At 60.6% G+C, this 112,946-nt stretch carries 105 protein-coding genes, 1 other RNA gene and 2 pseudogenes (2 of these 108 cut by a window edge); 75 read left to right on the top strand and 33 right to left on the bottom strand.

Annotated elements, in window-relative coordinates:
* Positions 1-807 carry the 5' portion of an exopolyphosphatase gene (gene ppx / locus GEV39_RS24330; RefSeq protein WP_173891516.1) on the bottom strand. Its footprint begins 696 nt before the window's first position, so only the first 807 of its 1,503 coding nucleotides appear in the window; its start codon is at positions 805-807; the stop codon falls past the left edge of the window.
* Between the two features lie 242 nt (positions 808-1,049).
* Between ppx and trxA the strand changes: the two genes are divergently transcribed.
* From trxA to GEV39_RS24305, 5 genes are all read left to right on the top strand, one after another.
* Positions 1,050-1,379 carry a thioredoxin TrxA gene (trxA, locus tag GEV39_RS24325; protein ID WP_009684153.1) on the top strand — a complete coding sequence of 110 codons (330 nt, stop codon included), beginning with the start codon at positions 1,050-1,052 and terminating at the stop codon, positions 1,377-1,379.
* 226 nt (positions 1,380-1,605) lie between these two features.
* Positions 1,606-2,865, top strand: coding sequence for a transcription termination factor Rho (gene rho, locus GEV39_RS24320; RefSeq protein WP_029886229.1), 1,260 nt, complete (start codon positions 1,606-1,608; stop codon positions 2,863-2,865).
* A 205-nt stretch (positions 2,866-3,070) separates the two neighbouring features.
* Positions 3,071-4,537, top strand: coding sequence for a 4-hydroxy-3-polyprenylbenzoate decarboxylase (ubiD, locus tag GEV39_RS24315; RefSeq protein ID WP_173891515.1), 1,467 nt, complete (start codon positions 3,071-3,073; stop codon positions 4,535-4,537).
* The gene (locus GEV39_RS24310; RefSeq protein ID WP_009684149.1) at positions 4,537-5,505 is read left to right on the top strand and encodes a CDP-6-deoxy-delta-3,4-glucoseen reductase; all 969 of its coding nucleotides are present in this window, start codon (positions 4,537-4,539) and stop codon (positions 5,503-5,505) included. Before ubiD ends, GEV39_RS24310 begins: the two co-directional genes overlap by 1 nt.
* 245 nt (positions 5,506-5,750) lie before the next feature.
* Positions 5,751-6,401, top strand: a complete 651-nt coding sequence (locus GEV39_RS24305) for a gamma-glutamylcyclotransferase (RefSeq protein WP_173891514.1) — start codon at positions 5,751-5,753, stop codon at positions 6,399-6,401.
* A gap of 119 nt (positions 6,402-6,520) precedes the next feature.
* Here the strand turns inward: GEV39_RS24305 and GEV39_RS24300 are convergent, their stop codons facing one another.
* Positions 6,521-7,498: an NADPH:quinone oxidoreductase family protein gene (locus tag GEV39_RS24300; protein WP_173891513.1), complete on the bottom strand. Its 978-nt coding sequence runs from the start codon at positions 7,496-7,498 to the stop codon at positions 6,521-6,523.
* 169 nt (positions 7,499-7,667) lie between these two features.
* On the opposite strand from GEV39_RS24300, the gene GEV39_RS24295 reads away from it, so the two are divergent.
* Entirely contained in the window at positions 7,668-8,072 is a 405-nt protein-coding gene (locus GEV39_RS24295) for a flagellar basal body-associated protein FliL (RefSeq protein WP_173891512.1), read from the top strand.
* A 22-nt stretch (positions 8,073-8,094) separates the two neighbouring features.
* Here the strand turns inward: GEV39_RS24295 and GEV39_RS24290 are convergent, their stop codons facing one another.
* Positions 8,095-8,544, bottom strand: a complete 450-nt coding sequence (locus GEV39_RS24290; protein ID WP_173891511.1) for an EVE domain-containing protein — start codon at positions 8,542-8,544, stop codon at positions 8,095-8,097.
* A 179-nt stretch (positions 8,545-8,723) separates the two neighbouring features.
* Here GEV39_RS24290 and GEV39_RS24285 point away from each other — a divergent pair, with 179 nt between their 5' ends.
* Entirely contained in the window at positions 8,724-8,876 is a 153-nt protein-coding gene (locus GEV39_RS24285) for a hypothetical protein (protein ID WP_173891510.1), read from the top strand.
* Between the two features lie 19 nt (positions 8,877-8,895).
* Here the strand turns inward: GEV39_RS24285 and GEV39_RS24280 are convergent, their stop codons facing one another.
* From GEV39_RS24280 to GEV39_RS24265, 4 genes are all read right to left on the bottom strand, one after another.
* Complete coding sequence (locus GEV39_RS24280) at positions 8,896-9,504, bottom strand: 5-formyltetrahydrofolate cyclo-ligase (RefSeq protein WP_173891509.1); 609 nt, start codon at positions 9,502-9,504, stop codon at positions 8,896-8,898.
* A gap of 80 nt (positions 9,505-9,584) precedes the next feature.
* A non-coding RNA gene (gene ssrS / locus GEV39_RS24275) (6S RNA) lies at positions 9,585-9,764 on the bottom strand.
* 17 nt (positions 9,765-9,781) lie between these two features.
* Positions 9,782-10,102, bottom strand: coding sequence for a cell division protein ZapA (locus GEV39_RS24270; protein ID WP_009684142.1), 321 nt, complete (start codon positions 10,100-10,102; stop codon positions 9,782-9,784).
* Positions 10,099-10,281: a TIGR02449 family protein gene (locus GEV39_RS24265; protein WP_029886233.1), complete on the bottom strand. Its 183-nt coding sequence runs from the start codon at positions 10,279-10,281 to the stop codon at positions 10,099-10,101. Before GEV39_RS24265 ends, GEV39_RS24270 begins: the two co-directional genes overlap by 4 nt.
* A 181-nt stretch (positions 10,282-10,462) precedes the next feature.
* Here GEV39_RS24265 and GEV39_RS24260 point away from each other — a divergent pair, with 181 nt between their 5' ends.
* The 10 genes from GEV39_RS24260 (at position 10,463) to gcvP (ending at position 22,861) form a co-directional block, all read left to right on the top strand.
* Positions 10,463-11,017, top strand: a complete 555-nt coding sequence (locus GEV39_RS24260; RefSeq protein ID WP_009684141.1) for a YecA/YgfB family protein — start codon at positions 10,463-10,465, stop codon at positions 11,015-11,017.
* Positions 11,018-11,038: 21 nt separating this feature from the next.
* The gene (gene pepP, locus GEV39_RS24255) at positions 11,039-12,373 is read left to right on the top strand and encodes a Xaa-Pro aminopeptidase (protein ID WP_173891508.1); all 1,335 of its coding nucleotides are present in this window, start codon (positions 11,039-11,041) and stop codon (positions 12,371-12,373) included.
* Positions 12,370-13,569, top strand: coding sequence for a 2-octaprenyl-6-methoxyphenyl hydroxylase (gene ubiH, locus GEV39_RS24250; protein WP_173891507.1), 1,200 nt, complete (start codon positions 12,370-12,372; stop codon positions 13,567-13,569). Before pepP ends, ubiH begins: the two co-directional genes overlap by 4 nt.
* On the top strand, positions 13,566-14,048 hold the full coding sequence (locus GEV39_RS24245; RefSeq protein WP_173891506.1) for a DUF4442 domain-containing protein: 483 nt from the start codon (positions 13,566-13,568) through the stop codon (positions 14,046-14,048). Before ubiH ends, GEV39_RS24245 begins: the two co-directional genes overlap by 4 nt.
* Before the next feature lie 8 nt (positions 14,049-14,056).
* Positions 14,057-15,274 (top strand): 2-octaprenyl-3-methyl-6-methoxy-1,4-benzoquinol hydroxylase, encoded by a 1,218-nt coding sequence (locus tag GEV39_RS24240; protein ID WP_173891763.1) that lies wholly within the window; start codon positions 14,057-14,059, stop codon positions 15,272-15,274.
* 117 nt (positions 15,275-15,391) lie between these two features.
* Positions 15,392-16,393, top strand: a complete 1,002-nt coding sequence (locus tag GEV39_RS24235) for an extracellular solute-binding protein (RefSeq protein ID WP_173891505.1) — start codon at positions 15,392-15,394, stop codon at positions 16,391-16,393.
* Between the two features lie 136 nt (positions 16,394-16,529).
* Positions 16,530-18,152: an ABC transporter permease gene (locus tag GEV39_RS24230; RefSeq protein ID WP_173891504.1), complete on the top strand. Its 1,623-nt coding sequence runs from the start codon at positions 16,530-16,532 to the stop codon at positions 18,150-18,152.
* Positions 18,153-18,276: 124 nt separating this feature from the next.
* Positions 18,277-19,359, top strand: a complete 1,083-nt coding sequence (gene gcvT, locus GEV39_RS24225) for a glycine cleavage system aminomethyltransferase GcvT (RefSeq protein WP_173891503.1) — start codon at positions 18,277-18,279, stop codon at positions 19,357-19,359.
* Positions 19,360-19,410: 51 nt separating this feature from the next.
* Complete coding sequence (gene gcvH / locus GEV39_RS24220) at positions 19,411-19,794, top strand: glycine cleavage system protein GcvH (RefSeq protein ID WP_173891502.1); 384 nt, start codon at positions 19,411-19,413, stop codon at positions 19,792-19,794.
* Positions 19,795-19,987: 193 nt separating this feature from the next.
* Positions 19,988-22,861, top strand: coding sequence for an aminomethyl-transferring glycine dehydrogenase (gcvP, locus tag GEV39_RS24215; protein ID WP_173891501.1), 2,874 nt, complete (start codon positions 19,988-19,990; stop codon positions 22,859-22,861).
* Between the two features lie 45 nt (positions 22,862-22,906).
* Here gcvP and GEV39_RS24210 read toward each other — a convergent pair whose 3' ends face one another.
* Complete coding sequence (locus tag GEV39_RS24210; RefSeq protein WP_173891500.1) at positions 22,907-23,221, bottom strand: DUF2388 domain-containing protein; 315 nt, start codon at positions 23,219-23,221, stop codon at positions 22,907-22,909.
* 86 nt (positions 23,222-23,307) lie between these two features.
* A complete protein-coding gene (locus tag GEV39_RS24205) occupies positions 23,308-24,981 on the bottom strand; it encodes a GspE/PulE family protein (protein ID WP_173891499.1) in 1,674 nt (557 codons plus the stop codon).
* A 378-nt stretch (positions 24,982-25,359) separates the two neighbouring features.
* Here GEV39_RS24205 and GEV39_RS24200 point away from each other — a divergent pair, with 378 nt between their 5' ends.
* Positions 25,360-25,833, top strand: a complete 474-nt coding sequence (locus GEV39_RS24200; RefSeq protein ID WP_054905209.1) for an Lrp/AsnC family transcriptional regulator — start codon at positions 25,360-25,362, stop codon at positions 25,831-25,833.
* 134 nt (positions 25,834-25,967) lie between these two features.
* On the opposite strand, the gene GEV39_RS24195 is transcribed toward GEV39_RS24200, so the two are convergent.
* On the bottom strand, positions 25,968-27,335 hold the full coding sequence (locus tag GEV39_RS24195) for a CYTH domain-containing protein (protein WP_173891498.1): 1,368 nt from the start codon (positions 27,333-27,335) through the stop codon (positions 25,968-25,970).
* A gap of 230 nt (positions 27,336-27,565) precedes the next feature.
* On the opposite strand from GEV39_RS24195, the gene argE reads away from it, so the two are divergent.
* The 3 genes and pseudogenes from argE to GEV39_RS24180 form a co-directional block, all read left to right on the top strand.
* The gene (gene argE / locus GEV39_RS24190; protein WP_173891497.1) at positions 27,566-28,708 is read left to right on the top strand and encodes an acetylornithine deacetylase; all 1,143 of its coding nucleotides are present in this window, start codon (positions 27,566-27,568) and stop codon (positions 28,706-28,708) included.
* Positions 28,709-28,832: 124 nt separating this feature from the next.
* Positions 28,833-30,131 (top strand): amino-acid N-acetyltransferase, encoded by a 1,299-nt coding sequence (argA, locus tag GEV39_RS24185; protein ID WP_173891496.1) that lies wholly within the window; start codon positions 28,833-28,835, stop codon positions 30,129-30,131.
* A 269-nt stretch (positions 30,132-30,400) separates the two neighbouring features.
* A pseudogene (locus GEV39_RS24180) lies at positions 30,401-30,541 on the top strand (amino-acid N-acetyltransferase); the annotation flags it as partial.
* A gap of 161 nt (positions 30,542-30,702) precedes the next feature.
* Here the strand turns inward: GEV39_RS24180 and GEV39_RS24175 are convergent.
* On the bottom strand, positions 30,703-32,079 hold the full coding sequence (locus tag GEV39_RS24175; protein ID WP_009681720.1) for a glutamine synthetase family protein: 1,377 nt from the start codon (positions 32,077-32,079) through the stop codon (positions 30,703-30,705).
* A gap of 574 nt (positions 32,080-32,653) precedes the next feature.
* Between GEV39_RS24175 and GEV39_RS24170 the strand changes: the two genes are divergently transcribed.
* The 19 genes from GEV39_RS24170 to GEV39_RS24080 all read left to right on the top strand — a co-directional run bounded on the left by GEV39_RS24170 (position 32,654) and on the right by GEV39_RS24080 (position 54,072).
* Positions 32,654-34,012, top strand: coding sequence for a glutamine synthetase family protein (locus tag GEV39_RS24170; RefSeq protein ID WP_009681719.1), 1,359 nt, complete (start codon positions 32,654-32,656; stop codon positions 34,010-34,012).
* Positions 34,013-34,060: 48 nt separating this feature from the next.
* Positions 34,061-35,422: an aspartate aminotransferase family protein gene (locus tag GEV39_RS24165; RefSeq protein WP_173891495.1), complete on the top strand. Its 1,362-nt coding sequence runs from the start codon at positions 34,061-34,063 to the stop codon at positions 35,420-35,422.
* A gap of 169 nt (positions 35,423-35,591) precedes the next feature.
* The gene (locus GEV39_RS24160; RefSeq protein ID WP_009681717.1) at positions 35,592-36,689 is read left to right on the top strand and encodes a polyamine ABC transporter substrate-binding protein; all 1,098 of its coding nucleotides are present in this window, start codon (positions 35,592-35,594) and stop codon (positions 36,687-36,689) included.
* A 159-nt stretch (positions 36,690-36,848) separates the two neighbouring features.
* Entirely contained in the window at positions 36,849-37,943 is a 1,095-nt protein-coding gene (locus GEV39_RS24155) for a polyamine ABC transporter substrate-binding protein (RefSeq protein WP_110679972.1), read from the top strand.
* 71 nt (positions 37,944-38,014) lie between these two features.
* On the top strand, positions 38,015-39,157 hold the full coding sequence (gene potA, locus GEV39_RS24150; protein WP_009681715.1) for a polyamine ABC transporter ATP-binding protein: 1,143 nt from the start codon (positions 38,015-38,017) through the stop codon (positions 39,155-39,157).
* Positions 39,154-40,074 (top strand): ABC transporter permease subunit, encoded by a 921-nt coding sequence (locus GEV39_RS24145; RefSeq protein ID WP_009681714.1) that lies wholly within the window; start codon positions 39,154-39,156, stop codon positions 40,072-40,074. Before potA ends, GEV39_RS24145 begins: the two co-directional genes overlap by 4 nt.
* Entirely contained in the window at positions 40,071-40,964 is an 894-nt protein-coding gene (locus tag GEV39_RS24140) for an ABC transporter permease subunit (RefSeq protein ID WP_054905162.1), read from the top strand. The genes GEV39_RS24145 and GEV39_RS24140 overlap by 4 nt, the downstream gene beginning before the upstream one ends.
* A gap of 415 nt (positions 40,965-41,379) precedes the next feature.
* Entirely contained in the window at positions 41,380-41,658 is a 279-nt protein-coding gene (locus GEV39_RS24135) for a DUF3077 domain-containing protein (protein ID WP_249414306.1), read from the top strand.
* 214 nt (positions 41,659-41,872) lie between these two features.
* Positions 41,873-42,961, top strand: a complete 1,089-nt coding sequence (locus GEV39_RS24130) for an efflux RND transporter periplasmic adaptor subunit (RefSeq protein WP_173891494.1) — start codon at positions 41,873-41,875, stop codon at positions 42,959-42,961.
* Positions 42,958-44,025 (top strand): efflux RND transporter periplasmic adaptor subunit, encoded by a 1,068-nt coding sequence (locus tag GEV39_RS24125; RefSeq protein WP_173891493.1) that lies wholly within the window; start codon positions 42,958-42,960, stop codon positions 44,023-44,025. The genes GEV39_RS24130 and GEV39_RS24125 overlap by 4 nt, the downstream gene beginning before the upstream one ends.
* Positions 44,022-47,075 carry an efflux RND transporter permease subunit gene (locus GEV39_RS24120; protein ID WP_173891492.1) on the top strand — a complete coding sequence of 1,018 codons (3,054 nt, stop codon included), beginning with the start codon at positions 44,022-44,024 and terminating at the stop codon, positions 47,073-47,075. Before GEV39_RS24125 ends, GEV39_RS24120 begins: the two co-directional genes overlap by 4 nt.
* 243 nt (positions 47,076-47,318) lie before the next feature.
* Complete coding sequence (oscA, locus tag GEV39_RS24115) at positions 47,319-47,501, top strand: sulfur starvation response protein OscA (protein WP_110679511.1); 183 nt, start codon at positions 47,319-47,321, stop codon at positions 47,499-47,501.
* Positions 47,502-47,548: 47 nt separating this feature from the next.
* Positions 47,549-48,556, top strand: a complete 1,008-nt coding sequence (locus tag GEV39_RS24110; RefSeq protein WP_173891491.1) for a sulfate ABC transporter substrate-binding protein — start codon at positions 47,549-47,551, stop codon at positions 48,554-48,556.
* Between the two features lie 198 nt (positions 48,557-48,754).
* Positions 48,755-49,573, top strand: coding sequence for a sulfate ABC transporter permease subunit CysT (gene cysT / locus GEV39_RS24105; protein ID WP_009683704.1), 819 nt, complete (start codon positions 48,755-48,757; stop codon positions 49,571-49,573).
* A gap of 11 nt (positions 49,574-49,584) precedes the next feature.
* Positions 49,585-50,457 (top strand): sulfate ABC transporter permease subunit CysW, encoded by an 873-nt coding sequence (gene cysW, locus GEV39_RS24100; RefSeq protein WP_009683703.1) that lies wholly within the window; start codon positions 49,585-49,587, stop codon positions 50,455-50,457.
* 3 nt (positions 50,458-50,460) lie between these two features.
* Entirely contained in the window at positions 50,461-51,450 is a 990-nt protein-coding gene (locus tag GEV39_RS24095; RefSeq protein WP_173891490.1) for a sulfate/molybdate ABC transporter ATP-binding protein, read from the top strand.
* A 202-nt stretch (positions 51,451-51,652) separates the two neighbouring features.
* The gene (locus GEV39_RS24090) at positions 51,653-52,234 is read left to right on the top strand and encodes an alpha/beta hydrolase (RefSeq protein WP_173891489.1); all 582 of its coding nucleotides are present in this window, start codon (positions 51,653-51,655) and stop codon (positions 52,232-52,234) included.
* 48 nt (positions 52,235-52,282) lie between these two features.
* Positions 52,283-53,125 (top strand): sigma 54-interacting transcriptional regulator, encoded by an 843-nt coding sequence (locus GEV39_RS24085; RefSeq protein ID WP_173891488.1) that lies wholly within the window; start codon positions 52,283-52,285, stop codon positions 53,123-53,125.
* Positions 53,126-53,286: 161 nt separating this feature from the next.
* Positions 53,287-54,072: a MetQ/NlpA family ABC transporter substrate-binding protein gene (locus tag GEV39_RS24080; RefSeq protein WP_173891487.1), complete on the top strand. Its 786-nt coding sequence runs from the start codon at positions 53,287-53,289 to the stop codon at positions 54,070-54,072.
* A gap of 162 nt (positions 54,073-54,234) precedes the next feature.
* Here GEV39_RS24080 and GEV39_RS24075 read toward each other — a convergent pair whose 3' ends face one another.
* Positions 54,235-56,598 carry a penicillin acylase family protein gene (locus GEV39_RS24075; protein ID WP_173891486.1) on the bottom strand — a complete coding sequence of 788 codons (2,364 nt, stop codon included), beginning with the start codon at positions 56,596-56,598 and terminating at the stop codon, positions 54,235-54,237.
* A gap of 86 nt (positions 56,599-56,684) precedes the next feature.
* On the opposite strand from GEV39_RS24075, the gene GEV39_RS24070 reads away from it, so the two are divergent.
* Entirely contained in the window at positions 56,685-57,251 is a 567-nt protein-coding gene (locus GEV39_RS24070) for a sugar O-acetyltransferase (protein ID WP_110679517.1), read from the top strand.
* On the opposite strand, the gene GEV39_RS24065 is transcribed toward GEV39_RS24070, so the two are convergent.
* Complete coding sequence (locus GEV39_RS24065; RefSeq protein WP_173891485.1) at positions 57,230-57,799, bottom strand: DUF6436 domain-containing protein; 570 nt, start codon at positions 57,797-57,799, stop codon at positions 57,230-57,232. The two genes, GEV39_RS24070 and GEV39_RS24065, sit on opposite strands and share 22 nt — an antisense overlap.
* Before the next feature lie 217 nt (positions 57,800-58,016).
* On the opposite strand from GEV39_RS24065, the gene bipL reads away from it, so the two are divergent.
* Positions 58,017-58,943 (top strand): phospholipase BipL, encoded by a 927-nt coding sequence (gene bipL / locus GEV39_RS24060; RefSeq protein WP_173891484.1) that lies wholly within the window; start codon positions 58,017-58,019, stop codon positions 58,941-58,943.
* Here bipL and GEV39_RS24055 read toward each other — a convergent pair whose 3' ends face one another.
* On the bottom strand, positions 58,944-59,696 hold the full coding sequence (locus tag GEV39_RS24055) for a DUF2059 domain-containing protein (protein ID WP_054913341.1): 753 nt from the start codon (positions 59,694-59,696) through the stop codon (positions 58,944-58,946).
* 113 nt (positions 59,697-59,809) lie between these two features.
* Here GEV39_RS24055 and GEV39_RS24050 point away from each other — a divergent pair, with 113 nt between their 5' ends.
* Together GEV39_RS24050 and GEV39_RS24045 are read left to right on the top strand one after the other, a co-directional pair.
* Positions 59,810-60,442 carry a 2OG-Fe(II) oxygenase gene (locus tag GEV39_RS24050; protein ID WP_054913349.1) on the top strand — a complete coding sequence of 211 codons (633 nt, stop codon included), beginning with the start codon at positions 59,810-59,812 and terminating at the stop codon, positions 60,440-60,442.
* A complete protein-coding gene (locus tag GEV39_RS24045) occupies positions 60,429-60,920 on the top strand; it encodes a 2-thiouracil desulfurase family protein (protein WP_009683690.1) in 492 nt (163 codons plus the stop codon). Before GEV39_RS24050 ends, GEV39_RS24045 begins: the two co-directional genes overlap by 14 nt.
* Positions 60,921-60,992: 72 nt before the next feature.
* Here GEV39_RS24045 and GEV39_RS24040 read toward each other — a convergent pair whose 3' ends face one another.
* Positions 60,993-61,481: a transporter substrate-binding domain-containing protein gene (locus GEV39_RS24040; protein WP_054913340.1), complete on the bottom strand. Its 489-nt coding sequence runs from the start codon at positions 61,479-61,481 to the stop codon at positions 60,993-60,995.
* 224 nt (positions 61,482-61,705) lie between these two features.
* Here GEV39_RS24040 and GEV39_RS24035 point away from each other — a divergent pair, with 224 nt between their 5' ends.
* Positions 61,706-62,182: a DUF4399 domain-containing protein gene (locus tag GEV39_RS24035; protein WP_173891483.1), complete on the top strand. Its 477-nt coding sequence runs from the start codon at positions 61,706-61,708 to the stop codon at positions 62,180-62,182.
* A 166-nt stretch (positions 62,183-62,348) separates the two neighbouring features.
* Here GEV39_RS24035 and serA read toward each other — a convergent pair whose 3' ends face one another.
* Positions 62,349-63,578: a phosphoglycerate dehydrogenase gene (gene serA / locus GEV39_RS24030; RefSeq protein ID WP_009683687.1), complete on the bottom strand. Its 1,230-nt coding sequence runs from the start codon at positions 63,576-63,578 to the stop codon at positions 62,349-62,351.
* A gap of 171 nt (positions 63,579-63,749) precedes the next feature.
* Between serA and GEV39_RS24025 the strand changes: the two genes are divergently transcribed.
* From GEV39_RS24025 to GEV39_RS24010, 4 genes are all read left to right on the top strand, one after another.
* Positions 63,750-65,147, top strand: a complete 1,398-nt coding sequence (locus GEV39_RS24025) for a D-2-hydroxyglutarate dehydrogenase (protein WP_173891482.1) — start codon at positions 63,750-63,752, stop codon at positions 65,145-65,147.
* 25 nt (positions 65,148-65,172) lie between these two features.
* Positions 65,173-65,838, top strand: coding sequence for a fumarylacetoacetate hydrolase family protein (locus GEV39_RS24020; protein ID WP_173891481.1), 666 nt, complete (start codon positions 65,173-65,175; stop codon positions 65,836-65,838).
* A gap of 181 nt (positions 65,839-66,019) precedes the next feature.
* Positions 66,020-66,940, top strand: coding sequence for an SdiA-regulated domain-containing protein (locus tag GEV39_RS24015; protein ID WP_173891480.1), 921 nt, complete (start codon positions 66,020-66,022; stop codon positions 66,938-66,940).
* A gap of 90 nt (positions 66,941-67,030) precedes the next feature.
* Complete coding sequence (locus tag GEV39_RS24010) at positions 67,031-67,933, top strand: SdiA-regulated domain-containing protein (protein WP_173891479.1); 903 nt, start codon at positions 67,031-67,033, stop codon at positions 67,931-67,933.
* Between the two features lie 102 nt (positions 67,934-68,035).
* Here GEV39_RS24010 and rpiA read toward each other — a convergent pair whose 3' ends face one another.
* A complete protein-coding gene (gene rpiA / locus GEV39_RS24005; protein ID WP_173891478.1) occupies positions 68,036-68,710 on the bottom strand; it encodes a ribose-5-phosphate isomerase RpiA in 675 nt (224 codons plus the stop codon).
* 133 nt (positions 68,711-68,843) lie between these two features.
* On the opposite strand from rpiA, the gene ilvA reads away from it, so the two are divergent.
* The 4 genes from ilvA to ptsP all read left to right on the top strand — a co-directional run bounded on the left by ilvA (position 68,844) and on the right by ptsP (position 73,757).
* Entirely contained in the window at positions 68,844-70,358 is a 1,515-nt protein-coding gene (gene ilvA / locus GEV39_RS24000) for a threonine ammonia-lyase, biosynthetic (RefSeq protein ID WP_173891477.1), read from the top strand.
* A gap of 43 nt (positions 70,359-70,401) precedes the next feature.
* The gene (locus tag GEV39_RS23995; RefSeq protein WP_009685080.1) at positions 70,402-70,827 is read left to right on the top strand and encodes a DUF2269 domain-containing protein; all 426 of its coding nucleotides are present in this window, start codon (positions 70,402-70,404) and stop codon (positions 70,825-70,827) included.
* 148 nt (positions 70,828-70,975) lie between these two features.
* Positions 70,976-71,455, top strand: a complete 480-nt coding sequence (locus GEV39_RS23990; protein ID WP_003249017.1) for an RNA pyrophosphohydrolase — start codon at positions 70,976-70,978, stop codon at positions 71,453-71,455.
* Between the two features lie 22 nt (positions 71,456-71,477).
* Entirely contained in the window at positions 71,478-73,757 is a 2,280-nt protein-coding gene (ptsP, locus tag GEV39_RS23985; RefSeq protein ID WP_009685081.1) for a phosphoenolpyruvate--protein phosphotransferase, read from the top strand.
* 59 nt (positions 73,758-73,816) lie between these two features.
* Here ptsP and GEV39_RS23980 read toward each other — a convergent pair whose 3' ends face one another.
* Positions 73,817-74,563, bottom strand: a complete 747-nt coding sequence (locus GEV39_RS23980) for an NRDE family protein (RefSeq protein WP_173891476.1) — start codon at positions 74,561-74,563, stop codon at positions 73,817-73,819.
* A 129-nt stretch (positions 74,564-74,692) separates the two neighbouring features.
* On the opposite strand from GEV39_RS23980, the gene GEV39_RS23975 reads away from it, so the two are divergent.
* The 8 genes from GEV39_RS23975 to GEV39_RS23940 all read left to right on the top strand — a co-directional run bounded on the left by GEV39_RS23975 (position 74,693) and on the right by GEV39_RS23940 (position 84,196).
* Positions 74,693-75,475 carry a sulfite exporter TauE/SafE family protein gene (locus GEV39_RS23975; RefSeq protein WP_054882076.1) on the top strand — a complete coding sequence of 261 codons (783 nt, stop codon included), beginning with the start codon at positions 74,693-74,695 and terminating at the stop codon, positions 75,473-75,475.
* Between the two features lie 16 nt (positions 75,476-75,491).
* Positions 75,492-76,298, top strand: a complete 807-nt coding sequence (gene lgt / locus GEV39_RS23970; protein ID WP_009685084.1) for a prolipoprotein diacylglyceryl transferase — start codon at positions 75,492-75,494, stop codon at positions 76,296-76,298.
* A 51-nt stretch (positions 76,299-76,349) separates the two neighbouring features.
* Positions 76,350-77,054: a thymidylate synthase gene (locus GEV39_RS23965; RefSeq protein ID WP_173891475.1), complete on the top strand. Its 705-nt coding sequence runs from the start codon at positions 76,350-76,352 to the stop codon at positions 77,052-77,054.
* An 88-nt stretch (positions 77,055-77,142) separates the two neighbouring features.
* Complete coding sequence (locus GEV39_RS23960) at positions 77,143-78,378, top strand: tyrosine-type recombinase/integrase (RefSeq protein ID WP_249414305.1); 1,236 nt, start codon at positions 77,143-77,145, stop codon at positions 78,376-78,378.
* Positions 78,375-80,762 (top strand): tyrosine-type recombinase/integrase, encoded by a 2,388-nt coding sequence (locus tag GEV39_RS23955; RefSeq protein ID WP_173891474.1) that lies wholly within the window; start codon positions 78,375-78,377, stop codon positions 80,760-80,762. Before GEV39_RS23960 ends, GEV39_RS23955 begins: the two co-directional genes overlap by 4 nt.
* Before the next feature lie 3 nt (positions 80,763-80,765).
* Positions 80,766-82,853: a site-specific integrase gene (locus GEV39_RS23950; protein WP_173891473.1), complete on the top strand. Its 2,088-nt coding sequence runs from the start codon at positions 80,766-80,768 to the stop codon at positions 82,851-82,853.
* Positions 82,854-83,366 carry a helix-turn-helix domain-containing protein gene (locus GEV39_RS23945; RefSeq protein ID WP_173891472.1) on the top strand — a complete coding sequence of 171 codons (513 nt, stop codon included), beginning with the start codon at positions 82,854-82,856 and terminating at the stop codon, positions 83,364-83,366.
* Positions 83,363-84,196 (top strand): thymidylate synthase, encoded by an 834-nt coding sequence (locus tag GEV39_RS23940; RefSeq protein ID WP_144820921.1) that lies wholly within the window; start codon positions 83,363-83,365, stop codon positions 84,194-84,196. Before GEV39_RS23945 ends, GEV39_RS23940 begins: the two co-directional genes overlap by 4 nt.
* Before the next feature lie 122 nt (positions 84,197-84,318).
* On the opposite strand, the gene GEV39_RS23935 is transcribed toward GEV39_RS23940, so the two are convergent.
* Entirely contained in the window at positions 84,319-84,810 is a 492-nt protein-coding gene (locus GEV39_RS23935; protein WP_173891471.1) for a helix-turn-helix domain-containing protein, read from the bottom strand.
* Between the two features lie 224 nt (positions 84,811-85,034).
* Here GEV39_RS23935 and GEV39_RS23930 point away from each other — a divergent pair, with 224 nt between their 5' ends.
* The 4 genes from GEV39_RS23930 (at position 85,035) to GEV39_RS23915 (ending at position 87,090) form a co-directional block, all read left to right on the top strand.
* Entirely contained in the window at positions 85,035-85,415 is a 381-nt protein-coding gene (locus GEV39_RS23930; RefSeq protein WP_173891470.1) for a hypothetical protein, read from the top strand.
* A 3-nt stretch (positions 85,416-85,418) separates the two neighbouring features.
* Positions 85,419-85,814: a DUF6957 family protein gene (locus tag GEV39_RS23925; RefSeq protein ID WP_173891469.1), complete on the top strand. Its 396-nt coding sequence runs from the start codon at positions 85,419-85,421 to the stop codon at positions 85,812-85,814.
* Between the two features lie 89 nt (positions 85,815-85,903).
* Positions 85,904-86,632, top strand: a complete 729-nt coding sequence (locus tag GEV39_RS23920; protein ID WP_173891468.1) for a metallophosphoesterase family protein — start codon at positions 85,904-85,906, stop codon at positions 86,630-86,632.
* Between the two features lie 65 nt (positions 86,633-86,697).
* Positions 86,698-87,090, top strand: coding sequence for a hypothetical protein (locus GEV39_RS23915; protein WP_173891467.1), 393 nt, complete (start codon positions 86,698-86,700; stop codon positions 87,088-87,090).
* A 16-nt stretch (positions 87,091-87,106) separates the two neighbouring features.
* On the opposite strand, the gene GEV39_RS23910 is transcribed toward GEV39_RS23915, so the two are convergent.
* Positions 87,107-87,400 carry a hypothetical protein gene (locus tag GEV39_RS23910; RefSeq protein ID WP_173891466.1) on the bottom strand — a complete coding sequence of 98 codons (294 nt, stop codon included), beginning with the start codon at positions 87,398-87,400 and terminating at the stop codon, positions 87,107-87,109.
* A 122-nt stretch (positions 87,401-87,522) separates the two neighbouring features.
* On the opposite strand from GEV39_RS23910, the gene GEV39_RS23905 reads away from it, so the two are divergent.
* A complete protein-coding gene (locus GEV39_RS23905) occupies positions 87,523-87,864 on the top strand; it encodes a hypothetical protein (protein WP_249414304.1) in 342 nt (113 codons plus the stop codon).
* Positions 87,865-88,103: 239 nt separating this feature from the next.
* Here GEV39_RS23905 and GEV39_RS23900 read toward each other — a convergent pair whose 3' ends face one another.
* Complete coding sequence (locus tag GEV39_RS23900) at positions 88,104-88,274, bottom strand: hypothetical protein (protein WP_173891465.1); 171 nt, start codon at positions 88,272-88,274, stop codon at positions 88,104-88,106.
* A gap of 730 nt (positions 88,275-89,004) precedes the next feature.
* Here GEV39_RS23900 and GEV39_RS23895 point away from each other — a divergent pair.
* Positions 89,005-89,211: a hypothetical protein gene (locus GEV39_RS23895; protein WP_173891464.1), complete on the top strand. Its 207-nt coding sequence runs from the start codon at positions 89,005-89,007 to the stop codon at positions 89,209-89,211.
* 143 nt (positions 89,212-89,354) lie between these two features.
* Positions 89,355-89,720 carry a histone-like nucleoid-structuring protein, MvaT/MvaU family gene (locus GEV39_RS23890; RefSeq protein ID WP_173891463.1) on the top strand — a complete coding sequence of 122 codons (366 nt, stop codon included), beginning with the start codon at positions 89,355-89,357 and terminating at the stop codon, positions 89,718-89,720.
* A gap of 229 nt (positions 89,721-89,949) precedes the next feature.
* Here GEV39_RS23890 and GEV39_RS23885 read toward each other — a convergent pair whose 3' ends face one another.
* The 3 genes from GEV39_RS23885 to GEV39_RS23875 all read right to left on the bottom strand — a co-directional run bounded on the left by GEV39_RS23885 (position 89,950) and on the right by GEV39_RS23875 (position 93,204).
* On the bottom strand, positions 89,950-90,762 hold the full coding sequence (locus GEV39_RS23885; protein ID WP_173891462.1) for a DUF2971 domain-containing protein: 813 nt from the start codon (positions 90,760-90,762) through the stop codon (positions 89,950-89,952).
* Between the two features lie 632 nt (positions 90,763-91,394).
* Complete coding sequence (locus GEV39_RS23880) at positions 91,395-92,903, bottom strand: hypothetical protein (RefSeq protein WP_173891461.1); 1,509 nt, start codon at positions 92,901-92,903, stop codon at positions 91,395-91,397.
* A gap of 1 nt (position 92,904) precedes the next feature.
* A complete protein-coding gene (locus tag GEV39_RS23875; protein ID WP_173891460.1) occupies positions 92,905-93,204 on the bottom strand; it encodes a hypothetical protein in 300 nt (99 codons plus the stop codon).
* A 647-nt stretch (positions 93,205-93,851) separates the two neighbouring features.
* Here GEV39_RS23875 and GEV39_RS23870 point away from each other — a divergent pair.
* The gene (locus GEV39_RS23870) at positions 93,852-94,478 is read left to right on the top strand and encodes a hypothetical protein (protein ID WP_173891459.1); all 627 of its coding nucleotides are present in this window, start codon (positions 93,852-93,854) and stop codon (positions 94,476-94,478) included.
* Positions 94,479-94,661: 183 nt separating this feature from the next.
* Here the strand turns inward: GEV39_RS23870 and GEV39_RS23865 are convergent, their stop codons facing one another.
* Entirely contained in the window at positions 94,662-95,705 is a 1,044-nt protein-coding gene (locus tag GEV39_RS23865; protein ID WP_173891458.1) for a type II toxin-antitoxin system PemK/MazF family toxin, read from the bottom strand.
* Between the two features lie 67 nt (positions 95,706-95,772).
* Positions 95,773-96,588 carry a helix-turn-helix domain-containing protein gene (locus GEV39_RS23860; protein WP_173891457.1) on the bottom strand — a complete coding sequence of 272 codons (816 nt, stop codon included), beginning with the start codon at positions 96,586-96,588 and terminating at the stop codon, positions 95,773-95,775.
* Positions 96,589-96,918: 330 nt separating this feature from the next.
* On the opposite strand from GEV39_RS23860, the gene GEV39_RS23855 reads away from it, so the two are divergent.
* Together GEV39_RS23855 and GEV39_RS23850 are read left to right on the top strand one after the other, a co-directional pair.
* The gene (locus GEV39_RS23855) at positions 96,919-97,263 is read left to right on the top strand and encodes a hypothetical protein (RefSeq protein ID WP_173891456.1); all 345 of its coding nucleotides are present in this window, start codon (positions 96,919-96,921) and stop codon (positions 97,261-97,263) included.
* A gap of 511 nt (positions 97,264-97,774) precedes the next feature.
* Positions 97,775-98,689 carry an Abi family protein gene (locus tag GEV39_RS23850; RefSeq protein WP_173891455.1) on the top strand — a complete coding sequence of 305 codons (915 nt, stop codon included), beginning with the start codon at positions 97,775-97,777 and terminating at the stop codon, positions 98,687-98,689.
* 86 nt (positions 98,690-98,775) lie between these two features.
* Here the strand turns inward: GEV39_RS23850 and GEV39_RS23845 are convergent, their stop codons facing one another.
* The gene (locus GEV39_RS23845; RefSeq protein WP_173891454.1) at positions 98,776-101,256 is read right to left on the bottom strand and encodes a DEAD/DEAH box helicase; all 2,481 of its coding nucleotides are present in this window, start codon (positions 101,254-101,256) and stop codon (positions 98,776-98,778) included.
* Positions 101,257-102,051 (bottom strand): Hachiman antiphage defense system protein HamA, encoded by a 795-nt coding sequence (locus GEV39_RS23840; protein WP_173891453.1) that lies wholly within the window; start codon positions 102,049-102,051, stop codon positions 101,257-101,259. It lies immediately after the preceding gene.
* A 384-nt stretch (positions 102,052-102,435) separates the two neighbouring features.
* Here GEV39_RS23840 and GEV39_RS23835 point away from each other — a divergent pair.
* A pseudogene (locus GEV39_RS23835) lies at positions 102,436-102,753 on the top strand (thymidylate synthase); the annotation flags it as partial.
* A 191-nt stretch (positions 102,754-102,944) separates the two neighbouring features.
* On the opposite strand, the gene cadR reads toward GEV39_RS23835, so the two are convergent.
* Positions 102,945-103,388: a cadmium resistance transcriptional regulator CadR gene (gene cadR / locus GEV39_RS23830; RefSeq protein WP_173891452.1), complete on the bottom strand. Its 444-nt coding sequence runs from the start codon at positions 103,386-103,388 to the stop codon at positions 102,945-102,947.
* An 82-nt stretch (positions 103,389-103,470) separates the two neighbouring features.
* Between cadR and GEV39_RS23825 the strand changes: the two genes are divergently transcribed.
* On the top strand, positions 103,471-105,729 hold the full coding sequence (locus tag GEV39_RS23825; protein ID WP_173891451.1) for a heavy metal translocating P-type ATPase: 2,259 nt from the start codon (positions 103,471-103,473) through the stop codon (positions 105,727-105,729).
* Between the two features lie 44 nt (positions 105,730-105,773).
* Here GEV39_RS23825 and GEV39_RS23820 read toward each other — a convergent pair whose 3' ends face one another.
* Entirely contained in the window at positions 105,774-107,138 is a 1,365-nt protein-coding gene (locus tag GEV39_RS23820; RefSeq protein ID WP_173891450.1) for a GTPase/DUF3482 domain-containing protein, read from the bottom strand.
* Complete coding sequence (locus tag GEV39_RS23815; protein WP_173891449.1) at positions 107,131-108,522, bottom strand: DUF2868 domain-containing protein; 1,392 nt, start codon at positions 108,520-108,522, stop codon at positions 107,131-107,133. The genes GEV39_RS23820 and GEV39_RS23815 overlap by 8 nt, the downstream gene beginning before the upstream one ends.
* Positions 108,523-108,576: 54 nt before the next feature.
* On the opposite strand from GEV39_RS23815, the gene GEV39_RS23810 reads away from it, so the two are divergent.
* Positions 108,577-109,092: a dihydrofolate reductase gene (locus GEV39_RS23810; RefSeq protein ID WP_173891448.1), complete on the top strand. Its 516-nt coding sequence runs from the start codon at positions 108,577-108,579 to the stop codon at positions 109,090-109,092.
* A gap of 163 nt (positions 109,093-109,255) precedes the next feature.
* Here GEV39_RS23810 and GEV39_RS23805 read toward each other — a convergent pair whose 3' ends face one another.
* A complete protein-coding gene (locus GEV39_RS23805) occupies positions 109,256-110,647 on the bottom strand; it encodes an L-cystine transporter (protein WP_173891447.1) in 1,392 nt (463 codons plus the stop codon).
* Positions 110,648-110,891: 244 nt separating this feature from the next.
* On the opposite strand from GEV39_RS23805, the gene GEV39_RS23800 reads away from it, so the two are divergent.
* A complete protein-coding gene (locus GEV39_RS23800) occupies positions 110,892-111,947 on the top strand; it encodes an HAD family hydrolase (RefSeq protein ID WP_173891446.1) in 1,056 nt (351 codons plus the stop codon).
* A 174-nt stretch (positions 111,948-112,121) separates the two neighbouring features.
* Here GEV39_RS23800 and ilvD read toward each other — a convergent pair whose 3' ends face one another.
* Positions 112,122-112,946 carry the 3' portion of a dihydroxy-acid dehydratase gene (gene ilvD / locus GEV39_RS23795; RefSeq protein ID WP_009683363.1) on the bottom strand. 1,017 nt of this gene lie beyond the right edge of the window, so only the last 825 of its 1,842 coding nucleotides appear in the window; the start codon falls outside the window, past its right edge — the gene reads right to left on this strand; its stop codon occupies positions 112,122-112,124.

Below are 112,946 nucleotides of genomic sequence, written 5' to 3'. Positions count from 1 at the left end.
GGTACGGCGGTCCGGCTTGATGCCTTCGAAGTCGATCTTGTCGACGTCGCCCAGCTTGAACAGCTTGCGCTTGACCCAGGCCAGGCCCTCGGCGTTGACCTCGCCGTTGCCCAGGCCGCCGTCCTTGATGGCGGCAGCGATGGCACGGATGGTTCCGGACGAGCCGATGGCCTCGTCCCAGGTCAGGCGGTGCAGGGCGTTTTCGATGCTCATCAGCTCCAGGCGCGCGGCGGTGTAGGCCTGGGCGTAGCGGGCCGGGGTGATCTTGCCGTCGCGGAAGTAGCGCTGGGTGAAGCTGACACAACCCATTTGCAGGCTTTCGCGCAGCAGCGGCTCGAAGCGCTGGCCAATGATGAACTCGGTGCTGCCGCCGCCGATGTCGGCGACCAGGCGTTTGCCGGGCGTGTCGGCCAAGGTGTGGGACACACCCAGGTAGATCAGGCGCGCCTCTTCGCGACCGGAGATGACCTCGACCGGGTGCCCGAGGATGGCTTCGGCACGCTGGATGAATTCGTTGCGGTTGCGCGCTTCGCGCAGGGCATTGGTACCGACGATGCGCACCGAGCCAGCCGGCATGCCGTGGATCAGTTGGGAAAAGCGCTTGAGGCAGTCCAGGCCCCGCTCCATCGCCTCTTCACTGAGCTTGCGCTCTTCGTCGATGCCGGCGGCAAGCTGAACCTTCTCGCCGAGCCGCTCGAGGATGCGGATTTCGGTATGGTGGGCCTTGGCCACGACCATGTGGAAACTGTTGGAGCCAAGGTCGATGGCGGCGATCAGAGACAGGTTCTTCGCGATGTTGTGCGGCATGCTGTGTGTTCTCGGTCGTTAACCCGGCAATCGTGCCACGATAGCAGGCTGTCGCCAACGCGTGCCACGCCAGGCCTTGATGCAAGGCAATGTGCCATTCGATGCTATGACACGCAGATGACAGTTTCGATTCGTGGCGTCTTGCCCAACTATAGTTACACTCAATCGACCGCAGCTTCCTGTCGAGCGTGGGTGCGGCTATCATGGGCCACGTTTTTTTGCTTACGACCCTGGAGATATCCATGAGCAGCGATCTGATCAAACATGTCACCGATGCCACCTTCGAAGCCGAAGTCTTGCAGGCTCAAGGCCCGGTGCTGGTCGACTACTGGGCTGAATGGTGCGGCCCGTGCAAGATGATCGCGCCAGTACTGGACGACATCGCCTCCACCTACGAGGGCAAGCTGACCGTCGCCAAGCTGAACATCGACGATAACCAGGAAACCCCGGCCAAACATGGCGTGCGTGGCATCCCGACGCTGATGCTGTTCAAGAACGGCAACGTCGAAGCCACCAAGGTGGGCGCACTGTCCAAATCCCAGCTGGCCGCGTTCCTCGACGCCCACCTGTGATATGAAAAGGCCCCGCGAATGCGGGGCTTTTCTTTTTCAGAGCACTAGACGCAGAAAAAAGCAAGTGTTACATTCGGCCTCGCACTGCTTCTCCAGTGCCCTCTACATGCCGTCGCCGAAGCATCCCCAATTCGAATCAGTACGCGATCCTGTCGCCATCTAGCGGCGCGGCTTCATTAAGCCAAAGCTTAATTCTCCCTTCTTACATGATTACGTCATTCCCCTTATGAACCTGACTGAACTCAAGCAAAAGCCGATTACCGATCTTTTGGAAATGGCCGAACAGATGGGCATCGAAAACATGGCCCGTTCGCGCAAACAGGACGTGATTTTCGCCCTGCTGAAAAAGCACGCGAAAAGCGGCGAAGAGATCTCCGGTGATGGCGTGCTGGAGATTCTCCAGGATGGTTTCGGTTTTCTGCGTTCGGCTGATGCGTCCTACCTGGCCGGCCCTGACGATATCTACGTCTCGCCCAGCCAGATCCGCCGTTTCAACCTGCGCACCGGCGACACCATCGTCGGCAAGATCCGCCCACCGAAAGAAGGGGAGCGTTACTTCGCGCTGCTGAAGGTCGACACCATCAACTTCGACCGCCCGGAAAACGCCAAGAACAAGATCCTGTTCGAAAACCTGACGCCGCTGTTTCCGAACAAGCGCCTGAAGATGGAAGCCGGCAACGGTTCCACCGAGGACTTGACCGGCCGCGTCATCGACCTGTGCGCACCGATCGGCAAGGGCCAGCGCGGCCTGATCGTTGCTCCGCCGAAAGCGGGCAAGACGATCATGCTGCAGAACATCGCGGCGAACATCACCCGTAACAACCCCGAGTGCCACCTGATCGTCCTGCTGATCGACGAGCGCCCGGAAGAAGTGACCGAAATGCAGCGTACCGTGCGCGGCGAAGTGGTTGCCTCTACCTTCGACGAGCCGCCAGCGCGCCACGTGCAGGTTGCCGAAATGGTGATCGAGAAGGCCAAGCGCCTGGTCGAGCACAAGAAAGACGTGGTGATCCTGCTGGACTCCATCACCCGCCTGGCGCGTGCCTACAACACCGTGATCCCGAGCTCTGGCAAGGTACTGACCGGTGGTGTCGACGCCCACGCCCTGGAAAAGCCGAAGCGCTTCTTCGGTGCGGCACGTAACATCGAGGAAGGCGGTTCGCTGACCATTATCGCCACCGCGCTGGTCGAAACCGGCTCGAAGATGGACGAAGTGATCTACGAAGAGTTCAAGGGCACCGGCAACATGGAGCTGCCGCTGGACCGCCGCATCGCCGAGAAGCGCGTGTTCCCGGCCATCAACATCAACCGCTCCGGTACCCGCCGCGAAGAGCTGCTGACCGCCGACGACGAATTGCAGCGCATGTGGATCCTGCGCAAGCTGCTGCACCCGATGGATGAAATCGCCGCCATCGAGTTCCTGGTCGACAAGCTCAAGCAGACCAAGACCAACGACGAGTTCTTCCTGTCGATGAAGCGCAAGTAAGCGTTCCCAGACCGGAACGGATTGGGGCTGCTTCGCGCCCCTTCGCGGGCACGCCCGCTCCCACAAGGATCACACTGAACCTGTGGCAGCGGGCGTGCCCGCGAAGGGGCGCGAAGCGGCCCCACTGCATTTTTGCCCCCAAACAAATCCCGAACGGCGCTACACTCTGCACCCCCGACCGATACGGCCAATACGAGGCTCCCGCATGCAGTATCGCGACTTGCGCGACTTCATCCGTGGCCTGGAACAGCGCGGCGAGCTCAAGCGCATCCAGGTTCCGATCTCCCCCGTCCTGGAAATGACCGAGGTCTGCGACCGCACCCTGCGTGCCAAAGGCCCGGCGTTACTGTTCGAAAACCCCACAGGCTTCGACATCCCGGTGCTCGGCAACCTGTTTGGCACCCCACAGCGCGTGGCCATGGGCATGGGCGCCGAGTCGGTCGATGAACTGCGGGAAATCGGCAAATTGCTGGCGTTTCTCAAGGAACCCGAGCCGCCGAAGGGCCTGAAGGACGCCTGGTCGAAGCTGCCGATCTTCAAGAAAGTCGTGTCGATGGCGCCGAAAGTGGTCAAGGACGCGGTCTGCCAGGAAGTGCTGGTCGAGGGTGACGATGTCGACCTCGGCGCGCTGCCTATCCAGCACTGTTGGCCTGGCGACGTGGCGCCGCTGATCACCTGGGGCCTTACCGTGACCCGCGGGCCGAACAAGGACCGCCAGAACCTGGGTATCTACCGGCAGCAGGTGATCGGCCGCAACAAGGTCATCATGCGTTGGCTTAGCCACCGGGGCGGTGCGCTCGACTATCGCGAATGGTGCGAGAAGAACCCGGGCCAGCCTTTCCCGGTTGCGGTCGCCCTGGGCGCAGACCCGGCAACCATCCTGGGCGCCGTGACGCCGGTACCGGACACCCTCTCCGAATATGCCTTTGCCGGCCTGCTGCGCGGCAACCGCACCGAACTGGTGAAGTGCCGTGGCAGTAACCTGCAGGTGCCGGCCACCGCCGAAATCATCCTGGAAGGCGTGATTCACCCTGGCGAAATGGCCCCCGAGGGCCCGTATGGTGACCATACCGGCTACTACAACGAAGTGGATAGCTTCCCGGTGTTCACCGTCGAGCGCATCACCCACCGGCTCAAGCCGATCTACCACAGCACCTACACCGGTCGCCCGCCTGATGAGCCGGCCATTCTCGGTGTGGCGCTGAACGAAGTGTTCGTGCCCATCCTGCAGAAGCAGTTCCCAGAGATCACCGACTTCTACCTGCCGCCGGAAGGTTGCTCGTACCGCATGGCGGTGGTGACCATGAAAAAGCAGTACCCCGGCCATGCGAAGCGCGTGATGTTGGGTGTATGGTCGTTCCTGCGACAGTTCATGTACACCAAGTTCGTTATTGTCACCGATGACGATATCAACGCCCGGGACTGGAACGATGTGATCTGGGCAATCACCACACGCATGGACCCCAAGCGTGATACGGTGATGATCGACAACACCCCGATCGACTACCTGGACTTCGCGTCGCCGGTGTCGGGGCTGGGGTCGAAGATGGGCCTGGATGCCACGCACAAGTGGCCAGGCGAGACTACACGCGAATGGGGGCGGGTCATCGTCAAGGACGAAGCCGTCACCCGGCGTATCGATGAGCTGTGGGATCAGTTGGGAATAGATTGATGCAGGTAACGTTGCAGCCGTCCGGGGCGGTGCTGGCGCTCGAACCCGGGGAACGGATCCTGGATGGAGCGCGGCGGCTGGGCTATGACTGCCCGAACAGCTGCCGCAATGGCAATTGCCATGTCTGCGCCGCGTTGTTGGTCGAGGGTCGGGTACGTCAGGACGGCGAAATCCGCGACCATGGCGAGTTGTTCACCTGCATTGCCGAACCGCTGGAGGACTGCGTGTTGCTCTGGGACGGTGTGCTCGCCCTGGGCGAGTTGCCTGTGCGCAAGCTGGCGTGCAGCGTGAGTGAATGCGTTGACGTCGGTGGCGACGTGTGGCGGGTGCGCTTGCGTGCACCGGCGGGCAAACCCCCGCGTTACCACGCCGGGCAGTACCTGATGATCGAGCGTGAGGGCGGCAAGCAGGCGGCCTTCTCGCTGGCGTCTGCGCCGCACGGCGGGCGTGAACTGGAGCTGCACGTACTGGCGCGCGAGCCCAGTGCCCAGCAACTGATCGAGCAGCTTAGGCGCGACGGCCTGGCGCGTATCGAAATGCCGTTTGGCGACACCCACCTGGCCGAGTTGCCCGAGGGCCCGTTGGTATTGATTGCCGCCGGCACCGGCATGGGCCAGATGCACAGCCTGGTCGAGCATTGCCGCGCCAAGGGTTTCCAGTACCCGGTGCACCTGTACTGGGGGGTGCGTCGGCCTGAAGATTTTTACCAGATCGAGCATTGGGACGAATGGCAGCGCCTGCCCAACCTGTACCTGCACCAGGTGGTCAGCGATCTGTGCGGCTGGGAAGGGCGGTGCGGCATGTTGCATGAAGCCGTTTGCGAGGACATTGCCGACCTCAATACTGTGCATGTGTATGCCAGTGGCTCGCCAAACATGATCTACGCCACACTCGACGCCCTGGTCGAAGCCGGCATGGATGCGCACCGTATGCGTGCCGATGTATTTGCCTATGCCCCGCGTGGCTAATAACCCAAGTTGGCAAGTCAGGTTATAAGGCGGTAACTGTTACCGCCTTGATTAATAACTTTCCCTGTTGTTGAAACAATCATTTCCAGTCGTCGGCTGCGCGCATGAAACCTGGCTACGAGGGCTTGAGTATTCCTGCGGTTCTGACCTATGGTTAGTGCAAGCGCCTTGGTATAGAGGCCTTGGCGCTTAACCTCATAGAATTTCGCTACATCCGTAGTTCACAGGAAACCTGGCGGCAGCTTATGTCGGCACTTGAAAGCATGTCGTGGAAAGTTTCATATCCACCGACACTCGACTTTGGTCAGCAACATACGCACGAACAGTTGTTCAACTCCATGAAGACCACCATGTCTCGGCACCCGGGTGGGCCGGTGTGGCTGTTTGCCTATTGCTCGTTGATCTGGCGCCCCGAGTGCAATTCGGTGGAGCGCCAGCGCGCACGCGTACATGGTTATCACCGGGGGCTCTACTTGTGGTCGCATGAGCATCGCGGCACCCCGGAAACCCCCGGGCTGGTATTCGGCCTGGACCGTGGCGGGTCCTGCAGTGGCTTTGCCTACCGGCTGGATGAAAGCAACCTGGACGACTCGCTCATGGCCCTGTGGCAACGTGAGATGCCTTACCCGGCCTATCGGCCGCATTGGCTCAACTGCCGGCTGGGCGATGGCACCAAGGTGCAGGCGCTGGGCTTTGTGCTGGAGCGGCATTTACCCTGCTATGCCGGTGATCTGCCGGATACCTTGCTCAGCCATATCCTGGCCAGCGCCAAAGGGCGCTACGGCACCACCCGCGACTATGTCGAACAGACCTTGCAGGCCCTGCGCAGCCACCAGATGCCTGATCGCAACCTGGAGGCGCGGTTCCGCCGTTGCCATAACCCGCGCGAGGTTTGATCAGCCTGTGCCGGCCTCTTCGCGGGCACGCCCGCTCCTACAGGAATCCATACTTTTTGAACCTGTGGGAGCGGGCGCGCCCGCGAAAAGGCCGGAACGGCAGATGAAGATCTAAAGCCTTACCTGGCCAGCACCACCAACTTACCCACAGCCTGCCGCTGCCCCAGTTTCTCAATGGCAGCCCCGGCCTTGGCCAGTGGATAAGTCTGCGACACCAGCGGCTTCAACTTGCCTTGGGCATGCCAGGCAAACAGCTGCTGGAAGTTGGCCGCATTGTCCTGCGGCTGGCGCTGGGCAAACGCACCCCAGAACACCCCAAGCACCGCCGCGCCTTTAAGCAGCACCAGGTTGGCTGCCAGCTGTGGAATGGTGCCACTGGCGAACCCCACCACCAGCAACCGGCCATTCCAGGCCAGCCCGCGTACCGCCTGCTCGAACAGCTCGCCACCGACCGGGTCGTAGATCACGTCCACCCCCTGGCCGTTGGTCAGGCGCTTGATTTCCTCGCGCAGGCTGGCCTGGCTGTAGTCGATCAGTTCATCTGCCCCGGCTGCCTTGGCCACTGCCAGTTTGTCGGCACTGCTGGCGGCCGCGATTACCCGTGCCCCCATGGCCTTGGCGATCTCCACCGCTGCCAGGCCGACGCCACCGGACGCGCCCAGCACCAACAAGGTCTCACCCGCTTGCAATTGGCCACGCTGGCGCAGGGCATGCATCGAGGTGCCATAGGTCATCCCAAACGCCGCTGCCGTGGTGAAGTCCATGCTCGCCGGGATCGGCAGCACGTTGTAGAACGGCACTGCCACCTGCTCGGCAAACGCCCCCCAGCCGGTCAGCGCCATGACCCGGTCACCGACCTTGAAGGCGCCGGCCTTTTCCCCGACCGCGGCTACCACACCGGCCGCCTCACCACCGGGGGAGAACGGCAGCGGTGGCTGAAACTGGTACTTGCCTTCGATGATCAGCGTGTCAGGAAAGTTGACCCCGGCAGCCTGCACGTCCAGCAGGATTTCGTTGTTCTTCGGCAGTGGGCTGGCGACTTCTTCCAGCACCAGGTTGCCCGCCGGGCCAAGGGTTTTGCACAACACAGCTTTCATTGGGGCTATTCCTTTGCGGGTCGTGGCCGATAAGTGTAGGAGGGCGGTGTACCGGGTCAACGAGCATGGCCCGCCCTGATGGGCAGGCATAAGCGGCGGCGTGAGCCTGGGCTTGGGTTTGCGCGCAGTGCTGGGTAAGCTGGCGCCAATTGGAATGAGGAGCGAATTCGTGAAAGCGTGGATCTTGATGGTACTGGCGCTGTTGCTGCCAACTGCGGCCATGGCCGAAGAAGCCAAGGAGGGTGCCCCCAAGGTTGCCTACATCACCCTGAGCCCGCCTTTTGTCGGCAACTATGCCCTTGATGGCGGCCCCCGCCTGCGGGTGTACAAGGCCGATGTGGCCCTGCGTGTGACCGGTGATGAGGCCGCCAAGGCCGTTCAGCACCACGAGCCGCTGATCCGTAACCAGCTGGTGGCGCTGTTCACCCAACAGTCTGTCGACAGCATGAGCAATGTCGAGGCCAAGGAGCACCTGCGCCAGGAGGCGCTGAAACAGGTGCAGCAGGTGATGGAAGCCGAAGAGGGCAAGCCGATCGTTGAGGACCTGCTGTTCAATAACCTGATCGTGCAGTAAACGGCGCCGCTGGCGCGCGGTTTCAGCGCAATGCGACAATCACCGCCCATTGCTCGTCGGTTACCGGCATGACCGACAGGCGGCTGCCCTTCTGCACCAGCGGCAGTTCGGCCAGGCCGGCCTGCTGCTTCAGCTGGCCCAGCTCCAGCACCCGTGGCAGGGTTTGCACATGTGCCACATCCACCGCGCTCCACGGGTTCTTCTCGGCTGTGGCCTTGGCATCATGGTAAGGGCTTTGCGGGTCCAGGGCAGTCGGGTCGGGGTAAGCCGCACGAATGATTTCGCCAATACCGGCAATGCCAGGTTGTGGGCAGCTGGAATGATAGAAAAAGAACCTGTCACCCTCGCTCATGGCCCGCAGGAAATTACGCGCCTGGTAATTGCGCACGCCGTCCCAGCGCGCTTCACCCAGGCGCCCCAGCGCTTCGATGGAGAGTTCGTCGGGTTCGGATTTCATCAGCCAGTAGGCCATGCGTGTCGCTCCTGAAAAGGTTTGAAATAACCTGGTGCACGAAACCGACAGCCGGTTGGCGTCAAGGTTTGCTTGCAGACGCAGGTTGTCGGAAAATGCGCCCCGTTTAATGCGCGATGCTCCGGCGACACTCAGAAAGCCGCCGAGCCTGAACAGTTTGCCTTGGGGGGCAATCTTCCATGTATCAACGTAAAAAACCGGATCTGCTGTGGGTCCTGGTGTTCATTTTTGGCCTGGGTGTGGTCACTACCGGTTATGCGCAAGGGTTATGGGAGCGCAAGCTGGACAACGCCTACGAAACGTCGGCAGACGCCAGCCAACCGCAACGTTGATGCCCCCTGCTGGCGCCGGTTACCGCGGCGCCAGGTACCAGCCACGGTCCGAGACCGTGCCCTGCAACGGTACGTCCCAACTGGCCTGCGCCAGCCGCTCGACCTTCTGGCACTCATGCGCCAAGCCCAGCAGTAATGGTTTTTTCCAGCTTTGCCGGCGCCCCTGGTAGGCCAGGCTGCGGTCATAGAAGCCGCCGCCCATGCCCAGGCGCCCGCCCACCTCATCAAAGCCGACCAGCGGCAACAGAATCAGGTCCAGTGCCCAGATGGGCCGTTGGCGTTTGCGCTCGATAACCGGTTCAGGGATACGGAAACGGTTGGGTCGCAGTTTTTCCCCTGGCTCGAAACGCTGGAACACCATGCGCGTGCGCGGCCAGGCATGCAGCACCGGCAGGTAGGTGCGCTTGCCGCGGCGCTGGGCTTCACGCAATAACAGGCGCGGGTCTATTTCGCCGTCGTTGGGCAGGTACAGGGCAATGTGCCTGGCGCGGCGGAACAGGGGGTGCTGGGCCAATTGCCGATACAGCCCAAGGGCCGCCTGGCGCTGCTGGGCGGGGGTGAGGGCGCGGCGGGCATTGCGCAGCAAACGGCGAAGCTGAGGGCGGGTAAGCGGCGCGGTGTCGGTCATGGCACAGGCGATCCCAGGCGTGCTGGCCGCCAGACGCGGCACAAACGAATTGCCCGCCACAGGGGGCGGGCAAGGAATTCAGGCTCCCCGATAAGACCGCTATCGGTGTAGCCCTTGAACCCGAAAGTTCAAGGTGGAGATTGCAGGGGGCGTTAAGGCTTTCCGTCGGGCGGACATGCACACCGGCCCCAGCGTGCAACCCCCGTGGTTGTGCGTATCGGCTCAGGGACATAACCGACTGGCGCATCCCCCAGGGAGTGGCGCCAGTATACCAATCTCAGCCGATTTTGGTATCCGTGTCGTCGGACAAAGCCTTGTCCACCCGATCCAGCAGGTCGCGCACCTGTTCGCGGTTGGTGCCGCTGACCGGCGCTGCGCTGCGGTCTTCCTGGCGGTGCAGCATCTCGTGGGTGATGTTCAACGCGGCCATGACGGCAATGCGGTCGGCGCCGATCACCTTGCCGCTGCTGCGGATCTCGCGCATCTTGCTGTCCAGGTAGCGGGCTGCGCTAACCAGGTTGTTGCGCTCTTCCGGCGGGCAGATGATCGAGTAGTCCTTGTCGAGGATCTGCACGGTGACGCTATTGCTTGAACTCATGAGTCTTGCTCCAGAGCCTTGAGGCGTAAAATCATCGACTCGACCTTGCGCTTGGCTATCTCGTTTTTTTCGATGAGGTGGGCGCGCTCTTCGCGCCAGGACTTTTCCTGAGCTACTAGGAGTGCATTTTGCCGTTTTAGTTGCTCGACACGTTCGATCAGCAGCTCGAAACGGCTCATCAGTGCCTGCAGGTCGTTCTCTTGCGTGGGTTGCACTCGATTCGCTCCGTCGTTCGGTCACCTGGCGATGATGCCTCTCCCTGGGTGGCGACGGCCAGTGCCGATGGTCTTGGCGCGCCTGCCGGTGCTAGGATACAAGGCCTCATTCTAGTCATTTGCGCCGTCTGGCGCCTAGCTGCCCATGCCCAATACCCAATCGCCCTACATCGCTTTCGCCATGCTGCTGTCCAGCAATGGCCACCCTGTCACCCCGGCCGAACTGCACGGCCTGCTGATTGGCCGCAGCTGCGCCGGTGCCGGCTTCGATGCCGACGGCTGGCTGGCCGACGCGGCCCAACTGCTGGAAACCGAGCCCGGTGACACCGTGCGCAACGCCCTGGTTGGCCTGCAGGAAATGGTTAAGGGCGAGCTCACCAGCGACGACATGGCCATCGTTCTGCTGCTGCCTTCCGACGATGCCGCGCTGACCGACCGCGCCACCGCGCTGGGGCAGTGGTGCCAGGGCTTCATCACCGGCTTCGGCCTGAACGCCGGCGGCAAGGACTTGTCCGACGAGGCCAAGGAAGTGCTGCAGGACCTGGTGGCCATTTCCCAAGTGCAGGAAGCCCTCGAAGAATCCGAAGATGGCGAGAGCGACTACATGGAAGTCATGGAGTACCTGCGCGTTGCGCCGCTGCTGCTGTTCTCCGAGCTGGCCAAGCCTTCCGCACCCGCGCCCAAGCCATCGCTGCACTGATCAACCAGGGGTAGTCTGCCCATGAGCCACATTCCCAAGGCCGAGTATGCCCGGCGGCGCAAGGCGCTGATGGCGCAGATGGTCCCCAACAGCATCGCCATCCTACCCGCCGCCGCCGTTGCCATCCGCAACCGTGACGTCGAGCACGTGTACCGCCAGGACAGCGACTTCCAGTACCTCAGCGGCTTCCCCGAGCCAGAGGCGGTCATTGCCCTGATCCCCGGGCGCGAGCACGGTGAGTACGTGCTGTTCTGCCGTGAGCGCAACCCTGAGCGGGAGCTGTGGGATGGCTTGCGCGCCGGCCAGGAAGGCGCAGTGAGTGATTTTGGCGCCGACGATGCATTCCCCATCGCTGACATCGACGAAATCCTGCCTGGCCTGATCGAAGGCCGCGAGCGGGTGTACAGCGCCATGGGCAGCAACCCTGAATTCGACCGCCGGTTGATGGACTGGATCAACGTGATCCGCTCCAAGGCCCGGCTGGGTGCCCAGCCACCGAACGAGTTCGTTGCGCTGGATCATCTGCTGCATGACATGCGCCTGTATAAATCGGCAGCGGAAGTGAAAGTCATGCGGGCGGCTGCAGACATTTCTGCGCGTGCCCATGTGCGGGCCATGCAGGCCTGCCGGGCCGGGTTGTACGAATACAGCCTGGAAGCCGAACTGGACTACGAGTTCCGCAAGGGCGGGGCGAAGATGCCGGCCTACGGCTCCATCGTTGCCGCTGGGCGCAATGGCTGCATCCTGCACTACCAGCAGAATGACGCGCCGCTCAGGGAGGGCGAGCTGGTGCTGATCGACGCCGGCTGCGAAATCGACTGCTACGCCAGTGACATCACCCGCACCTTCCCGGTCAGCGGGCGCTTTTCACCCGAGCAGAAGGCTATCTACGAGCTGGTGCTCAAGGCGCAGGCCGCAGCGTTCGCCGAAATCGCCCCCGGCAAGCACTGGAACCATGCCCATGAGGCGACCGTGCGGGTCATCACCACCGGGCTGGTGGAGCTGGGCCTGCTGGAGGGCGATGTGCAGGCGCTGATCGACAGCGAAGCCTACCGCGCCTTCTACATGCACCGTGCCGGCCACTGGCTGGGCATGGATGTACACGATGTGGGCGAGTACAAGGTGGGCGGTGAATGGCGGGTGCTGGAACCGGGTATGGCGCTGACCGTCGAACCGGGTATCTACATTGGTGCCGACAATCAGGCCGTGGCCAAGAAGTGGCGCGGCATTGGGGTAAGGATCGAGGACGACGTGGTGGTGACCAGGCAAGGTTGTGAAATCCTCACTTCGGGCGTGCCACGCACGGTCGCCGAGATCGAGGCGCTGATGCAGGCTGCACGCAAGGACGCCGCATGAACCGGGTAAACCTGGCAATCATTGGTGGCGGCCTGGTGGGTGCCAGCCTGGCGTTGGCCTTGCAGGCCGGGGCCAAGGCCAGAGGCTGGAAGATCCTGCTGATCGAGCCGTTCGCCCCTGGCGACAGTTACCAGCCCAGCTACGATGCCCGCTCTTCGGCCTTGTCGTTCGGCACCCAGCAGATCTACCAGCAACTGGGCCTGTGGCAGGCCATTGGCCACCGAGCCGAGCCGATCCGGCAGATTCACGTCTCCGACCGTGGCCGCTTTGGCGCCACCCGCCTGGATGCCCAGGAAGAAGGCGTGCCGGCGCTGGGTTACGTGGTGGAGAACGCCTGGCTGGGCCAGTGCCTGTGGCAAGGCCTGGACCGCGAGGTGGTCAGCTGGCGCTGCCCGGCAGAAGTGACCGCGCTGCAGGCGGTCGACGGTGGCTACCAGCTGCGCTTGAACGACGACACCCAGCTGCACTGCGACCTGGCAGTGCTGGCCGACGGCGGCCGTTCTGGTTTGCGCGAGCAACTGGGCATCCAGGTACGCCATACGCCCTACCAGCAGAGCGCCCTGATCGCCAACATCAGCCCTGGCGAGGCCCATCGCGGCCAGGCCTTCGAGCGCTTCACCGAAGACGGCCCCATGGCCCTGCTGCCATTGCCGGATAACCGCTGCGCGCTGGTATGGACCCGCCAGGGCATGGACGCCAAACGGCTGGCCGCCATCGACGAGCGCAGTTTCCTGCGCGAGTTGCAGGGGGTGTTCGGCTACCGGCTGGGTGCGCTGCGCCAGGTGGGTGCGCGGCATCTGTACCCGCTGTCGTTGATCGAAGCCCAGGAGCAGGTGCGGCCACAGTTGGTGGTGCTCGGCAACGCTGCGCACAGCTTGCACCCGATTGCCGGCCAGGGGTTCAACTTGTCGTTGCGTGACGTGCAAGCGTTGGCCGAGGCGTTGCTTGCCGGCCCGCAGCGCCCGGGCGACCTGGCCACGCTGCAGGCCTATCACCAGCGCCAGCGCCTGGACCAGGCCATGACCATCGGCTTCTCCGACCAGGTCACCCGCCTGTTCGGCAGCCAGCAGCCGTTGCTGGCCGCCGGGCGTAACCTGGGCCTGCTCGGGCTTGACCTGCTGCCACCGGCCAAAAGTTGGTTCGCTCGCCAGGCCATGGGCCTGGGCACCCGCCCCGACCGGCAGGGCCAGGCATGAACAACCCCCGTAAACGCGCACGCCGGGCGCGCATGCTGCGCTGGCTGTTGAACCTTTACCCGCCTTACTTGGGGGCAGGTATCCGCGTGCAGCACATCAGCCCGGACCTGCGCAGCGTGAAGGTGGCAATGAAGCTGACGCGCTGGAACCGCAATTACGTCGGTACCCAGTTTGGCGGCAGCCTGTATGCCATGGTCGACCCGTTCTACATGCTGTTGCTGATCGAGCAGTTGGGGCGCGACTACATTGTCTGGGACAAGGCCGCCAGCATCGATTTCATCGCGCCGGGCAAAGGCCCGGTGTTTGCCGAATTCCACGTCGATGACGCGCTGCTGAACGACATTCGTCAGCAGACCGCTACCGGCAAGAAGTGCCTGCCGCGTGTGCAGGTCGATATCCGCGATGGCGCCGGCGAACTGGTGGCGCGGGTCGATAAAACCCTATACGTGCGGCTCAAGCCGCAAGCGAGGCAGGCGTAGGCATGGAAATGCGCGCAGATCTGTTGATTGTCGGTGCCGGTATGGTCGGCAGCGCCCTGGCCCTGGCGTTACGCCACAGTGGCTTGCAAATCCTCTTGCTCGACGGCGGCCCGCTGACGGTCAAGCCGTTCGATGCCCAGGCTCCGTTCGAACCGCGTGTCAGCGCATTGTCGGCCGCCAGCCAGCGCATTCTCGAACGCCTCGGTGCCTGGGAAGGCATTGCCCAGCGGCGTGCCACACCGTACTCCGACATGCATGTGTGGGACGGCAGCGGCACCGGGCAGATTCACTTTTCGGCGGCCAGCGTGCATGCCCAGGTGCTCGGCCATATCGTCGAGAACCGGGTGGTGCAGGACAGCCTGCTGGAGCGCCTGCACGACAGCGATGTCGGCCTGCTGGCCAACGCGCGGCTGGAACAACTGCGCCGCTCTGGCGATGACTGGCTGCTGACCCTGGCCGATGGCCGGCGCTTGCGCGCGCCGCTGGTGGTCGCGGCCGATGGCGCCCATTCGGCCGTGCGGCGGCTGGCCGGTTGCGACACCCGCGAATGGGATTACCTGCACCACGCCATCGTGACCAGCGTGCGTTGCAGCGCCGGGCACCAGGCCACAGCCTGGCAGCGCTTCACCGATGAGGGGCCGCTGGCCTTCCTGCCGTTGACCCGAGGAGGCCAGCAAGACTGGTGCTCGATCGTCTGGTCGACCACGCCGGAGCAGGCCGAGCGGTTGATGGCGCTGGATGACGCTGCCTTCGTGCAGGCCCTGGAGCGGGCCTTCGAGGGGCGCCTGGGGAGCGTGCTGCAGGCCGACCCACGGGTGTGTGTACCGCTGCGTCAGCGCCACGCCAAGCGCTACGTGGAGCACGGCCTGGCGTTGGTGGGTGATGCGGCCCACACCATCCACCCCTTGGCCGGGCAGGGCGTCAACCTGGGGTTTCTGGATGCGGCGGTGCTGGCCGACGTACTGGGCAAGGCCTGCGAGCGTGGCGAACGGCTGGCGGACGTGAAGGTATTGAGCCGTTACGAGCGCCGGCGCATGCCGCATAACCTGGCGCTGATGGCGGCGATGGAAGGGTTCGAGCGGTTGTTCCAGGCCAACCCGCTGCCGTTGCGCTGGTTGCGCAACAGTGGGCTGAAGCTGGTGCAGCAGCTGCCCGAAGCCAAGGCGATGTTCGTGCGCCAGGCGTTGGGGCTGTCCGGGGATTTGCCGGAATTGGCCAAGGCTTGAGATGGCGGGGGCCGCTTTGCGCCCCCTCTGCAACATCCGGTAACGGCTCAAAGGATGAGCCAGAAAATGGGATTCACTACCATTTGCGCCTCTCATACCTTCCGAGGAGCGCTTTCCATGTTGCCACGCAAGCCCCTACTGGCCGCCCTGGCCCTGACTTTGTTCGGCGGCACCGCCCAGGCAGCGGAAGAAGTGGTGGTGTACTCCTCGCGCATCGATGAGCTGATCAAGCCGGTGTTCGATGCCTATACCGCCAAAACCGGCGTCAAGGTCAAGTTCATCACCGACAAGGAAGCGCCGCTGATGCAGCGCATCAAGGCCGAGGGCGACAATGGCGTGGCCGACCTGCTGCTGACCGTCGATGCCGGCAACCTGTGGCAGGCCGAGCAAATGGGCATCCTGCAGCCGATCAAGTCCGCCACCATCGACCAGAACATTCCGCCGCAGTACCGCGCCTCGTCCCATGATTGGACCGGCCTCAGCTTGCGCGCGCGCACCATCGTCTACTCCAGCGAGCGGGTCAAACCGGCAGAGTTGAGCACCTACGAGGCCCTGGCCGACAAGCAGTGGGAAGGCCGCCTGTGCCTGCGCACGGCGAAAAAGGTCTACAACCAGTCGTTGACCGCCACCCTGATCGAAACCCATGGCGAGGCGAAGACCGAGCAAATCGTCAAAGGCTGGGTCAACAACCTGTCCACCGATGTGTTCTCCGACGACAACGCGGTGATCCAGGCCATTGCGGCCGGCCAGTGCGACGTGGGCATCGTCAACACCTACTACTACGGCCGCCTGCACAAGCAGAACCCGCAGTTGCCGGTGAAGCTCTTCTGGCCCAACCAGGGCGACCGTGGCGTGCACGTGAACCTGTCGGGCATTGGCCTTAGCAAACATGCACCGCACCCCGAGGCAGCGACCAAGCTGGTGGAATGGATGACGGGCGAAGAAGCACAGAAACTGTTCGCCGACATCAACCAGGAATTCCCGGCCAACCCGAAGGTCAGGCCATCGGAAGAAGTGGCAGCGTGGGGCAGCTTCAAGGCCGACAGCATTCCGGTGGAAATTGCCGGCAAACGCCAGGCTGAAGCCATTCGCCTGATGGATCGGGCTGGCTGGAATTAAGCGCCGGGCTTTATCCTCTCGGGGCCTGAAAGGGCCTTTTCGCGGGCTCGCCCGCTCCCACAGGGACCGCTGTGGGAGCGGGCGAGCCCGCGAACGACCGCAAAGCGGTCGCAAACCAGCCATAGAGACATTCACCTTGTCCCACACCCCCCAACGCCGCTGGTACTTGCCGGTATCGCTGATCGCTGCCCTGGTACTCCTGCCCCTCAGCGTGCTGCTGCTGTCGTGGCAATCCCTAGACGTGCAGATCTGGTCGCACCTGCTCGACACCCAGATGACTCGCCTGCTGGGCAATACCCTGGCGCTGGTGGTGGGTGTGGGCATCGGCGTCACCGTGTTGGGCGTCAGCCTGGCCTGGCTCACCAGCCTCTGTGAGTTCCCCGGCCGGCGCTGGCTGGACTGGGCGCTGATGTTGCCGTTCGCCATACCTGCCTATGTGCTGGCTTTCGTGTTCGTCGGCTTGCTGGACTTCGCGGGCCCGGTGCAGACCGCACTGCGTGAGCTATTCGGCCCCATGCGCCTGCCCCGGGTGCGCTCTACCGGCGGGGTCATCATCGTGCTGGTGCTGGTGTTCTACCCCTATGTCTACCTGCTGGCGCGCACGGCGTTCCTGGCCCAGGGCAAAGGCTTGATGGAGGCTGCGCGGGTACTTGGGTTATCACCCTTGCAGGCCTTCTGGCGGGTGGCGCTGCCCATGGCGCGGCCGGCGATCGGCGCCGGTGTCGCCCTGGCGCTGATGGAAACCCTGGCCGATTTCGGCGCGGTGGCGGTGTTCAATTTCGACACCTTCACCACAGCCATCTACAAGACCTGGTACGGGTTTTTCAGCCTGTCCAGCGCAGCCCAGCTGGCCAGCCTGTTGCTGCTGGCGGTGATGCTGGTGCTGTACGGCGAGCGCCGTGCCCGCGGCGCCAGCCGCAGTGGCAACGAGCGGCCACGCGGGCAGGCGCTGTACCGCTTGCGCGGGCTGAAGGCGTTGCTGGCCAGCGGCTGGTGCCTGCTGGTGTTCGCCTGCGCCTTCGTCATCCCGCTGCTGCAACTGCTGGTGTGGTTCTGGCAGCGCGGGCGGCATGACCTGGACGAGCGCTATGTCGGCCTGGTGTCGCACACCTTGTACCTGGGCGCCATGGCCGCGCTGCTCACCGTGAGCGCGGCATTGCTGCTGGCCTTCGCCCGACGCCAGGCGCCGAGCGCCGGCATACGCGCCGGGGTTGGCCTGGCCAACCTGGGCTATGCCTTGCCCGGTTCGGTGTTGGCGGTGTCGATCATGCTGGCCTTCAGCTACCTGGACAACCAGTTGGTCATCCCGCTGTCCGGCTGGTTGGGCGGGGCCGGCAAACCGTTGCTGCTGGGCAGCCTGTCGGCCTTGCTGCTGGCTTACCTGGTGCGCTTTATCGCCGTGGCTTACGGGCCACTGGAAAGCAGCCTGGAGCGCATTCGGCCTTCTTTGCCCGAGGCTTCACGCAGCCTGGGTGTCGGCGGTGCCAGGTTGTTCCTCAAGGTTTACCTGCCGCTGTTGCTCCCGGGCGCCCTCAGCGCGGCCTTGTTGGTGTTTGTCGACGTACTCAAGGAAATGCCGGCCACCTTGCTGATGCGGCCGTTCGGTTGGGACACGCTCGCGGTGCGGGTTTTCGAGATGACCAGTGAAGGCGAATGGGCGCGAGCGTCATTGCCCGCCCTGACGCTGGTGCTGGTGGGCCTGTTGCCGGTCATCGGCCTGATCCGCCGTTCGGCCCGTCGACCCGGCCACAGTCACTGAGGGTGCCAGAGCGCGGGCTTGCGGCTACAATGCGCGGCATTCGCGCGGCGGGTGTCAAACAACAAGAGCTGACGCGCAACGTCATCGACCGCCGCCGCTTCGCCACGCCCGGAAGGAGAAACCCATGGGACAGCGCACGCTTTTGTACGACCTGCACCTGGCGCTAGGCGCCAAGACGGTCGATTTCGGTGGCTGGGACATGCCCCTGCACTATGGCTCGCAGGTCGAGGAGCACCATCAGGTGCGCAGCGATTGCGGGGTGTTCGATGTTTCCCACATGACCGTGATCGATGTCGATGGTCGCGATGCCACTGCCTGGTTGCAGCGTCTGCTGGCCAACGATGTGGCCCGCCTCGACGACACCGGCAAAGCGCTATACAGCCCGCTGTTGCAGGCGCAGGGCGGAGTGATCGACGACCTGATCGTATACCGCACGCAAGATGGCTATCGCCTGGTCACCAACGCCGCTACCCGCGCCAAGGTGCTCGGCTGGCTGCAGCAGCAGCGTGACGGTTTTGCCGTGGACTTCAAGGTCCGTCCCGACCTGGCCATCCTTGCCATCCAGGGCCCGCGTGCCCGAGAAAAGGTTGCGCCCCTGCTAAGCGCCGCGCGTGCCGCGCTGATCCGCGAACTGCGCCCGTTCAAAGGCTTTGCCGAAGGCGACTGGTTCATTGCCCGCACCGGGTATACCGGTGAAGACGGCCTCGAGATCATCTTCCCTGGCGACCAGGCCGTGGGCTTCTTCAACGAACTGGTGGGTGCCGGCATTGCCCCCAGCGGCCTTGGCGCGCGCGATACCCTGCGCCTGGAAGCCGGCATGAACCTGTACGGCCAGGACATTGACGAGCAGCACACCCCGCTTACCTCCAACCTGGGCTGGAGCATTGCCTGGGAGCCTGCCGAGCGTGACTTCATTGGCCGCGCTGCCCTGTTGGCGGAAATCGAGCACGGTGTGCAGGAAAAACTGGTCGGCCTGGTACTGGAAGAGCGCGGCGTGCTGCGCGCCCATCAGGTCGTGCGTGTCGCCGGTATTGGCGAAGGGGAGATCACCAGTGGTAGTTTCTCGCCTACGCTGAGCAAGTCCATTGCCTTGGCGCGCGTGCCCATGGCCACCGGTGACCGGGCCGAGGTGGAAATTCGCGGCAAGTGGTACCCGGTGCGGGTGGTCAAACCGACCTTCGTGCGCCACGGCAAGATCCTGATCTGAACCATTATTTACCGGCGGGCGTACCGCTGAGCCAATCGAGGAATTCAAGACATGAGCAATATCCCCGCCGACCTGCGTTTCGCCGAAAGCCATGAGTGGGCCCGCCTGGAAGCCGACGGCAGCGTTACCGTGGGCATCAGCGACCACGCCCAGCAAGCCCTGGGTGACGTGGTGTTCGTCGAGCTTGCCGAAGTCGGCAAGGTGTTCGCCGCGGGCGACGCTGCCGGCGTGGTCGAGTCGGTCAAGGCCGCTTCGGACATCTACGCCCCGGTGGGTGGCGAAGTGATCGCGGTGAACGAAGAGCTGGCTGACAGCCCGGAGCTGCTCAACGAAGAGCCTTACGGGGCGTGGATCTTCAAGCTCAAGCCAAGCAACGGTGCCGAGCTGGACAAGCTGCTGGATGCTGCCGGTTACAAGGCTGCGATCGGCGAATAAGACCGCGTCGCCTGCTTCGCGGCTAAAGCCGCTCCTACAGGTATTGCATGGCCCTGCGTCTTGCGCGACCCCTTGTAGGAGCGGCTTTAGCCGCGAAGAGGCCGGACCTGCAAACAAGTTTCCCCGCACAACCGGCAATCCCTTCCTAGACTTGTAGTCTCCATGAGAGCTGTTCCAGGAAGAGAGCGTGGTCATGTCCCAGTCGCCGTCCCTGCATCAACTGCAAGAGCTCAACCCGTTCCTGCGTCGCCACCTGGGCCCGGATGCCGCCGAGCAGCAGGCCATGCTCAACGCTCTGGGCGTGGCGAGCCGCGCCGAGCTGATCGAGCAAACCGTTCCGCCAGGCATCCGCCTGAAGCGCCCCCTCGACCTGCCACCGGCACTCGACGAGCAAGCGGCCTTGGCCAAACTCGCGGGTTACGCCGCGCAAAACCAGGTATGGACCAGCCTGATCGGCATGGGCTACCACGGCACCATCACCCCCACGGTGATCCTGCGCAACGTGCTGGAAAATCCCGGCTGGTACACCGCCTACACGCCTTACCAGCCCGAAATAGCCCAGGGCCGGCTGGAGGCGCTGCTGAACTACCAGCAGATGGTCATCGACCTGACCGGGCTGGCCCTGGCCAACGCCTCGCTGCTGGACGAGGCGACTGCCGCCGCCGAGGCCATGGCCCTGGCCAAGCGGGTAGCGCGCAGCAAGAGCAACGCATTCTTCGCCGATGAGCACTGCCACCCGCAGACCCTGTCAGTGCTCAAGACCCGCGCCGAAGGCTTCGGCTTCAAACTGATCATCGATTCTGTGGATAACCTGAACACGCATGCGGTATTCGGCGCATTGCTGCAGTACCCCGATACCCACGGCGAGGTGCGCGACCTGCGCCCTCTGATCGAGCACTTGCATGGCCAGCACGCCCTGGCCTGCGTGGCTGCCGACCTGCTCAGCCTCGTACTGCTCACGCCGCCCGGCGAGCTGGGCGCCGATGTGGTGTTGGGTTCTAGCCAGCGCTTTGGTGTACCGATGGGTTACGGCGGGCCACATGCGGCGTATTTCGCCTGCCGCGACGACTACAAGCGGGCCATGCCCGGGCGCATCATCGGCGTGTCGCGTGATGCCCGTGGCAACACCGCGTTGCGCATGGCCCTGCAAACCCGCGAGCAGCATATCCGCCGTGAAAAGGCCAACTCCAACATCTGCACGGCGCAGGTACTGCTGGCCAACATCGCCGGCTTCTACGCGGTCTACCACGGCCCGCAAGGCCTGCAGCGCATTGCCCAGCGCGTGCACCGGCTGACGGCGATACTGGCGGCCGGCCTTGCGGCCAAAGGCATCAAGCGCCTCAACCAGCACTTCTTCGACACCCTTACCCTCGACGTGGGTGGCGCACAGGCCGCCATCATCGAGAGCGCTGAAGCCGCACAGATCAACCTGCGCATACTGGGCCGCGGCCACCTGGGCGTGAGCCTGGATGAAACCTGCAACGAGCAGACAGTGCTGCGCCTGTTGGACATTTTCGTGGGGGTGGACCACGGGCTGGACATCGCCGCGCTTGACCAGTCGGCCCTGGCCGAAGGCATTCCGCCCAGCCTGGTGCGGCATTCGCCGTTCCTTGCCCACCCGGTGTTCAACCTGCACCACAGCGAAACCGAGATGCTGCGCTACCTCAAGCAGCTGGAGAACAAGGACCTGGCGCTGAACCAGTCGATGATCCCGCTGGGCTCCTGCACCATGAAGCTCAATGCTACCAGCGAGATGATCCCGATCACCTGGCCTGCTTTCGCTCAGTTGCACCCGTTCGCCCCGGCGGGGCAGGCCGTCGGGTACAAGGCGATGATCGACGAGCTGGAAAGCTGGCTGTGCACCATTACCGGCTTCGATGCCATCTGCATGCAGCCCAACTCTGGGGCCCAGGGTGAGTACGCTGGCCTGATGGCGATAACCCGCTACCACCGCAGCCGCCAGCAACCGCAGCGTACCTTGTGCCTGATCCCGTCGTCGGCACACGGCACCAACCCGGCGTCGGCACAGATGGCCGGCATGGAGGTGGTGATTGTCGATTGCGATCAGGACGGCAACGTCGACCTGGCAGACCTCAAGGCCAAGGCCGGTGCAGCCGGTGAGCGCCTGTCGTGCCTGATGATCACCTACCCCTCCACCCACGGCGTGTACGAAGAGGGCATTCGCGAAATCTGTGACGTGGTGCACCAGCACGGCGGCCAGGTGTACATGGACGGCGCCAACCTCAATGCCCAGGTGGGGTTGGCGCGCCCTGCCGACATTGGGGCCGATGTGTCGCACCTGAACCTGCACAAGACCTTCTGCATCCCCCACGGCGGCGGTGGTCCGGGCATGGGGCCGATCGGTGTTCGCGCTCATCTGCAACCCTTCGTCGCCAGCCACCCGGTGGTACCGGTCCCCGGCCTGGATCCGAACAACAGTGCGGTCAGCGCTGCGCCCTGGGGCAGCGCCAGCATTCTGCCGATCAGCTGGATGTACATTGCCATGATGGGCCCGCAACTGGCTGACGCCAGCGAGGTGGCGATCCTCTCTGCCAACTACCTGGCCAGCCAGCTGGCTGGGGCCTTCCCGGTGCTCTACCGCGGGCGTAACCAGCGCGTGGCGCATGAGTGCATACTCGACCTGCGGCCGTTGAAGGCGCTGACGGGAATCAGCGAGGAGGACGTGGCGAAGCGCCTGATGGACTATGGCTTCCATGCACCGACCATGTCGTTCCCGGTGCCGGGTACGCTGATGGTGGAACCGACCGAAAGTGAGTCCAAGGCCGAGCTGGACCGCTTTATCGAAGCGATGCTGGCGATTCGCGCGGAGATCGCGGACGTTCAGGATGGCAAGTGGCCGGCAGAGAACAGCCCGCTCAGGCATGCGCCGCATACTTTGGCCGATGTCCTGGGCATATGGGACAGGCCCTACAGCCTGGAGCAGGCGGTGGCACCGGCTGCGCATGTGCGCCAACACAAATACTGGCCGGCGGTTAACCGGGTCGACAACGTGTATGGGGACCGCAACCTGTTCTGTGCCTGTGTGCCGGTGGAGGCTTATCGCTGAAAGCGCAGGGTGACCGATTGGGCGCGCAGCGCGCGCCCCGGGGTTTTACTCGGCTACCGCATTCTTGGCCAGGATGGCATTGGCCAGCTCCATGTCCGAGGCCTGCAGCCCCGGGTTCTCGGCCCGCGCCTGGTGCATGGCGGCTTCCAGGAACGGCCCACGGATCGCACCTTCGCTGGCAACGAAGCTGCTGGCGTCGTCCTGCGCGGCGAGGACAAGCTTGTGGTCCCGCGACGTCAGGTAGGTCGACCCAGTCGTTGCTCCGGAAGAAATCACGTTACGCCAAAAGGTATCAGCCATGGCCGAGCCCACAGGCAGCGAGAGCAGGGCAGCGGCGGCAACGGCAGTTTTGAGACGCATGTTGAAACACCTCGAAGGGTGGGGGTTGAAGATGCGCCGTTGGATCTTTTCCAATGGGGCAAGTTCCTGAATGCCCGGGCTTTTCGTCAGCCGCAGACGCGCATTACCTCATGCATGCAGGTCTGCCCAGTGGTCACCTTGGCCTCGCCACAACGACGAAGGTCCACCAGGCCATCGGCCAGGGCCTGTTGCCGCAGAACGGTCAGGTCGGCATCCCGGCCAATCAGCGCGCGCAGCTTGTCGCTGGGCTCGAGCAGTTCAAACAAACCGGTGCGGCCATGAAAGCCGGTGCCTCGGCAGGTACGGCAATGGGCGCAGGTATTCGCCTGGCAGTCCGGGCACAGGGTGCGCACCAGGCGCTGGGCCAGGACGCCGACCAGCGTCGCCTTGATCAGGTAGTCGGCCACGCCCAGTTCCTGCAAGCGGGTGATGGCCGCGCAGGCATCGTTGGTGTGCAGGGTAGACAGCACCAAATGCCCGGTCAGGGCGGCCTGTACCGCCACTAGGGCCGTTTCGCGGTCGCGAATTTCGCCGATCATGATGATGTCCGGGTCCTGACGCAGCAGGGCGCGTACCCCGGCGGCAAAACCAAGGTCCAGGGCGGGCTGCACCTGCAACTGGTTGAACGCCGGCTCCAGGCGCTCGATGGGGTCTTCGATGGTGCACAGGTTGACCTGTGGCGTGGCCAATAGCTTGAGGCTGGTATACAGCGTGCTGGTCTTGCCGGAGCCGGTGGGGCCGGTCACCAGGATGATGCCCTGGCGCTTGGCCAACAGGCGCTGCCACTGGGCCAGTTGCTGGCCTTGCAGGCCGAGGCGGTCGAAGCCCTCGTGCAGTTGCTGCGGGTCGAACAGGCGCAGCACCAGCTTTTCGCCGTAGGCGGTTGGCAGGGTCGACAACCGTAGCTCGACCTCACCGCCGCCGGGCAGGCGGCTGTGCAGGCGGCCGTCCTGCGGCCGGCGCTTTTGCGCCACATCCATGCGCCCCAGGTGCTTGAGGCGGCTGACCAGTGCCAAGGTCACGCCGGCAGGAAAGGCGTACACGTTATGCAGCAGGCCGTCGATGCGGTAGCGCAACTGGCCCTGATCGCGGCGGGGTTCCAGGTGAATGTCGCTGGCACGTTGTTCGATAGCGTACTGCAGCAACCAGTCGACGATGTGCACGATGTGCGCGTCGTCGGCGCTGGCTTCGGCCTGGCGCTTGCCCAGTTCCAGCAGTTGCTCGAGTTCGCCCAGGCCGGCGGCCTGCTGGTATTGCGCGCCTTTTACCGACTGGGCCAGGTGCTGGAACGACTGCCCTGCCTGGCGGATCTGCAACGGGCTGGCCAGCACCCGACGAATCGGCCGGCCCAGGCTGCGGGCCAGGTCGGCCTGCCAGTCGTTCTGGTAGGGCTCGGCACTGGCGACGGTAACGCCGAGGGCGTCGGCTGCGACGATGAGGATGCCGTGGCGCTGGGCGAAGGCCGGCGCGATCAGGCCGCTGACCTGGGGCAGGTCAAGCTGCATGGGGTCGATGCGCAGGTAAGGCTGGCCGACCTTGCGGGCCAGCCATTGGCAAAGGTGCTCAAGGTCCAGCTGCTGGCCAGGCTGTTGGCGGTGTTCCAGGCTGCAGGCGGCGATCTGTTCGAGCGGATGGCAAGCGGGGTGGGCGGCGGCGTGATCGAGCACGTGCTGGGTGTCGTTGGCGTGCAGGTGCTGGTCGGCGACCAGGGCGGCGAGCACGCGTTCAAGGTCGAGGGTCATTGTGTGCGGGCTATGCATGCTGGGCGTCCGTGCCTGATCGGGAATGTGCCGGTCAGGCTAGCCGGGCGGGGCGCGGGCATCACGGGGGAAGGGTTTCGGGGTTTTACACGTACGGTGTAGAGGCATTCCGCGAGGCTACAGGCCAATGCCAGTCAGTTAAGTAATTTGGGGCCGCTTTGCGACCCTTCGCGGGCACGCCCGCTCCCACAGGGGATTGCGCATTTCTTGAGTTCAGCGCCTAACGTGTGGGAGCGGGCGTGCCCGCGAAGGGCTGCAAAGCAGCCCCAGTAACGCTTAACTGACAGGCATTAGGCAGCCTTTATTCGCTATGATTTGACCATTTTGCCTGGCTGTCGAATTGAGCAATTCGTCAGCACCCACTATGGAGAAACAGCAATGCATAGCGAGCTGGACGCCTACGATCGGCGCATTCTTGAACTGCTGCAAGAGGACGCTTCGCTTTCCAGCGCGCAGATTGCCGAGCGTGTGGGCCTGTCACAGTCACCGTGCTGGCGGCGTATCCAGCGTTTGAAGGACGAGGGGGTGATTCGTGGGCAGGTGACCTTGCTCGACCGCAAGAAGATCGGCCTGAACACCCAGATATTCGCCGAGGTGAAGCTCAATGCCCACGGGCGCTCCAACTTCACCGAATTCACCGAGGCCATTCGCGGCTTCCCGGAGGTGCTGGAATGCTATGTGCTGATGGGCGCGGTGGATTTTTTGCTGCGCATCGTTACCTCGGATATCGAGGCCTATGAGCGGTTCTTCTTCGAAAAGCTGTCGAACGTGCCGGGAATTCAGGAAGTAAACTCGATTGTGGCGCTTTCAGAGATCAAGTCCACGACCAGCCTGCCGCTCAAGACCCGCTGACGTGGTTTCGTGTAGGAGCGGCCTTGCGTCGCGAAAGGGCCGCAAAGCGGCCCCGGCAGTATCTGCTTGAAGCGCAGATCCCGGGGGCGCTTCGCACCCCTTTCGCGAAGCAAGGCCGCTCCTACAGGGCCGTATCAGGCCTTGAGCAGGTGCTTCCAGCCACGGCTTTGGTCAACTGCCCGTGCCTGGTCGATGCGTGCTTCCAGCACTTCATCGCTGATCGGCAGTTCGGCCAGCTCATGCAGCTTCTTCAGGTCGCCATACAGGCGGTCCATCTGCGGTGCTTCCAGCACCTGGCGGGCGTGGTGCAGCCAGGCCAGCAGTTGTTCGATGCGCGGCAGTTGCTCAGCCAGGTCTTCGGGGCGCTGGGTGTACAGCGGCAGCTTCAGTGCACGGCCTTCTTCACCCAGCAAATGGCCCATCCAGCTGGCCAGCTGCGCCTTGCCCTGGCGTTCGCCACGGCCCTTGCGTTCTACCGTCCAGGCGCGGGCCAGCAGCCAGCGTGAGGTTTCCAGCGAGAACTGGCCCCAGCGCACGTCTTCCAGCTCTTCGGCAAACTGCTCGGGCGCGGCGCGGCGGATGTCTTCGTCGTCGTTACCGGCTTGCACCAGCGGGCGCCAGTCTTCCAGCAGGGCGTCGAGGCTGCTGCGCAGTTCACGGGTAGCGGCACGCGGTGCGGCCTGGCCCAGGCTGGCGGTCAACGCGCGCAGTTCGCTCAGGCACTCGACCCAGTCCTGCAACAGGCGCCAGTGGCCATTGTGGCGGTACTGCTCGGCCAGGCGCTGGCTGCTGCCCAGCAGTTGCCAGGCCAGGGCGGCGTAGGCGTCGTCAACGGCCATTTCCGCGTCCAGCTCGGCACCTGGCAGGCCCAGCTCATAGCTGTCTGGCTCCAGCAGGCGATAGCCGCGCTCGGCCTTGCTGATGTCGCACGGCATCAACGGCAGGCTGGCGGCCAGCTCGGCGGCCAGTTCCAGCAGTGCCTGCGGCTCACCTTCGCGCAGCTCCAGTTCCAGCTCGCAGATGGCTTCCTTGCGCTTGCCGGCGACCACGAAGCCTTGGTCCAGCGCGGCCTCGATCACCACCTTGCTTTTGCCACGGCCCCAGGCGATTTCGGCGAACTCGCGGGTGAAGTCCGTGGTGAACAGTGGCTTGATGGTCTTTTTGTCCAGGCCGGCCAGTTGTTCGGGCCAGCAGGTGGCATCGAGCTTTTTCAGGTCCAGCTTGGGCTTGTCCAGGTTCCACTCGTACTCATTGCGCTCCGACAGGCCCGCTACGCTCTGGCCGCGGCACTTGAGGGTCTGGATGACCACATCGCCATCGCGACGCAGGCGCAGGGCCACGCGGGCAGCAGACAGCTCACGCTCGGCAGTGTCGAAGTACTGGTTGGTCAGTTCGCGGGTCTGCCAGCCGGACTTGTTGCGCTTTTTCAGCAGAGGGTGCTCGCGCAGGGCGGCAAGGGTCTCGCGGCTGGCGCGTAGCTTGAGTTCGGTTTCTTTGTGCATCACAGACTCGAAGGAGGGGGCGTGGTTGGCAAGGAGTTTACAGCAGTCGGCTGTGATCTGTTGGATCGTGGTGGCTTCTTCGCGGGCTCGCCCGCTCCCACAGGCAAAGCGCAGCCCTTGAAGGCATTGAAATCCCTGTGGGAGCGGGCAAGCCCGCGAAGAAGCCCACACGGTTGCCCTGCGAACGAATGGCATTGCTATGATGGGCAACGCTTCCGAGGAGTACGCGCATGCCGTTGCCGACGCTGAAAGACCAGTTTGCCGCCTTGATCGCTGCGCCTTCGGTCAGTTGCACCCAACCGGCGCTGGACCAGTCCAATCGTCAGGTCATCGACCTGCTGGCCGGCTGGCTGGGCGACCTTGGCTTCAAATGCGATATCCAGCAGGTCAGCCCCGGCAAGTTCAACCTGCTGGCCAGCCGCGGCACAGGCCCGGGCGGCCTGGTGCTGGCGGGGCACAGCGACACCGTGCCCTACGACGAACAACTGTGGCGCAGTGACCCGCTGAAGCTGACAGAGACCGATGGACGCTGGGTTGGCCTGGGCAGTTGCGACATGAAAGGCTTCTTTGCCCTGATCATCGAAGCCGTCATTCCGCTGCTGGAGCACGATTTCAAGCAGCCCCTGCTGATCCTCGCCACCTGTGACGAAGAAAGCTCCATGTCTGGTGCCCGCGCCCTGGCCGAGGCTGGCCAGCCGTTGGGGCGAGCGGCGGTGATCGGCGAACCGACCGGGCTGCGGCCGATCCGCATGCACAAGGGCATCCTCATGGAGCGCATCGATATCCTGGGGCGCAGCGGCCATTCCTCGGACCCAAGCCTGGGCCACAGCGCCATGGAGGCCATGCACGCGGTCATGGGCGAGCTGATGGGCCTGCGCCAGCAATGGCAGCAAACCTACCGCAACCCACAGTTCAGCGTGCCCACCCCGACCATGAACTTTGGCTGCATCCACGGCGGCGACAACCCAAACCGTATCTGCGGCCAGTGCGCACTGGAGTTCGACCTTAGGCCTTTGCCGGGCATGGATGCCGAGCAGTTGCGGGCGGCCATCCGCGAGAAACTGCAGCCGCTGGCCGAGCGCCACGAGGTCCGTATCGACTACGCACCGCTGTTCCCGGAGGTGCCGCCGTTCGAGCAGGCGGCCGACGCCGAGCTGGTGCAGGTAGCCGAACGCCTGACCGGCCATCGCGCCGAAGCGGTGGCGTTCGGCACCGAAGCACCTTATCTTCAGCAGCTGGGTTGCCAGACTATCGTGTTGGGCCCCGGCGACATCGCCTGCGCCCACCAGCCCGGCGAATACCTTGAAATGTCACGAATCGAGCCTACCGTGCGTCTATTGCGTGACCTGATCCGGCACTATTGCCTGCACTAAACGTCAATCGTACTGATTCGTTCCTGCCTAGAGGAGACCGCGCGTGACCGCAAGCCTGTTCCGACGATGATCCTGAACGCCCCGTGTATCGCCGTTCTCCGTCCACTTATTCACAGGCCCTGTCATGCCCGATTACGTCAACTGGCTGCGTCATGCCTCCCCGTACATCAATGCCCATCGCGACTGCACCTTCGTGGTCATGCTGCCTGGCGATGGGGTAGAGCACCCCAACTTCGGCAATATCGTCCACGACCTGGTGCTGCTGCACAGCCTTGGCGTGCGCCTGGTACTGGTGCACGGCTCGCGCCCGCAGATCGAAAGCCGTCTGGCTGAGCGCGGCCTGACGCCGCATTACCACCGCGGCCTGCGCATCACCGATGCCGCCACCCTGGACTGCGTGATCGACGCTGTCGGCGCCCTGCGCCTGGCCATCGAGGCGCGCCTGTCGATGGACATCGCGGCCTCGCCGATGCAGGGCTCGCGCCTGCGCGTGGCGTCCGGCAACCTGGTCACCGCACGGCCGATCGGTGTGCTCGAAGGGGTGGACTACCACCACACCGGCGAAGTGCGCCGGGTCGACCGCAAGGGCATCAGCCGCCTGCTCGACGAGCGCTCCATCGTGCTGTTGTCGCCTTTGGGCTACTCACCCACCGGTGAGATCTTCAACCTGGCCTGCGAGGACGTCGCTACCCGCGCGGCCATCGACCTGGGTGCCGACAAGCTGCTGCTGTTCGGCGCCGAGCCAGGTTTGCTGGACGCAGACGGCAAGCTGATACGCGAGCTGCGCCCACAACAGGTGGCCCCGCACCTGCAGCGGCTGGGCAGCGATTATCAGGGCGAGTTGCTGGATGCTGCGGCTGAAGCCTGCAAAGGCGGTGTGGCGCGCAGCCACATCGTCAGTTATGCCGAAGACGGCGCCCTGCTGACCGAGCTGTTCACCCGCGGCGGGGGTGGCACGCTGGTGTCGCAGGAGCAGTTCGAGGTGGTGCGCGAGGCGACCATCGAAGACGTCGGTGGCTTGCTCGACCTGATCAGCCCGCTGGAAGAGCAGGGCATCCTGGTGCGTCGCTCGCGCGAGGTGCTGGAACGTGAGATCGAGCAATTCAGTGTGGTCGAGCGCGAAGGTATGATCATCGCCTGTGCGGCGCTGTACCCGATTGCTGATTCCGAGGCCGGCGAGCTGGCGTGCCTGGCGGTCAACCCGGAGTACCGCCATGGTGGGCGGGGCGACGAATTGCTGGAGCGCATCGAGAGCCGTGCGCGGCAAATGGGCTTGACTACCCTGTTCGTGCTTACTACTCGTACTGCGCACTGGTTCCGCGAACGTGGCTTTGCGCCGAGTGGCGTGGAGCGTCTGCCGGCAGCGCGGGCTTCGCTGTACAACTACCAGCGTAATTCGAAGATTTTCGAGAAGTCTTTGTAAACCTGTACCGGCCCTATCGCCGGCAAGCCGACTCCCACAGGGAAAGCGCCAGCCCTGAAGGTTGTGCAGTACCTGTGGGAGCTGGCTTGCCGGCGATAGGGCCGCAAAGCGGCCCCGGCAATCTCAGCGTGTTACAGAACATATTGGGGGCGCTTCGCACCTTTTTCGCGACAAAAGGCCGCTCCCGCAATGGGGGCGGCGTTTTGTTTACACGGTATGCAGGTGCCAGTTGTATTCAGTGTGGTCGAGCGCGAAGGCATGATCATCGCCTGTTCGTGCTTACTACCCGTACTGCGCACTGGTTTCGCGAACGTGGCTTTGCGCCGAGTGGCGTGGAGCGGCTGCCGGCAGCGCGGGCTTCGCTGTACAACTACCAGCGTAATTCGAAGATTTTCGAGAAGTCTTTGTAAACCTGTACCGGCCCTATCGCCGGCAAGCCGGCTCCCACAGGGAAAGCGCCAGCCCTGAAGGTTGTGCAGTACCTGTGGGAGCTGGCTTGCCGGCGATAGGGCCGCAAAGCGGCCCCGGCAATCTCAGCGTGTTACAGAACATCTTGGCGGCGGCGTTTTGTTTACACGGTATGCAGGTACCAGTTGTACTCGAGGTCGGAGATCGAGTGTTCAAACTCCTCCAGCTCGCTCTCCTTGCACGCGACGAAGATGTCGATGTACTTCGGATCGATGTACTTGTTCAGAATCTCGCTGTCGTCCAGCTCACGCAGGGCATCGCGCAGGTTGTTCGGCAAGCTCTGCTCAAGTTGCTCGTACGAGTTGCCTTCGATCGGCGCGCCAGGCTCGATCTGGTTGGTCAGGCCGTGGTGCACGCCCGCCAGCACGGCAGCCATCATCAGGTACGGGTTGGCGTCGGCCCCGGCCACGCGGTGCTCGATGCGCACGGCATCGGCCGAGCCGGTCGGTACGCGCAACGCCACGGTACGGTTGTCCAGGCCCCAGCTTGGCGCGTTCGGTACGTAGAACTGCGCACCGAAACGGCGGTAGGAGTTGACGTTCGGGCAGAGGAACGCCATGGACGCTGGCAGGGTCTCGAGCACACCGCCGACAGCGTGACGTAGCGCGGCGTTCTGCTCGGGATCCTCGCTGGTGAAGATGTTGTTGCCATCTTTGTCCAGCACGGAAATGTGTACATGCAGGCCGTTGCCCGCCTGGCCCGGGTAGGGCTTGGCCATGAAGGTGGTGTCCATTTCATGGTCGTACGCAATGTTCTTGATCAAGCGCTTGAGCAGTACCGCGTAGTCGCAGGCCTTGAGCGGGTCTGGCACGTGGTGCAGGTTGACTTCGAACTGCGCCGGGGCGCTTTCCTTGACGATGGCGTCGGCCGGGATGCCTTGTTCCTTTGCGCCTTCGAGGATGTCCTGCAGGCAGTCGGCATATTCGTCGAGGTCGTCGATCAGGTACACCTGGGTCGACTGCGGGCGTTTGCCCGAGATTGGCGAGCGCGGTGGCTGTGGGCGGCCGTTCACGTTCTCCTGGTCGATCAGGTAGAACTCCAGCTCGAACGCGGCGCAGATGGTCAGGCCCATGTCGGTGAACTTGCTCACCACCTGGCGCAGCACTTCGCGCGGGTCGGCGAAGAACGGCTCGCCTTCCAGCTCGTGCATGGTCATCAGCAGCTGGGCAGTGGGGCGCTTTTGCCACGGTTCGTTACAGAGTGTGTCTGGGATCGGATAGCAGATGCGGTCGGCATCGCCGATATCCAGGCCCAGGCCAGTGCTTTCGACGGTGGAACCGTTGATGTCGAGGGCGAAGAGGGAGGCCGGCAAGTTGATGCCTTTCTCGTAAACCTTGTGGAGGCTGGTGCGCTCTATGCGCTTGCCGCGCACCACACCATTCATATCTGCAATCAGAAGGTCAACGTAGAGAACCTCAGGATGTTCCTTAAGGAACGCGTTCGCTTCGTTAAGCTGAACGGCACGCGGGGGTACCGACATGATGCAACACCTTTGTTGTTAAAAATATCAATCAAGGGGGGCTTGCAAGACCAGTCAACCGAAAAGCCATACTGATGTCAAGCCAACCCCATGATGCCCTGAAATGGCCCATCTACGGCAGATTTGCTGCAAATCGGGGCATGGCATTATCCGCTATTTCCGCGGTAAAGAGCTATCTCAAGCGTGCCGTGTTTTATTTTTTACGCGGGTGTTGTGTAAAAAAATGAACAAGGCTAAGCTCGGTCTCAACCCAGAACACAATAATACGAGGGTCACATGGTCCGCTTGCCGCGACCTGAAAGCACTGCGTGCGCAGTGCCATCGGGTATCTCCGCCGTTCATGCAAGCTGCGTCGCTGTTGCTGCCGCCCTGGCCGCAATAATTGACGTTTGGCGTTCCCGGACCTGCCCTCGCAGCGGCTTGCCGCCCTTCGTTTCATCTTCCTGCCTTTTGAACTCATTTCGGATACAGCTGATTTCAGTGTATCCACTGTGGCTCTGCGCGGGGGTTTTTGCTTTAGCAATCTTCTCCATCCAGAATCAAGTCGCGGACCACCTTACCTCCTGAGGTATTTATGAGTAACAACCTCGACCAGCTCACCGATTGGTTGAAAGAGCACAAGATCACCGAAGTCGAATGCATGATCAGTGACCTGACCGGCATCACGCGCGGCAAGATTTCGCCTACCAACAAATTCATCGCCGAAAAGGGCATGCGCCTGCCCGAGAGTGTGCTGCTGCAGACCGTGACCGGCGACTACGTCGACGACGACATCTATTACGAATTGCTCGACCCGGCGGATATCGACATGATCTGCCGCCCTGACGAGAACGCCGTGTTCCTCGTGCCGTGGGCCATCGAGCCCACCGCGCAGGTGATCCACGACACCTACGACAAGAAGGGCAACCCGGTCGAACTGTCGCCGCGCAACGTGCTGAAGAAAGTACTCAAGCTCTACGCCGACAAGGGCTGGCAGCCGATCGTCGCGCCGGAAATGGAGTTTTACCTCACCAAGCGCAGTGAAGACCCGGACTTCCCGCTGCAACCGCCGGTAGGCCGTTCCGGTCGCCCGGAAACCGGCCGACAGTCGTTCTCGATCGAAGCGGCGAACGAATTCGACCCGTTGTTCGAAGACGTGTACGACTGGTGCGAGCTGCAGCAACTGGACCTCGACACGCTGATCCACGAAGACGGCACGGCGCAGATGGAAATCAACTTCCGTCATGGCGACGCCCTGCACCTGGCCGACCAGATCCTGGTGTTCAAGCGCACCATGCGCGAAGCAGCGCTCAAGCACAACGTGGCGGCCACCTTCATGGCCAAGCCGATGACCGGCGAGCCGGGCAGTGCCATGCACCTGCACCAGAGCGTGGTCGACGTGGCCACGGGCAAGAACATCTTCAGCAATGCAGACGGCAGCATGAGTGAACTGTTCCTGCACCACATTGGCGGCTTGCAGAAGTTCATCCCCGAGGCGCTGCCGCTGTTCGCCCCCAACGTCAATTCCTTCCGCCGCTTCCTGCCCGACACATCGGCGCCGGTCAACGTGGAATGGGGCGAAGAAAACCGCACCGTCGGTTTGCGTGTACCGGATGCCGGCCCGCAGAGCCGCCGGGTCGAGAACCGCCTGCCGGGCGCTGACGCCAACCCCTACCTGGCCATCGCCGCCAGCCTGCTGTGTGGCTACATCGGCATGGTCGAAGGTATCGAAGCCAGTGCGCCGGTGCAGGGCCGTGGTTACGAACGGCGCAACCTGCGCCTGCCGCTGACCATCGAAGATGCCCTGGAGCGCATGGAGAACAGCCGCGCGCTGGTGCAGTACCTGGGCAAGAAATTCATTACCGGCTATGTCGCCACCAAGCGCGCCGAGCACGAGAACTTCAAACGTGTAATCAGCTCCTGGGAGCGTGAGTTCCTGCTGTTTGCTGTCTGATCAACCCTGGCGCCGCAGGTGCGCGGCGGCCGAACTACGGAGAAGCCCATGAGCGTCAACAACCCGCAAACCCGTGAATGGCAAGCCCTGAGCGGGGAGCATCACCTGGCACCTTTCAGCGACTACAAGCAGCTGAAAGAGAAGGGGCCACGCATCATCACCAAGGCCCAGGGTGTGCATTTGTGGGACAGCGAGGGGCACAAGATTCTCGATGGCATGGCCGGCCTGTGGTGCGTGGCCGTGGGCTATGGCCGCGAAGAGCTGGTGCAGGCGGCAGAGAAGCAGATGCGTGAACTGCCGTACTACAACCTGTTCTTCCAGACCGCCCACCCGCCGGCGCTGGAGCTGGCCAAGGCGATCACCGAGGTGGCGCCGCAAGGCATGACCCATGTGTTCTTCACCGGCTCCGGCTCCGAGGGCAACGACACGGTGCTGCGTATGGTTCGCCATTACTGGGCGCTGCAGGGCAAGCCGCAGAAGCAGACCATCATCAGCCGCATCAACGGTTACCACGGTTCGACCGTCGCCGGCGCGAGCCTGGGTGGCATGAGCGGCATGCACGAGCAGGGTGGCCTGCCGATTCCGGGCATCGTGCACATCCCGCAGCCGTACTGGTTCGGCGAAGGCGGCGACATGACGGCGGACGAATTCGGGGTGTGGGCTGCCGAACAGCTGGAGCAGAAAATTCTGGAGGTCGGCGAGGACAACGTTGCCGCGTTCATCGCCGAGCCCATCCAGGGGGCCGGCGGCGTGATCATCCCACCTGAGACCTACTGGCCGAAGGTGAAGGAGATTCTGGCCCGTTACGACATTCTGTTCGTCGCCGACGAAGTGATCTGCGGGTTCGGCCGGACCGGCGAGTGGTTCGGTTCCGACTACTACGGGCTGCAGCCCGACCTGATGACCATCGCCAAGGGCCTGACCTCCGGGTACATCCCCATGGGCGGGGTGATCGTGCGGGACAGCGTCGCCAAGGTCATCAGCGAAGGGGGTGAGTTCAACCACGGTTTCACCTATTCGGGCCACCCGGTGGCCGCCGCCGTAGGCCTGGAAAACCTGCGCATACTGCGCGACGAGCACATCGTCGAGAAGGCGCGCACGGAAGCGGCACCGTATTTGCAAAAGCGTTTGCGTGAGCTGCAGGACCACCCGCTGGTGGGCGAGGTACGCGGCCTGGGCCTGCTCGGCGCGATCGAGCTGGTGAAGGACAAGGCCACCCGCAGCCGTTACGAAGGCAAGGGTGTGGGCATGATCTGCCGCAACTTCTGTTTCGAAAACGGCCTGATCATGCGCGCTGTGGGTGACACCATGATCATCGCGCCGCCGCTGGTGATCAGCCATGCAGAGATTGATGAGCTGGTAGAAAAGGCGCGCAAATGCCTGGACCTGACACTCGAAGCGATTCGGTGAGCGTTTGCTAGGCTAGCGAAGTGACATTAAGTCGTTACCAGGCCCTGCTTTCCTTGATACAGGGCCCGGTAACTTGCCAGACTAGCGACTGTTTCAGTCGCCGCACGCTCTGCACCGTGGGTTCTGGCAGCTGAACGGAAGGCTAAACAAAAATTCTGGAGCATTACGCATGAAGAAAATGGGCAAGACGTTGCTGGCCGCCGCCCTGATGGGCGCCATGGCCTCCGCTGTTCAGGCTGAAGACAAGGTGTTGAACGTCTACAACTGGTCGGACTACATCGCTCCGGACACCATCGCCAAGTTCGAAAAGCAGACAGGCATCAAGGTCAAGTACGACGTCTTCGACAGCAACGAAACCCTCGAGGCCAAGTTGCTGGCTGGCAAGTCGGGCTACGACATCGTGGTGCCATCCAACAACTTCCTGGCCAAGCAGATCAAGGCTGGCGTGTACGAAGAGCTGGACCGCTCCAAACTGCCGAACTGGAAAAACCTCGACCCCGACCTGCTCAAGGCCGTGGGCGATGCCAGTGACAAGGGCAACAAGCACGCCTTCCCGTACATGTGGGGCTCGATCGGCATCGGCTACAACCCCGAGAAGGTCAAGGCCGCGCTGGGTGTCGACAAGATCGACTCGTGGGACGTGGTGTTCAAGCCTGAGAACATCGCCAAGCTCAAAAGCTGCGGCGTGAGCTTCCTCGACGCGCCGACCGAAATGCTGCCGGCCGCGCTGCACTACCTGGGCCTGCCGACCGACAGCACCAAGAAAGATGACCTGAAGGCCGCCGAGGACCTGTTCCTCAAGATCCGCCCTTCGATCACCTACTTCCACTCGTCCAAGTACATTGGCGACATGGCCAACGGCAACATCTGCGTGGCCGTTGGCTACTCGGGTGACCTGGAGCAGTCCAAGGCCCGTGCCCATGAAGCCGGCGACAAGGTCAAAGTGGACTACGTGATTCCGAAAGAGGGCGCCGGTACTTTCTACGACATGGTCGCCATCCCCAAGGATGCCGAGCATAAAGACGCTGCCTACCAGTTCATGAACTTCCTGATGCAGCCGGAAATCATGGCTGAAATCACCAACGCCGTGCGCTTCCCGAACGGTAACCAGGCCGCGACCCCGTTGGTCGACAAAGACATCACCAGCGACCCGAGCATCTACCCGCCTGCCGACGTGAAGAAAAAGCTGTACGCGATCGCCGCGCCTGATGCTTCGGTACAGCGTGTGATCACCCGCAGCTGGACCAAGATCAAATCGGGCAAATAAGCCTGGTGGCAGTACCTCCGGGCCGGTAAATGCCGGCCCAGAGGCTTTGAAAGGCAATTGTTCATTGCGGCATCGAAGCTGCGAAGGTAAGTTGCGCGCCGGTTTTGCGTGTGCGGCAGCATTGTCGCTACCCAGGCACTGATTGTGAGGACCACCCACTTGTCTATTTCTGTATTCCGCAAGGCCTTGCTGGCCGGCGCGGGCCTGACGCTGGCATGCAGCGTCCAAGCGGCGCCAACGGTGCACTTCTATAACTGGTCCGACTACATCGGCCCGACCACACTCGCGGACTTCGAGAAAGCCACGGGCATCAAGCCCGTGCAGGATGTGTTCGACTCCAACGAAACCCTGGAAGGCAAGCTGCTGGCCGGTAATACCGGCTATGACGTGGTGGTGCCGTCCAACCATTTCCTCGGCAAGCAGATCAAGGCGGGCGCGTTCCAGAAGCTCGACAAAAGCCTGCTGCCCAACTATTCGAACCTGGACCCGGCGCTGATGAAGCGCCTGGAAAAGAACGACCCGGGCAACCAGTACGCGGTGCCTTACCTGTGGGGCACCAACGGCATCGGCTACAACGTCGACAAGGTGAAAGCCGCGCTAGGCGTGGACACCATCGACTCGTGGGCCGTGTTGTTCGAGCCCGAGAACATGAAGAAGCTGTCCAAGTGCGGGGTAGCCTTCCTCGACTCGGCGGACGAAATGCTCCCGGCGGTGCTTAACTACATGGGCCTGAACCCCAACAGTACCAACCCCAAGGATTACGCCAAGGCCGAGCAGAAGCTGCTGGCCGTGCGCCCTTACGTGACCTACTTCCATTCGTCCAAGTACATCACCGACCTGGCCAATGGCGACATCTGCGTCGCGGCGGGCTTCTCGGGTGATGTGTTCCAGGCCAAGGCCCGCGCTGAAGAAGCGAAAAAGGGCGTGAACCTGGCTTACGCCATCCCCAAGGAAGGCGGCAACCTCTGGTTCGATGTACTGGCGATTCCCAAGGACGCCAGGAACGTCAAAGAGGCGCACGCCTTCATCAACTATTTGCTGAAACCTGAGGTTATCGCCCAGGTCAGTGATTACGTCGGTTACGCCAACCCGAACCCCAAGGCTGGCGACCTGATGGACCAGGCCGTGAGGACTGACGCCGCGGTTTACCCACCGCAGGAAGTGCTGGACAAGATGTTCGTCAATTCAGAGTTGCCACCCAAGGTGCAACGGCTGATGACCCGCAGCTGGACCAAGGTCAAGTCGGGCAAGTAACAATCCAGACCCGCGCCGGCGCCTGCCAGGCAGGCCGCGCGGGCACAAAAATCTTGTTGGGAGTTTCACTCATGGCAGTTGCCTCCGGTGCCTATAAAAAAGCCCTCGAGGGTGGCCAGCAACCCAAGCAGGTGCTGGTCAAGATCGACCGGGTCACGAAAAAATTCGACGAAACCGTAGCCGTGGACGATGTGTCCCTGGAAATCCGCAAGGGCGAGATCTTCGCCCTGCTCGGTGGCTCCGGTTCCGGCAAGTCCACCTTGCTGCGCATGCTGGCAGGCTTCGAACGCCCGACCGAAGGGCGGATCTACCTCGATGGCGTCGACATCACCGACATGCCGCCGTACGAGCGGCCGATCAACATGATGTTCCAGTCGTACGCCTTGTTCCCGCACATGAGCGTGGCGCAGAACATCGCGTTCGGCCTGCAGCAGGATAAAATGCCCAAGGCCGAGATCGACGCCCGCGTGGCCGAGATGCTCAAGCTGGTGCACATGACCCAGTACGCCAAGCGCAAGCCGCACCAGCTGTCTGGCGGCCAGCGCCAGCGCGTGGCCCTGGCCCGCTCGCTGGCCAAGCGCCCGAAGCTGCTGCTGCTTGACGAGCCTATGGGTGCGCTGGACAAGAAACTGCGCTCGCAGATGCAGCTGGAACTGGTCGAGATCATCGAGCGCGTGGGGGTGACCTGCGTGATGGTGACCCACGACCAGGAAGAGGCCATGACCATGGCCCAGCGCATCGCCATCATGCACCTGGGCTGGATTGCCCAGATCGGCTCGCCGGTCGATATCTACGAAACGCCTACCAGCCGCCTGGTGTGTGAGTTCATCGGCAACGTCAACCTGTTCGAAGGCGATGTGGTCGATGACGCCGAGGGCTACGCGATCATTGCCAGCCCGGAACTGGAGCGCAAGATCTACGTTGGCCACGGCATCACCACCTCGGTGGAAGACAAGCACATCACCTATGCCCTGCGCCCGGAGAAACTGCTGGTGACCACCAAGCAGCCGGAGTTCGAGCACAACTGGTCGCGTGGCAAGGTGCACGATATCGCCTACCTGGGTGGCCACTCGGTGTTCTACGTCGAGCTGCCCAGCGGCAAGGTGGTCCAGTCGTTCGTCGCCAACGCCGAGCGCCAGGGCGCGCGGCCGACCTGGGGCGATGAAGTGTATGTGTGGTGGGAAGACGACAGCGGCGTGGTACTGCGGTCATGAAACTGCGCAAGCTCAAGCGAGCCTTCCAGCGCATAACCCCGGAGGGGCGGCACCTGGTGATCGGCGTGCCGTTCATCTGGCTGTTCCTGTTCTTCATGCTGCCGTTCTTCATCGTGCTGAAGATCAGCTTCGCCGAAGCCGACGTGGCGATCCCGCCCTACACCGAGATCTACACCTACGTCGAAGACAAGATCCAGCTGGTCCTGAACCTGGCCAACTACGGCTTGTTGACCGAGGATGAGCTGTATATTTCCGCTTACCTGGGTTCGCTGAAAATGGCGTTCTTCAGCACCCTGCTGTGCCTGCTGATCGGCTACCCGATGGCCTACGCCATTGCCAACGCCAAGAAGGAAACGCAGACGGTCCTGCTGTTGCTGATCATGATGCCGACCTGGACGGCGATCCTGATCCGCGTCTACGCCTGGATGGGCATTCTCAGCAACAACGGGCTGCTCAATGGCTTCCTGATGTGGACGGGGCTGATCGACCAGCCGTTGCAGATCCTCAACACCAACCTGGCGGTGTACATCGGCGTGGTCTATTCGTACCTGCCGTTCATGATCCTGCCGCTGTTCGCCAACCTGGTAAAGCACGACCCGTCGCTGCTGGAGGCCGCTTCGGACCTGGGTTCGAGTACCTTCAACAGCTTCTGGAAGATCACCGTGCCGCTGTCGAAGAACGGCATCATTGCCGGCTGCATGCTGGTGTTCATCCCGGTGGTGGGCGAGTTCGTCATCCCCGAGCTGCTCGGCGGCCCGGAAACCCTGATGATCGGCAAGGTGCTGTGGCAAGAGTTCTTCAACAACCGTGACTGGCCGGTGGCTTCTGCCCTGGCGGTAGTGATGCTGGCGATCCTGATCGTGCCCATCCTGCTGTTCAACCGTAGCCAGGCCAAAGAGATGGAGGGCCGCGCATGAAACGCTTCAGTTTCTCCAAGCTGATGCTGGTGCTGGGCTTGCTGTTCATCTACCTGCCGATGCTGATCCTGGTGATCTACTCGTTCAACGCCTCCAAGCTGGTGACGGTGTGGGGCGGCTGGTCGGTGAAGTGGTATGTCGGCCTGCTCGACAACACCCAACTGATGGGTTCGGTGATGCGCTCGCTGGAAATTGCCTGCTACACGGCGGTGGCAGCGGTGGCGCTGGGTACCCTGGCCGCGTTCGTGCTGACCCGCGTCACCCGCTTCAAGGGCCGCACGCTGTTCGGCGGCCTGGTCACCGCACCGTTGGTGATGCCCGAGGTGATCACTGGCCTGTCGCTGTTGCTGCTGTTCGTGGCCATGGCGCAAATGATCGGCTGGCCGCAGGAGCGCGGCATCGTCACCATCTGGATCGCCCATACCACGTTCTGCGCCGCGTATGTGGCGGTGGTGGTATCGGCGCGCCTGCGTGAGCTGGACTTGTCGATCGAGGAAGCGGCGATGGACCTGGGTGCCAAGCCGTGGAAGGTGTTCTTCCTGATCACCATCCCGATGATCGCGCCATCGCTGGCGGCGGGCGGCATGATGTCGTTCGCCCTGTCGCTGGACGACCTGGTATTGGCCAGCTTCGTTTCCGGGCCTGGCTCGACCACCTTGCCGATGGAGGTGTTCTCGGCGGTGCGCCTGGGTGTGAAACCCGAGATCAACGCCGTGGCCAGCCTGATTCTGCTGTCGGTGTCGCTGGTGACCTTCTTTGTCTGGTTCTTCAGCCGCCGTGCCGAAGAGAACCGCCGCCGGGCGATTCAGCAGGCGATCGAAGAGGGGGCAGCAGCGAACGCTTCACAGCCGCAGGTCAAGCGCCCGACGCAAGTGGCGGCTTCGGCCTGATCCGGCCCTTTCGCGGGCTTGCCCGCTCCCACAGGTACAGCGAAGTCTCAAGGTCTGCGCTGTACCTGTGGGAGCGGGCAAGCCCGCGAAGAGGCCCTGATGGCGTACGACTTTTCATCAACCTGAGCCCAAAGCTTCAATCGGCGCTGCTTGGGAATTATCCTACGAGCCGCGTGGAAGCTGCTCTGTTGTAGGGGAAATGCCCCAGGGCTAACGTCGTTGGGTCGCCATTCATGGTGATCGGGTGTGAGAACCCGAACGATGTTGAACGGGCTTCCAGTCATGGCAGCCTACGTGGGCAGGCTTCGGCCTGGCCGGGTTCAATGTCCTCGGTTTCTCACCCCGCGTACGGCTGCCACCCCTTGTCGTGAGAAAGACGAGTTGGTGGTCCAATTAACGACATTGGATTCCAACCATGACCAAGCACGACCTTGATTCTGCCCATCCGAGCTACAGCAGCACTGTCGGTAAAGAAACCTGCATGGACCTTTTCCGCGTACAGGCCAACATCTCCTTCAATCATGCTTTCTCCGAACTCTCCGTCATGCTCGGCTGTATCAATTACCTGACAACCGAAGCCGAGATGGAAAATGATCGGCTGGCAGGTAGTGCAGCAAGAATTCTCAGTGGCTTTGCCAAAGCCCTCATTGATGACATTGAGCTTGGCCTCAACAAAGCCTCAGTTCAGGTCTGACCTGTACCGGCCCTTTCGCGGGCTTGCCCGCTCCTACAGGTACAGCGCAAGCCTCAGGGGCTGCGCTTTTCCTGTGGGAGCGGGCGTGCCCGCGAAGAGGCCGGCGCAAGCGCCGAAACTGCCGAACTGATCCCCGTCAGTGATGTTTATCGAACCCTGAACTACGCTGACAGTCGCATCCCACAAACCATTTGTGCGCAAGCAAGGAGCCTGCATGACGTTGATACGTCCGCTGTCGGTCGTTTGCCTGGGGCTGCTGTGCATGCTCGCCGGGTGTAGCAAGGAAGAGGTGCCTGAAACATTGCCGCGGGTGGGCGTGCAGCAGGTTCAACCCACCGATTTCGCCGCCAGGGTCACCCTGACCGGCGATGTACAGGCGCGGGTGCAGACGGACCTGTCGTTCCGTGTAGGGGGCAAGATCATTTCGCGCAGCGTCGATGTGGGTGACCACGTCAAGGCCAACCAGGTGCTCGCACGCCTGGACCCGAAAGACCTGCAGAACAACGTGAATTCGGCCAAGGCCGAGGTGTTTGCCGCGCAGGCGCGGGTCACCCAGACCCGTGCGGCCTTCGTGCGCCAGCAAAAACTGCTGCCCAAGGGCTACACCAGCAAAAGCGAATACGATGCCGCCGAAGCGGCGCTGCGCAGCAACCAGAGCGCGCTCAAGGCGGCCCAGGCGCAACTGGCCAGTGCCAATGAACAACTCGGCTACACCGCGCTGGTCTCCGAGGCCGCCGGGGTGATCACCGCGCGGCAGGCCGAAGTAGGCCAGGTGGTGCAGGCGACCATGCCGATCTTCAGCCTGGCCGTCGATGGCGACCGCGATGCCGTGTTCAATGTGTACGAATCCTTGCTGGTGGCACCGCCCGGCAACGCCGAAATACTCGTCCACCTGCTGGACAACCCCAAGGTCCAGGCGCGCGGCGTGATTCGCGAAATCACGCCCACCGTGTCGGCGCAAAGCGGCACGGTACAGGTCAAGGTGGCCCTGAAGGATGTACCCGCCGAAATGCAGCTGGGCGCGCCGGTGACGGCCAGCACCAATACCGTGGGGCGGCCGAGCATCGAGCTGCCGTGGTCGGCCTTGACCAAGGCCCTGCACGCACCTGCCGTGTGGGTAGTGGGTGAGGGTGACAAGGTCGAACTGCGCAAGGTCGAAGTCGGCCGCTACCTGACAGGCAAGGTGGTCATCGCCAGCGGCTTGCAGGCGGGCGAAACCGTGGTGGTCAACGGCAGCCAGCTGTTGCACCCCGGCATGCAGGTGGAGAAGGTGGATGCCAAACGCCCAGGGGGTGAGCTATGACACGGCTGCTGCTGATACTGGCAGCCGGCATGCTGCTGGCTGCCTGCGAGGGTGACGAGCAAGCCCCAGAGCCGATCCGGCCGGTGCTGTCGGTGAAGGTCGAGCCGCAGGTGCAGACGCACCTGGGCCGCTTCGCTGGCAATATCGAGGCACGCTTCGAGAGCACCTTGGGCTTCCGCGTAGCCGGGCGCATTGCCCGGCGTTGGCTGGACGTGGGAGCCCAGGTCAAACCGGGCGATACCTTGGCCACCCTCGACCCCACCGACCAGCAGAACCAACTGCGTGCCGCCGAAGGCGACCTGGCCAGGGTGCAGGCGCAATGGATCAACGCCCAGGCCGATGCCCGTCGCCAGCAACAGCTGTACGACCGTGGGGTGGGGGCCCAGGCGCAGCTGGATGTCGCCCAGACCAACCTGAAAACCACCAGCGCGACGCTGGAGCAGGCGCGCGCCTCTGTCAGCCAGGCCCGCGACCAGCTCGGCTACAGCACCCTGCGTAGTGACCATGCAGCGGTCATCACGGCCTGGCAGGCCGAGGCCGGGCAGACGGTCACCGCCGGGCAGGCCGTGGTGACCCTGGCCCGGCCTGATGTGAAGGAGGCGGTGATCGACCTGCCGATCAGCCTGGCAGAGCAACTGGACAAAGGGCTGACCTTCACCGTTGCCTCGCAACTCGACCCGACCATCAACACCACCGCTACCCTGCGCGAGCTGGAGCCGCAGGCCGACCCCACGACCCGTACCCGCCGTGCGCGCCTGACCTTGGCAAACACCCCGGCAGCCTTCCACCTGGGCACCGCGGTCAGTGTGACCCTGACCTCGCAAGTGTCGCCGCGCAGCGAGCTGCCCTTGAGTGCCTTGCTCGAACGCGATGGCAAGACCCAGGTGTGGGTCATCGACACCCGGGAGAAAACGGTCGGCACCCGTGACGTGACCCTGATCGACCGTACTTCCGACAGCATCGTCGTGGCCTCTGGCGTGCAGCCTGGTGAACGTGTGGTGACTGCGGGCGTGAACAGCCTCAAGCCTGGCCAGAAGGTCGCTTTCGACGAGGATGCGCAATGAAAGGAAGCTTCAACCTGTCCGACTGGGCACTCAAGCATCAATCGTTCGTCTGGTACCTGATGTTCGTCGCCCTGTTGATGGGGATTTTTTCCTACTTCAACCTGGGCCGTGAAGAAGACCCGTCGTTCACCATCAAGACCATGGTCATCCAGACCCGCTGGCCCGGTGCGACCCAAGACGAGACCCTGTACCAGGTCACCGACCGTATCGAGAAGAAGCTCGAAGAACTCGACTCGCTCGACTACACCAAGAGCTACACCCGGCCGGGCGAATCCACGGTCTACGTGTACCTGCGTGATACCACCAAGGCCGAGGATATCCCGCAAATCTGGTACCAGGTGCGCAAGAAGATCCAGGACATCCGTGGCCAGTTCCCTGCTGGCATCCAGGGGCCTGGGTTCAACGACGAGTTCGGCGATGTGTTCGGTTCGATCTATGCCTTCACCGCCGACGGCCTTACCCTGCGCCAGCTGCGTGACTATGTGGAGCAGGCCCGGGCAGAAGTGCGCGATGTACCCAATATCGGCAAGATCGAGTTCATCGGCACCCAGGATGAAGTGCTGTACCTGAACTTCTCCACCCGCAAGCTGGCCGCCCTGGGCATTGACCAGCGCCAGGTGATGCAGGCCCTGCAGGCGCAGAACGCGGTCACCCCGGCGGGGGTGATAGAGGCCGGGCCAGAGCGCATCTCGGTGCGAACCTCCGGGCAGTTCGCCTCGGAAAAGGACCTGCAAACCGTCAACCTGAAGATCAATGACCGCTTCTTCCGCCTGGCCGATATTGCCGCTATCGAGCGCGGTTATGTCGACCCGCCTTCACCGATGTTCCGCTACAACGGCCAGACCGCCATTGGTCTGGCCATTGGCATGAAGGCCGGCGGCAACGTGCAGGAGTTCGGCGCCGCACTGAAAAAACGCATGGATCAGGTGATCCAGGACCTGCCGATAGGCGTTGGCGTGCACACCGTGTCGGACCAGGCCGTGGTCGTCAAGAAAGCGGTTGGCGGCTTCACCAGCGCGTTGTTCGAAGCGGTGGTGATCGTGCTGGCGGTAAGCTTTGTCAGCCTAGGCATGCGCGCGGGGCTGGTGGTGGCCTGCTCGATACCCTTGGTGCTGGCGATGGTGTTCGTGTTCATGGAATACAGCGGTATCACCATGCAGCGGATTTCGCTGGGCGCGCTGATCATTGCCCTGGGCTTGCTGGTGGACGATGCGATGATCACCGTGGAGGTCATGGTCACCCGGCTGGAAATGGGCGAAAGCAAGGAGCAGGCGGCCACGTTCGCCTACACCTCCACGGCCTTCCCGATGCTTACCGGTACCCTGGTGACGGTGGCCGGCTTCGTGCCGATCGGCCTTAACGCCAGTTCCGCAGGCGAGTACACCTTCACCTTGTTCGCGGTAATCGCCGTGGCCTTGCTGGTGTCCTGGGTGGTGGCGGTGTTCTTCGCCCCGGTGCTGGGGGTGCACATTCTGAGCAGCAGCAAGGTCAAGGCTCACGAAGCCAAGCCTGGGCGCGTGGCCAGGGCGTTCGAGGGTGGGCTGCTGTGGTGCATGCGCCATCGCTGGCTGACCATCATCGGTACCATCCTGCTGTTTGCCCTGGCGCTGTTCAGCATGCGCTTCGTGCAGAACCAGTTCTTCCCCGCGTCGGACCGCCCGGAGATCCTGGTCGACCTGAACCTGCCGCAGAACGCTTCTATCGAGGAGACGCGCAAGGTGGTCGACCGCTTCGAGGCGCGCCTGAAGGACGACCCGGACCTGGTGCACTGGAGCACCTACATCGGCCAGGGCGCCGTGCGGTTCTACCTGCCGCTCGACCAGCAGTTGCAAAACCCGTATTACGCCCAGCTGGTGATTGTCAGCAAGGGCTTGGAAGAGCGCCAGGGCATGATCGAGCGCTTGCAGAAAATCCTGCATGAAGAGTTCGTCGGCATCGGCACCAACGTGCAATCGCTGGAAATGGGCCCACCGGTGGGGCGGCCGATCCAGTACCGCGTCAGCGGCACCAGTATCGACGAGGTGCGCAAGCACGCCATCGACCTGGCGACCTTGCTCAACCAGAACCGCAACATAGGCGAGATGATCTACGACTGGAACGAGCCTGGCAAAGTACTGCGCGTGGACATTGCCCAGGACAAGGCGCGCCAGCTGGGGCTGTCGTCGGAAGATGTGGCCAACGTGATGAACAGCATCGTCAGCGGTGTGCAGATCACCCAGGTCAACGACAGCATCTACCTGATCGACGTGGTCGCGCGTGCCGAGGACAGCGAGCGTGGTTCGCCCGATACCCTGCAGAACTTGCAGATCCTGACCTCCAACGGCACCTCGATTCCGCTGCTGTCGTTCGCCACCGTGCGCTACGAGCTGGAACAGCCGCTGGTATGGCGGCGTGACCGCAAGCCAACCATCACCATCAAGGCCTCGGTCAACGGCGACATTCAACCCACCGACCTGGTGGCGCAACTGAAGCCGAAAATCGACGAGTTCGCCAGCAAACTGCCGGTAGGCTACGAAGTGGCCACGGGCGGCACCGTGGAGGAGAGTGGCAAGGCCCAAGGGCCGATCGCCAAGGTCATCCCGCTGATGCTGTTCCTCATGGCCACGTTCCTGATGATCCAGCTGCACAGCGTGCAGAAGCTGTTCCTGGTAATCAGCGTGGCGCCACTGGGGCTGATCGGCGTGGTGCTGGCGCTGGTGCCTACCGGTACGCCAATGGGCTTCGTGGCGATTCTCGGCATCCTGGCGCTGGCCGGTATCATCATCCGCAACTCGGTGATTCTGGTTACCCAGATCGATGAATTCGAGGCGCAGGGCTATGCGCCTTGGGACGCGGTGGTGGAGGCCACCAACCACCGTCGCCGGCCGATCCTGCTGACGGCAGCCGCAGCGAGCCTGGGCATGATCCCGATTGCACGTGAAGTGTTCTGGGGGCCGATGGCCTACGCCATGATTGGCGGCATCATCAGTGCAACGCTGCTGACGCTGCTGTTCCTGCCGGCCTTGTACGTGGCCTGGTACAAAATCCGCGAGCCACAGAAGCAAAACTGAAGGCTCAAGGCCCGATCGCCGGCAAGCCAGCTTCCACAGGGGCCTCACAAAACTGGGAGGCAGTGACAATCCTGTGGGAGCCGGCTGGTTGGCGATAGGGCCCTCGAACCAGAAAAGAAAATGGTTATATAAAAATTCTTAAATAGTATTTTTAAGAATAAAACCGCCTCTCTATTATTGCCCTCAAGCCAGGCAATACCCCGTCAAATCCCTGCCCGGCATCTCACGCCAAGGAGAACGAGCATGAGTGCATCGCTGCGTAATATCGATGGTCAGGACGAAGCCAGCCTTTTGCGGGAGATCCAGAACGCCCTGCGCGACCTGCGCTTCGGCGCGGTGGAGATCACGGTGCATAACGCTCAGGTCGTGCAGATCGAGCGCAAGGAGAAGTTCCGCCTGCAACAGCCGGGCAACAAGGCCGGCTGAGCCCACCCCCTTTCAAAACTAGAACAAATGCCATCGGGAGCTTCACCATGTCCATCCGCCGTTATGCGCTCGCCGCCCTGGCCAGTGCCGTTTTTGCCGGTTCCGCCATCGCCAAGGATTACGAACTGCTGAACGTGTCATACGACCCCACCCGTGAGCTGTACCAGCAATACAACGCCGAGTTCATCCAGCATTGGCAGCAGGCCCACCCGGGCGATACGGTGAAGATCCAGCAATCCCACGGCGGCTCGGGCAAGCAGGGCCGGGCGGTGATCGACGGTCTGCGTGCTGACGTGGTGACCCTGGCGCTGGCCGGTGATATCGACGAAATCGCCAAGCTGGGCAAGACCTTGCCGGAGAACTGGCAAACCCGCCTGCCGGACGCCAGCACCCCCTATACCTCGACCATCGTGTTCCTGGTGCGCAAGGGCAACCCGAAAGGCATCAAGGACTGGGGCGACCTGATCAAGAACGACGTGTCGGTGATTACCCCCAACCCGAAAACATCTGGCGGCGCACGCTGGAACTTCCTTGCCGCCTGGGCTTACGGCCTGAAAACCGGCGGCAGTGAAGACAAGGCCAAGGCCTACGTGCAGGAACTGTTCAAGCACGTGCCGGTGCTGGATACCGGCGCGCGCGGTTCTACCATCACCTTCGTCAACAATGGCCAGGGCGACGTGTTGTTAGCCTGGGAAAACGAAGCTTTCCTGGCGCTGAAGGAAGACGGCGGTGCCGACAAGTTCGAGATCGTCGTGCCGTCGCTGTCGATTCTTGCCGAGCCGCCGGTGGCGGTGGTGGACAAGAACGCCGAGAAGAAGGGCAATACCGCGATTGCCACCGAATACCTCAAACACCTGTACAGCCCGGCCGGGCAAAAAATTGCCGCGCAGAACTTCTACCGCCCGCGTGATGAAAAGGTCGCTGCCGAGTTTGGCAAGCAGTTCCCGAAACTGGACCTGGTGACCATCGACAAGGACTTTGGTGGCTGGAAGACTGCACAACCGAAATTCTTCAATGATGGCGGTGTGTTCGACCAGATCTATCAGGCACAGTAACCGGCCAGGGAAAAGCGGGGCCGCGCCGCGGCCCATCGCCGGCAAGCCAGCTCCCACAGGGATCGCGCAGCCTTCAGGCCTGTGGTAATCCTGTGGGAGCTGGCTTGCCGGCGATGGGCTGCCACGCAGCCCAGGATTCAAAAGCCTGTACCGACCCCGGCTCGATACAGGGCCGAGTGCATTCAACCAGGGATATTTATGTCACGTCGCATTTCCCCCGTCATACCCGGCTTCGGGCTGACGCTGGGCTACACCTTGGTGTACCTCAGCCTGATCGTGCTGATACCGCTGGCGGCCATGTTCATCCATGCCTCGCAGCTGACCTTCGAGCAGTTCTGGAACATCATCAGTGCGCCGCGGGTAATCGCCGCGCTCAAACTGAGTTTCGGCACTGCCCTGTTCGCGGCCATTATCAATGGTGTGATTGGCACCCTGCTGGCCTGGGTGCTGGTGCGCTACACCTTCCCGGGGCGCAAGGTCATCGATGCGATGATCGACCTGCCGTTCGCGCTGCCCACGGCCGTTGCCGGTATCGCCCTGACCGCGCTTTACGCCCCCCAGGGCTGGGTCGGTCAGTTCGCCACCGACCTGGGCTTCAAGATCGCCTACACCCCACTGGGCATCACCCTGGCGCTGACGTTCGTCACCCTGCCGTTCGTGGTGCGCACCGTGCAGCCGGTTCTGGCCGACATCCCGCGTGAAGTGGAAGAGGCTGCGGCCTGCCTGGGCGCCAAGCCGCTGCAGGTGTTCCGCCACATCCTGGCGCCGGCCCTGCTGCCCGCCTGGCTGACCGGCTTTGCCCTGGCCTTCGCCCGTGGCGTGGGCGAGTACGGTTCGGTGATTTTCATTGCTGGCAACATGCCAATGAAGACCGAGATCCTGCCGCTGCTGATCATGGTCAAGCTCGACCAGTACGACTACACCGGGGCGACCGCCATTGGCGTGTTGATGCTGGTGGTTTCCTTCATCCTGCTGCTGCTGATCAACCTGCTGCAGCGCCGTATCGAAACCCCTTGAAGGAGGCCGGCATGTCCAGTTCATCCCTGAGTGCAAGCGCGGCCGCCAACGCCGCCCGCCGCGGCAGCGCCACTTCGCGGCGTATCCTGATCGGCCTTGGTTGGCTGGTGTTCGTGCTGTTTTTGCTGTTGCCCCTGGTCATTGTGGTATCGCAGGCGCTGAAGAACGGTTTTGGCACCTTCTTCGAGGCGATCCTCGAACCCGACGCCTTGTCGGCGCTGAAACTGACCCTGCTCGCCGTGGCCATCTCGGTGCCGTTGAACCTGGTGTTCGGGGTAAGCGCCGCCTGGTGCGTGAGCAAGTACACCTTCCGCGGCAAGAGCATCCTGGTCACCCTGATCGACCTGCCGTTCTCGGTGTCGCCGGTGATCGCCGGCCTGGTCTACGTGCTGATGTTCGGCGCGCAGGGCCTGTTCGGGCCGTGGCTGCAAGACCACGATATTCAAATAGTCTTCGCCCTGCCGGGCATCGTTTTGGCGACCATTTTCGTCACCGTGCCGTTCGTGGCCCGTGAGCTGATCCCGCTGATGCAGGAGCAGGGCACGCAAGAGGAGGAGGCCGCGCGGCTGCTCGGCGCCAACGGCTGGCAGATGTTCTGGCACGTGACCCTGCCGAACATCAAGTGGGGGCTGATCTACGGCGTGGTGCTGTGTACTGCGCGGGCCATGGGCGAGTTTGGCGCGGTGTCGGTGGTGTCCGGCCACATTCGTGGCGTGACCAACACCCTGCCGCTGCACGTGGAAATTCTCTACAACGAGTACAACCACGTCGCAGCCTTCAGCGTGGCCAGCCTGTTGCTGATCCTGGCGCTCTTCATCCTGCTGCTCAAGCAGTGGAGCGAGAACCGTATTAACCGCCTGCGCCACGGCGCCGCGGAGGAATGACTCATGTCGATCGAAGTTCGTAACGTCAGCAAGCGCTTCAACAGCTTCCAGGCCCTGGACAACATCACCCTGGACATCAACAGCGGCGAGCTGGTGGCCTTGCTCGGCCCTTCCGGCTGCGGCAAGACCACCTTGCTGCGCATCATCGCCGGCCTGGAAACCCCGGACCAGGGCAACATCGTGTTCCATGGGGAGGACGTGTCGGGCCGCGATGTGCGCGACCGCAACGTGGGGTTCGTTTTCCAGCACTACGCACTGTTCCGCCACATGAGCGTGTTCGACAACGTGGCGTTCGGCCTGCGCATGAAGCCCAAGGGCGAGCGCCCAAGCGAAAGCAGGATCGCCGAGAAAGTGCATGAGCTGCTGAACATGGTGCAACTGGACTGGTTGTCCGACCGCTACCCTGAGCAGTTGTCGGGTGGCCAGCGTCAGCGCATCGCCCTGGCCCGGGCACTGGCGGTGGAGCCCAAGGTGCTGCTGCTGGATGAGCCGTTCGGTGCGCTGGATGCCAAGGTGCGCAAAGAACTGCGCCGCTGGCTCGCGCGGCTGCACGAAGACATCAACCTGACCTCGGTATTCGTCACCCACGACCAGGAAGAAGCCATGGAGGTGGCAGACCGCATCGTGGTGATGAACAAAGGCGTGATCGAGCAGATCGGTTCGCCGGGCGAGGTGTATGAGCAGCCGGCCAACGATTTCGTGTACCACTTCCTCGGTGACTCCAACCGCCTGGCGTTGAGCGAAGGGCACCATGTGCTGTTCCGGCCGCACGAGGTGTCTTTGTCGCGCCATGAAACCGAAGGCCACCATGCGGCCGAAGTGCGCGACATTCGGCCGTTGGGCGCGACTACCCGGGTGACCCTGAAGGTGGAAGGGCAGAGCGAGTTGATCGAAGCCGAAGTGGTCAAGGACCACGATAGCCTGACCGGCCTGGCGCGTGGTGAGACGCTGTTCTTCCGGCCGAAGGTTTGGCAGAAGCTGGCGGATATCTGAGTCGCGGTGGCTGATGCAAAGCCCGGGGTTGGTCCCGGGCTTTTTTGTGCCTGTGAGATTGCCGGGGCTGCTTTGCAGCCCGTCGCGGCGCAAGGCCGTGCATGGAATTTTGGTTATTAATAAATAGCTTCTTATTCCTTTACGAATATAACCCTGTCCTTATACTGGCCTCCAAGCACGCAAACTTACTGGAGGCGTCCCCATGCGCAATGAGTCGATTCGTTACCTGATTGTGCCGGGCTGGCAAGGATCGCCGGACCACCACTGGCAAAGCCACTGGCAACGCACCCTGCCCAACAGCGCGCGGGTCGAGCAGCATGACTGGTTGACCCCGCAACGCCAGGACTGGGTGCAGGCGCTGGAACAGGCGATTGCCGCCGAGACCTCGCCAGTCATCCTGATCGCCCATAGCCTAGGCTGCATCACCGTCGCCCATTGGGCCGCGCAGGCCAGCCCGGCGTTGCTGCGGCGGGTGAGGGGGGCGTTGCTGGTGGCGCCTGCGGACGTCGAGCGGCCCGCCTGTGCGTCGGCGCTGCGCAACTTTGCGCCGATTCCGCTCGGGGTGTTGCCATTTCCCAGCCAGGTTGTCAGCTCGGACAACGACCCTGCCGTGAGCGTGCCGCGGGCGTTATACCTGGCCCAGGCCTGGGGTGCCGAAGCGGGCTTGCTGAGCAACGCCGGGCACATCAACGTCAAGTCCGGGCATGAGCGCTGGGAACAAGGCTTCGCCTACTTGTATCGCTTGCAAAGCCGGGTCGAGCAGCGGGCACTGCGCCGCGCCTGATTGGCCCCTGTACGCCCGGCCACCGCAGGCCTGGGGCGGGAGTTTTTCATGACTTTCCAAAACCCGTTTGGCCAGCCGCTGCTGACCTTTCCTGAACTGGACAAAAGCCCGTTGAGCATCCGTGCCAAGGCATTGGTGTTCATCGACCCACGCTCGCAGCGGCTGCGCGATGAGCTTGAGCTCCTGGCGCCGCAACCCTTGCCGGTGCTGATTCGTGGCGAGACCGGTACCGGCAAGGAGCTGCTGGCGCGGCAGATCCACCGTACCAGCGACCGTAGCGGGCTGTTCGTGTCTGTCAACTGCGCGGCCATCAGCCCGACCTATGCCGACGCCGAGTTGTTCGGCTATAGCGCTGGCAGCCATGGCGGTACGGCCAGCAGCCGCGCCGGCTGGTTTGGCTCGGCCAACGGCGGCACGCTTTACCTGGACGAAATCGCCGACTTGCCGCTGGCCATCCAGGGCAAGCTGCTGGCAGCGCTGGAGAACCGTGAGGTGATGCGTGTTGGGGCGCAACAACCACAGCCGGTGGATGTAAGGCTGGTAGCCGCCAGCAGCATCGACCTGGCTCGGGTGGTGCGTGCCGGTCGCTTCAACGAGCGGCTCTACCACTACCTGCATGAAGGCGCGCTGGAGCTGCCGCCATTGCGCGAGCGGCCAGGCGATATCCTGCCGTTGGCCGAGTATTTCGTGGGTATCTACAGTACCCGGCTGCAGCGCCCGGTGCCCCTGGTGAGCGAGGCCGCGCAGCAGGTGCTGGAATGCCACCCGTGGCCGGGCAATACCCGCGAGCTGGAGAATGTCATTCACTTTGCCTTGCTGGTAAATGATAGCGCCGAGCTGTTGCCCCATGACTTCGACCTGCCAAGACCGCTGGCGAGCCATGGCTCATAAGCAAAACCCGTAGTGACTGTGTTTTTTGGAATAACTAGCGAAATAAAAGATATTGTTACGGAATAAAAATTCTAGGTATTGTCCGCCTCACGCCCACTGGTGAAGCGGTTGGGCAGCCGATTCGCCATCGCCGATGGCCCAGATTCAGAATAAGGACCACCATGAAGAAGACCCTGCTGACCACCGCCCTGGCCGCCGCCCTGGCGTTTTCCGGCCTGGCCGCCGCTGCCGAGAAACTGGTGGTTGCCGCTACCCCGGTACCGCACGCCGAAATCCTCGAGCTGATCAAGCCTACCCTGGCCAAAGAAGGGGTGGACCTGCAGATCAAGGTCTTCACCGACTACGTGCAGCCGAACGTGCAGGTGGACCAGAAGCGCCTGGACGCCAACTACTTCCAGACGCTGCCTTACCTGAAGAGCTTCAATGAAGGCAAGGGCACCCACCTGGTAACCGTGGTTGGCGTGCACGTCGAACCGTTCGGTGGCTATTCAAAGAAGGTCAAGAGCCTGAGCGAGCTGAAAGAGGGCGCCACCGTTGCCATTCCGAATGAAGGGAGCAACAGCGGGCGTGCACTGATCCTGCTGCAGAAGGCCGGCCTGATTACCCTGAAGGACCCGAAGAACGCCCTGGCCACCCCCAAGGACATTGCCGAGAACCCGAAGAACCTGAAGTTCCGCGAGCTTGAGTCGGCCATGCTGCCACGCGTGCTGGACCAGGTGGACCTGGACATGATCAACACCAACTACGCCCTCGAAGCCGGCTTGAACCCGGCCAAGGATGCGCTGGTGATCGAAGGTGCCGACTCGCCGTACGTGAACTTCCTGGTCGCGCGCCCGGACAACAAGGACAGTGATGCCATGCAGAAACTGGCCAAGGCCCTGACCAGCCCGCAAGTGAAGGCGTTCATCGCCAAGAAGTACCAGGGCGCCGTACTACCGGCGTTCTGATCCGCCAGCAGTCATCGAAAAAACGCCGACGCCCATGTGTCGGCGTTTTTGCTTCCGGCCGCAGCGCCCCTACCAAATCGCCATCTTGTAGGAGCGGCCTTGTGTCGCGATGGGCTGCAAAGCAGCCCCGGCAATCTCAAAGCTACATACCAACCAGAGCAATCACTGCGCCGGCACCAGCCTGAGCGTGCTCTGCGCCGGAATCACCCCCATCTGCGCCTTCTGATACCGCCCTTGCACATACCCCTCGGCCTGGTCTGCGTAATGCCGGTCGAAGGGCACGCCACTCTGCCCGACCGGGTTGGTGGTCAGCGCCTGCCCGGCATCGGCAAAGTCGATCAGCCGCCGCGTCGAGGGCCCGTAGGTGACCGGCCATGGCGCCGGGCCGATTTTCGCCGACAGGTTGTTCGGTACTTCATGTGTACCGGGGGCGGCGAATGGCCCAACGTTGAACAGCAGGTTCAGCGGCTTTTTCACCCCCAGGGGGTGGTTGTGGGTCAAGGTATGGGCCTTGCCCCATTGCCAGCGCGCCGGGTCGTCGCCCAGGGTGTCGCGCAGGTGCTTCAGGCTGTTGTGCCATGCCGTACGCACCACTTGGGTCCGGTCGGTGCGCTGGTTGCCACCCCGGGTATTCCACCAGGGCGAATCGGCATCCGCCGCCAGCCGTGGCAAGGCGGCGTCGATGGCGCGGGTACTGATCAGTACCGGGAACCAGCTATCGCCCAGTTCATCATGCAGGGCCGAGTAGGCCAGCTCGTAAAGGAACTGGTTGAACAGGGTGGCGCTGGTCGAGTCCAGCGGGTAATCGCCCGCCCAGGCGGCCAGTTGTTCCACCAGTTCCTTCTCTTCATCACCTTCGGCTATGGCGCGCAGGGTCGCCAGCAGCGGGGCCAGCGTGCGCGGGCCATAGTCGTTGGTGGTGTCCAGCTGTAGCGCCTGGCTGTTCTGGGTGTCCCACTTCACCTCAGGGTTGGCCAGCTGGCGATCGAGCTGGCGGCCACGATCGGGCAGGTTGTAGTACCCCGGTATCGGCACCGCCGCCGGTGGCTGGTAATTGGCCGAGACGATATAGCCGCGGGCCGGGTTCTCCTGCTGCGGGTTGGCGCTGAAGGGGTAGAAACCGAGCTTGTCGGCCTGGCTGCTGGCGCCGTCGAGGATGAACGCCGGGTCGACGCCGGCTGGGCGTATCGGCAACTTCGCTGCCGCCCACCAGCCGATATCACCGCGGGCGTTGGCCCAGACAAAGTTCAGCCCCGGCGCATGGACCTTGGCTGTCGCTTCGCGCATCTTGCCCAGAGAGTCGGCGCGGTTGAGCTGGTAGAAACCCTCGAGGATCGGGTTTTCGGTTTCGAGAAACGCCCACCACAGGGCTACTGGCGTGGTGCCGGCGATATTGCCCAGTACATCGTTGACGATGGGGCCATGGGGCGAGCGACGCAGGTTGAGGGTGACTGGCGCTTCACCCTTTACCGCAATCTGCTGCTGGGTGGTTTCCAGTGTGTGCCACCGGCCATCGACCATGACCTGGTTGCTGTCGGCCGGGTTGGTGCGTTCGGCGATCAGGTCGACATCATCGTTCTGGAACATGGTCAGGCTCCAGCCGAAGTCGCGGTTGTGGCCGAGCAGGGCGAACGGGTTGAGCGCCTGGAAGTAGCCGTACAGGTTGAAGCCGGGTGCCGACAGTTCGGCCTCGTACCACACCGCCGGTACTGCAAAACTGATGTGCGGGTCGCCTGCCAGCAACGGCCTGCCACTGCGTGTGCGGCTACCGGCGACGGCCCAGGCATTGCTGCCCTCGAACTGCGGAATGCCGGCATCGCCCAGTGCTTCGTGGCTGAGCCGGGCCAGGCCTTCGAGGCTGCGCCAGTCGGCCGCCGCCAGCGGTTTGCCCAGGGCCCCCTCGGGCTGCCAGCCCAGGTCGAAAATGTTCAGGTAGTCAGGGCCCAACTGGTCGCGGATGTAGGTCAGCGCCGGTTCGGTGCGAAACGCTGCGGCAAAACTGTACGCCAGGTAGCCGGCAATACTCAGGGTGTCTTCGGCGGTGAACGGGCGTGGGGTGATACCGAGCAGGTCGAACTCCACCGGCTTGGGGTGGCTGGCCTGCCAGCGGTTGACCCCGTCGAGGTAGGCTTGCAAGGCCAGGGCGGCCGGCGATTGCGGGTCTTGGCGCCTGGCCATCAGCGCGGCTTGCTCGCGTATGCGCAGGCTGCGGAACAGCGTGTCGGTGGGCAGCAGCTTGTCGCCCAGCACCTCGGCCAGTTCTCCACGTGCCAGGCGGCGCATGATCTCCATTTGAAACAGCCGGTCCTGGGCATGCACATAGCCCAGCGCACGGTACAGGTCCGCCTCGTTCTGCGCTTGCAGGTGCGGCACGCCGCGGCTGTCGTAGCGCACGCTGACCGGTGCCTGCAGGCCGGCCATCGCCACTTCGCCTTCACGCTGTGGCAGCTTGCCCTGTGCATACCAGTAACCAGCGCCAGCGGCCGCGGCAACAACCACGGCCAATAGGGTCAGGCTGCGCTTCATGCAGACTCCTTGAGCTATCTACGAAAAAATAGGGTCCGACCTTGGGTGGATGCGCGAACGAGCACTGCCCCCAGGAAGGAGTTTCCATGGCACTCAGCGAAAAACAGAAGATGCTTACCGGTCAGCTCTACCACGCTGGCTGCCCTGAATTGCAGGCCGAGCAGATCGCCAGCAAGCACTGGATGCACCGCTACAATAACAGCGTGGAACTGCTTAACGACGCCCGTCATGGCTTGCTGCGCGAGCATTTTTGCCATGTGGGCGAGGGCACCGTGATCCGCCCACCCTTCTACTGCGACTATGGCTACAACATCCGCGTCGGCCGCAACACCTTCATCAATTTCAACTGCGTGATGCTCGACGTGGTGCCGGTGTCTATCGGCGATGACTGCCAGGTCGGCCCCAATGTGCAGATCTACGCTGCCGACCACCCGCTGGACCCCGACGTGCGGCGCAGCGGGCTGGAAAGCGGGCGCCCCGTGACCATCGGCAACAATGTGTGGATCGGCGGTGCGGCGATCATTCTGCCGGGTGTGACCATTGGCGATAACGCGGTGGTCGGTGCCGGCAGCGTGGTGACCCGGGATGTGCCGGCCGGTGCCACGGTGGTGGGTAACCCCGCACGGGTGCGTCAGCCTGCCCAAGGGCAATAGCAGCCAATCGCCAGGGTATTGGAGGCGCTGACCTGGCGGCCGTCGAGCAGTGCCTTGAGAACAGGTTCGATGAAGCTGTTGCTGGCATTGCAGACAGCGCCTTCGCTGTAGGGGCCGAAATAGACCAGGCGACCTCGCCGATCCCAGATGGCCACGGCCGGCGAGGCGGGCAGGTGTTCGCTACCGGGCAGGCTGCCCAGCGGTTGCAGCCCGGTAAGGTTGGCCGGCAGCTGGCCATGGCTGCCGGGCTTTTGCAGCACGTGGAAAGCCACGCCCTGTTCCGCGAACTGGCTGACCAGGTCGGCAAGGTGCTGTTGATTGCCGACATTGCAAGGGCAGGCTGGGTCCCAGAAGTGCACCACACGGATCGGGCCCGGGCCGGCCAGCTCGGCGGGGAGCTGTAACTGGCTGCCGTCGAACAGCGTGGCCTGGTTGTCGAAGGGGCGCAGGTAACGGGCCTGGAAGGTGGTGTAGACCTGCCAAAGGGTGGCGGCGCAGAGCAGCAGGGCGAGGCTCATCAGGGCAGGTTTGGCGAGGCGGGTTTGCATGGATATCTGCTGGTATTTTTGTGGTGGGTTCACTGGCCCTGCCGCCCGCAAGGCAGCCCCCACAGGTTGTCAACGGCCTGAGGCCTGGTGATATCCCTGTGGGAGCTGGCTTGCCGGCGATAGGGCCAGTACAGGTAATGCATGGCCGAAGCTTGCCACGATGCCGGCCAGAGCTGAATATCCCAGATCAATACTTGCTTCGCTGTGGATGTACCCGATGCCCCCAGACTTTCAGCCCGACCGCCTGCGTGCCAGCCTGGCGCCGTTCACCGCGCGCCATCCGCTGTCGATTCAAGCGCAGAATTACCAGCGTTTCTATGGCCTGAACCTGTCGGCCCACAGCTGGCTGGGCGGTTTCCAGGCCGCGGGGTTCGAGTTGGTCGGGCAGGCTTGGCTACCCGAGCAGCCAAGCGCGACGCTGTTCCTGCTGCATGGCTATTACGACCACATGGGCCTCTATCGGCATGTGATCGAGTGGGCGCTCGGGCAAGGTTTCGCGGTCATCAGCTGCGACCTGCCCGGCCATGGGCTGTCCAGCGGCGAGCGGGCGAGCATCAGCGACTTCGCGGTGTACCAGCAGGTGCTGCAGGCGCTGTTCGAACAGGCGCGTGCGTTGCAGCTGCCGCGGCCATGGCATTTGTGCGGGCAGAGCACGGGTGGGGCGATCGCGGTGGACCATTTGCTGCACCAAGGTGCCCATAGCCCTGTCGATGGCCAGGTCATTCTGCTGGCGCCGCTGGTGCGGCCATGTGCCTGGCGTTGGTCCAAGTTCAGCTATCGCGTGCTGCGCCATTTCGTCAATGGTATCGAGCGGCGCTTCAGTGAGAACACCAACGACCCTGCCTTCCTGCCGTTTCTCCAGGCCGACCCCCTGCAACCGCGCCGGCTGCCCACCGCCTGGGTGGGTGCCCTGATCGCCTGGGTCAAACGCATCGAGGCTGCGCCCAAAAGTACACGGCGGCCATTGATCGTACAGGGAGAGGCCGACGGCACGGTGGATTGGCCATACAACCTGGAGGTGCTGAAGGCCAAGTTCGCTGATCCGCAGATCCTGATGCTGCCCGACGCGCGTCACCATCTGGCCAACGAGCTGCCAGGCATTCGGCAGCGCTACTTCGACTTCATCGACCAGCGCCTGGGCTGATCACTTCAGGTCATTGCTGCTCTGGCCCACCGCCAGGCCGGCACGCACCGCGGCCAGTGCCGCCTGGTAGTAGGCCTTGCCGTCGGGCGACTCGGCAAAGGTGGCGAACTCTTCCAGCTCGGCGTCGGACAGGTCGCGGTACACGTACAGCAACGTATTGTTGAGGTCTTCGCCAATTTGCCCCATGAGCCGCTGGCGCTGACCGTCGAGCAGGCCTTGCGCCTGGCCGCCGCCGAACAGGCCGGGGATCATCGAGCTGAGGCTGTCGGCCGCCACCCCGGCGATGGCCAGGCTGACTTCGGCGCCAGCTTCGCGTGCTGGCAAGGCCTGAGCCAGGTGGCCAATGATCAGCAGGCGGTCATCGCTGGCCTGCATTTTCGGCAAGCCCTTGGCGTTTCTGGCCAGTTCATCCTTGCGCGTGGCCTTGAGCTCGGCGGCTACCACCTTGCGCCCCAGCGGCGACTGGAAGAACGCCAGGGCCGGTGCCGGGTTGGCCAGGCTGGCGCGCAGCTTTGCCTGGGCACGACGGTCTACCGCCTGGGCCTGGAAGCGCTGGTTGCTGTTGTCGACCAGCGCCTGGTACACGGCGGGCGGTAAACTGTTGCGGTAGCGCGCCTGGGCGGCGGTGAGGGCATCGTTGAAGTGGGCGCGCTGGTCGGGCCAGCCGGCAGCCTTGTACAGTTGATCCAGGTTATCTGCCCAGACAGGCGTGGTGCAGATCATCAGCAGAATCAGGGAAAACAGACGGCGCATTCAGGACTCCTGTCGGCAGGCGACCATTGTCCTTGGCCCGGCGCCGGTTTGTCGAGATATGTGCGTGTTTCTCGGCCAAGTGGCGCTGTGCGCCGCCAGGGCGAATGGATATGATGCGCGCCATGCATACTTCCCCCGAAAACCCGATGCTCGCGGCCGTCGTTGACGATCTGGCCACCCATGGCTGGTCCCAACAGGCGCTGTTTCTGCCTGTGGACCTGGCGCGCGCGTTGGCGGTCGAGTGCCGGCGCCGTTATGCCGAAGGCGAACTCAACCCGGCCGGGGTGGGGCGCGGTGATGCCCAGGAAGTACGCGAAACCATTCGCGGCGACCAGATCCAGTGGATCGACCCTGGCCAGGCCGAGGCTTGCGACCAGTACCTGGCGGCCATGGACCAGTTACGGCTGGCCATCAACCAGGGCCTGTTTCTCGGCCTGCAGGATTTCGAGTGCCATTTTGCCCTGTACCCACCCGGGGCATTTTATCGCCGGCATCTGGACCGCTTTCGTGACGACGATCGGCGCATGGTCTCGGCGGTGTTTTACCTGAACGAAGACTGGCAGCCGCAGGATGGTGGGCAGCTGCGCATGTTCCTGGCCGACGGTGCCGAGCCCCTGGTCGAGCCGCTGGCAGGTTGCCTGGTGGTGTTCCTGTCGGGTGAGGTGCCTCACGAAGTGCTGCCCGCCGGGCGTGAGCGCTTGTCGTTGACGGGCTGGTTCCGGCGGCGTGGCAATGACCCGTTCTGATTTGCCCAGGGTGCTGGTCAGCGCTTGCCTGCTGGGGCAACCGGTGCGCTATGACGGTCGCACCAGCGGCCACCCGCACTTGTTGCAGCAGTGGCAGGCCGAAGGCCGCGTGGTGCCGTTGTGCCCGGAAGTCGCCGGCGGGTTGCCGACCCCTCGGCCACCCGCGGAGATACCAGGCGGGCAAGGTGGGCAGGTGCTCGACGGCAGCACACAGGTGATCACTGTCATGGGCGAAGATGTCAGTGCGCAGTTCCTGGCCGGCGCGCAGTTGGCGCTCGTACTGGTGCGGCGGCATGGCATTGGTGTGGCGGTATTGAAGTCGGGCAGCCCTTCATGTGGCAACCGCTTGACCTATGACGGCACGTTCAGTGGCGTGAAGGTGGCCGGGGAAGGGGTCACAGCGGCGCTGCTGCGGCGGGCGGGGGTGCAGGTGTTCAGTGAGCTGGAGCTGGACCAGGCGCAGCGGGCCTTGGGGTAGCCCTGCGCCGGCTGTGGAGTGAGTGTGGGAGCCGGCTTGCCGGCGATGAGGGCGGCACAGACCGCACAAACCTCATTGCCCGGCCGCAGTCTCCTGCACACCCTTGAACCACTTCTGTTCCAGCTCGGCCGTGCGGCCACTGTCCTTCAACCGCTGCAGCGCATTGTTCAAAGCACTTTCAAACGCCGGGTTGTCCTTCTGGAACGGGATCACCAGTTTCTTCTCGCCAAACGGCAGGCTCGCGTCAAGCGGCCCGTCACTCTTGAGTGCTTCGCTCGCTGGGGTCAGCGCGACATCATACTTGCCGCTTTCCACACCCGGCAGTACCTCGTCCGCAGGGGCCTCGACAAATTCGGCACGCAGGTCGAGTTCGCGGGCCAGGTCCTGGCCAAATTCCACATCGAAACCGCTCAGCCGCTCGTCTTGCTTGAACGCATAAGGCGGGTTGTCGGCTTGTACGGCAATGCGCAGTTCGCCCCGGTCGGCGATTTCGTCGATCAGCTCCGCCTGGGCCAATGGACTGATCAGTACTGCCAGCAGTACCCCTATGGTCGAACGCATTGAAGGCCCCTTTTTCTTTTACAGGTGAATAACTTTCGTCATGGCTTTATTCCTCGTCATGATCGAACGCAGCCTAAGACCTTGGCGCCTCGGCATTGTTTAACCCTGACTTAAATTTTTCTGTCAGGCAACGTGAACACCTTGGCGCATATTTCAACTAAGGTGAACTACCGCCGCTGTTGGATGACAAGCTGCGGTCAATGAGTGAATCACAGGAGAAGTGAATGAACAGCCTATTTTCGCGTGCTGCCGTTGCCGGTTTACTGATGGGAGCGTCGGTGTTGGCCAGTGCCGCAGACGCCCTGAAGAGCCAGGAGCCGCCCAAGGATGCCAAGGTCTTCATCGTTTCCCCCGCCGATGGTGCCACCGTCGACAAGACCTTTACCGTCAAGTTCGGCATTGAAGGCATGGGCCTGAAGCCTGCCGGCGACCAGACCCCACACACCGGCCACCACCACTTGCTAGTGGATGTGGACAAAGAGCCCGTCGCCGACATGCCGCTGCCGACCAGCCTGATGCCAGAGGCCGGCACCCCACTGCCAGCCGGGCCGCAGGTGCTGCATTTTGGCAAGGCACAGACCGAAACCAGCATTACCCTGACCCCGGGCAAGCACACCCTGCAACTGGTGCTGGGTGACCAGTATCACGTGCCGTTCAAGCCGAGCGTCGAGTCGAAGAAGATTACTGTCGACGTGAAATAGGTGTTGGGCTTTTCGCGGGCTCGCCCGCTCCCACAGGGGGGGCCGCAAGCTTCGGGTTTGCGGTGATCCTGTGGGAGCGGGCAAGCCCGCGAAGCAGGCGACGCCGCTTTCACCGGCAAAAAAAGGGAGGCCACCAGGGCCTCCCTTTTTCATGCAGCAAGCAAACTCAGAACAGCACGCGGGAACGGATGGTGCCTTTGACCTGTTGCAGTTTCTCTTGCGCCAGGTCGGAGTACTCGGCGTCTACGTCGATTACCACGTAACCGACTTTCTCGTTGGTCTGCAGGAACTGACCGGAGATGTTGATACCGTTCTCGGCGAATACCTTGTTGATCTCGCTGAGTACGCCCGGGATGTTTTCGTGAATGTGCAGCAGGCGGTGCTTGCCTGGGTGCGCTGGCAGTGCCACCTCAGGGAAGTTGACCGAAGACACCGAAGTACCGTTATCGCTGTACTTGACCAGCTTCTCGGCCACTTCCAGCCCGATGTTGGCCTGGGCTTCGGCAGTGGAACCACCGATGTGCGGGGTGAGGATCACGTTGTCCAGGCCGCGCAGCGGGCTCTCGAACTCTTCGTCGTTGGAGCGTGGCTCGACCGGGAACACGTCGATGGCAGCGCCGATCAGGTGCTTGTCCTTGATGGCGGCGGCCAGGTGGTCCAGCTCGACCACGGTGCCACGCGCGGCGTTGATCAGGATCGCGCCCTTCTTCATCGAGCGGATTTCCTTCTCGCCGATCATCCACTGGGTGGAGGGCAGCTCAGGCACGTGCAGCGAGACGATGTCGGCCAGGCCCAGCAGTTCGTGCAGGCTGGTGACCTGTACGGCGTTGCCCAGTGGCAGCTTGGTCAGCGGGTCGTAGAAGTAGACCTGCATGCCGAGGTTTTCGGCCAGGACCGACAGCTGGGTACCGATCGAGCCGTAGCCGACGATGCCCAGTTTCTTGCCGCGAATCTCGAACGAGTTGGCTGCGCTCTTGATCCAGCCGCCACGGTGGCAGGAGGCGTTTTTCTCTGGGATGCCGCGCAGCAGCAGGATCGCTTCGGCCAGTACCAGCTCGGCGACCGAGCGGGTGTTGGAGTAGGGCGCGTTGAACACGGCGATACCGCGCTCGCGGGCAGCTTCCAGGTCTACCTGGTTGGTGCCGATGCAGAAGCAGCCAACGGCGACCAGTTTCTTGGCGCAGTCGAAGATCTCTTCGGTGAGCTGGGTGCGCGAACGGATGCCAATGAAGTGGGCATCGGCGATCTTTTCCTTCAGCTCGGCTTCCGGCAACGAACCAGTGAGGTATTCGATGTTGGTGTAGCCGGCGGCCTTGAGGGTATCGACCGCGTTCTGGTGCACACCTTCAAGAAGAAGGAACCGGATCTTGCTCTTGTCGAGAGAAGTCTTGCTCATCTGCGTAAACCTGTATCCCGGAGAAAAAATGGCGAGGGGTGATGCCAGGCGCGAGGGCGGCCTTAGCATGAACAGCGGGAGCGCTATGCTAGCATACGCGACACAATCTGAGCTTATCCCGACGGGTGAAGAGTGCTCAGGGTGACTATGAATAAGTCGAGAGTTCCAGCGATGACCCACCCCGCTGCAATTGAAGAACTGATGACCCTTGTCGACCCTGGCAAGCTCCTGACCGACCCGGCATCCCTCGACGCCTATGGCAAGGACTGGACCAAGCACTATGCACCGGCGCCCAGCGCCATCGTGCTGCCCAAGACCATCGAGCAGGTGCAGGCCATTGTCCGTTGGGCCAATGCGCACAATGTGGCGCTGGTGCCGTCGGGTGGGCGCACCGGGCTCTCCGCGGGGGCCGTGGCGGCCAATGGCGAAGTCGTGGTCGCCTTCGACAACATGAACCGGATTCTCGACTTCAATGCCTTCGACCGCACGGTGGTTTGCCAGCCCGGGGTGGTCACCCAGCAGTTGCAAAGCTACGCCCAAGCGCAGGGCCTGTATTACCCGGTAGACTTCGCCTCCAGCGGTTCCAGCCAGATAGGCGGCAACATCGGCACCAATGCCGGCGGCATCAAGGTGATCCGCTACGGCATGACCCGCAACTGGGTGGCCGGGCTGAAGGTGGTGACGGGCAAGGGCGAGCTGCTGCAGCTGAACAAGGACCTGATCAAGAACGCCACCGGCTATGACCTGCGCCAGCTGTTCATTGGCGCCGAAGGCACGCTGGGTTTCGTGGTGGAGGCCACCATGCGCCTCGACCGCGCCCCGCGCAACCTCACCGCCATGGTGCTGGGCACGCCGGACTTCGACTCGATCATGCCGGTGCTGCACGCCTTCCAGGGCGGGCTCGACCTCACGGCCTTCGAATTTTTCTCGGACAAGGGCCTGGCCAGGATCCTTGCGCGTGGTGATGTGCCGGCGCCGTTTGCCACCGACTGCCCCTTTTATGCGCTGCTGGAGTTCGAGGCCAGCACCGAGGCAGTCGCCAACCAGGCACTGGCCACCTTCGAGCATTGCGTCGAGCAGGGCTGGGTACTGGACGGGGTGATGAGCCAGAGCGAAACCCAGCTGAAAAACCTGTGGAAGCTGCGTGAGTACCTGTCGGAAACCATCTCGCACTGGACCCCGTACAAGAACGATATTTCAGTCACGGTCTCGAAGGTGCCGGCGTTTCTGCGCGATATCGATGCCATCGTGGCCGAGCATTACCCGGATTACGAAGTGGTGTGGTACGGCCATATCGGCGATGGCAACCTGCACCTGAACATCCTCAAGCCCGAGCACATGGACAAAGACGCGTTCTTTGCCTCGTGCGCCAAGGTCAACAAGTGGGTGTTCGAGATCGTCGAACGCTACAACGGCTCGATCTCTGCCGAGCACGGCGTAGGCATGACCAAGCGCGACTACTTGGGCTATAGCCGTTCAGCCGAAGAAATTGCCTGCATGAAGGCGATAAAGGCCGTGTTCGACCCTAACGGCATCATGAATCCGGGTAAGATCTTCGCTCCTGAATAAAAAGCAGCATGCAGAGGAGTCGGCCATGAGTTACCAGCACCAGTATGTAGACGGCACGCGCATCCACTTCCCATTGGGCAAGGTGGTGTGCATTGGCCGTAACTATGCCGAACACGCCAAGGAACTGGACAACCCGATCCCCAGCGAACCGCTGCTGTTCATCAAACCCGGCAGTTGCGTGGTCGCCGCGCAAGGCGGCTTCAAGATCCCGACCGAGCGCGGTTCGGTGCATTACGAGGCAGAAATCGCCGTGTTGCTGGGCAAATCACTGTCCACGCACCCCTGCGAGGAAGAGGTGCTGGACGCCATATCCGGCTACGCCCCGGCACTGGACCTGACCCTGCGCGACGTGCAGGCCAAATTGAAGGAAAAAGGCCTGCCATGGGAGCTGGCCAAGAGCTTCGACGGTGCCTGCGTACTGCCGCCGTTCGTCTCGGCTGCCAGCTTCCCGGACGTGACCGACATCCCGGTACGGCTGACGGTGAACGGCGAAGTACGCCAGGACGGCAACAGCGCAATGATGCTCAACCCGATCGTGCCGATGATTCAGCACATGGCCGCGCATTTTTCGCTGCTGGCTGGGGATGTGATCCTCACCGGCACCCCGGCGGGCGTGGGGCCTTTCAATGTCGGTGACGAGCTGGTGCTGGAGCTGCCGGGTGTCAGCCGCTTCGAAAGCCGGGTGCTCTGAGCCCTGTGGGAGCGGCCCCGGCAATAGGTGCTTGACGCATAAATCCCGGGGGCGCTTCGCACCCCTTTCGCGACACAAGGCCGCTCCCACAAAGAATGCGCGTCCAGACAGGATTTGGCGTTTTTTTCACACCCAATGCGGATAATGCGCGCATCTACGCCCACTGCTTTAGGACCCCTGCATGCCATCACCCACCAACGCCCCGGCAACCCCCAAGCGTCGTTTCTACCTGCGCTGGCCCTTTGGCCTGGCGGTGGCGGCGGTGATTGGCTACGGCGTGGCCATGGCGATGCACTGGGATGACCGTGGTGCGCTATGGCTGAAGGAAGGCTTTGAAAGCCGCGCCGAGCGCAGCGAAAGCGTATGGCTGCCGGATTACCAGGTAGACATCGATGCCAAGCCGCTGCCGGGCATGGACGATGACGAAGCGTCGGACGTGGCCTTCAACCCGCAGACCCGGACGCTGTTCGCGGTCATGGGCAAGAACCCGTTCCTGGTCGAACTGAGCCTGGACGGCGACGTGCTGCGCAAGATCCCGCTCAACGGCTGGAACAACCCGGAAGGCGTTGCCGTGCTGGAAGACGGTTACCTGGCCATCACCGACGAACGCCTGCATGACCTGACCCTGGTCAAGGTGGACGGGCACACGGCGGTGCTCAACCACGCCGACTTCAAAAGCTATGACCTGGGGCAGTCGGTGAAAAGCAACAAAGGCTTCGAGGCCGTCGCCTGGGACCCGCTGCACCAGCGCCTGATCATCGGCGAGGAGCGCCCGCCCAAGCTGTACACCTGGAACACCGATGGCCGCAGCCAGCTCAAGGGCGACAAGCAGCCGCTGCCAAGCGACCAGCTCGACTTGCGCAACCTCTCGGCGCTGGGTGTCGACCCGCGTACAGGCCACCTGTTGGTATTGTCGGCCGACTCCAACATGCTGCTGGAGCTGGACCAGCAGGGGCAGCAGGTCAGCTTCATGACTTTGCTCGGCGGGTTCAACGGCCTGCAGGGCACCATCCCGCGGGCCGAGGGGGTGGCGATGGACGACAAGGGCAACCTGTACATGGTCAGTGAACCGGCATTGTTCTATCGCTTCAGAAAACCCTGAGCCAACAATCCGCTTTTTCGGATGCTGGCATTAAGCTTTATTTCAGTCATTCATGGTTAGATTCGCCATCCTTGTGCCGAGTCTGACTGTATGCGTGGTTTTGTTCGTCTATCCCTTGTAGCAGCCGTGGTCTGCCTGTGCCTGCTCGGCTGGGCCGGGCATGAGTTCCGCCTTTACGAGCGCGCCTGGTTCAACCTCAAGACCTGGTGGCAGCCCGCCGAGCAGAGCATGGGGCTGGAGCGCTACCGGGTGGTGCTGGAAGCGCAGCCTATCGAAGGGTTGAACGACGATATATCGGCGCTGACCTACGACCCTGACCGCAAGACCCTGTTTACCGTCACCAATGCCCGTTCGGAGTTGATCGAGCTGTCGCTGGACGGGCGCATCCTGCGCCGCGTGCCGCTGACGGGCTTCGGCGACCCGGAGGCCGTGGAGTATGTCGGGCCAAACAGCTATGTGATTTCCGACGAGCGTCAGCAGCGGCTGATCCGGGTGCGCCTGGATGACGATACGTTGTTCCTCGATGCCGGCGATGCCGAGCAGCTCAGCCTGGGCATTGGCCTGAACGGCAACAAAGGCTTTGAAGGCCTGGCCTACGACACAGCGGGCAAGCGCCTGTTCGTGGCCAAGGAACGCGACCCGATGCTGATCTACGAGGTCCACGGCTTCCCGCATGACAACCCGGAAAAGCCCTATGCCGTGCATGTAGTACAGGACCGCAAGCGTGACTCACGGTTGTTCGTGCGGGACTTGTCGAGCTTGCAGTTCGATGAGCGCAGTGGGCACCTGCTGGCGTTGTCCGACGAGTCGCGGCTGTTGCTGGAGCTGGATATCGAGGGCAGGCCGCTGAGTACCCTGTCGCTGCGCAAGGGCTACCAAGGCTTGCAGGCGACCGTACCGCAGGCGGAGGGGATTGCAATGGACGAGGCGGGAACCCTTTATCTGGTCAGTGAGCCGAACCTGTTCTATGTGTTCAAGCAGCCGGCTGACTGATCGTGTCAGGGCCCTTCGCGGGTAAACCCGCTCTTACAGATAGCTCGCCAGGCTCCAGGCCAGTGGAGATCGCTGTAGGAGCGGGTTTACCCGCGAAGCGGTTTAATTGGCCGTCAGGCTCTTCACACCTTCAGCAGTACCCAGCAACAGCAGGTCCGCCGGCCGCGCCGCGAACAGGCCGTTGGTCACCACGCCAACAATGGCGTTGATCTGTGCTTCCAGCTCTACCGGGTTGGTGATCTGCAGGTTGTACACATCGAGGATCACGTTGCCGTTGTCGGTCACCACACCCTCGCGGTACACCGGGTCGCCGCCCAGCTTGACCAGTTGGCGGGCCACGTGGCTGCGGGCCATCGGGATCACCTCGACCGGCAGTGGGAAGGCGCCGAGCACCGGCACCAGCTTGCTGGCATCGGCGATGCAGATGAAGGTCTTGGCCACTGCTGCAACGATCTTCTCGCGGGTCAGGGCTGCGCCGCCGCCCTTGATCAGGTTCAGGTGCGCGTCGCTTTCATCGGCGCCGTCCACGTAGAACTCCAGCTCGCTGACGCTGTTCAGTTCGTATACCGCAATACCATGCCCCTTCAGGCGCTGGGCAGTGGCCTCGGAGCTGGCGACGGCACCGTCGAAGGCGGTCTTGTGCTGAGCCAGGGCATCGATGAAGAAGTTGGCGGTCGAACCGGTACCGACGCCGACGACGCTCTTTTCATCCAGCTTGGGCAGAATGAAGTCGACAGCGGCCTGGGCGACGGCCTGTTTGAGTTGGTCCTGGGTCATGCGGGCTCCGGAAGGGGCAGGGCGGTTTCAAAGTTGCCTAGTATAACGGCTCGCACGGCTTTGCTGTGGTCGCCCGACGTAGCGCTGGGGTAGACTTCCAGCCCTTGTCCCGCGGCCCAGTGATGCTTTCCCGATGCTCGAACAGTACGTCAAGAAGATCCTCACCTCGCGCGTCTATGACGTTGCCGTCGAAACCCCGTTGCAGAGCGCGGGGCAACTGAGCAAGCGCCTGGGCAACCAGATTCTGCTCAAGCGCGAAGACCTGCAGCCGGTGTTCTCGTTCAAGATCCGCGGGGCGTACAACAAGCTGGCCCAGCTGACCCCGGAAGAACTGGCCCGCGGCGTGGTCACCGCCTCGGCCGGCAACCACGCCCAGGGCCTGGCCCTGGCCGCGCGCGAAATGGGCATCAAGGCCACCATCGTGATGCCCAAGACCACCCCGGAGATCAAGGTCGAAGGCGTACGCTCGCGTGGCGGCAAGGTGGTGCTGCATGGCGACTCGTTCCCCGAGGCGCTGGCTTACTCGCTGAAGCTGATGGATGAAAAGGGCCTGGTCTATGTCCACCCTTACGATGACCCGCACACCATCGCCGGGCAGGGCACCGTGGCCATGGAAATCCTGCGCCAGCACCCTGGCCAGCTGGACGCGATCTTCGTGCCGGTGGGCGGCGGTGGCCTGATCGCCGGTATTGCCGCCTACGTGAAGTACCTGCGTCCGGAAATCAAGGTTATTGGTGTAGAACCGGATGACTCCAACTGTCTGCAGGCGGCCATGGCCGCGGGTGAGCGCGTGGTGCTGCCGCAGGTCGGGCTGTTCGCCGACGGCGTGGCGGTGGCGCAGATCGGCCAGCACACCTTCGATATCTGCCGCCACCATGTGGATGAAGTGGTCACGGTCAGCACCGATGAAATCTGCGCCGCAATCAAGGATATCTACGACGATACCCGCTCGATCACCGAACCTGCCGGCGCGTTGGGTGTGGCGGGCATCAAGCGTTATGTCGAACTGTACGGCGTGACCGGCCAGACCCTGGTGGCAATCGACTCCGGCGCCAATGTCAATTTCGACCGCTTGCGCCATGTGGCCGAGCGTGCCGAACTGGGTGAAAAGCGCGAGGCGATCATCGCCGTTACCATTCCTGAACGCCCGGGCAGCTTCAAGGCGTTCTGCCAGGCGATTGGCAAACGCCAGATCACCGAGTTCAACTACCGCAAGCACACCTCGGACGAGGCGCATATCTTCGTGGGCGTGCAGACCCACCCGGAAAACGACCCGCGCGCAGCCTTGGTGCAGCACTTGAGCGAGCAGGGCTTCCCGGTAACGGACCTGACCGACAACGAGCTGGCCAAGTTGCACATTCGTCATATGGTCGGCGGCCACTCGGCTGGCGCCAGCGATGAAATGGTGCTGCGCTTCGAGTTCCCGGAACGGCCGGGGGCGCTGTTCAATTTCCTCGACAAGCTGGGTGGGCGCTGGAATATCTCGATGTTCCACTACCGTAACCACGGCGCGGCAGACGGGCGTGTGGTGGCGGGCCTGCAGGTGCCGGAAGACGAGCGTCACCTGGTGCCAGCGGCACTGGCCAAGATTGGTTACCCCTACTGGGACGAAACCGAGAACCCGGCTTACAAGCTGTTCCTGGGCTGAGCAGCTAAGCTGGGCCTAAGGCCTGCTCAAGGACAACGCACACATGGAACATCTGACCACTCTGAAAACACTGCACATCATCGCCACCGCACTCCTGCTGCTGGGTGCCCTGGGCCTGGCGGTGTGGACCGTGCGCGCCCGCCGCCAGGGCGATGCGCAGGCCTATGCCAAGCTGCTGCGCCGGCCGCTGGTGTTCGTGTGGCTGGTAATGGTGCTGTGCCTGGTAAGCATGCCGTTCACCGGCTGGTGGCTGGTGCACCTGGTCGGTTGGCCGCTGGGGCAGACCTGGGTGCTGGCGTCCAGCGTCATCTATACGCTTGGTGCGTTTGCCGTGTGGTGGCTGCTGGTGCGGCTGAACCGGCTGCGCAAGGCCGAGCCGGTAGGGTTGCGCTTCACCTTGGCGCTGGCGGTGTTCAGTGGCGTCTGCCTGCTGTCCATCGCCGGGCTGATGGGCGCCAAGCCAGTCTGACTAAGCAGCGGCCAACGCTTGCCTGCATCACCTTGCCTTCACCGAACAAGGAGTTTTCACGCCGCGGCACATAAGCGTGGCGGGCGCGTTGCTGCGCTCGCAAGCTTTGTGGAACAATGCGGTGACATGCGTTTGCGAGGTTGCTGCCGTGATCGACCCGGATGGTTTTCGCCCCAATGTCGGGATCATTCTCACGAATGATGCCGGGCAGGTGCTATGGGCTCGACGGATCAACCAGGATGCCTGGCAATTTCCCCAGGGTGGAATCAACCCTGACGAAACGCCGGAAGATGCCCTGTACCGCGAGCTGAACGAAGAAGTTGGCCTTGAACGCGATGATGTGGAAATTCTTGCCTGCACCCGTGGCTGGTTGCGTTATCGTTTACCGCAGCGCCTGGTGCGGACCCACAGCCAGCCGCTGTGCATCGGCCAGAAGCAGAAGTGGTTCCTGCTGCGCCTGGTGAGCAACGAACAACGGGTAAGAATGGACCTCACCGGCAAGCCGGAGTTCGACGGCTGGCGTTGGGTGAGCTATTGGTACCCGCTGGGCCAGGTTGTGACATTCAAGCGCGAGGTATACCGGCGCGCCCTGAAAGAGCTAGCACCGCGTCTTCTGACGCGCGACTGACGACGGAGTTCGACCCCGAGCCATGCTCAATACGCTGCGCAAGATCGTCCAGGAAGTAAACTCCGCCAAAGATCTCAAGTCGGCGTTGGGGATCATTGTCTTGCGCGTCAAGGAGGCCATGGGCAGCCAGGTCTGCTCGGTGTACCTGCTTGATCCGGAAACCAATCGCTTCGTGCTGATGGCCACCGAAGGCCTGAACAAACGCTCCATCGGCAAGGTCAGCATGGCGCCCAACGAAGGCCTGGTCGGCCTGGTCGGTACCCGCGAAGAGCCGCTGAACCTGGAAAACGCCGCCGACCACCCGCGTTACCGCTACTTTGCCGAAACCGGTGAAGAGCGGTTCGCCTCGTTCCTGGGTGCACCGATCATTCACCACCGCCGTGTGGTCGGGGTACTGGTCATCCAGCAGAAGGAGCGCCGCCAGTTCGACGAGGGCGAAGAAGCGTTCCTGGTCACCATGAGCGCCCAGCTTGCCGGGGTTATCGCCCACGCCGAGGCCACCGGCTCGATCCGTGGCTTGGGCCGGCAGGGCAAGGGCATTCAGGAGGCGCGTTTCGTCGGCGTGCCTGGCTCGCCAGGCGCTGCCGTAGGGCGTGCCGTGGTCATGCTGCCGCCTGCCGACCTCGAAGTGGTGCCCGACAAGGCCGTCGATGACATCGACGCCGAGCTCAAGCTGTTCGAAAACGCCCTTGAAGGCGTGCGCGAAGACATGCGCAAGCTGTCGGCCAAACTGGCGACACAACTGCGCCCGGAAGAGCGCGCCCTGTTCGATGTGTACCTGATGATGCTCGAAGATGCAGCGCTGGGCGGCGAGGTGACCGCGGTCATCAAGACCGGCCAGTGGGCCCAGGGCGCCCTGCGCCAGGTGGTCGGCGAGCACGTCAACCGTTTCGAGCTGATGGACGACGACTACCTGCGCGAGCGTGCCTCCGACGTGAAGGACCTGGGCCGGCGTTTGCTGGCCTACCTGCAAGAGGCCCGCTCGCAGTCGCTGGTCTACGCCGACAACACCATCCTGGTCAGTGAAGAGCTGACCCCGGCAATGCTCGGCGAAGTGCCGGAAGGCAAGCTGGTCGGCCTGGTGTCGGTCCTGGGTTCGGGCAACTCCCACGTTGCCATCCTGGCCCGTGCCATGGGTATCCCCACGGTGATGGGCCTGGTCGACCTGCCTTACTCCAAGGTCGACGGCATTGAGCTGATCGTCGACGGTTACAAGGGCGAGGTGTTCACCAACCCGAGCGAAGTGCTGCGCAAGCAGTACAGCGACGTGGTCGAGGAAGAGCGCCAGTTGGCCCAGGGCCTGGATGCCCTGCGCGAGCTGCCCTGCATCACCCCCGACGGCCACCGCATGCCGTTGTGGGTCAATACCGGCTTGCTGGCCGATGTGGCCCGGGCCCAGCAGCGCGGTGCCGAAGGGGTGGGCCTGTACCGCACCGAAGTGCCGTTCATGATCAACCAGCGCTTCCCCAGCGAAAAAGAGCAGCTGGCTATCTACCGTGAGCAGTTGGCGGCCTTCCACCCGCTGCCGGTGACCATGCGCACCCTCGACATTGGTGGTGACAAGGCGCTGTCGTATTTCCCGATCAAGGAAGACAACCCGTTCCTTGGCTGGCGCGGCATTCGGGTGACCCTCGACCACCCGGAAATCTTCCTGGTGCAGACCCGCGCCATGCTCAAAGCCAGCGAGGGCCTGAACAACCTGCGCATCCTGCTGCCGATGATTTCCGGTATTCACGAGCTGGAAGAAGCGCTGCACCTGATTCACCGGGCCTGGGGCGAGGTGCGCGACGAAGGCACCGACGTGCCGATGCCGCCGGTTGGCGTCATGGTGGAGATCCCTGCGGCGGTGTACCAGACCAAGGAGTTGGCGCGGCAGGTTGATTTCCTGTCGGTCGGTTCCAACGACCTTACCCAGTACCTGCTGGCCGTGGACCGCAACAACCCACGGGTCGCCGACCTGTACGACTACTTGCACCCGGCGGTGCTACAGGCGCTGAACACCGTGGTGCGTGATGCCCATGGCGAGGGCAAGCCGGTCAGCATCTGCGGCGAGATGGCGGGTGACCCCGCGGCAGCGATCCTGTTGATGGCGATGGGCTTCGACAGCCTGTCGATGAACGCCACCAACCTGCCCAAGGTGAAGTGGATGCTGCGCCAGGTGAACATGGGCAAGGCCAAGGAGCTGCTGGTCGAAGCCTTGAGCCATGACAACCCACAGGTTATCCACAGCTCGTTGCAGCTGGCGCTGAAAAACCTGGGGCTGGCGCGGATGATCGGGCCTGGGGCCAATAAAACCCTGTAAGGGGGGGGTTGCCTGTTCGGGCCTCTTCGCGGGCACGCCCGCTCCCACGAAGGCGCTGTTCAGGCCGACAGCTCAACCTCCCCCAGGTGTCCACCAAGCGGCCCGAAACTACGCTCGATCAGGCGTCTTCTGCCCTGATCATCCACAATCAGCACAGTACTCGCGCGTGTCCCATAACTCTGGCTGGTAATAAACACACTCGACAGCAGCTTCTCGGTCGCCATGCCCACGCCTGTGTCCGGTAGCTCCCCATCAGTTGCAGGCTCGCCATCGGCCAGCAGCGCCAGCAACTGTGGCGGCTCCGGCCTTTCCAGCAAGCTCTGCAGCCCGCTTCGGGCCTTCACCAGTTTCGGCCATGGGGTATCCAGCCTGGCATTGGACAGCCCGTACACCCCGGCTTCCAGCAGGCGCGGCGCCACGTCTGGGCCATGCAGGTAACCCAGCTGGCGCCCATCACCCACCAGCAGGTTGAACCCCGAATACTGCCCGCTACGGCTGGCCACCTCGTCCAGGTAAGCCTCAACCCCCAGCTCACCCCGTAGATACCCCGCCACCAGCTCGCCGCGCGAGCGGGGCCCCTGCGCCTGCCGCGGGTCACGGATATTGGTCAGCGCCGCAAAGCGCCCCTGTGGACCCACGCCCAGCCAGGTGCCACCGGCCTCCAGGTCCCGCCCGGCATGCACCCCGGGCGCATCCTCCCAGGCCGCCAGGGCCTGGGTAGGGCGGGCGTAGAATTCGTCGCGGTTGGCCGCGACGATCAGCGGCAGGGCGTGTCCCGGCCGCCAGGCGAATACGATCAGGCACATCGGTCAGGCCTCTGTGTTTTTTGTCACTGTACCCACAGCTGCGGGCAGGATCCATCCTGACACAGACTTCACTAGAGCCTCGAACCCGGCTTCCGTTACCATGCCGGATTGATTTCTCGGGGATGCCGAATGGAATTCGTGCTCTATCTGCTGTTGGGCGCCTGTGCCGGCGTGCTGGCGGGGCTGTTCGGCGTGGGCGGCGGCATCATCATCGTGCCGGTGCTGGTGTTCAGCTTCACCCTGCAGGGTTTTGACGCCTCGGTACTGACCCACTTGGCGGTGGGTACTTCGTTGGCGACCATCGTGTTCACCTCGATCAATGCCGTGCTCGAACACCACCGCAAGGGTGCGGTGCAATGGCCGATATTCGCCTGGATGACCCTGGGCATCCTCCTGGGGGCCGGTGTCGGCGCCAAGACCGCCTCGCTGATCCAGGGCCCGCTCCTGCAGAAGATCATTGGTGTCTTCGCACTGGTCATCGCCGCGCAAATGGCCCTGGACCTCAAGCCCAAGGCCAGCCATGGTGTGCCTGGCAAGCCTGTGCTGGTTGGCGCGGGTGGGGTGATCGGTTGGGCCTCGGCGATTTTCGGCATTGGGGGTGGCTCGCTGACCGTGCCTTTCCTGACCTCGCGCAGCCTGCCCATGCAACAGGCAGTGGCCACATCTTCTGCCTGCGGCCTGCCGATCGCCATGGCCAGTGCCTTGAGCTTCATGCTGCTAGGTTGGCATGAGCAGCACTTGCCGCCCCACAGCCTGGGTTACGTGTACCTGCCGGCGCTGGTCGGCATTGCCGTGACCAGCATGTTTTTCGCCCGCTTTGGCGCGCGCCTGGCGCACAAGCTGTCGCCGCGCCTGTTGAAACGCCTGTTCGCAGCCCTGCTGTTCTGTGTTGGTCTCAGCTTTTTGATTTGAATCGAGAGGAAGTTCCATGCTGCCTTACCCGCAGATAGACCCCGTGGCCGTGGCCATTGGCCCACTGAAAATTCACTGGTACGGCCTGATGTACCTGATCGGCATCGGTGGCGCCTGGTTGCTGGCCTCGCGTAGGCTGAACCGTTTCGACCCGACCTGGACCCGTGAAAAGCTCTCCGACCTGGTGTTCTGGTTGTCGATGGGGGTAATCGTCGGTGGCCGCCTGGGCTACGTGCTGTTCTACGACCTGCACGCCTACCTGGCCAACCCAACCTTGATCTTCGAGGTGTGGAAAGGTGGCATGTCGTTCCACGGCGGCTTCATTGGGGTGATGCTGGCAGCCCTGTGGTTCGGCAAGCGCAACAACAAGTCGTTCTTCGAGCTGATGGACTTCGTCGCGCCGCTGGTGCCGATCGGGCTGGGCGCCGGGCGTATCGGCAACTTCATCAACGCCGAATTGTGGGGCAAGCCGACCGACGTGCCGTGGGCGATGATCTTCCCGCCCTTCAGCGACCCCGCGCAACTGCCGCGCCACCCGTCGCAGCTCTATCAATTTGCGCTGGAAGGCGTGGCTCTGTTCGTGATCCTCTGGCTGTTCTCGCGCAAGCCGCGGCCGACCATGGCCGTGTCCGGGATGTTCGCGCTGTTCTACGGCATTTTCCGTTTCATCGTCGAGTTCGTTCGCGTACCGGACGCCCAGCTGGGCTATCTGGCGTGGGGCTGGCTGACCATGGGTCAGATTCTCTGCGTGCCGATGATCCTTGCTGGCCTTGGCCTGATCTGGTGGGCTTATAATCGCAAGCCCACGGCGAATCCCGCCTGATTAATCCCACGGCAGGGGCGATCCCCCTGCCGTATCTGCTACAGGTAAGCCATGAAACAGTATCTGGACCTGGTCCGCGACGTTATCGAAAACGGCACGCTGCAGGGCAACCGCACCGGCATCCGCACCATCAGCCTGCCGGGTGCGATGCTGCGTTTCGACCTGCAGAAGGGCTTCCCGGCCATTACCACGCGCAAGCTGGCGTTCAAGTCGGCGATCGGCGAGATGGTCGGCTTCCTGCGCGGCGTGAAGAACGCCGGTGAGTTCCGCGAGCTGGGCTGCAAGGTGTGGGACCAGAATGCCAACGAAAACGCCCAGTGGTTGGCCAACCCGTTCCGCCAGGGCCATGATGACCTGGGTGAAATATATGGCGTGCAGTGGCGCCAGTGGCCTGGCTACAAGCGCATCCCGCTGGGCAACCCCGCCGCTATCGCCATGGCCGAGCAGGCGGGCTTCCGCCGTATTGCTCAGGACGAGGAAGACGGTGTCGCCTTCGTCATCCTGTACAAGGCTATCGATCAGGTGCGCCAGTGCCTGGACACCATCGCCAACGACCCGGGCAGCCGGCGCATCCTGTTCCACGGCTGGAACTGCGCGCAGCTGGACGAGATGGCGCTGCCGCCGTGCCACCTGCTGTACCAGTTCCACCCGAATGTCGAGACCAGGGAAATCTCCCTGACGCTTTACATCCGTTCCAACGACTTGGGTCTTTTATATGACGCAGCCAATAACGCACAGTATGCGCTAGCAGCGTAAAAAAATTTGTCTTTCTCCCGACTTTATCTTGACCTTGACAAGCTGCACATTCTGCATAGGATGGGCGGCCTTCAAAAGGGGGTAGTCGGTGAAGGTTGTAGTCACACAAAATCAAATGGTCGACCTGGGCGGGTCGATGCTCAACGAGGACGGGCCACACGCAGCAGGCCTGGCATCTGTGACGGCGGTGGGGCTCTTCGACTCGGAAGAGAGGCTCGTCCCGCTTGTAAGTGAGTACCTTACCCAAGCTATAAAAACCGCGAATCTCTCCTTTCCGTCTGCTGAAACATATGGGCGGAATATCGGGTACTTGCTCGAGAACCTTAAAGGGACTACCACATTCCAACATTCTTCTTGGGATGAGATTCTTCTCAATGTAAGCCAGCAGGGAATCGCCAGATACTTCATTCATCTGCGCGAGGTTGAAGGTTTGTCGTCGGTAACTATCCGAAACAGAGATGGTTGTTACGCTGCCCTATTCAACGACTTCTTGTGTATTGGCCGTAATCATCAACCCGCTCTGCGAGAAGATAATCCGTATGCTGCTGGATTCATTTCGCCGCCGCCGAAGAAAAAACTGATTGAGCCCTGTTCGCTCAAAGATCTGAAGTCCCTCATTCTGAGCACTGATAGTGAGCGAGAGCGGGTTCTCTTGCAGTCAATTTTTGACGCGGGTCTTCGTCGGAGCGAGGTTGGCAGGATTACTCTTGGTGCGGTGAACAAGGCCCTCGATTTCTCCCGCGCTAATTTCATCGGTGAAAATGATCTTGAGTGGATACATCCCGATTATTGCCCACTTTTCATCGAGGGCAGCAAAGGACGCGGGCAAGAGCTGAAAGAGCGATATGCAATAGTGAGTAAGCCTACGCTTGAGCGTATTAAGCGCTATCACGCTACTCCGTTGTACCGAAAATACGCGAGACAGTATGAGTCCGCCGATGTTACTCCCTGCTTTTTCAACTCAGAGGGATCTCCATTCAATGCAGATGCGGTCAGTAAATTGCTTGAGCGGATCTCGGAGCGCGCACTAAAAGGCAAGCGGCTAGCTCGCAGTATCTCTCCGCACAAGCTTCGGCATGGACATGGATACGAAATCATGACCAGCCCTGATTTGGGTGAGACCTATTTGGATAATCTGATCGCGGCTCAATTGTCTTTGGGGCATAGCAACAGCACCACTACCGAACGGCACTACCTACAGCTTCCTCAAGAAGTGTTTCGCGTCTGCCATTCCTCTAATGGAAAGGTTGCAACTAAGGCAAGTAGCATGGCAGCTCTCGTTGCCGAGACCGCGCTCAAGATTCGTTTGGGAGATAAAAAATGAGTATTTATGAGCGCGCCACCGGAAGCTCACGGATTTATAGCTGGCTAAAGGAGCTGGAGGAGAACCCGCTTAGCTGCTACGAAGTAGAACTCAGCGACAATGACAGCGGGATGTACGCCCCGCTCATGCTGAGCGCCTCTTATATTGCCAGCAAAGATCTTGACCCGTCGCTTGAAGTCTTTGAGCTGGCGGAGCAGAAGCTGATCTTGGATATGTGCATCAGTGGCGCAATCCAGCGCGGTGAATCTGCTGCTGGGTGCAACTGGCGCCTCAAAGTTTTAGGTTGGTACACAAGCCTTCCTGAGGAGGACAAACGTAAGCTTCCTATTTTCGGCAACAAGCTGAGCTTGAGGCGTGGTCTTACTTTGATACCAGGCCTGGAAGGAATCCAGGCCCATATCACTCGTTACCCGGGTGTCGCCAGCGCGTACGATGAAATCAACCAAGACCTCCAGCGTCTGGGGGTAATTTCCAGCGACTATCAAACCGTCAAAGAGCGGCGCGAAAATCAAGAAGAATTCATCCCAGAGGAATCCATCCTCGTTGATTTCAAGCGGCTACGAATGAAAGAGTTCGTAACGTTGGCCGACCTTGAAGCAGCCTCAGAGGGCAAGCCATTCAATGATCTCAAGCATGCCTTTGCAATTGCATCGTTGAAAACGGCGAGTGATTCGGGCGAACGGAATTACCTCGATGCGTTCAACCTAGTGTCGCGTTTTTTCCTCGAGCGTGGACTCATCGGAAGCGAGCCCATTGCTGCCACCTTGGATGCGTTCATCCTTCCTCGTATTTACAGCCATCTGGAGCAGATGATTGTCCGTGGAGAATGCTCCCCGACCTTTGCCAATACCTTGCTCAGTGCGCTCCGCAAAACGCTCACCGTCATCAAGAACCTTAAGGGCTATGCTGGCCCTGACTTTGTCAACTGTCAGGGATTTGATGCTGACCGAGTAACGGATCAGTATCGTCCGTATACAAGTTCCGAACGTCGGCGGATCGCCGCATGCGTAGATGAAGACATCTTGCGCAACAATGCGCTCGCGCAGCCATATCAGTTATCCGGCGTTGGTGAGGATCCTGTCGGCTCCAATGGCCAGGTGAAAAAGGGATTCGGTACGCTCGACAATGCCCGGTGGATTTTCGAAAACAAGTTGAACTGTAGTGTGGTAGGTACGAGATCGAGAACTAGGGGTGATTCATACACTGATGCGTTCTGGGGCATAGTTAGTCGTTCAGGCGTAGGCCTGCGTGAACTCCTAGAGAGCTGGGGTACACATTATGTTATCGACTCCCAAGTTATCGCACCGTATGCGATTAAATTGGGGCAAATAACGGGTCTTAATGCGGACTCGCTAAAATATCTGAATTTAGACGACTTCGAGCCGCAGCATGAGCTGACCGGGCGTGCCTGCTTGAAATATTGGAAGGAGCGCTCAGGGGGTGGAAAGGTGATGCCCGTTGATCTCTTTGATGCGGATATCACCTGGCTCACCAATTCTCAGGCTGAAGCGGTAGCGAAAGTCTTCAAGGACGTGGAGGCACTCACCGAGGGGTTCCGTGGCGCTGCGCCTGAGAAAGCGAGAAACAGCCTATTCATCTGGCAATCGAGTTCGCCCGGCGCCTTCCTGGAGGTTAAGTCGTTTACCACGGGTAAGAACGGGTTCGTAACGGTCGTTTTCAACAGCTATGCGCAGCGAAAAGGCATCCTAAGCGATGAAGGCACCCCACTGAACCTTACCTCCGCACGCCTACGTCCGAGCTTCATCAGCGAGCTGGTTGAGCGTGGTGTGCCGATTCGTGAAATCCAGCTGATTCTGGGCCACAAACACATCAAGACCACCCAGGCATACCTCGATCGGATGGATTTCAACACCATTGCCCGTGCCAAGCTAGATGTGGCGCTACGGCAGCTTCACGACCGTGCGGTTGAGGCAGCAGATCTGCCTATTGCACCCAAGCCGAACGGGACACAATCCTCAAATCTCATCGACGTCGTACAGCTCGATGCTCCAGTGGTGGTGTTCAAGACGCCATTGGCAAGCTGCAAGAATATCTTCAACCCCCCAGATTTCATCAAAAGGTTGAGCACTTACGTACCTGGGCGGCCATGTTCCATGTACAACATGTGCTTGGGCTGTGAGAACGTCCTGCTCACTGCTTCCAACCTGCCTGAGCTATTTGCCATGGAGCGGGATTATCGAAAACTTGCTGAGGTCAGCCGAGTGATGGATACCCCTTATGGGCATGTAGTGCATGAGAATTTGTCGCTGCTCGAAAGTATCCTTGGTGACAAATCTGATTTTACTGCTGAAGAGCTTGCCGAAGGTCGTCGTCTCGCTGAGTTCGTAGATACAACTATTCTCATTGATGGCGTGGGGTTGTAATTTATGGAACAGGTCGAATTTGCATCTCTGCTGTCTTTTGCCAAGTATCGAGACTCCGTATCTACGATTTTGCTTCAGTTGAAATTAGGTGATGATGGTGCTGCTTCGGGTGAAGCTCTGAAATTTCTGAATTATATTCAGTCATTACAGGTATCCAAGATTTCCGCCTTTGTTTCGCCGGTCTGGGACTTCAATGCGGACTATCCTAATGCATCGCGGCATGTTCGCGGAGCGAAGCTGCAAATGGACTTCACAAAGTACCCGAATATTCCTGAGTTTGCGATGCTTGAGTTGCGAACTGCCTTCATGCTTATTTTGAAGGGGGTTAGTGGAGTGCCGGAGGAAGGAAGTTCCATGCGAGTTTCAAAGGCGCTTCCAAAACCTAATACAGTGATAGCTAGATTCGAAGCTGGATTGCGATTCTTAGATAAAATCTATTCGGCTGCAGTTCAAGAGTTGGGGCGGGAACATGTTGAACGCGAATTGCTGTCGGTTTACAAGCTGCCTTCTCACTTGTATGAGGAAGCTGCGAAAGAATTTGAATATGTCTTTGATAATGCTTTGGAAGTTTTTTTTAAAGGACTTCGCTCTGGATATCTCGTAGAGAATGTCTTTGGTTCCAGCTTGCCCGTTGTAAATCTTTTAACGCTCAAATGGAAGCTTCTTGGTAAAGCTAAACGTCCTGAGGGAGAGAAGAAAAAGAAGCGACAGGTGCTTCCAAACGACGTCTTTGAAGTATCCTCGCGCGCTTCCTCGCTGGCCATTGTCGATTTTCTTGACGCTATGGGTGAAAGGGTTGTCGATACTCTTACTTTGAATCGCCGCAACTCGGAAAAGCAATTATTAAGCCGAATATATGGATTGTGTCCGCTCAAGTTCAATGTGTATGTTTATAAGCGTCTTGAGTACAAAGGGTTTCCTAAGAGTGAAGTCTCCAAGGTGGTTGGCGGTGCGCTCTTTGATTCAAGCTATTACTTTTTTACAGACGCTCTAGATGCGGTGAAGATGTATTCTGACGATACTGGCTCAAAGATTGACGATGGGTTCAGGTATTATTTGAATTATATTAACTACGCTTGTATGTATGTCATTGGTCAGTATACGGGCATGCGCCCTTCCGAATATGCCGAGCTTTTGGCGAGTTCCTGTCTGATATTTGATGGCACTTACTGGGTGTTGAGAAGCAATGTCAGTAAGCATGAAGATAACCTAGTTGAACTGTTTGACGACTTCTGGTTGGCGATTCCGATTGTTCGCGATGCCGTGCGTGTTGCTCAGTTACTTGCCAAATATAAGAATAACGATTTCATTTTTTCGAACGTCGACACGGTGCCCTTTGGCAAGCTGGGTCAGCCGCTGGGTGGTGCCGGCTCCAAGGAGACACTAGATAAATTCTTCAAGAAGGTTCTGACTCCTGAGCAGTTCTCCGACCTCGACTTCAATGCTTATATGATGCGGCACACGCTCGCCTATCAGCTTTACCGTGCGGATGTGGGCCTTCCCTTCATCTCTCACCAGCTGAAGCATTTCGGCGAAATCGTAGGGGTGGGCCATTCTGAGCGGGGTTTCAGTAAAACAACGCTGGGATACGGCGAGATCGCTGACATGCTGACGAAAAACGGTGGCAAAGGCGTCAGTGGCAAGTCCTTCCGCCATGACGCCGAGGTTGAGAGCATCAAGCAGCGATTCGACCCTGATGGCAGTTATGCCGGTGTGAACGCTGCAGCGCACAAGGAGCGTTTGCAGAGGGTATTCAAAGGGTACATGGCATCCGGGCACACTAAGGACGATATCTTCGAGGCCATGGCTGAACAGCACATCGCTGTCATCAGCGTGGGCCAGGGCTTCTGCTACGGCGGCGGGCCCATGGAGTTCGATGAATCGATCCCCTGCATCGGTGGGCTTCGCTGCAACCCTAACCGCTGCCAAAATGCTGTCGTCAGCAAGGCCAACGCCCCTGCTTGGCGCGATGTGTATTACCAAAACAAGAAGCTTTTGGGGAACCCGGAGTACTCCCATCTGCATGCGCAAAGCAAAGCTGCAATGGAAGAGGCTTACGGCGTTCTTGAGCTGCTGGGTGAGGAACTCTAAATGACTAACGCCCAAGCTTTCGACCAGAAAAACAAAGAAGATTTTGATCGGTATTCTGAGCTGCTCGCACAAGCGCTTCTGGACATTGCGGCGAATGACTCACTGAAAGCAACAGCAGCTGAATTGAGCCGGCTAACGGGTATTCACCGCAATACTATCAGGCAGCGTGTATGGCCTTTGGAGCGGCTTGAGACCATCAAGGAAAATCGGCGCATTGAAGTTCTGCGTCAACAGGTAACAAAAAAGAAACCAGTTGATCCTGTTACGCTCCTGACTGAAAAGTTGGAGAGCGCAAGGCTTGAAGTTTTGCATTGGTTTACCAAAGCCAAGGATGCTGAAAAAGAGCATCAAAATAGTGAAGTAAAGTATATTAACATGATGAAATCCCGTGATACTTATCAGAACCTTCTAGCGGATGCTAACCGGCGGGTCTTGGACTCGCAGAAGGAAATTGATAGACTCAAGCAGGTGATCAGTATCCTGGAAGCTGCCCAGGCGGAGAAAATTTCATGAAAAGCTACCTGGAACTACTGACTGATGTTCTAGAAAATGGTGCGGTCAAGGGTGACCGTACTGGCACTGGTACTGTGAGTGTCTTTGGCCGTCAGTTTCGCCATGATTTGTCCAAAGGCTTTCCTTTGCTCACAACCAAAAAGTTACACTTTAAAAGTATTGTTAATGAGCTGATTTGGTTCCTTAATGGTGATACCAATATTAAGTGGCTCAACGAAAATGGTGTGAAGATCTGGAATGAATGGGCCACTGAAGACGGTGACCTAGGCCCGGTCTATGGCAAGCAGTGGACAGCTTGGCCTACCAAGGACGGTAAGACGATCAACCAGATCGACTATGTCGTCAATGCGTTGAAGACGAACCCTAATAGTCGTCGAATCTTGTTCCATGGGTGGAATGTCGAGTTCCTGCCTGATGAGAAGGTGAGCCCGAAAGAGAACGCCAAAAACGGCAAGATGGCACTCCCTCCGTGCCACCTGCTGTACCAGTTCTATGTTGTGAACAACAAACTGTCTTCACACCTATTCATCCGTTCGTCCGACAGCTTCCTCGGCCTGCCATACAATACGGCGTCCTTGGCGTGCTTGACCCACATGCTGGCTCAGCAGTGCGACTTGGATGTAGGTGAGATCGTGATTTCGTTGAGTGATGTCCACATCTACTCCAATCACATGGAGCAGGTGAAAACTCAAATCGCTCGTGAACCTCGGCAGTTGCCTGAGCTGAAGCTGCTGCGCAAGCCGGCATCGATCTACGATTACAAGTTCGAAGATTTCGAGCTCGTTGGTTACGACCCGCACCCTCACATCGCGGCAGCGGTCTCGGTCTGATTGACCTGGCATACGATTACCGACCCTCGGGGTCGGTTGTCGTGCTCAGTTGATTTCCTGCTTACAGCACCTCGGGCGAGCCTACAGCGCCTTATGGAGAGCTATTGGAGTCTCACCCTTCCTCAAGCCTTCTGCTCCCCCGCAGGCAGGTGCCAGAACTTGTGTACGGTGGAATAAGGCATCCCCAGCTTCACTGAGGTTGCTTTCTGGCTGAGGCCCTCAGCCTTGCAGTCGAGGATCGCTTTGATCCTGTCTGGAGGGGTCGGAGGCTTGCCGGATTTCGCCGCTATCAGGGCCCCATTCGAGAACTGCGCCGGCAGGCTTTCCATCACACGCATCTCACGCAGCTTGCTTAGCTCTGTCCAGAGGTGCGTCATGAACTCTTCAAGTTGTTCTTGGCGCTCGTAGCAAGAGGCAGCTGCGAGGAGTGCTACCGAGTCAATGTCCAAGCGTTTACTGATGTCTTCGAGCATCTCGAAGCTGATGTTGGATTTCGCGTGCTCGATCCTGTGCAAATGCCGAGGCTCCACCGTGGATGCGAGCTGTTCTTGGGACAGGCCGCGAGCGGCACGGGTAGCGCGGAGGACGGCTGCCAGGGTGTATCGCGTTGGCATGTTGAGCTTCCCGCAAAGGGAAGCATAAGGCCACACTGGAAATTCTACATCCACGTACTATAGGCAGTGAATGTAGAATGGTGGTATGGTGGCGTCATCCGTCCCCGCATGTGGCTTTTGTTCTTAAAGCACGATCATCCGTGGGCGTGAGGTTGTCAATTTATATGAATTGTTTAAGGGCGAAGTGCTAGCTAGATGCCCGCGATTAATAGGTGGAGTGTGTTGTGCTGGTCACCCAAAGAACCGAACTCCGAGGGCAGTTTTTAGCTCTGGACAGCCTGAATTTGTTTTGGGATTCAGCAAGCCTCAATCCTGATTGCTATTACTTTGTCGTTGAAGGAAGTGGCTTCGTTAATGGCTGTTTAGGCCCCTCCGTGCGTTTGGTGTCGAGCGTTGAGGTTGTTGATTCCCTCTGCAAAGGGGATGCAGTGGATTTTTTAAGCGTTAACAAAGTCCAGCTTCTCGCCCCTCCAGCGATGACCAACCAGACCGAGTTCTCGATGAAGCTGCTCTCCGAAATTCGGATCAAGGATGATACCCAGCCAACCCCGGTGTACGAATTTGTCACGAGTGATGGCCACGTCTATTCGAGCGCGAGAGGCTGAATCATGGTCATCTCGTTGGATGAGATAACGGAGTTTCTTTACGGCGCCGGGGAGCTATTGGAGGGTTGGACAGGTACGAGAGTTGACCTAGTTCAAGCTGCGCACGAACGCTTTTCAGGTAAAGCGTTTTGCCTGGTGCAGCGCTGGATTCTGGTCGAGCTACCTCCGGAAGAGGTTGAGCCGTTACCGAATGGAATTGCGCCCATGGTGATCTTTGCCCATGACGTGATCCATGACAGCCGGAGGCGTTTTGCGCCGCACTCCTGGGTGAGATCTACGTATGGGGTTTCGTTCGAGCACCCGTGCATGTTTGAAACGAGAAGCACGGTCTACCTTCTCGTCGGTGATGGTTACCGGAAGCAGGCGAAGCTCGAGCTGGTTTTGTCGTTGCAGCTGTAGAGCATTCCAGTTTTTTTTGAGCCCGGCCCCCTCTGGGTGGCCTTGGATGGGCGACGTTGCCTTCCGCAGCGTGGAGTACGGGGTTCCGTATGAAGGTTTTGGTTTTTTCTGACTTGCACTTGGAGTTTGCTGACTTCCAGCCACCTTCAGTAGACGCGGATCTCGTTGTACTGGCGGGCGACATTTCAGTGCGTAGCCGGGGTGTGCATTGGGCGAATGAGGTCTTCGATTGCCCGGTGATTTATGTCTGCGGCAACCACGAGCATTACGGCGGAAATGTTGACCGGACGTTGGTCAAAATGTGTGAGGCCGCTGCGCACCACGTACATGTGCTGGACAACCAGAGCATCGTCATTGGCGGCGTCCGTTTTTTGGTCGCTACGGCTTGGACGGATTACACCGCAACCGGCGATTACAGGGCCGCGATGCGGGAGTGTTCAGAGTGGATGACTGACTTCAAACGGATCCGCGTCGGTGCGGGATACAGCAAGCTTCGCCCGGTCGACCTCATCGCTCGGAATATTGCTGCCCGTGCTTTTCTGGCCACGGAACTCGCCAAGAGTTTTGAGGGCAAGACGGTGGTGGTCACGCACCATTGCCCTATCCCTGAGGTAGCCGGGAGTGGTCATGAGGGTCACTTGGGGGCTGCTTATTTCAATGCTTGGCACGACCTGGTAGCGCAGGCCGACGTGTGGATTTTTGGCCATACGCATCACGCTGTAGACACCGTCATCTCTGGCTGTCGTGCGGTCTCTAACCCCAAGGGGTATCCCGGTGAGCGCACTGGTTTTTTCCCTGAATTCACCATCGATATTTGAATCCCGCTTTAGCGGCAAGCACCAAGCTCATTGATGTGTTTTTGACGTATGAACAGGAAGTGTGAATGGCAGATCAAATCAAGGAATACTGCGGTGAAGAGCTATCGACTTTTCAACTCAAGCGGGTCATCCGGGCAATGGCTCAGAAATACCCTATGCCCATCACGGCTTACCTGAGTGATGTGGTCATCTCAGCGGACTGCGCGTTCGGTGTTGTTTTTGGCCAACCGATCCGAGGGCGTGCGCAGCATCTGCGAGGCTATGCGCTAAGGACGGAGCCGATCTACACCCTGTCGAAGATAGGTCGGTATTGGGTTATCTCCTCGAAGTGCGGGAATTACGTGCTGACGTCCTTCAGGGGCGGCGCAGGCCGTGACAGCCTTCGAGCATTGATCGCAACAGCCGACCAACCAGATGCGCGTTCTGGGAGGCAGCCAGGCGCCTTGGCGGGCGCCTGAAGACGCGAATGCTTCATCAACTGAGTGTCGAAAGCAGCGTCCGCAGGAAATCTTTTCGGCGCTGGATGCTGCTCAGGATTACGTAGTCCCTTTCGCCGTCTGGGCGGAGATGGCCAGCTTCGACCAGGCCGAAGATGTAGCCTTCTGCCTTGGCTCTCGCGACGCAAAGGTCTTGCTCGGTTGTGCAGCTGTGAATGTCATCAACGAGGCGTTTCCAGCACTCGCTCTGGCGACTGCCGGTGGCGTCGGCGGCGAAAGCGGGCGCATGGATAAGGGACGCGTAATAGCCAGGACGCGAGGTGGTGCTCAACGAAGGTTCTCCTAGGGAATGGGGGATGGCATGGCTATCACGCGTTTATTCATTCGCCTGTTAACTGCCCGGCCATGGAGAGCCCAGTTCAGACGTAACAACGTTCACGCAAGGAGATTTAGATGGTCAAAAGCCGCGTACCGCTCTCTAGCTGTCCGGTTGAGGATACTCCAGCGATCACCATCCCAAGCAGCGTCGCAAAGGCAATGCAGCGCTCCTTTGGGGTCGAGATAACGGGGTACTTGTCGAGTGTGCGATATGAAGCCGGCGAGCTGTCCCTCAAAGGGATCGTTTTCGGCGATCGCGAGCGTCGCTTCGAGGATGGATCGTCGATCATCACATCAATCGTCCTCGACTCCCAAGAGCTTCAGGGCTTCCTGGTTGTCCGAACCCTACGCAGTGTCTATGTGGTGTGCGATTGGGCTGGCGACTGCGCTCGTGAGAATTCGAAAACCAGGCACTGAGTGTATGGCTTAAGTCCTGATGAGCGAGTTAAAGAGTGGGGTATGAAATGAAGCTCAGGCGATTACATGAACCCACCGAAATTGTTGACGTCACGTGTGACGGCTGTGGGTGTTCCACGCGGAGGCGCGAGGGCGATTTTCAGTTTGGAACATTGCACGGGGCATGGGGTGACGGGGCGAAACACCACAGTGAGGTGTACGAGTTGCACCTCTGCGAAAGCTGTTTCTTCACTCAGCGATCAGGCATCAAGCGAGCGCGGTGGCTCGGTATGATGTTCGAAGAAAAAGCGGACGCCTTCCTGGCCGATGAAGCCTTTGGGCGGATAGAAAATTCCACGAGGTGCAGGGGTTGAAGCGGGATCGTTGAGGGTTTCGCTCTTAGGTAGATCCTGCAGGTAGTTGATGGCCATGAGCCATTGAAAGGCGACTTCCGAAAATATTTTTCAAAGACCCCCCTTGAAATTTTTTTTGCGGGACGGAGTATATTATTTGTAATCAAAAAACAGCTGCTCTCTCCCACCTCTCCCCCGTCACTGATCGAATACCCTTCAGCTGCTTCTATTGCTTGGCTTTTTCTTTTTCCTTGGCTATTCGCTATCAACATGAAGGTCGAGAGGCTTTGATGCTTTTTTTGATCAAAGGCTACGATGTCTCCTGGCTTGAGCCGTCAAAAGAATCGCTTATCCGGCCGCTAGGCCGGCTAGCTTTTCTGTTGACCTCAAATGCAGAGCGGCTTAGATTTTTTTTGAGCAGCCCTTACCACGGCCTCGGTGGCCGTGACGCCGTTTCTGAGCCCGGTCGAGGCCAATTTGAAGGCACCAATGGGCGGTCTAGGCTGGCCTAGTGGCCGATAGCTCTTGCCCAGCCCAGGTATCTTCCATGAAGGATAATCAGGCCAAGTTGAATGAGGCCACCGGAGACCTTCACTATTGCGATTTGATCTTCACGAGCCAAGAACCTGCTGAGTTGAAACGGCTGGCCAAAGAGCTTCAGGCAGATGGTCAACACCCAAGGCTCGTGAGCTGTATCCTCGAGAATACAGGAGGTGTAGAGAGGGATGATCGACATACTCCACGCCGTCAAGCCTGAGCAATATTGAGCTCACGCCACCCGGAATTTTTGTCCATTGGAGCAGCAGTCATGAAAGACCTCAGCATAATGCTTCCTCATGATCATCCGATGTACGCGGAAGCCGTCGAGGCGTTGAAGGCGTATCACCAAGCGCAGGATGACGGTATTACTGGTACTGAGCTTGAGCGACTGCGTTTGCTCGCTGAGCATCGCTTCCAGGCGGTTACGGACTATCAGCTTCAGGCTTTGGGCGGCCCGGCAGCGACCAGTCATTGAACGATGATACTGGTTAGTCGACTGGCACTCATAAGTATGAGTCTCGAATTAGGCCCAATTGGGCGGAACATTTTCACTTCGATGTAGCAGTCGAATATGACAAACTGTCCTCTTCTTGAAACAACCATTTAGGGAGCAAGCATATGTCACGTCTCGCCGAATACCGACGCTTGGAGCAGCAACTCGCTCAGCAGCTCGCAGAGCTGGAAGCTATGAAAGGTGATTCCGCAATCAAGGCGGAAATGGAGTTTGAGGAAAAGCTGCGCGCTCTGCTCGGTGAGTATGGCTACACCCTTCGGGACGTGATCAACATCCTTGATCCGCAAGCAGTTACTCGCCGTCAGGCTACTCAAGTGCAAGAAAAGCCATCCCGCAAGCCACGTGAGGTGAAGGTCTACAAAAACCCACATACTGGTGAGCTGGTGCAAACCAAAGGTGGTAACCACGCTGTTCTCAAAGCTTGGAAGGCCGAACACGGCGCTGAGACCGTGGAGTCCTGGCTTCAGTGAGCCCCACCCTTCTGAAAGGCTGCCCGCTGCAGGGGCCTTTCAGGCCGTTGATCTTTCACTGATTGGTGAAGTTCACGCAACTTTTCAGCTGCAACGGGTAACGGCTGGGCACTCACGTTATACCCGCCCAAATGGCGGGATGAATCGCAGGGCGTCCAGCCGGTCTGTAGCCGCTAGCGATAGTCGGAGATCGGGCCCGGCCAGTCAACGCCGTCAGGATTTGCTTGGGTCAAAAAACTCTCAAGGAACATGCGCTTTCGCGTACGTTGCAGTCGACTTCGTGCACTCGCAAAAAGGTTTCCAGTCCTTTACGAGCCAGAGACATGTTGACGTTTGGGCCGATGGTGATTTCTTTAATCCAAGAAAGGTCTATGGGATATTCGAAGTACGGAATGACTAGACCGGCACGACTTCGGAAGCTGACTTTCTGCTGCTTTTCCAGCTGTGACTGGATGACCAAACGGGTCTCTCGCTCATCGTAAAACTGTGCTGATTTGATGGCGCAGCAGTGGAAAATCAGGTCATTCACGATTTCCACCGAGGTGTCCTCAACGCTGGTGGTTCGCCTTTCAATTTTCTTGGTAATTGCCTCGATCGATATGATGTTGTCCAAGTGCTCTTCGTCATAGTCCACCTTTTCAAGACGACATACGACGGTCTTCTTCCTGTCAATTCCTTCTGACGGTAGGATTTTGGCTTCATCGAATTCGATGGCATAGCCGGCATTCTTGGGGCAATACGCCATCCATTGTCTCAGATTGTCGTAAGCCCGCGAAAAGGAAACGATGTATACGTCTCGCATGGTGAGATTATCCCAGACAAATTTGGGCATGAACTCATAAAGGCCTTTGGTTGCCATTACCACGGCATCTTTGCTTTGCGAGGTCGAAGCCAAAATTTCAGCACAGCGGCGCTGGATCAGGCTGATGCCGGCGAACATTTCCTTGGAGTCATTAAGGAAACCCATGTCGGTGGCCCAGAGCGCTTTGTTCTGGATGATCCCCATCAGTCCTTGGGCGTCGGTGTAGTGGTAGAGACTCATTGCGATCCTTGTCGGTCTTATGCTGGCTTGCATGACATCTTGGCCAGATGCACTGTATTCAGTGAAGGGTTGCCCTTTGCGTTTGATCAGTCGAGGATCAGCGCCCCTCTAGATCAGCCAGTGCCGGGTGTTCAGGGGGGAGACTCTAACCGCAGAGCGTTACCACCGTCGAGAATTCCGGATGAACATCCACATGGTCGGCTCCAGTGGCCCTTTTTATTGGGGCCTGTGCGGGAGTGATTTCTGGAAACCCGCACCATTTCAGTGCCTGGGGTTTAGCGGTGTCTCGTCCTGGTATAGCTCGAGCCATCCACCGCAGGGATATGTGGGACGATGCAGATGGGCACGGATTGGGTCGGTCAATTGGATGACGTTACCATCGTGCCAGCCGTCCACATGTGTATCAGCCGCTGGGATTAGGATATCAGTCCAGCTGAGTTTTGGTTTTTGGCTGCATCCACTCCTATCACCAAGCGCAGGCGAACGGCGTCACTGGTATTGAGCTTGATCAGCTGCGCATGCTCTTTGAATATAGCCTCCAGGCTACCGCTGACTATCAGCTTCGGTTCTGGGTGGCCCGCGTGCTACGAGCCGCTAGCGATTTGCATGCGTAATGGCTCCCGAGAAACCACTCAAACGTCCTCCGTCAGAGGGTTATGTGTTAATTTCATAATTTCGTTTGAGAAGTTGCGAATCAGGTTGAAAGCGGTGCGACAACTATATGCCTTAAGCATCTTTGGCATTTCTGCTAAAAGCGCTGTGCGCTTGGCTCTAACATATATTTGGTGAAGTGCATACTCCATTCGCATAGTGTGGGTTCTATCGTCAATTGCGTGAGTCGATATCGAAAATAGTGCTGCCATGTAAGCCATGACTTTGGTGTCTATATCGCGAAAAGCAACGGAAAGTTTCGCCTTGTTTTCTTCAACGCTACTCCCTTCCACCACTCCGGCATTTTTCAAGGCCTGTTTAAAAGCCTTGTAAACAGGGACTGTACCGTAGGTTTCACCAGGGACAGTGATTTTTACCTTGTCACATGCGAGGCGTGAGCGGTTTAAAATGACTGCTGCGACGGCTATATAGTCAGGGGTAAGGTTGCCTCTATAATACTTGTCCCTGTCCTCTTCAATCGTGTCCCATGAAGTCGGGCAGTGTTTCAATCCGTAAAGCCAGATGAGATATTTTGCTTCCTCCAAAAGGTTTGGTGGTAATTCCGAAGTATGAATATCGAATGCCTGCGCGACTCGTTCGGATATCTCGTCTTCGGTCATCAGTAGGCTCATGTTCATCAATTCGTGAGGCAGGTCATCTTGGATTGCTCTGTTGAGTTGCTGCGTTTCCCCCCAAAACGAACTTTCAGAGTCAAGGAAAAAGTCTTTTAGCAGCCGTGTCCGTGCTAAGTCCTTATGTGCATCCGGTGGTACGGACTCCATGTAGTCTAAAAATCTATCGCCGGCTTCATGAATGGCCTCCGTCGCTCCAAATGCAGGCGATACTTCCGACGGCCAGAATTTGTAGCCTCTTGCGTCGGTAAAGCGACCATGCTGCTCATTCGACTCAACTACGAACTCTCGTTGACGAGCTGTGACATAATTGACAGTTATAGTTCCCATGCTTCTTAACAGCATATCAAATACACCGCCCTCATATTCGCAGCCCGGTGCATTCTCCAGTAGTGGTTTTGCCGAGTCTAAACACACTGCTGGCATGCCATTTTTGAGCAGGAGAATGTATTCTCGATATAGCTCGATTTTTTCTCGGTGAGCGAGACTGCTAGGGGCGCTTGAACTGAATACCGCACTCATCGAAGGCTTGGAGTGGCTTACAATTGACCGCCATTTTTTGTTTTTCTTCGACATCATTCTTGCCAGAACCAACAGCTTCGCTTGCTCAAAGTTGAGCAACTGTTGTGTATTTTCGGTTGCTGGAAAATCTGTACCTAGAATATGCTCCGTTTCGATACGGTACGTTGCGAGCCAGTCCTTTAAAGGCTCATAAATCTTCTCAGACGCCTGGAATCTGGCGTAGATGTAGTCAGCAAAGTCTCCTTTGTCGAACTGCTCCATCGGGTCAATGGAGTCGATTGAGGTCGCAGGGTCGTAGAGTGCGGAGGCGATTGAGGTAGCGTGTTTCTCGCTCATGTCACTCATCCTTGTTTTCGATGTGCTGAATCACCGCAGGGGGTGGGGTGGTGTCTACGGCTAAGCGGCCAAATCCGGCATCCGCCCGCATTTGTGAAAAAACCGGGCTGCCTTGCTGAAGCTGATCAAGCATTTCGAACTGGTCAGTCGCGGTGCGAACAGCCATCGGTATGGATAGCTGAGTGGTGTTGACCAGTCTCTGAGCCATCAGGCCGATGACCTGCAGGTCGCCTACCTCTTGACGAAGCTGTGTGAAATGGTACATCTGAAGACCTGGTGTGAAGACGACGTTCTTGCTCATGATAGGCTCCGCTCGGGATACATTGGGTGCCACAAAGATATGCTGCCTGATGAGCCCAGCAGAGGATCGAATCTTAAGAATTCTGGTGAAGAGCTTCGTTTGGTGCTCCGAAGATTGTGCTTTGAGGCTGGCGAAGATCTCGCTTTGTCCAGACGAATGCCCCCTGGGCGGTGCTGAGCCTAGAAGCGTCGCGTTCCCCGGAGGGGCTATGGGCTGCGAAAAATGCCGTTCCTGGGTCTCCTCGTTCAGCAAACAAGTACCATTTGCCTTGATGGAGCGGAAGCGTGACCAGGATGATTTTGGGATTGATATTTTGGCCGCTGTGATGCTCTCGATCTTGGCCGCGACCTTCATTCCTTTCGCTGGTAGTAAGCCTATTCGCCCTGAGGGTGCTCATTGGAGACGACAGCCTGGTGAGCCTATTGGTCGTCTACGGGGTCCTCACTACGGCGGTCGTAGCAACGGCCTGCCTGATGTATCGCTATGGCCGGCAGATCGCCGGTTTCGTCCAATCCCCCTCCCCTAGAGGGCTCTTCCGGGCTGATAAAGCTGAGTACGCGATTCTGCTGGTGCTTTTTTAAAAAAGCACGTATTGCTTCTGAATTTATTCCGTGGGATGCTTTTCGCCATCTGAAAAGGAGTGCCCCATGAGCGACATTATTTCCTTGATCGAGAACGTTGCTAAGACCAAGAGCGACCTAGCTTCCGCGTCTATTCGTATGCCCAAAGAGCTCTATTCCTTCATTGAAGGGCTGGCTGACCATCTCGATATGAGCCGTCAGGAGACTATGCTCAAGCTTCTTGAAAAAGGCGTTGAGCTAGCCAAGGTCGCGCTGAAGCTCGATGACGAAGTGGAAGCTGCAGCAGAAATCGAGTCACAGCCGGTTTCACGCTTTCACATCCTGAACACGAACAAGCGCCATAGCGTCGAGGATCATGAGCGCATGCTAAGCGAGGGCTGTGCGGCTGCATTTTATGCGCCCTGGAAGCTCAACATTGATCGTATCAACCAAGGTGACGTCGTCTTCCTGTACGAGAACGGCAAGGGCATCGTTGCTTACGGCAAGGGCACAGGAGTTACCAAAAAGCGCATGCACGATGGCCTTATCGACGAATGCCACTATCAAGAGCTTGAAGGGTTTGAGCGCCTGGAAAAACCGATCTCGGCTGCGGAGATCAAGAAGACGGTTCAGAAGAACGTCGTGCTCCTCCGGACGATGTCTCCGATGCCAGAAGGTCAGCTACTGCTGGATTTGATCACGAAGCGCGGGTGAGCGTGGGGGCTAGAAAGCAAAAAACCGCCAAATAGGCGGTTTTCTGTGAAACGTTTTCTTCTGCAGTATATGCCCTAAGGCCGTCGCGAGGTTCCGGTACTGCTCCAGCATTCCCCGCCAGTGATGAAAATGTTATCGCCAGCGAATCACTATGTCAAACAGATTGATGATTCTGACATCCGATTAGGCGGTCAATTTTTCAGGCGAATCCTCTGCTGCCATGGCTTCGTAGAGCCCTTTCAGGTCATTGATCCGTGCCTCGAGCTGCCCATCACCCATTGCCTTCCCCCAATCCTGGGCGACTTCTTTGTAAAGCTCCAGCTCACGTCGTTCAGCCTCTAGGGCGGCAATCCGAGCATTGGCAGCTTCCAGATCTGTGGCGACATTGGTGAGCTGCTGGAGCTGATCACGTGTTTCGCTCAGCTTGGTTTTGGTCTGCTGGTAGTCTGTGACACCGATGCTGTGCAGCAGGGACGTCTTCAGCAGATTTTTCTCAGCTTCCGTCAGACGCAACTTATAGTGCGTGCTGCGACCTTGGCGCGGTAGGCCTCGTACCTGGTACTCAGTGATTGGGGGGAGGACACGATTGATCGATACCGACTCTACCATCTGGCAGATCGCCCAGCTGTCTTTTCCGCTCGCTCCCCAAGATGGCAGCTGATCCAAGATTGCTCGCGATAGCTGGAAGCACGTTTTGTCAGTGCTGCCAGGCGTATGTGAGGTCACTGGAACAACCTGGCAGACTCCTCGGCTTGCACGGACAACGATAGCTAGCCGGCGCTTGTGCATCTCCCCCTTCTGCAGAGTGTCACAGTAGCGCTTGTTCGTACGGAGAACGCCGTCTTCGCGGCCCACGGTCTGGATGAACCCGTAGTCAACCTCTACCACGGTGCCGAATTGGAGAACCCTGTTGATGGCTTCGCCAGTTTTCTTCAGCGTCTGCTGAAGATATTCCTCGGGCACCGTGTTGAAGATCTTGCTGAGCGTCACCGAAAACTCAACTGGCACGACGCCAGGTGCAGTGCACTGTTCAACGCCTTCTACGAACCAGCGATAATTGGCAACCTTAGTGAATTTCTTGATGCAGAAGATTTTGTGATCGCCGCTCCCTGGCATCAGCGCTTCAGAGATCGACTCATAGGTTTCTTTGCCCAGGGGAGACACGGTCACTGTCCCTGTGGCGAGGTCTTTGATCTGCTCAAAGTACCGGATGACGATTGTGTCCATGCCTTTCCCTGGTGCCAGCGGTTGGTTCAAAGGGTGCCAATATGCCATAAGTGGGTAGCCTCCGGCTCTACGCTGCAGCCGGCGACAGTTGCGCCGGATCAGGCTGCTTTGGAGCACCGGAGGCATTGGACTCAGCCTGCTCGGCATACCGGAGATTAAGCCCTTTAATCAGGTAGCGGTTCGTCCGATCAAAATCCAGGGTGTCCGAAGTGTTTGGATCGCCCGAACGGAACGAAATCAGATTCATCTCCATGAGGAGTGTGATGGCGGCGCTCACGGAATGGCGCTTCACGCCCGTGTACTCGGCAATCTTGTCGTAGCTGATTACGGTCAAACCATCCCCCTTCGGAAAGTCACGGTGCCGCAGGGCCAACAGCAGTACGTAAATCTTCAGAGCATGCAAAGAAACGCGCTTATCGAAGGTGAAGGCCTTGAGCTTAATCAAGGTCTTCTCAGGCGGATTGCTCGCACGGTCTTCCTTCGAACCTCGAGCTTGATACAGCCAGCTCTTTGGGATCTTGGTGAAGCCTTGATCTTCCAGCCAGCACTCAACGTAGATTCGGGATCCACCCCGTGCTTGCCCGGTATCGCGACGGATGAGACCGCCTTCCTCAAGCACCCGCAGCGAGCGGGCGACCACGTTCCGTGAATGACTTACCAACTCGCAGAGTTCTGGATAGGTTGTTTTTGCCATCCCGGTGAAATAGTCCGCCCGTGTGCAGATTGCCAGGTACACCTTTAGCGCTGCCAGCGAGGTGTTCATTACGAGCGGGTCAATCTTCCCCCGCTCATTTACTTCCCCGAACTTCAGCAGGCCCCCGTACATGGCCCACCGGTTGGGCATTTTTGCCCAGCGAAGCTTGGCCTTTTTCGGTTCGCTCATTAGTGGTTCCTCATCAACGCCAGGCTCAGTACCAGCGCAATGCACAGGGAAAGGTTCAGTGGTGCGGTGGTGATCGCTTTGTCGATCAGCAGAATCAGGTCAGTCATGGAAATAGCTCCGTTTCCGTCGATGGGCAAAATTTACTCGGGCCTCAGCCGGTGTATCTAGATATAGGCGGATTCTTGCACGACGTCAGAAGCCTTGTATTTCCAAGGCTTGAAAGGATTTTGTGAGTAAATTATTAGTATTTTCGATCGTGATTGCAATCAATCAAAACTAGTGTTTTGATCGTTAAAAGATCTCTATCGAAGTCGAAAAGTAGGAATTGATATGGTCGTCAGTGATTTCTCGATCCTCGAAGGGCAGTTGCAAGACCATCTAGGGGTCTCTGGACGTCGAGTCCGGTTCGTAGCTCAGGCGACCGGCTTCACGCTCCAGATTGAGCATTCAGGTCTGAAGCACACACTCTTCACCCAGCGCCGTAGCCCAAGGGTCTTCAAAAATCTGACTCTGGCTGCGGCCTTCCTCAAAGAACGAGGCGTGAAGAGGTTTACCGTCGTGCTGGAGGAGCGGAGTGCTGCTAAAGAGGGGACGAAGACTAAGGCGGGGGCTAAAACGAAGTTGAAGAGCAAGTCTGGTGAGAGTCTGAGGACTTTCAGCTTTGATGAGGAGTGATGGCTAGCAAGGCCGTGCAGGCTCTGGATCATCGATCTGACAGTTATTCTGGTGGCGCTCAGCGACACGCTGTATACACACGTCCCCACCAGGTCAGGCGCATCCCTAAGGGGGCTAAAAGCATCGCCATCCGCGCAGCGGCTACATGCTGAAAGGTGAGCATTCGTGCGCCTGCTTCTGCAGCATCGCTGTCAGCACATCCCCTACGATCTTTCAGGATAGGCGATGTCCATCCAGCACCTGTTGATCTAGGCGAGTTTGCAAGTGCGGGAACAGCGGCCTGGAAGCGGGGATCGCCGAGTGTCGGCTTGGATGCGGGGGGGAAGGTCTTGATTCTTTTCCAGAAACGAAAACCCCGGCTCGAGGCCGGGGCGGGTGTTTCGTGGTCTTTGCAAGGAGTCGTAAGCTTTCGCTCATTGGAGCTCAGTGCCAACCGTTTCTCAATCCTACGAGCGGTTGACACCGATGTCAACCCTCTTTATACAGGCCCCTGGCCAGTAGGAAGCCGAGCATGCCTCACACCGTACAGTACAGACCCCATCTGATCGACCAGCTCATTAGCTCTCACCGGATTACCAGCTACAGTAGGGTGTTTTCGACCAGCAATGATGCGGAACTCGTGGGGGCCTACCTGTGGAACTCCCACGTTTGCGGTGTCCTTTACCCTTTGCTCAGCGCTGCGGAGGTAACCCTTCGGAACTCCATTGACACCGTTTTGACAGCCGATATTGGCAAATTTTGGTGGAAAGCCGGCAAACTCTCATACAAAAGCTTCAACCCCTCCGCTGCCAATCCACCGGATGCGGTAGGTAAGCTGGTTAAAAATTTCGGGTCAGCATACAACTCTGCTTCTATCGAGCGCAGGAGCCGTAAGTTGAAGGGCGGGCCTAATCACCAGGATGTCGTATCGAAAACGGATTTTTCGACCTGGGAATTCATTCTTGATAACGAATACATGGGCGACAAGCTCATTTGGCCGAAGCATCTAGGCCGCGTCTTCAAGGGACGGTGGCCGACCAATCAGGCTAGCGTCATGCTCTCCAGCTGCAAGGATCAGGTTAATCTTGTCAGGAAATTCCGAAATCGGGTGTCCCACCATGAGCCCGTCTGGAAGCGATTCAATGTCACCGATGAACAGCAAGCAGTGGCACATCTCCACGAGAAAATCGGCAAGATTACCGACCTGATTTCGTGGATCTCCCCTGAAAAAATCGACTTGCTTGATAAAAGTGGCGTGATCAAAACGGCTTACCGGGCCTGCTCAATGGCGGAGATCGAGCGGTTCAAGTATCAGTCCAAGACGAGTACGGTCAACAGCATGGCCAAGCTCATAAAGGTTGCTGAGTCGGCCAGTGCGGGCAACCAGGTACTAAAAATCGTGGTTTACGGTAAGCGGAAGGGGGTTTACACCCTGCAGGCTGACTGATAGCTGCTCAGTTGGCCGCCTCCGAGCCCTGCCCGCCCTCCCGGTATCAACCAGGCGAGCGGGCATCATCCTTCAGTTCCCAAGGGTTACGCCGACTGCTCTGGCACAGGTTTCAAGTTCATCTGGGCTTCAAAAATCAGCAGGTCACTTTCTTCGTTCCGTCTCATAAGCCCGATTACATGGGAGCTTACCTCGATCTCACCGTTGGCATTCATGCGTACATAGCGGGGGTAACGATCAAGCAACAGTTCGGATAGTCCGCGACTGTAGCCCTCACGAATCAACTTGATTTTTGATTCATCGTCGGTACCGTACTTCACTCGCTTGTAGAAACTAGGCTCGACGGCGCCAACTCCATTGAGGATCTCAAGGAATCTGAAGATTTTGTTATCAAAAAAGTCATCTTCGTCTTTGAGTCTTACAATTGCGAGATTGACTCGTTCTACCTCGTTCTTTCGTGAAATTCTCACGTAGTGAGCGCTATGACTATTTCTGTACTTGGTGTCGCCCCAGCTTGACACGAATACATAGTCGGTGCCTTTCGTTTGGGGGAGATCTTCCCAGTATTTTAATGTGTGTCTGATGATTTGTTTTGTAGTGCGTTTTTTTAATTTCCAATCTAGGAACATTGCGTAAAAGTCCAACGCTGCCTGGTTTTTTAGGCGCAGCATGTCGCTATTTTTTGTTCCCGCATGAAACTTTTCGATGAAGCAAGTCTTGATGTCGGTTAAGAGCCGGTCGGCGGTATTGATTGGCCCATTCGCCTCAAGTGATAGGCTAATGGCTTCCTCCACTTCTTCTTCTGAGGCAAACACGTCGATTTCGCTGACGCTGTTGGCGATCATTAAGCGGCCAACCTCTGTCTTTACATATTTGCATTCTTCGCCAGTGACAACGCCTGGCTGAAGGTTTTCAAGCCTAGATACGGCGTCCTTGTGGCGTAGGGCGGCCTTGTCATCACTTATGTCTGCTGCTTGGAGGAGAACATTGTTGACCGCGTCTTCGTCTTTCTGCGCGACGTTTACGGAATTTTCGTAGAACGTCTTGAGGTTCGCTCTCTTATGGGTGTACTCATCAACGCCCAATAGGTAAATGCTGGATTCAAGTTTTTGCAGTGCAGAGCCTGCCTTGGGGTCAAATACCTCACTAAATCTGTTTACCCGTCCAATCAAATTTTTGAACTGTGATGACGTCAGATTTCCTCTTCCTTTGGAATAGTCAAATATAAACAATCGTTCAATTGGTAAGTTTACTCCTTCAAGCAGCGTTGAGTTGCATACCAAGTATTTCATTGCCTTGGACTTATTGAACAGATTTTCAAGATAAAGACGGATGGTGTCCGGGATTGATCCGTGATGGTACATCACACCCTTTCGCAAGCAGGCGATTAGCCGATAGCGTTTGTCGAACGTTTCTTCGAGTTCGTCGCAAGCTGTTTGAACCAGCGGGCACTCAATATTTGGCAAGCCCTCGGCTAGTTCTAGCGCAAATTGCTCGATCCGTTTCTTGGTGTTTCCGTAGATAATGTTCTTGGCTAAAGATTCATTTTTAATAAGGTCAAAACAATTCTCGTGTTTGCGATCTATGTCAATCCAGTGGTTAAGGAAATGATCATAAAGTTTAAGCTTCCCATCATCTTTTCCGGTTCTGAAGTCTCTAACAAGGAAGCGTTCAGATTTAATGTACTCATTGATCCTGAATCCCTTCGGTGTCATGTCCAAGTACCGAACGCGGACGTTAAGCTCGTTGCATAGGAATGGGGTAAGGAACTTGAAAGACGTGAAGGGGTTTCGAGCGCCCAATATACATAGCATTGTGGCCAATAGTTCGTTGCGGCTATCGCCTTGGAGAAGGTTGTGCGCCTCGTCCACGAACACCATGTCAAAATTTAAATAACTATGCTCGTTAAGCAATCGATTCAGTCGTTCTTGGGTCAGTACAAAAACACGGCAGTCTCGCTCAGGAGAGTACATCTCGGGGTGTGTTATGACTTTGCCCATGTCCTTGACATCAGCATAAATCAACCGCTTCTTTGTCTGGGCCAGTAAGGCTTTTGACGGTACAAGAATGAGTACACGTTTTTCAGGATTGTCTCTAACGGACTTAATGATCAGTTCTGACTTGCCGTAAGAGGTCGGTGCTACTACAACTGAAGAGTTTTCATACTCGTCTTGTACGAAAGTTCTTAGGATGTCCTGCTGCTCTGTGAGTACCATGCCTTGATCGCGGAAGGTATCCACATAGCTGCTCACGATATTCTGAATAAATGATTTGCTCAGCCGCTCATCTTGCTCAAGCGTTTTTCCTATAACGGCAGAGACTGGAAGCAGCCCGCTATTTACGGCTACGTCGTAAAGAGGCTCGTATCGACCAGTTAAATTTCCATAAAATAGGGTAATTCGATAGCCTAGACGCTTTATCTCAGCTGCGCTGTGATTAAGTAGCAGTACGGCGATGGCCAGAAGTTTAACGGTTTCGCTGTCGGACAAGTCGCGTCCGCGTAGAAGATCCATGTAGAGGTCTTTGAAGCGAGTCTTTGCCAGCTCCTTTATGGTAAGTTCTTGCATTTAGCATCCTGCCTCTGTGCGGAGGAAATCTTCGAGCTTCAGAAGAGTTCCTTTCTGTAGCGATAGCACCAAAACGGTTTTGAATATCGGGCTGGCTATCAGCTTGTTTGTAAAGTCTTCGACTGTTGTTTCTTCTACTTTGCAGGTCGCATCGTTAAATAGTGCAGATACCAGGACGACGTTATTGTCTGAGGCCACAGCAGTGTCCAGGTACGCGTTGTCACCTTCGACACCTAGGATCTCAAGAACTGATTCTTTATAGTCTTTACTGTCGTTGATTGACTTTTGGGCGGCATTAATCGCGTTGTGCCAATGGTTCGTTTCAGCCTCGGCGAGCCGGCCCTTTAGGTCATCTCGCGCCTTAGCAAGCAACCCTCTGGTGGCTGCGCACGAAGTTTTAGTGCCTGCACCACCCGACTTCACCTCGGTGATCCAAACTTCGTTAGATGCGGATTCGTAAAGGACGAGATCAAAGCCCTTCCGGATGCTTTTTTCTTCCATATTGAAGAAGGGGGATACGACATCGAAGTTATCGAGCTTTTTGAGAATGATCACGTGTGCCAGGAGTTCTCCGAGCATCCCGATTCGTGTCTTCTCATCTTTAGTCGAGTAGCGATCCCAGAAGGATTTAAGGGTGGCCGCATACTTGAACATGAGCATGCTACGGCTGGCGAAATTGGCTCCGTGGCAGATTCGCGTTAGGTTATCCCTAAGAGCGGTCTTGAGCTCATCTGAGAAGTTCTCAACACAGCACAATGCGTACTGACCGGCTTGCTTGAAGATTACGCCATCCATAACACGATCTTTCCAAAGGGGCCGCAGCCTTTGCTTTCCCCATCGCCGGAGGCGACAGGATTCGAGGATCTGGCAGCCAGGAATCAGCTCTTCGGTGAGCGTCTGCGCTCGCGATAAAGAGGCAATTCACGGCAATCAATGCCATAGAGGCACTGTGCCATTTCGTCGCGAGTATAGCGAGAGGGAGAGGGCAGGAGGCTGCAGCTCCCACAAACGCTGGTTGGCCGTTAGGCCCCGTAAACACTGGGCTTGAGCCAAATGTGATTGCTGCACATGTGTCTTGCTATTCTTGTCGTACTGTGCGATATTTTTTTTGCACACAAGCATATACCGTGTGAAAGCTAGAATCTACGGTAAAATGTGCATATAAAGTGTCGGAAGAATTTTTTGGGTACACCGTTCAACCTTACCGAAGGTGCGGCGCTGCTGGCCCTGTTCGGCCGCCTGACCGGGTACACCCCGCGCTGGTTCACCTACTTTATCGGCGATGCCCACGTCTATGAAAACCACCTAGACATGCTTAACGAGCAGCTCAAGCGCGAGCCGCTGGAAGCGCCGAAGCTGGTGATCAGTGACCGGGTGCCGGCGTTTGCCGAAACGGGCAAGTACGAGCCCGAGTGGCTGGAGAAGATCGAGCCGAGTGATTTCTGGCTGGAAGGCTATGAGCACCATGCGCCGATGACAGCGCCGATGGCGGTGTAGGTCCTGGGATGGCCGGGGGCGCTTTGCGCCCCTTTCGCGACACAAGGCCACTCGTACATCTGCAGCGTGAGCTTGAAGCCAGCACCCTAACCAGCGGGAGCGGGCGTGCCCGCGAAGCAGGCGACGCGGTGGCTGGCACCGGCTTTGCCGGTGTTCGCGGCTGAAGCCGCTCCTACGGGAGATCGTGTTCCTCAATGCCCGTGGCTGCGGCCCACGTGCGAGCGCTCGGTCTCTGGCACCGTTACCGCACCATTGGTCTCCAGTTGCTGCAAGATCGCGCATTCTGCCCCCTGTGCGCTGCAGCGAAGGCGCAATTCCACCAACTGCGCCTGCAACGCTACCAGCCCGTCGATGCGCGCCTGCACATGCTCGATATGCTCGTCGATCAGCGCGTTGACGCTGCCGCACGCGTCACCCGGGCTGTCGCGCAGGCTTAGCAGGCTGCGGATTTCATCGAGGGTCATGTCCAGCGTGCGGCAATTGCGAATGAACGTCAGCCGCTCGACATGCGCCTGGGTGTAGAGGCGGTAGTTGCCGTCGCTGCGCGCAGGTGCGGGTAGCAGGTTTTCCCGCTCGTAATAGCGGATGGTTTCTACCGCACAGTCAGTGGCTTTGGCCAGTTCACCGATCTTCATTACCAAATTCCCCGCTAATGGCTTGACCCTATAGTGGCTACAGGGTGTTCACTTGGCAACAGGCTCACTTTAAGGACCCCCCATGAACCAGCCTGTCAGCCACGATCACAAGCACGGTCACCGCCACGATCATGCCCATGGCGAAGACGACCATGGCCATGCTGCCCATGGGCACAGCTGCTGCAGTGCCGAAGCTGCGCCGGCGCTGGTGCAGTTGAGCGAGCAGGCCAGTGGCCACGCGCGCCTCAGCCGCTTCCGCATCGAGGCCATGGACTGCCCCACCGAGCAGACCTTGATCCAGGACAAGCTCGGCAAGCTGGCTGGCGTCGAGCAATTGGAATTCAACCTGATCAACCGCGTGCTTGGCGTGCGCCACACCTTGGGTGGTACCGCCGAAATCGAGCGGGCTATCGACAGCCTGGGCATGAAAGCCGAGCCGCTGGGCGTTGAAGACGACGGCAGCGCCAGCGCATCGGCACCGGCGAAAACCCGTTGGTGGCCGCTGGCGTTGGCGGGTACTGCGGCAATCGCCGCGGAAATCGTGCACTTCTCTGCGCTTGCACCGGAGTGGGTGGTGGCCGCGCTGGCACTCGCAGCCATACTCGGCTGCGGTTTGGGCACCTACAAAAAGGGCTGGATTGCCCTGAAGAACCTCAACCTCAACATCAACGCCCTGATGAGCATCGCCGTCACGGGTGCGGTATTGATCGGGCAGTGGCCGGAGGCAGCCATGGTGATGGTGCTGTTCACCATCGCCGAGCTGATCGAGGCCCGCTCGCTAGACCGTGCGCGCAATGCCATCCGCGGCCTGATGCAACTGACGCCGGACATGGCGACGGTGCAGCAGGCCGATGGCCAGTGGCGTGAAGTGCCAGTGCGCGAGGTAGCCATCGGTGCACAGGTGCGGGTGCGCCCTGGCGAGCGCATTGGCCTGGACGGTGAAGTGCTCAGTGGGCAATCCAGCGTCGATCAGGCGCCGATCACCGGCGAAAGCCTGCCCGTGGAGAAGGCGGTCGGCGACAAGTTGTTTGCCGGCACCATCAACCAGGCAGGGGCGCTGGAGTTTCGCGTGACCGCTACTGCCGGGCAATCGACCCTGGCCCGGATCATCAAGGCTGTGGAGCAGGCGCAAGGGGCACGGGCGCCGACCCAGCGCTTCGTCGACCGCTTCTCGCGCATCTACACGCCGGTAGTGTTCGCCATCGCCTTGGCCGTGGCGGTGGTACCGCCGCTGTTCATGGCAAGTGCCTGGTTCGATTGGGTGTACCGCGCCTTGGTGCTGCTGGTGGTGGCGTGCCCGTGCGCCCTGGTGATCTCCACCCCGGTGACCATCGTCAGTGGCCTGGCCGCCGCTGCGCGCAAGGGTATTCTGGTCAAGGGGGGCATCTACCTGGAAGGCGGCCGCCACCTGGACTTCCTGGCCCTGGACAAAACCGGCACCATCACCCATGGCAAACCTGCCCAGACCGACGCCGAGGTGCTGGCGCCGCTGTTCGAAGGCCGCGCCCAGGCCTTGGCCGCCAGCCTGGGCGAGCGTTCGGACCACCCGGTGTCGCGAGCCATCGCCCAGTTCGGCAGGCAGCAAGGCTTGGCCTTGAGCGAGGTCGATGACTTTGCCGCCCTGGCCGGGCGGGGCGTGCGTGGCACCATCGACGGCCAGGTCTACCACTTGGGCAATCACCGCCTGGTCGAGGAACTGGGGCTGTGTTCGCCCGAGTTGGAGGTCCGCCTGGATGGGCTGGAGCGCCAGGGCAAAACCGTGGTCCTGCTACTCGACCGCAGCGGCCCGCTGGCGCTGTTTGCAGTGGCCGACACAGTCAAGGAAAGCAGCCGTCAGGCGATCGCCGAACTGCATGAGCTGGGCATCAAGACGATGATGCTGACCGGTGACAACCCGCACACCGCGCAGGCCATTGCCGCCGTGGTAGGCATCGACCGCGCCGAGGGCAACCTGCTGCCGGCCGACAAACTGCAAAGCATTGAAGCCTTGTACGCCCAGGGCCACCGGGTGGGTATGGTCGGTGACGGCATCAACGATGCGCCGGCACTGGCCCGTGCCGAGATCGGTTTCGCCATGGCCGCGGCCGGCACCGATACCGCCATCGAAACCGCCGATGTGGCGCTGATGGACGATGACTTGCGGAAAATCCCGGCCTTCGTTCGGCTGTCGCGGCAAAGCGGGGCGATCCTGCTGCAGAACATCGTCCTGGCGCTGGGTATCAAGGCCATATTCCTGGCGATCACCTTTGCCGGCATGGCCACCCTGTGGATGGCGATATTTGCCGACATGGGCGTGAGCCTTCTGGTGGTGTTCAACGGTTTGCGCCTGCTGCGCAAGTAAAGGCCTGCCTGGTGCGTATGGGGCGGTTCAGGTTCGCCGCCCGTTCAAAACTGAGACACCAGCGCCTCCAGCTGTTCCTGGCGCTCGGCCTGGTTCAGCTTCGCCCCCGGGTTCAGGGTGGACCACTGTGGATGCGCCCGCGCCCTGACAAGTGCCTCTGGCAGCTTGCCCTCACGCCAGGCCTTTTCATCCAGCTCACCCAGCCTGATGCTGTCCTGCGCTGCATGCCCGCGGTTATCCAAGGCCACCATCAACTGCTGCTGACGCAAGGCCAGCAAGCGCAACACGGTATCGTCCACGGTCAACTCGCGCTTGCCCTTGAGTTTGCCCAGCAAGCGCGCACCATAGTTGCGCGCCGTCTGCAGCGCACCGCCGGCCAGCGCCCCTGCCAGTGCCGCTGCCCCCAGGGTAAGCCCGCCAACCAGCAAGTCGACCCCGGCACCTGCCGCTGCGCCGGCGGCTACGCCGCTGCCCAGGCGTACGCCCAGCAGCTTCAAGGTTTCGGGGTTGAACAGGTCATCCCCCCAACGCCCATCCAGCAGCGGCAGGTCGCTGGCGTGGGCATCGTCGCGGCGGAAGGCATACAGCTTGAGCAGGGCTTCGACACACCGTTGCTCACGCTGACGAATATCCTGGCGCAGCGCTTCGATGGCCCGGGCTTCGGCCGCCGGTTCGGCGTCGACGCTGCGCCGGCAGGCAGCACAGTCCAGCAGCAGTTCGGCAATCAGGCGCTTGCCGCTGTGCTGGCGGGCCAGGCGTTGGGCCTGCTGGTCGTCGATCAGCCGTTGCAAGGCCGGGCGGGCGCTTTCCAGCAGCAGGGCCAGGCTTTCGTACAGGCGGCGTTCGCCGTCCTCGGGTGGGGCTACGCTGTCGAACCGTACCAACGCGTGAAGGCCAAGCCGGGCAAGGGCTTCGCGCCATTGCGCCTCGCGGTGTTGGTGGCTGGCGACAAAGTTGAGCACCGGCAACAGTGGCTTGCCGCAACTGGCCAGCACCTCCAGTTCGTCGCGGTACTTGGCCAGCACTGGCTCGCGCGCATCGATCACATACAAGCCCGCGTCGCTGGCCAGCAATTGGCGCAGCACCTTGGCTTCCTGCTCGAAACGCTGGCGCGCTTCGCTGCCTTGCAGGAACCGCTCGAGGCGGGCAGGGCCGTCCAGGCGCTCGCCCGGGCGCTCCAGCCGCTCCAGGTAGTCGAGCAAGGCGATGGCGTCCTCCAACCCTGGCGTGTCGTAAAGCTCCAGTAACGGTTCGCCGTCCACCGACAGCCGCGCGCCTTCGACATGGCGAGTGGTGCTGGGGCGGTGGGACACCTCGCCGAAGCTCACGTCGCGGGTCAGGGTGCGCAGCAGCGAGGTCTTGCCAACGTTGGTGTGGCCGACCACGGCCAATTTCAGCGGCTCAGTCATGGCCATGCTCCAGCCAGGTCAGCGGTGAGGTGTCGGCGTACGGCAGGCCCAGTCGCTCGAGGGCTTCATGCCAGTCGCCCAGGCGCCGAGCGTCCAGCGCCTGGCCGGGTGCTGCCTGCAGCAGCCAGACCCTTGTGGCGCCAGCATTGCGTGCCAGGTCGGCGAGCAGCGCCAGGCTGCCACGGTCGGGGGAGCGGCGCGGGTCACAGGCGATGGCCAGGCGTGCCGGCGCAAAGCGGCTGAGTTGCTCGAGCAGGCGGTTGCGCGACTCGCGGCTGTCGAGCACGCCGGCATCGGTCACGCTTGGGGGCAGGCGGGGTGGCCAGGGCCGCTGGTCGTCCAGTTCCAGGCCCACCAGCAGGGCGCCGCTGCTGGCGCTTTGCAACTGCTCGGCGGCGAACCCTGGCAACGCTTCGGGGGCCGCGTCCTGCACGCCGATGCGCTCGCTGCGCGGCATCAGCGCTTCGCGCAGTTGGGCGTAACCCGGCAGGCTCAGGTCCAGGGTCAGGCGCTGACGACCCTGGCGCCAGCGCCACAGGCACAACCCGGCCAGCAGCGCGCGCGGCAGCAGGCCGTATACCAGCACCACGCCGAGCAGCCAGCTGGCCCAGGCCTGGCGCGCCACATCGAGGGCCGGCTGGCTGTCGCCACTGGCGCGGATCATGGCCTCGTCGGGCACGGTAAAGCCCAGCAGCGAAGGCAGCGCGCCCAGCGCCTGGGTAAGTTGGATGAACGGGTCGGCAGCGAGCAGGGTGGTTTCCCACACGAAGCCATAGCGACGGGTGGCCAGTAGAGCCAGCAGCATGCCCAGTGCGCAGAGCATCGCCAGCAGCCACAGGCTGTGTACCAGCAGGCCCAGCAGCCAGCGGTTGAGGCGCTGGCGCTGCAGCAGTACCAGCAGTGCCGGGGCCAGTTGCGCGGCCTTGGCATCGCGGGCGAAGCGCTCACTCAGCCATAGCCACAAACGGCCCAACCCCGCCCCGTGTTCGCCACTGAGGGCAAAACCAATGGCCCAGCCCAGCAGCGTCAGCAGGTTCAGCCCCAGCAGGCTGCCCAACGCCCAGAATACGTTGACCGGGCGCTGGCCGTCGCCAAGCGCCGCCAGGGCCAGGCCTGCGCCGCTGAGCACGGCTAGCAGCAGCAGGGCCAGCAACGCCAGGCGTGCCCCCTGCTTCCAGTGGCGCAGGGCAGTGGCCATGCCGTCGCGTTCGGCCAGGAACAGCGCCCGGCTTTCGATGCGCGTCGCCAGGTCGCCACCGCGCTGGCGCGCATGACGGTTGGCGGCCTGGTCTTCCAGCAGGCCGGCGTGTTCTTCGCGCAGGCGGACCGCTTCGGTCAGCCAGCGTTTGTCCAGTGGAGTCGGTGCGGTCACAAGGTCTTCCATTGCACAGGTCAGGGCAGAAGCATAACCCACACGCCCGGTGCTATCCTCGCTGGCATGAATACATCACTCCCCCTTAGCCTGATCGCGGCTCACGCCGAGAACCGTGTGATCGGCATCGACAACTCCATGCCCTGGCATCTGCCGGGGGATTTCAAGTACTTCAAGGCCACTACCCTGGGCAAGCCGATCATCATGGGGCGCAAGACCTGGGACTCACTGGGCCGGCCGCTGCCCGGGCGGTTGAATATCGTGGTCAGCCGGCAGCCTGGGCTGCAGCTGCAGGGCGCCGAAGTCTTCGGCTCGCTGGAGCAGGCGCTGGTGCGGGCCGAACAGTGGGCGCGCGAAAAAGGCGTCGATGAGCTGATGCTGATTGGCGGGGCGCAGCTCTATGGGCAGGCGCTGGAGAAAGGGCTGGTCAGCCGCATGTACCTGACGCGGGTGGAATCAGCGCCAGAGGGGGATGCCTGGTTTCCCGAGTTCGACCAGGGGCAGTGGAAGCTGGTGTCGAGCGAGGCACAGGGTGAAGAAGGCAAGCCTGGGTATCACTTCGAGGTTTGGGACAGGGTTTGAGATTTCTGGGGGCCGCGTTGCGGCCCATCGCCGGCAAGCCAGCGCCCACCGAGACGATGCAAAGCTTGAGATCTGCCCGGTACCTGTGGGAGCTGGCTTGCCGGCGATGAGGCCAGCCCAGGCAATACAAGACAGTTGCTCCCACAGGGGCCGCAGCAATCTGTCAGGTATGGCTCAGCTCGGCGTGTTCATCGTCGGCCAGCACGTTCTTGTCGGTCTCTTTCAGCAACTGGCTGGTGACCACGCCCGCGGTCATCGAGCCATTCACGTTCAACGCGGTACGGCCCATGTCGATCAGCGGCTCGACCGAAATCAGCAACGCCACCAGTTCCACCGGCAAGCCCATGGCCGGCAACACGATCAGCGCGGCGAAGGTGGCGCCGCCGCCCACGCCGGCAACCCCCGCCGAACTCAGCGTGACGATGGCCACCAGGGTGGCGATCCACAGCGGGTCGAAGGTATCGATGCCAACCGCAGGCGCGACCATGACCGCCAGCATGGCGGGGTAGAGCCCCGCACAGCCGTTCTGGCCGATGGTGGTGCCGAACGAGGCGCTGAAGCTGGCGATCGACTGCGGCACACCCAGGCGGCGGGTTTGCGCTTCGATGTTCAGCGGAATGCTGGCTGCGCTGGAACGGCTGGTGAAGGCGAAGGTGAGCACCGGCCACACCTTGCGGAAGAAACGCAGCGGGCTGACGCCGGTGGCGGCCAGGATGATGCCGTGAACCACGAACATCACGGCCAGGCCCAGGTAGGACACCACCACGAAGCTGCCCAGCTTGAGGATGTCTTCCATGTTCGAACTGGCTACCACCTTGGTCATCAGGGCCAGCACGCCATATGGGGTCAGTTTCATCACCACCCGCACCAGGCGCATGACCCAGGCTTGCAGGGTGTCGATGGCCGACAGCGCACGTGCGCCTTTCTCCGAGTCGTCCTTGATCAGTTGCAGGGCGGCCAGGCCGACGAACACGGCGAAAATCACCACGCTGATGATCGACGTCGGCTTGGCCCGCGCCAGGTCGCCTACCGGGTTGCTGGGGATGAACGACAACAGCAACTGCGGGATATTGAGGTCGGCGACCTTGCCCGCATAGTCGCTGTGGATAACCTGCATGCGGGCGCTCTCCTGGGCGCCGGCCACGAGGCCTTCGGCGCTGAGGCCGAACAGGTTGGTCAGCACGATGCCGATCAACGCGGCAATGGCTGTGGTCAGCAGCAGGGTGCCAATACTCAGCACGCTGATACGGCCCAGCGACGATGCGTTGTGCAGGCGCGCCACGGCACTGAGGATCGAGGCGAAGATCAGTGGCATGACGATCATCTGCAAGAGGCCCACATAGCCATTGCCCACCAGGTCGAGCCAGGTGATGGTGGCCTTGAGCACGGGGTGACCGGCGCCATACACGGTGTGTAGAGCCAGACCGAAGAGTACCCCCAGCGCCAGGCCCAGCAAGACCTTCTTGGCCAGGCTCCAGTCGGTGCGGCGGGTTTGTGCCAGGCCCAGCAACAGGGCCAGGAATGCCAGCAGGTTGAGTGACAGCGGCAGATTCATTGAAGCTCCAGCAGAGAAAGCAAAAGGTGGCATCGCCTCTGTGAGCGATTGCGAACGGAAATGCTAACAGCCTGAAAACAAACGACTTTATACCCAAATGGAATGTGCATAGTCGTTTATGGAATAACGCTATGTCGCAAATTGCAATGAACACGGCGTTTACTGCTGCCTGAACGTCGGTGTGGACTGCCGCCCATCGGTCGGGTTGCACTAGCGTTGGTAGATCATTTCAGGAGATTCGTACATGAAAGTCGCCGTGAAAGCTGCCGCTATCGGCTTGTCCCTGCTGTTCAGTATCGAAACCTTCGCCACCGAGCTCAAGCACTGGCCTGCCGAGGCGGCCAGGCAGCTCGACAGCATGATCGCTGCCAATGCCAACAAAGGTAACTATGCGGTGTTCGACATGGACAACACCAGTTACCGCTATGACCTGGAAGAAGCCTTGCTGCCGTTCATGGAAAACAAAGGGTTGCTGAGCCGTGACAAGCTCGACCCGTCGCTGAAGCTGATACCGTTCAAGGACACCGCCGAGCACAAGGAAAGCCTGTTCAGCTACTACTACCGGTTGTGCGAAATCGACGACATGGTGTGCTACCCGTGGGTCGCCCAGGTGTTTTCCGGCTTCACCCTCAAGGCGTTGAAGGTGCAGGTGGACGAACTGATGGCTTCGACCCAGCCGATTCCCAGCACCTATTACGATGGCGACCAGGTGAAGGCGATCGACGTGCAGCCGCCCAAGGTATTCAAGGGCCAGGCCGAGCTGTACAACAAGCTGATGGAAAACGGCATCGAGGTCTATGTGATTTCGGCCGCCTCTGAAGAGTTGGTGCGCATGGTGGCCTCGGACCCCAAATACGGCTACAACGTGAAGCCGCAGAATGTGATTGGCGTGAGCCTGTTGCTCAAGGACCGCGCCAATGGCCAGTTGACCACCGCGCGCAAGCAGATCAGTGCCGGGCACTACGACGCCAAAGCCAACGAAGGGCTGGAACTGACCCCGTACCTGTGGACCCCGGCCACCTGGATGGCGGGCAAGCAGGCGGCGATCCTTACTTACATCGATGAGTGGAAGAAGCCGGTGCTGGTGGGCGGCGACACGCCAACCAGTGATGGCTACATGCAGTTTCATGGGGTAGACGTCGGCAAGGGCGGTATCCACCTGTGGATCAACCGCAAGGCCAAGTACATGGACCAGTTGAACGGCATGATTGCCAAACATGCAGCGGCGCAGGCCAAAGAAGGGTTGCCGGTGACGGCGGACAAGAACTGGGTGGTTGTGACGCCGGAGCAGATCCAGTAAGGCTTGTGTAGAGTGGGCCGGCCTCTTCGCGGGCTCGCCCGCTCCCACTTGCATTGCATGACTTTCAGATGCTGTGCGGTCCCTGTGGGAGCGGGCGAGCCCGCGAAGAGCCCGGTGCAGGCATAAAAAAACCGGCGCACAATGCGCCGGTTTTCCATTCATGCTATCGAAGCCTTACAGCCCTTCGAGCATCGCCTTGTTACGTACAGCACCCTTGTCGGCACTGGTGGCCAGCAACGCATAAGCCTTCAGTGCGGTGGTCACCTTGCGCGGGCGGACTTCAGCCGGTTTCCAGCCTTTCTTGTCCTGCTCTACACGGCGCGCAGCCAGCTCTTCATCACTGACGAGCAGGTTGATCGAACGGTTGGGAATGTCGATCAGTACCTTGTCACCGTCGCGCACCAGGCCGATAGCGCCGCCTGCAGCAGCCTCCGGCGAAGCGTGGCCGATGGAAAGGCCCGAGGTGCCACCCGAGAAGCGGCCGTCGGTCAGCAGGGCGCAGGCCTTGCCTAGGCCTTTGGACTTCAGGTACGAGGTCGGGTAGAGCATTTCCTGCATGCCCGGGCCACCTTTCGGGCCTTCGTAGCGGATGATCACGATGTCGCCGGCCTTCACTTCGTCGGCGAGGATGCCGCGCACGGCACTGTCCTGGCTTTCGAAGATCTTCGCGGTACCTTCAAACACGTGGATCGACTCGTCGACACCGGCGGTCTTCACCACGCAACCATCCAGCGCGATGTTGCCGTACAGCACGGCCAGGCCGCCTTCTTGCGAATAGGCGTGCTCGAAGCTGCGGATGCAGCCGTTCTCGCGGTCGTCATCGAGGGTTTCCCAGCGGGTCGACTGGCTGAATGCGGTCTGGGTCGGGATCCCGGCAGGGCCGGCCTTGAAGAAGGTGTGCACGGCTTCGTCGTCAGTCTGGGTGATGTCCCATTTGGCGATGGCTTCTTCCATGCTGCGGCTGTGCACGGTCGGCAGGTCGGTGTGCAGCAGGCCGCC

Origin of the sequence: Pseudomonas sp. NY5710 (assembly GCF_013305665.1) — a bacterium.
Classification (GTDB): domain Bacteria; phylum Pseudomonadota; class Gammaproteobacteria; order Pseudomonadales; family Pseudomonadaceae; genus Aquipseudomonas; species Aquipseudomonas juntendi.
The sequence above is the reverse complement of the archived record's forward strand: the minus strand, read 5'-3'. Positions and strand labels throughout refer to the sequence as shown.

Bases quoted from the DNA above. Each gene is read 5' to 3' on its own strand.
- trxA (WP_009684153.1), top strand. From the start codon at position 1,050: ATGAGCAGCGATCTGATCAAACATGTCACCGATGCCACCTTCGAAGCC.
- rho (WP_029886229.1), top strand. From the start codon at position 1,606: ATGAACCTGACTGAACTCAAGCAAAAGCCGATTACCGATCTTTTGGAA.
- ubiD (WP_173891515.1), top strand. From the start codon at position 3,071: ATGCAGTATCGCGACTTGCGCGACTTCATCCGTGGCCTGGAACAGCGC.
- GEV39_RS24310 (WP_009684149.1), top strand. From the start codon at position 4,537: ATGCAGGTAACGTTGCAGCCGTCCGGGGCGGTGCTGGCGCTCGAACCC.
- GEV39_RS24305 (WP_173891514.1), top strand. From the start codon at position 5,751: ATGTCGGCACTTGAAAGCATGTCGTGGAAAGTTTCATATCCACCGACA.
- GEV39_RS24300 (WP_173891513.1), bottom strand. From the start codon at position 7,498: ATGAAAGCTGTGTTGTGCAAAACCCTTGGCCCGGCGGGCAACCTGGTG.
- GEV39_RS24290 (WP_173891511.1), bottom strand. From the start codon at position 8,544: ATGGCCTACTGGCTGATGAAATCCGAACCCGACGAACTCTCCATCGAA.
- GEV39_RS24285 (WP_173891510.1), top strand. From the start codon at position 8,724: ATGTATCAACGTAAAAAACCGGATCTGCTGTGGGTCCTGGTGTTCATT.
- GEV39_RS24280 (WP_173891509.1), bottom strand. From the start codon at position 9,504: ATGACCGACACCGCGCCGCTTACCCGCCCTCAGCTTCGCCGTTTGCTG.
- GEV39_RS24270 (WP_009684142.1), bottom strand. From the start codon at position 10,102: ATGAGTTCAAGCAATAGCGTCACCGTGCAGATCCTCGACAAGGACTAC.
- GEV39_RS24265 (WP_029886233.1), bottom strand. From the start codon at position 10,281: ATGAGCCGTTTCGAGCTGCTGATCGAACGTGTCGAGCAACTAAAACGG.
- GEV39_RS24260 (WP_009684141.1), top strand. From the start codon at position 10,463: ATGCCCAATACCCAATCGCCCTACATCGCTTTCGCCATGCTGCTGTCC.
- pepP (WP_173891508.1), top strand. From the start codon at position 11,039: ATGAGCCACATTCCCAAGGCCGAGTATGCCCGGCGGCGCAAGGCGCTG.
- ubiH (WP_173891507.1), top strand. From the start codon at position 12,370: ATGAACCGGGTAAACCTGGCAATCATTGGTGGCGGCCTGGTGGGTGCC.
- GEV39_RS24245 (WP_173891506.1), top strand. From the start codon at position 13,566: ATGAACAACCCCCGTAAACGCGCACGCCGGGCGCGCATGCTGCGCTGG.
- GEV39_RS24240 (WP_173891763.1), top strand. From the start codon at position 14,057: ATGCGCGCAGATCTGTTGATTGTCGGTGCCGGTATGGTCGGCAGCGCC.
- GEV39_RS24235 (WP_173891505.1), top strand. From the start codon at position 15,392: ATGTTGCCACGCAAGCCCCTACTGGCCGCCCTGGCCCTGACTTTGTTC.
- gcvT (WP_173891503.1), top strand. From the start codon at position 18,277: ATGGGACAGCGCACGCTTTTGTACGACCTGCACCTGGCGCTAGGCGCC.
- gcvH (WP_173891502.1), top strand. From the start codon at position 19,411: ATGAGCAATATCCCCGCCGACCTGCGTTTCGCCGAAAGCCATGAGTGG.
- gcvP (WP_173891501.1), top strand. From the start codon at position 19,988: ATGTCCCAGTCGCCGTCCCTGCATCAACTGCAAGAGCTCAACCCGTTC.
- GEV39_RS24210 (WP_173891500.1), bottom strand. From the start codon at position 23,221: ATGCGTCTCAAAACTGCCGTTGCCGCCGCTGCCCTGCTCTCGCTGCCT.
- GEV39_RS24205 (WP_173891499.1), bottom strand. From the start codon at position 24,981: ATGCATAGCCCGCACACAATGACCCTCGACCTTGAACGCGTGCTCGCC.
- GEV39_RS24200 (WP_054905209.1), top strand. From the start codon at position 25,360: ATGCATAGCGAGCTGGACGCCTACGATCGGCGCATTCTTGAACTGCTG.
- GEV39_RS24195 (WP_173891498.1), bottom strand. From the start codon at position 27,335: ATGCACAAAGAAACCGAACTCAAGCTACGCGCCAGCCGCGAGACCCTT.
- argE (WP_173891497.1), top strand. From the start codon at position 27,566: ATGCCGTTGCCGACGCTGAAAGACCAGTTTGCCGCCTTGATCGCTGCG.
- argA (WP_173891496.1), top strand. From the start codon at position 28,833: ATGCCCGATTACGTCAACTGGCTGCGTCATGCCTCCCCGTACATCAAT.
- GEV39_RS24175 (WP_009681720.1), bottom strand. From the start codon at position 32,079: ATGTCGGTACCCCCGCGTGCCGTTCAGCTTAACGAAGCGAACGCGTTC.
- GEV39_RS24170 (WP_009681719.1), top strand. From the start codon at position 32,654: ATGAGTAACAACCTCGACCAGCTCACCGATTGGTTGAAAGAGCACAAG.
- GEV39_RS24165 (WP_173891495.1), top strand. From the start codon at position 34,061: ATGAGCGTCAACAACCCGCAAACCCGTGAATGGCAAGCCCTGAGCGGG.
- GEV39_RS24160 (WP_009681717.1), top strand. From the start codon at position 35,592: ATGAAGAAAATGGGCAAGACGTTGCTGGCCGCCGCCCTGATGGGCGCC.
- potA (WP_009681715.1), top strand. From the start codon at position 38,015: ATGGCAGTTGCCTCCGGTGCCTATAAAAAAGCCCTCGAGGGTGGCCAG.
- GEV39_RS24145 (WP_009681714.1), top strand. From the start codon at position 39,154: ATGAAACTGCGCAAGCTCAAGCGAGCCTTCCAGCGCATAACCCCGGAG.
- GEV39_RS24140 (WP_054905162.1), top strand. From the start codon at position 40,071: ATGAAACGCTTCAGTTTCTCCAAGCTGATGCTGGTGCTGGGCTTGCTG.
- GEV39_RS24135 (WP_249414306.1), top strand. From the start codon at position 41,380: ATGACCAAGCACGACCTTGATTCTGCCCATCCGAGCTACAGCAGCACT.
- GEV39_RS24130 (WP_173891494.1), top strand. From the start codon at position 41,873: ATGACGTTGATACGTCCGCTGTCGGTCGTTTGCCTGGGGCTGCTGTGC.
- GEV39_RS24125 (WP_173891493.1), top strand. From the start codon at position 42,958: ATGACACGGCTGCTGCTGATACTGGCAGCCGGCATGCTGCTGGCTGCC.
- GEV39_RS24120 (WP_173891492.1), top strand. From the start codon at position 44,022: ATGAAAGGAAGCTTCAACCTGTCCGACTGGGCACTCAAGCATCAATCG.
- oscA (WP_110679511.1), top strand. From the start codon at position 47,319: ATGAGTGCATCGCTGCGTAATATCGATGGTCAGGACGAAGCCAGCCTT.
- GEV39_RS24110 (WP_173891491.1), top strand. From the start codon at position 47,549: ATGTCCATCCGCCGTTATGCGCTCGCCGCCCTGGCCAGTGCCGTTTTT.
- cysT (WP_009683704.1), top strand. From the start codon at position 48,755: ATGTCACGTCGCATTTCCCCCGTCATACCCGGCTTCGGGCTGACGCTG.
- cysW (WP_009683703.1), top strand. From the start codon at position 49,585: ATGTCCAGTTCATCCCTGAGTGCAAGCGCGGCCGCCAACGCCGCCCGC.
- GEV39_RS24095 (WP_173891490.1), top strand. From the start codon at position 50,461: ATGTCGATCGAAGTTCGTAACGTCAGCAAGCGCTTCAACAGCTTCCAG.
- GEV39_RS24090 (WP_173891489.1), top strand. From the start codon at position 51,653: ATGCGCAATGAGTCGATTCGTTACCTGATTGTGCCGGGCTGGCAAGGA.
- GEV39_RS24085 (WP_173891488.1), top strand. From the start codon at position 52,283: ATGACTTTCCAAAACCCGTTTGGCCAGCCGCTGCTGACCTTTCCTGAA.
- GEV39_RS24080 (WP_173891487.1), top strand. From the start codon at position 53,287: ATGAAGAAGACCCTGCTGACCACCGCCCTGGCCGCCGCCCTGGCGTTT.
- GEV39_RS24075 (WP_173891486.1), bottom strand. From the start codon at position 56,598: ATGAAGCGCAGCCTGACCCTATTGGCCGTGGTTGTTGCCGCGGCCGCT.
- GEV39_RS24070 (WP_110679517.1), top strand. From the start codon at position 56,685: ATGGCACTCAGCGAAAAACAGAAGATGCTTACCGGTCAGCTCTACCAC.
- GEV39_RS24065 (WP_173891485.1), bottom strand. From the start codon at position 57,799: ATGCAAACCCGCCTCGCCAAACCTGCCCTGATGAGCCTCGCCCTGCTG.
- bipL (WP_173891484.1), top strand. From the start codon at position 58,017: ATGCCCCCAGACTTTCAGCCCGACCGCCTGCGTGCCAGCCTGGCGCCG.
- GEV39_RS24055 (WP_054913341.1), bottom strand. From the start codon at position 59,696: ATGCGCCGTCTGTTTTCCCTGATTCTGCTGATGATCTGCACCACGCCT.
- GEV39_RS24050 (WP_054913349.1), top strand. From the start codon at position 59,810: ATGCGCGCCATGCATACTTCCCCCGAAAACCCGATGCTCGCGGCCGTC.
- GEV39_RS24045 (WP_009683690.1), top strand. From the start codon at position 60,429: ATGACCCGTTCTGATTTGCCCAGGGTGCTGGTCAGCGCTTGCCTGCTG.
- GEV39_RS24040 (WP_054913340.1), bottom strand. From the start codon at position 61,481: ATGCGTTCGACCATAGGGGTACTGCTGGCAGTACTGATCAGTCCATTG.
- GEV39_RS24035 (WP_173891483.1), top strand. From the start codon at position 61,706: ATGAACAGCCTATTTTCGCGTGCTGCCGTTGCCGGTTTACTGATGGGA.
- serA (WP_009683687.1), bottom strand. From the start codon at position 63,578: ATGAGCAAGACTTCTCTCGACAAGAGCAAGATCCGGTTCCTTCTTCTT.
- GEV39_RS24025 (WP_173891482.1), top strand. From the start codon at position 63,750: ATGACCCACCCCGCTGCAATTGAAGAACTGATGACCCTTGTCGACCCT.
- GEV39_RS24020 (WP_173891481.1), top strand. From the start codon at position 65,173: ATGAGTTACCAGCACCAGTATGTAGACGGCACGCGCATCCACTTCCCA.
- GEV39_RS24015 (WP_173891480.1), top strand. From the start codon at position 66,020: ATGCCATCACCCACCAACGCCCCGGCAACCCCCAAGCGTCGTTTCTAC.
- GEV39_RS24010 (WP_173891479.1), top strand. From the start codon at position 67,031: ATGCGTGGTTTTGTTCGTCTATCCCTTGTAGCAGCCGTGGTCTGCCTG.
- rpiA (WP_173891478.1), bottom strand. From the start codon at position 68,710: ATGACCCAGGACCAACTCAAACAGGCCGTCGCCCAGGCCGCTGTCGAC.
- ilvA (WP_173891477.1), top strand. From the start codon at position 68,844: ATGCTCGAACAGTACGTCAAGAAGATCCTCACCTCGCGCGTCTATGAC.
- GEV39_RS23995 (WP_009685080.1), top strand. From the start codon at position 70,402: ATGGAACATCTGACCACTCTGAAAACACTGCACATCATCGCCACCGCA.
- ptsP (WP_009685081.1), top strand. From the start codon at position 71,478: ATGCTCAATACGCTGCGCAAGATCGTCCAGGAAGTAAACTCCGCCAAA.
- GEV39_RS23980 (WP_173891476.1), bottom strand. From the start codon at position 74,563: ATGTGCCTGATCGTATTCGCCTGGCGGCCGGGACACGCCCTGCCGCTG.
- GEV39_RS23975 (WP_054882076.1), top strand. From the start codon at position 74,693: ATGGAATTCGTGCTCTATCTGCTGTTGGGCGCCTGTGCCGGCGTGCTG.
- lgt (WP_009685084.1), top strand. From the start codon at position 75,492: ATGCTGCCTTACCCGCAGATAGACCCCGTGGCCGTGGCCATTGGCCCA.
- GEV39_RS23965 (WP_173891475.1), top strand. From the start codon at position 76,350: ATGAAACAGTATCTGGACCTGGTCCGCGACGTTATCGAAAACGGCACG.
- GEV39_RS23955 (WP_173891474.1), top strand. From the start codon at position 78,375: ATGAGTATTTATGAGCGCGCCACCGGAAGCTCACGGATTTATAGCTGG.
- GEV39_RS23950 (WP_173891473.1), top strand. From the start codon at position 80,766: ATGGAACAGGTCGAATTTGCATCTCTGCTGTCTTTTGCCAAGTATCGA.
- GEV39_RS23945 (WP_173891472.1), top strand. From the start codon at position 82,854: ATGACTAACGCCCAAGCTTTCGACCAGAAAAACAAAGAAGATTTTGAT.
- GEV39_RS23940 (WP_144820921.1), top strand. From the start codon at position 83,363: ATGAAAAGCTACCTGGAACTACTGACTGATGTTCTAGAAAATGGTGCG.
- GEV39_RS23935 (WP_173891471.1), bottom strand. From the start codon at position 84,810: ATGCCAACGCGATACACCCTGGCAGCCGTCCTCCGCGCTACCCGTGCC.
- GEV39_RS23925 (WP_173891469.1), top strand. From the start codon at position 85,419: ATGGTCATCTCGTTGGATGAGATAACGGAGTTTCTTTACGGCGCCGGG.
- GEV39_RS23920 (WP_173891468.1), top strand. From the start codon at position 85,904: ATGAAGGTTTTGGTTTTTTCTGACTTGCACTTGGAGTTTGCTGACTTC.
- GEV39_RS23915 (WP_173891467.1), top strand. From the start codon at position 86,698: ATGGCAGATCAAATCAAGGAATACTGCGGTGAAGAGCTATCGACTTTT.
- GEV39_RS23905 (WP_249414304.1), top strand. From the start codon at position 87,523: ATGGTCAAAAGCCGCGTACCGCTCTCTAGCTGTCCGGTTGAGGATACT.
- GEV39_RS23900 (WP_173891465.1), bottom strand. From the start codon at position 88,274: ATGGCCATCAACTACCTGCAGGATCTACCTAAGAGCGAAACCCTCAAC.
- GEV39_RS23895 (WP_173891464.1), top strand. From the start codon at position 89,005: ATGAAAGACCTCAGCATAATGCTTCCTCATGATCATCCGATGTACGCG.
- GEV39_RS23890 (WP_173891463.1), top strand. From the start codon at position 89,355: ATGTCACGTCTCGCCGAATACCGACGCTTGGAGCAGCAACTCGCTCAG.
- GEV39_RS23885 (WP_173891462.1), bottom strand. From the start codon at position 90,762: ATGAGTCTCTACCACTACACCGACGCCCAAGGACTGATGGGGATCATC.
- GEV39_RS23880 (WP_173891461.1), bottom strand. From the start codon at position 92,903: ATGAGCGAGAAACACGCTACCTCAATCGCCTCCGCACTCTACGACCCT.
- GEV39_RS23875 (WP_173891460.1), bottom strand. From the start codon at position 93,204: ATGAGCAAGAACGTCGTCTTCACACCAGGTCTTCAGATGTACCATTTC.
- GEV39_RS23870 (WP_173891459.1), top strand. From the start codon at position 93,852: ATGAGCGACATTATTTCCTTGATCGAGAACGTTGCTAAGACCAAGAGC.
- GEV39_RS23865 (WP_173891458.1), bottom strand. From the start codon at position 95,705: ATGGACACAATCGTCATCCGGTACTTTGAGCAGATCAAAGACCTCGCC.
- GEV39_RS23860 (WP_173891457.1), bottom strand. From the start codon at position 96,588: ATGAGCGAACCGAAAAAGGCCAAGCTTCGCTGGGCAAAAATGCCCAAC.
- GEV39_RS23855 (WP_173891456.1), top strand. From the start codon at position 96,919: ATGGTCGTCAGTGATTTCTCGATCCTCGAAGGGCAGTTGCAAGACCAT.
- GEV39_RS23850 (WP_173891455.1), top strand. From the start codon at position 97,775: ATGCCTCACACCGTACAGTACAGACCCCATCTGATCGACCAGCTCATT.
- GEV39_RS23845 (WP_173891454.1), bottom strand. From the start codon at position 101,256: ATGCAAGAACTTACCATAAAGGAGCTGGCAAAGACTCGCTTCAAAGAC.
- GEV39_RS23840 (WP_173891453.1), bottom strand. From the start codon at position 102,051: ATGGATGGCGTAATCTTCAAGCAAGCCGGTCAGTACGCATTGTGCTGT.
- cadR (WP_173891452.1), bottom strand. From the start codon at position 103,388: ATGAAGATCGGTGAACTGGCCAAAGCCACTGACTGTGCGGTAGAAACC.
- GEV39_RS23825 (WP_173891451.1), top strand. From the start codon at position 103,471: ATGAACCAGCCTGTCAGCCACGATCACAAGCACGGTCACCGCCACGAT.
- GEV39_RS23820 (WP_173891450.1), bottom strand. From the start codon at position 107,138: ATGACTGAGCCGCTGAAATTGGCCGTGGTCGGCCACACCAACGTTGGC.
- GEV39_RS23815 (WP_173891449.1), bottom strand. From the start codon at position 108,522: ATGGAAGACCTTGTGACCGCACCGACTCCACTGGACAAACGCTGGCTG.
- GEV39_RS23810 (WP_173891448.1), top strand. From the start codon at position 108,577: ATGAATACATCACTCCCCCTTAGCCTGATCGCGGCTCACGCCGAGAAC.
- GEV39_RS23805 (WP_173891447.1), bottom strand. From the start codon at position 110,647: ATGAATCTGCCGCTGTCACTCAACCTGCTGGCATTCCTGGCCCTGTTG.
- GEV39_RS23800 (WP_173891446.1), top strand. From the start codon at position 110,892: ATGAAAGTCGCCGTGAAAGCTGCCGCTATCGGCTTGTCCCTGCTGTTC.